We start from the raw sequence: 98822 nt of genomic DNA on the forward strand, positions 1-98822 counted from the left end.
ACTAGGACGGCTTCAGATGACTTGATACGAACATGACGATTGCCAATCCTTACAACTGCAACATGCGTTGTCGTAACTTGAGAGTCATTGTCTCCACCAGTACCACTAATCTCCACACTATGATTAACCTTATCTGCTATCCCCCTAAATATTTCCATATTGCCCCCTCAAATAACAGCTTATGCATGAATGGGATTGACACTAATATATTTGTTTAGATGGATTGCCGGTATCACGAAATATTTAATCTCAGAGGGTCAAATTCCCCGCCCCTGGGGCGATTCAAGACACATCTACTAAGGATTGTAGATACCCCGCTGCTTGCGACGGGGTGATTCATTAAGTATGATTTGAGTAAGATTATAACCGAAATGCCAAAATGTTGCGCCCAATACCAACAAGCTAGCTCGCTGCACTATCGTTGGTTTTTGCCTTTATCTTCTTTTTCGTTTTTTTCTTCTTGCTTTGGGCGGCGCGATCGGCGTTCGCCTGTGCCTTCTCCGTTGCGATAAGGTCGGCCTCGGCTTTTGCGGCAGCAACCTTTTCCGCCGCTATCCGGTCCGCTTCGGCTTTCTCGGTAGCGGCCTTTTCAGTTGCAGCTTTCTCCGCCGCAATACGGTCGGCCTCGACCTTTTCAGCGGCGGCTTTTGCTACCGCTATCCGGTCCGCTTCGGCCTTCTCAGCGGCAGCCTTCACCGCGGCAATGCGGTCGGCCTCCGCTTTTGCAGCAGCAGCCTTCTCCGCTGCGATACGCTCGGCTTCAGCCTTCTCAGCGGCGGCCTTTGCCGCAGCGGCGTATTTCGCCTCAACGGTTTTCAATGTGGCAAAGAAATCTGCGTAGAAACCGGGATCGGAGATGCTTCCTTCGTTAAGCACTGCAGTCTGGTATTCATGCCCAATCGGGATAACCGGGAAGATCCACAGCAGGTGCCACCAAATAGTGGATTCATGGCGCAGAATACTTTGTTGATGTGCCGCGAGGGTGACGTTCGTGGATCGTCCGGGAAGTTCCGTGAGATTGGATGTGAGTTGGATCTGGTACGTTATCTCGTTGTTGTTTTTGTCGGGAATAACGCGGCTTGCTTTTATGATGCCGGCTTTCGCGTCGGTGTTCTCAACGGTGAACCCTTGCAGAATCAGGGTTTGCGTGACCAATTTTAGCATTATGTCGGCCGGTTGTGAGAATTCGGCCTGGTTCTGTTTGAGCGAGTGCTCTGCATCGAAGACCTTGTTGTATTCGGCCGGAGCGGTGGCACAGCCGCCCAGGGCTAGCAACAGCAACACGGTGCAGGCCATATTAATAGCAAACTTCATGTATAATTTCCTCCCCAGTTTTGGTTAACGTAGCTTCAATCAGTATGCAAAATTGAGGCTGAATTCAACTTTTGCCTCAGACGGGTATGATTTGCCGTCATATTTAACCGAGCCTAGACCATACGCACCATCGATATCGATGTAAATCCAGGGGATTCCCACGCTGAAACCAGCGGTAACCGCACCGGTGGATTGAGCGAGATCGGTGTAGCCGCCAACACGCAGTTTGAGGGAGCTGACCGGCTTGAATTCCGCGCCTCCGCCCAGTTGCTGACTGCGGAGGCCGGAAACGACAGTGGTGTTCTTTATCACGTCGATGTCTCCCGTCAGGTCTAGCCAGGTAAGCGGGCTAATGGCAATGCCGGCCCGGACCTGGGGATCGACAGGTATTTTGTTCCCCGATTTATCGGTGAAGGACGGGGCATTGAGGTTTTTGCCCACAAGGCCGACACTTAGCGGGACCGGCACCATTTTGCCGGGCTTCCAGAGCGCTCCCAGGTCAATGCCGAAATTGCTTTTACCGCTGCGGTTTTTGGAAAGCTGCTTCGTCAGGTCGGACGAGGAGAGAATCGAATCGCTGCTGCTATTATAAATTGACTGGGTAGCTGATGTCGTTTCCCCGTAGAGGTATTTCAAGGTGAGGCCGAGTCCGAGATGGCCGTAGTCGCCAAGGTCCAGATCATGCCCGTAGGAGAGCGGGGCTTCCAATAGTAAAATACCGCGCGGATTAACCCTGCTCTGTGCAAGATCGGTTTTCAAAGTGCTTTCATTAGGTAGAGGCAGGCTGGTCGATATAGGCGTGATAGTTGGAGTGGCTCCACCTTCGAAGGTGCCAAATACGCCCAAGCCAAAGTGTTTGATCTGGATTCCGACGGCACCATCGGCCGTGGCCAAGAGGTTGTCGGTGTTTGAGATGCCGTTGATCGACGAAATGAGTGAAAGCTCCGCGCTACTGCTGGTCTTGTTCTTATTCCAAGCGTTATATGCATCGCTTACAGTGCTCAGGTCTTCGGTAAGTTTTTTGCCTGGCATCAAACCAACACCGCCAGCAACTGACACCGAGACCGTTTTATCCGCAAAAGCCAAGCCGGCAGGGTTCCAGTACGGCGCCATTGCGCCGGACGTTCTCGCGACACCGGCGCCGCCAACGCCCAAAGCCCCATTGCCTACAGCCTGAAATTCGAGGCCATAGGCACTCTGGCACACTCCACATACGGCTAAAACAACCATAAAGCGTTTCAACATATTCATATTCCTCTCTGGTGTTTACATTAATTGAGACATCAATATACGTGGGCACGTCTCATTGATTAGGTAACAATGCAGACATAATAGATCTGCGTAGCAAAACATTTTTAGTGTCAATCCCTCTGTTTTTAAAGAGTTCCTGCCAATTTTCATCATCGGTATTGTCCGAGGATGTTGTATCAAGCTGAATAGGTGTCTTCTCCTTAACGACCATATTTGATTCGCGCTGTACATCCAAGTATTCAACCCAATTGACGCGAACTTTATGGTTATAACCATCTCCACCACGTACCGATACGTAATCCGCACGATCCTCGCCTCTGTAACCTGAAGCAGTGACGCAGATTGTTTGGGTGCAATCTGACTCAGTCATTGCTTGCGTTTTCAGGATGCTATTAGTAATGCACTGTGGATGTTGAAAAATTTTTTCGCCAAAATAGTTGGCAATGGCTTCATGTTCCCAAAAACAAGACTTGCTGGCATAAACATCTTTATAAATATCGGAATTGGAACGATGTTGTTGATATAGAGGGATTGTCAAAATTGGTGCAATACCAAAGTAGAATGACCTAAACAAGTTATTGTGATACTCGTTAAAAAATTTACGTGCATGCGTTAACTCATATGCATGAAACAACTCGGGGTTGCCGCTGATATCAATTGCAGTCATATGATCAGGTTCAACCATATTAACCATTTGTTGCTTCACAAATACAAAATCATCCCCATACCCAATTTCCTTGTCTTTGAGTATATTGAGCATTTCTTGTTGCGCTAAAGGTGTGAAGAGGAGTCTAAATTGAACTTCATGATCCCGATCAGATGCCCCAAACAAAGTATCAAATTCGCGATTAGACATTAAAGTAAAACCATCTTTCAAATCGCGGGATTTTTTCTCTAGCGCCTTTTCTGCGCGTTTTTTGCGCATATTATTTATAAAACCATTATCTAACTTGGATAAGTTTGATGGTTGGCGACTAAACGAAAGATCTGGTGCGGCTTCATTGCCGTAAATAATGAATGTGCGATGTCCATAACTGGGGAAAGGCTTAGTAACTGAAGCATGTAAAGTTTGATGCCTCGTAACAGTAGTTCGGTTTCCTTTGGAATCAATTTTCGATTCTGTCCAACTAATGTTAAGAGAGCCATTATAGGTTTTCTCTCCCATCCAGTGTTCTAGAGTACGGGCCATAACAAACGGATTGCCGTTGAGAACACCGCTATGGGAAAAAATAATTGAACGTTGATTATGATTAAATTGGTCATCAAACCCAAAAGTGTCATGAAGTTCGGCTAAGCGTCCGTTTGTAAAGTAGGCGTCAAGCTCGATTCGAGGGACAGTTTGCCTTACTAACTTGCCCACAATATCCCAATCATAAAGTCTGTTTAAAGATGACATTTGTTGCCAAGCTTCAGCACGCTTGTCATCCCGATGTATTTCAAGTTGCGATAAACGTATTTTGACTTCATGAACTATTTTATTTAGTTTGTAGATGGGCAGTCCAAGAACTAATGCAAGCCCAATTATCCACCATTTAGAATATTGATTTAAAATAACACAAATACCAATCACAAATAATGCAATGGTTACACCGCGTAGTATTCTCCAGTTCCTGCTATGAGAGTTTTCATTGGTAACTTTTTGTTCAAGGGTTCTTAATTCCTTGACGGTTTGAATGTTAGCGGTTTCGTCAACACCCGATTTATTAACTAAATCTTCGAAAAATCCTGAGGTATTGTGTGCGTGGGCATCTCTGAAAAATGATTTATAGTTTTCAACGGGTTCATGGATATCTTCAATCAAAAGAATTTACCTCTTGCCGTTACCTTGGTTTCAGTAGAGGCAGTAAATGGAATCCGGGTGGTGTAACCTGCTTTGGCTGCAACGATCTGTTTGGTAGGCCAAGCAAAAATATCTTGATTCCAAATTGACAAGGTATCGTTATAAAGCGTTCGGGCTGCCGTGATTTCCTTTTGGAGATAGCTGTTTTGGCGCATTGCATCGGCTAATACGGCTTGGGCTTTAAGATCAGGATATGACTCAAACGCAACATTAATTCGTGAAAAAACTCCATCAAGCTGCCCTGAAGTTTCATTCCGTTGCAAATCTGATGCGGGGCTTTGCCCTCCGCGATAGGCTGCTACAGTTTTCATGACATCTTTATCAAGATCAATGGACTTTTCAATCAATCCAACCACATTTTGTAAAATCATCACTCTTTGTTCTAGGTAATTGTCAATTTGCGAAGCATCAGCTTGAATTCTTTGTTCAAGTTTGCGTAAATATGCCAATGCATTGACCTTCATGAATATAAAAATTACACCAGGCAATATCCCCAAAACAATAAAAATGATCGCTTCCGATCTAGGAAGAAAGCTGGTGAGTAGAAGAAATAATCCAATAATTGGCCCCACAGTCCAAAGAGCAACTTCAAATATCTTTGAGTCTGTACCAACTTCCACCCTAATTTGCTTGTAAATTACATTAACATCTCGGCCCTCGCCATTGACTTGACCCGTCAGTTCATCCAATTCATTCGCCATTATTTTCCCTTTCTCTCGATCTATTTAGGAATTTGTTATTCCAACTCAAACTGCGTGCCACCTAAATTAGTCTGCGATAATGGACATTCAGGGCATTTCTGGGTTAAATATGTGTACTCATATTACAGTTCGCCTATGTCTGATTGCGGGTCAATCGGGTTTTTGCCGGAATAGAACCTTTTCGATGTCTCATAATATTTCCTGATCAGCGCCAATCATACGCTGAACGTAATTTGGTCCCGGTACTCAGACTGCTTTGATAGTTGCCTTGTTGTGCCACTTGAAACATGCTGGGCAGATCAAAGCACCGTGAAATTTAGCAAGTTAACGGTGGGCACACTTTCCGAAGTTAAAAGCGTGGTATATCCCGGTGATGACATTCTTCAGATTGCTGAGGCCCGTGTTAATCCAACAGGAACATTCCATGTTAGTATTTTTTCGCTTTTTGCCAACGATTGCCGGCACAACCGAAAAGAGTGCTAATCCCGACCGCTACTGGCAAATCCGCTATCAAAATTTGCTGCCTTGTTTTCCCATGAGTAATTCCTTCATTCTTTTCACTTGATTTTTTGTGTGCGCAGATTACAGCCCACAGGGGCTATCCATAAATTGTGGAATTAACAATAAGCTGCTCTTACTCCCGGTTGTTGCCGTCCTTAAAAGAAATTTGCGATAGCGTTGGACAACTGATCCTTGATTTCCTTTTCAGCGGCGCGTACATCGATGTCAGTCTGTTTGGCCTCAGATACGACACGCATCTGCATCTTCTTGTGTGTTGCGCTCTCCTCGTATTCCATGGTGCTGACCTCGCCCGTCCCCTGGGATGTGGCCGACCCGTTCCATTCGCTCTTTGAGGAGTTGCCGTCGCGACGGGACTTCGCTTGAGCTTGACCCCCGCCAGACACGCTCCCCTGGCCAGTTACTGATCTCGTTTTTTTCTTCACCGCGTGGGGCAGCGGCTCTTCGATCTGGATATCTACGATGCCGTACCAAGTGTCGATGCCCATCATGGACCCGGCGATGCTACCGGCAAAGGAACTGATGCTGCTTCCTACCGCAGCTCCGGTGGCGCTGCCGGTCGCCGCGCCGCCGACCACTGCGCCGCCAAAACCGCCGGCCAAAGCGCCTTCGGAGGTCATGGTGTCGCGGGCCCTATCCATATACAGGAAGTTGGCCTGCATCCTATAGGCGGCAGCCTTGGCGTTTTTGGTAACTTGGTAGCCTTTGGCCTGGAGTTTCTGGACAACGAGCGATTCCAGGCTCTGTCCGCCCGACTTGGCCGATGTCTGGTCCCGTACGAGAAGATAGATCGGCTTTCCTTGGGACAGTACGTCCGCATTCAGAAAAATCGTCCCGTTTGTCTGGGTGTTCACATCCAGATTTTTGTGAGCACATCCTGTTAAAAACGTCATAATCACAGCAGCCAAAACGATACCTTTGCGTGTTACGTTAAGTCGGTACATCAAATCCCCCTCGTGTTTTTGTGGTGTAAGTGCAGTTGGTTGTAACGCTATTTTTGTATGGCTTTCGATTTTGGTCCGAAAAATCATCATTTTACCAGTCGATCCAGGATCGTTTTGAGGCTGGCGTGGACGTTGCTATCCTTTATTCCCCGCAGCTTCAGCACGAAAGCGGTTTCCGATTCGTTCAGTGTCAGTTCGGCAGCGCGATTGCGGAAGAAATGTGAAACATGCACCCGCAAGGCGTTCGCGATCTGCTGAATCCTGTCTGTTGTGATTCTCGTCTTGGCGGCTTCGTATTTCTGAACTTGCTGGGGTGTAACTCCCAGTATCTCTGCAAGTTTCTCCTGACTCATGCCGGCATTCTGCCGGAAGGCCCTGATCTTTGTTCCTATTTCATGTGTCTGAATGATGTTTTTCATTATGTTCCATCGAGAAAGTATAGGTAAAACCGTGGAAGTAGCCATAAACCAGAATTAGGAAAATGGCCGCGAATATGTATACTTTTGGTTTGATTAGCTCGTTTTGTGCCAATTTTTCATTAAATAAATAAATACAATATTATCATGTACTTATATTTGTTTATGATAAAATTGAATTGTCGGTTAAAAAATTAAATGTTATTTTTTGAAATATATAATATTATTTTTTGAAATACCGAGACCAGATTGAGGGGTTTGGGGCGAATAATGGCGACGTTGCACATTTATTGCGGGTTGTGGGAACAGTCTTTGTCGCGTGCGCTCCACGAGGCGAGAAAACAAAAACAGTGTGCCCTGCAAATACAGCACATCTATCCAGGGGATATCATAGAAAAGCTGAAGGGGCTTGTCTCCGAGATGGGGCCAGCCGACAGGGGGCTGGTTGTCTTTATTAACGCAGACCATAAGATGCTTGCCCAGGCTGGCAGAATATTTTCAGCTATTCCGCCGGAACAAGGTTCACGGATCACGGTTTCATATTCACAGCATTCCCCCGAAGTCGGCGCATGGGCCAAGCGGCTTGGTCTGCCCCATGAGGTAAACGGTTACGAGGTACCGCGGCAGGAATCGGGTACGGTGGAAATCCCAGAGTATGGCGTTACGCTACAGGAACGGCGCTGGATTCAATATCGGCTGATGAGGACGCTCATTGCCGGAGAGTGGCCGGCCATTGGGTATGAGGAGATTATCAGGAAACTTCGGCATGGCCGGCTTTCGGAGGCGGAGATTGCTCGTTCGCAAATGTTCTACGAGCGTGGCGAACCGGACATGGCCGGGGGGAATTTTGCGGATGTTCGCAAAACAGATCCGAATGCCATCGACCTATTGCGCGAGCGGGCCGTGCAGATAGGGCGCTCCGGTCTGAATACGCTGATCGTTGGCGAGACCGGGACCGGGAAGGAGTCGCTGGCCTGGTATCTACACGACTTCAGCATGCGCCACGACCAACCATTCCTCGCACTGAACTGCGCCTTTTTCGAGGGGGAACGTCTTGAGTCGGAACTGTTCGGACACGAACAGGGCGCGTACACCGATGCGAAGCGGTCAAAGAAGGGGCTGGTGGAAGAGGCGGACGGCGGCACGCTGTTTCTCGATGAATTGCCGGAAATGGCCCCGCGCGTCCAGGCAAAACTGCTCCGTTTTTTGCAGGATGGGACCTATACCCGCCTTGGCGGGAACAAAACCCTACGCGCCAGCGTCCGCGTTGTTTCGGCCGCGCAACCAAAGCGCATGGAGTCCCTGCGTCAGGACCTCTATTACCGCGTTGCCGATGTGGAGCTTCATACCGTCCCACTGCGGGAGTTAAAGGGGCGGGACATCATGAACATCGCCTGCAACCTTGCCTACCGCCTCATGTGGCGGCCGGTGATTACCGAAAAAGGTCAGTCTATTCTTACCCCCGACATTGTTCGCGGGGTGTGGCGGCAGTTGTCCGAACAACAACACGCAGCCTGTATCTCCGAGTATGGCTGGCCCGGCAATATGCGCGAACTGTCGACGCTGATAAAACGGTTCGTCATTTTGGGGGACGACATCTTCGAGGAGCTTGCGGCGAAGGTGCGGCAGGTGGGCATGCCGATCGGGACCGGTGAGAGCGGTGGTACTGACGAATGGCAGCGGTTCTTGCCGCCGTTTTCCAGCATGGAGGAATTGAAGGAGCGGCAGATCAATCTTAAAAAGCTGCAACCGGCCTTTGTGCGCCACGTTGTAGCCTCTCTCGGCGGCAGGGCGCATATCCAGCCCACCAAGCTGGCCGAAGCGCTCGGTTGTACCTATAACACATTGATGAGTTGCCTTGGGGATCACTGAACTATACTGGGGGGATGTTGTGACCGAACACGTTGTACGCGGCGCTTTGGGTGTTGTCGCGCTGCTCTCGCTCGCCGTGATTTTATCCGGTTCTCGGAAGGATATCCGCTGGAAGCCGGTGGGCTATGCTTTGGCTTTCAATATTTTTTTTGCATTCCTGGTTTTGAAGACGCCCGTGGGCAAAGCTTCTTTTGAGGCGTTGAGCGCCGGTCTGCTGAAGATCATGGCGTTTGCCGACGAAGGCACGAAGTTCGTCTTTGGACCGCTCTTCGGCGGTTTCAGGGAGGTGCCAGGATTCAGGGGGACGCCGTATGTGTTTGTCCTCAACGCCCTGGTGCAGATCGTCTTTTTCGGAGCCCTGATCAATATTCTGTACTACTGCGGTGTCATGCAGCGCGTCGTTCGCGCCATGTCATGGGTATTCAAGCGGCTGTTCGGACTCACCGGCCCCGAAGCGACGGTTGCGGCCAGCAATATCTTCGTCGGCCAGGTGCAGGGGGCCATGACCATTGCGCCGTACCTCAAGAACTTAACAGAAGCGCAACTGTTCCAGATCATGGTGGTCGGCATGTCCACGGTCGGGGCGGGCATGCCGCTGGTATATGCCGGCATGGGGGCCAGGATGGACTACGTCCTGGCCGCGAATATCATGGCAGCACCTGCGGCGGTGGTCTTTGCCAAGCTTCTTGTCCCGGAACGGGGGGAGGCGGCCACCGCCGAGCCGTTCACCCATACGGAATACCGTGCCGGGATCAACATTCTCGATGCGGTGGGGCGCGGGGCCATGGACGGCTGGAAAGTGGTCGTCGCCATCTCGGTCATGCTCCTGGCCTTCATCCCGTTGATCCATCTGATAAACTGGCTGATCGTGACGGTGAGTAATAATGGCTCTGACCTGGAAACGGCGTTGAGTTGGATCTTTGCCCCGGCCGCGTACATCGTCGGCGTGCCGTCGACGGATGTGCTGGGCTTCGCCAAGCTGCTCGGGCAGAAAACCGCCTTTAACGAGGTTGTTGGGTTTGCCGGGTTGCAAGGCACGACGCTGTCGCCGAAAGGCTTCATGCTGGCTTGCTTTGCCTTGACCGGGTTTGCGAACTTTTCTTCGGTCGGCATCCAGATCGGCGGGCTTGGCGAGCTGGCCCCGTCGCGCCGGGCGGATGTGGCCCGTCTCGGCCTCCGCTGCGTTCTTGCCGCAACATTGGCCAATCTCCTCAATGCGGCGATTGCCGGGGTCCTCTTTACGGGGTAAATTCCTATGAGTAAGCATGTGGTCACGAACGTATTCCTGTAAATGTCTAAACAGCGGATGACCAATGCTGAGCGATGGTAGACTGGAATAGCTCCACGCGACCTCGATCAGGCGGTCACAGATGTAATCGATCTCCCAGTTGAGCGGCCCGACTCCCAGCGCCGCCCGCCGATCACTACGGCACCGCATTTCAGTTCCGCCGGCGATGCAGCGCCCTTGGGGCACAACTTGGTGCTTGTATTGGCAATGATCACACCCTGGCCAGAGAAAAGCTGCTTGTAGGTATCTTTGTCCGCACATCACAATATCTGTCCACCCACGTTCCGTCTTTCGCACCCCCATGAGCCCTACCCAGATCATCATCAGGACAATCCAGATTCCGAGGACTAGGAGTATCCCTGGGGTTAAGAGCCGTGGAAGCATATGAAACCTGCTGCGAGGATGGCAGTTATTGGGCGTATGAGCTGTCCCAAGATCTACCTTCCGGCTCGTCAATGTGGTGTTTCACAGCCACAAAAGGTCGTCCTTCTATCAGAACGGGTTTGCCGCCCGGCCCGAAGGCAAGCTCATACGGATAAATCTAACACTCCCCCCACCATTCCCCGAAAACCTCACTGGGGCCAGGCCTGCCTGACGTCACAATTTAGTTATCGGATATAGACCGATTACTTAGCCCCACGTATTATTTTCTTGACTGTATTTGTATTATGTATTTTATAAAATACAAATACAATTAATTTACACGAGGTTGACTATGGCACTCAAGAGAGAAGATGTTATCCGGACGGCAGAAGTGCTGCACAAGCGTGGAGAGGCCCCCACTCAGGAGGCCGTCAGGAAAGCCCTGGGGGGCGGCAGCTACTCGACAATTGGTGCAGGCCTGCGGGAATGGCATGAAAAGCAGAGTCAGAAGCGGTCAGGCCAAGCCAAGGGGTTTACCCTCGACCTGGAGAAAATCATCAACATCGAGGCCATCATGGCGGCAGCCAAGGCACATGCACAGGCTGAGTTTTCCGCTGAGCGCTCAGCGAACAAAGTGCGGGTGGAATCGTTGGAGCGCGAACTGGCGGCCGCCAACAGTAAACTTGATGATATGGAAGAGCTCGTCACCCTGGCCCAAGCTGATGCTGATGTAGCCAAAGCCCGCGTCGTAGAGTCCGAAAAGCTCGCGGCTGTCTTGCAATCACGAATCGAGTATATGCAGGAGAATGACTCTGCCCTGAACCAGCGGCTGTCTGAAATGATGGAGCTGAAAACGGAAGCAGTGATAGGCCTGAAAGCCCTCGAGAAAGAAAAGATTCGGCTGAAGGAGCAGATGTTTAGTATGATGGACAAGAACGAGGAGCTCGGAAAGGATCTGGCCGCGGCCGATCGCAAGCTCGCGGCCAGCGCGGAGGCCGTGAAAGTGCTCAAAGAGCAGCTTGCCGAACAAAAGGCAAAAGGTGAGTAAAAAAAACCGGACAAGACTTATTAGGTTTTCTAACAAAGAGTACCGCTGACACCGAGGTAAAAAGCAATCTCCCGTTGTGGCGGGAGTCCCCCCCGCACCACCGCAAGCTCCTTTAAGTATTTGGCTATGTGTCCTCGAGTGCCCATTTATCAATTTATTTTTGTATCATAATGATACATTTAGTAAGCACTACGTGTGTCTCGACTGCATTTTTTTGCATAATTTCAATCATATGCAGAAGCGCCTCCGTTGTGTTAATTTTATTAACATCTTGAAATTGCATTGAATTTAATTTGTCTTGGGTGTAGAAAGCCAAGGACAGACGAGCTACATTCCATTTTGTGGGAAAATGCAAGCCACAACCTTCTTTATTAAGACATTCAATGCGTAATCATCACAAAGGAGGGATTGATGAAAAACAGCTGTTATTCCATGTTTGTATTGGGAGCAAGCTTATTGGCAGGTTGCGCTACCGTTTCAGAAAGCCCCGTTAATGTTGAACCGCCAGCATCTAAAGCAGTGTTGCAGCAAGCCCAAATAAACATTCAAATGCCCGCTGCCAAGCGCTACAAAAGGAAAATTGCAATTGCTCGTTTCTCTAACGAATCAAATTACGGTCGCGCTTTGATGACAGATCAAGACTATGACCGGATTGGTAAGCAGGCATCAGACATGCTTGCCAGTAAGCTTATTAAATCCAATAAATTTGTTGTATTTGAACGCACTGATTTGAACAAGGTTATTAAAGAACAGTCTATATCCGGTGACGCTGGATTGATCGGTGTGGATGCGCTGATAATAGGTTCTGTGACTGAATTCGGCAGGTCTATTACTGGTAAATCAGGATTTTTAAGCAGCACGAAGGTGCAAACCGCCAGAGCCAAGGTTGATGCACGTATTGTGGACGTGAAAACAGGACAGGCTTTCTTTTCCGCTACTGGAGCTGGTGAAGCAAATACTGAATCTGGTGAAATAGCTGGTTACGGCAGCCAGGCTGATTATGATGCCACACTCAATGACCGGGCCATCTCTGCTGCCATTTCGGACATGATTGACAAGCTGGTGTCTTCCCTCGATGAGCGCCCGTGGAAAACTGATGTGTTGGAGGAACAGGGAGGACAGGTTTTTATCAGCGGCGGGAAAGAACAGGGACTGAAGGTCGGTGATTTACTTCAGGTAATGGAGAAGGGGGCGATTGTAAAAAGCAAGCAATCAGGATTTGTTATAAATCTGCCCTCCAAAAAAGTTGCCACAGTTAAAGTGACGGCATTCTTTGGTGACAATGAAAACAATGAGGGCTCGGTATGCGAGGTTTTAACCGGTAATATTAATCCCGCGGCTATCAAGAACGTATATGTCGAGGAGATAAAATAATGAAAATTTTTATGCTTATGATTTGCATCACTTTCTTTGCCGGCTGCGCAATGCCGATAACCACGGTACGCTCTGTAGACACGAGGCCGAGCATCTCGGTAAGCGGTAGTAATAAGTTGGCGGACCTCTATGTGGATGGAATCAAGATGGGCAGGGCGGCTGATTATGAAGAGCCAAACCAGTTAAAGCTCGATGCGGGAACCCATAGGGTATCTATCGTAGACGCAGGGAAAACAACCTTTGAACAAACAATATTCATAGAAAGTGAACACAAACTCATTTTTGTCCAATAAGGAGTGACCATGGCCTCTCAGAGATTATTACTGTTTTTCTGCGTTCTGATTTTCACTGCGGGATGCGCCCCCAAGACGCGCTATGCATGGAACAACTATGATAACAAGTTATATCAGCATTATAAAAATCCCACCGAATACGACAAATTTATTGAACAGCTCAAGGAGACCATCGAGGACGGCGAGGAGTCGGGTCGTGTGCCGCCGGGAATATACGCCGAGTATGGCTTTGCCATGTATGAAAAGGGAAACTTCCCCGAGTCGATTAAATATTTCAAGTTGGAGAACGATAAATGGCCAGAATCGCGGGCTCTCATGGCAAAAATGATCCAATACTCAGAAATGCGCAGCAAGAAGGCAAAATCGCCTAGCCAAGCTACCATTCCTGCCATCCCTGAACAAGTGGATACCACCATCTCCGAAGCAAAGGGGGCAGCGAAATGAAAGGCATTACAATACTTGTACTTTTGGTAACAATATTGCTGGCTGGATGCGCCCATACGCCTCCTCCTAAAGATTTGACCAAGTTTAAGGTCGCCAACCCTTCCTCTATACTTGTGGTGCCAGTGGTTAACCAAAGTGTAGAAGTGACCGCCCCGGATTTTTTTCTATCCACGGTTTCAGTTCCTCTGGCAGAAAGAGGTTATTACGTTTTCCCGGTGAATCTTGTTAAACGTATTCTCGAAGATGAGGGGCTGTCTGATGCAAATCTCGTACATTCAGCTTCAGTCGAGAAGGTTTGCAATCTGTTTGGTTCTGATTCAGTTCTTTATGTGACCATCAAGGAGTGGAATGCCCAGTATCTGGTTCTTACCACTACTGTCAATGTTAAACTGCAATATGCCATCAAAGACTGTAAGACAGGAGACACTCTTTGGGAACATGAACAAAAGATGGCTTACACCCCTCATAATAACAGCACCGGTAATCCTTTTGCAGATCTCATTGTAATGGCTGTTAACGCCGCCGTGACAAAGGCAGCTCCCAATTATGTGCCTCTGGCCCGACAAGCGAATGCGCGTACATTCTATGGCGATGGAGTTGGAATACCACTTGGTCATTATGCGTTGGTTGGTGTTAAGCAATGATTTGATTGGAATAATCGGCTGAGATGTGGAAGTGGCTTATTTTAATGTTTTTGTTGTGGCAACTCAAAATTACTTAGCCATCCAGCCTGTTACACCACAAACTGCGCAGCTACTATTGCCAGAGCATATGGTAAGATTTAGTCTGGAGAAAAATGCAAACAATTGCAGATTACATATGCAACCAAGAAGCCGGCTATGCAAATATTTGCATTAGTACAACCATCTATGAATTGGCCGCTATCCATGCCACAGCTTACCAGTTCACTGGCAGCTATCACATCCTTGTCACCCCCAGGGACAGCGAATCAGTGATGGTGATCTTTGAATCGATAGGTTCAGGCAGGGATATCACCACAGATATCAAGGAATTCGCAAACTGCTTGATTGATAATCAGGTCAGGTTACGGCTCAATCATGAAAACGGGAAAATCAGAGACCTGATAGTCGCTCACGCTTTTTCGCCAATTGATCTCCAAAAAGAAGTCGACTCTCTATGAACAAGCAACAGCAGATATTGCCGTTCCAGTTTTCTCGGTTCGATCACGGCAACTATCTGCTTGTCAACGAGTCCGGTGAACACATATTTCTTGATAGAGACAATTTCGAAAAATTTATAGACAAGCGGCTTATGCCTGATTCCAGTCAATATCAAGACCTCAAAAGCAAACACTTCCTGAGCACTCAACATCTGCCAGAAACACTGGAGTTGATCACCGCAAAATACAGAAGCCGCAAGCGCTTTATTTCAAACTTTACATCCCTGCATATGCTGGTTATCACACTCAAATGCTGTAACGATTGCACGTATTGTCAGGTAAGTGCTGAAGACGACGACGCACAGGGATTCGACATGACTCCGGCTGTGGCCCGTCAGGTAGTTGATTACATCTTCAAAACGCCTTCGCCATCAATCAAGATCGAGTTCCAGGGTGGTGAGCCGACACTGAACTGGGAGACGCTGTCCGAGACGGTATTGTACGCAAAGAAAGTGAACCAGAAGCACAAGAAATACCTCGATTTTGTTGTGTGCACTAATCTCGTTAAGGTTGACGCGAAACAGTTACTCTTCTTCAAAGAACATGGGATCCATATATCAACATCCTTGGATGGGCCTCGCGATCTACACGATAAAAACCGTCTACTTAGAAGCGGTGGCGGAACCTATGACCTTTTTGTTGAGAATCTTCACAATGCACGAAAAATACTGGGGCATGACCAGGTCAATGCCCTGATGACGACAACCGTTGATAACGTGAACCGACTTGATGAAGTAATTGCAGAATATGTAAAACTTGGCTTTGGAGGAGTGTTTTTGAGGTCGCTCAACCCTTATGGCCTCGCATCAGAGAATGCTGATGGCTTGGGATACCCCGTCGAACTTTTTGTTGATAATTTTGAAAAAGCACTTGATTCCATTATCCAATTGAACCTCGATGGCACACGCTTCATAGAATTTTATACCAACCTCCTGCTTACCAGGATCTTGACTCCATTCTCAACTGGCTTCGTGGACCTACAGTCCCCTACAGGAGCCGGCATATCTGGAGCAATATATGACTACAACGGTGACGTTTACCCGGCGGACGAAGCGCGTATGCTCGCCCGGATGGGTGATAACAGCCTCTGTATGGGGAATGTGTTCAACGACACATACGAAGACATCTTTGGCGGGGTGCTGCTACGCAATATCGTGAACAAATCATGTGTGGAGGTTATGCCCGGATGTAGTTCGTGTGTTTACCGTTCTTACTGTGGGGCCGACCCGGTGCGTAATTACCGTGAAACCGGTGACTTTATCGGAAGACGACCGGGCAATGACTTCTGCAAGAAGAATATGCTCATCTTCGACATGCTGTTCAAGAAGCTTCAGCGCAATGATCCTGACGAAATGGACGTTTTCTGGTCATGGGTGTCATGTCGCGACTTAGCCGAAGTGCGCGGTGAACTATGAAGCAATTTAAGGGTATAGCGGCAAACATAGACATGCCGGTACTCGGCTTGGTATCGCGCAATCCTTTTTCCCTGTCGAGATGCGGCCAGGTTCTTGTCTCCGAAGGTTTATCTCTTTTGGCCAAAGGTTTTTCTGGAGTCATAACAGGGGAGATTAAAGATAAGACATCTCAAGCGCACGTTAAGCTAACAGACGGATCAAGTGAACTGGTCGATGGGGATTGCGTCCTGATTGACAAAGACGGTATGGTAACAGTTGTCTGGGAAAAGCATGCTCCGATGAATCCACTGCTGCTAACGGAAGCCTGTGATTGCCAATGCCTTATGTGCCCGCAGCCACCGAAAGTCCACGAAAAACGCTTGACGGAAACAGCTAAGAAAATCCTCAACCTCGTCAAAGTAGGAGATGACCAGACCATCTGCCTGACAGGCGGCGAGCCAACCCTGCTCAAGGAAGATTTCTTTGCGATACTGGAACTGATCGGTAATAAACATCCGAATTCAAATGTCATGATGCTGACAAACGGCAAGTCATTTGCTGATTTCCAATTTACCAAACGCTTCGTCCAAACGAGGCCGGCCAACTTCATCAGCTGTGTTTCAATGCACAGTGATGTGGATGAGGTTCACGATCGGATCGTTGGCATCAAGGACAGCTTCTACAAAACCGCAATGGGTCTTCAGAACCTTGCTCGCTTCCGCGAAAAAATTGAGATTCGCGTGGTAGTAAACCGCCTAAATGCCCAGAGGCTTGAAGCAATCGCTAATTTCATTCAGAGGAATTTTCCCTTTATATACCACTGCGCCTTCATGGGTATGGAGATCACCGGGCTCGCTCGAGATAATTACGAGGACGTATGGATAGATCCGTACGATTACCGTGATCAGCTCTCAAAAGCCGTCAAGGTACTGAGTAGGGCCAATATGTATGTTTCGATTTACAATTTGCCATTATGTTTATTGAAATCAGCATCATGGGCATACGCGAGGAAGTCTATCTCCGGGTGGAAAAAAGATTACGTCCTCGCATGTGAAAGCTGCTCGAAAAAAGAAGATTGTTGTGGAATATTCACAACGTCAGGCTTACACTTGAGTCCACATATTCAGTCAATTCTTTAAAAAATATAAATATCTTGATTGGTGTGTTTTTAGGGGTACAATTAGAAAATAATTTAGGAGGATGTCGTTTTAAATAGTAAAAACCCTAACAAAGGAGGTCATTTATGAAGAACATTCTTAACAAAACGAGTATGGTTGTTGCCAGTATTGTATCTGTTTTAGGCCTTTCTGCAGTGAACGCAAAGGCTTCGACGTCGGATGTCAGCGATAAATCCCCTCTGTATCTTGAACATGGAAATAGTGCTGGCGCCACCGGTGGTATCGTTTTTGATCACGAAAGCCATGCTTCTCATGCTTCACACGCCTCACATGCTTCACATGCATCCGGGTATTAATTCTAGTTTTAACAGATACTCACTGAATTAAAAGAAGGCTTCTGCTCAACGGCAGTGGCCTTTTCATTGTTTAGGGACAGAATGAGAACTCACAAAAGACCCATCAGTCCGGTGCCATCAAAATTATTGACTACCTATGCAGAAGAAATCGCCATCAAGGCAAACGGCCCGATAGCGGATATTGCGTGTGGTTACGGACGCAATGCAAAGCTGATATCTTCGTTTGGGGCACCTGTAATCTGCGTCGACATTGACCAGCAGGCCCTGGATTTTATCAAAGAATCTCTGAATGAGGATGGTAACCTTCTTACAGTTGAGCAGCTGGATCTGATCAATGATCACTGGCCATTTGAGAACAATTCACTTGGGGCCATAATCAACGTCCACTTTTTTACCGCACAGCTACTTGAACACTTCAAAAAATCGTTAAAATTAGGCGGCTACCTTTTCCTTGAGACGATTGATGGGCACGGCAAAAATTATCTTGATCTGCCGCCGTATGGTTTTATTAGGCAAGCTCTTGCAGAGACCTTCGATATTAAGTACATCAAAGAGAATAAGACCGGGCCAGATCAGATAGACGCCGCAACAGTAAAGCTCTTGGCTATTAAACGAAGGCTGACATAATCCGATACAAAAAGTCGTCTTACTGATTGCCGTTGTGCAGATGATTTGCATCTGCACAATATGACCGCATAAAAAGTTCACCTACCCCCCCATCTCCCAAACGGATATTCCCCGCCCCACCCCACCCAGCGGCTCCACCTTGTTGTAGTGACACACAAATTTGTCCACCCGCTTTTCCTCATGGAAGTGCCCAAAGTGCCAACTTCCGAACTCCAGCCCCCGGTCCAACAGTTCCTGGAGCATGGTCTCCGTCGGATCCGCCAAGTGTTTTCGCCCGCCAAAAATTGACCTCTGACTCACCGGACAGGTGTGGCTGATCACATAGTCCACCTTCCAGCCAACTCGATCCAGGTTGCGACAGGCGTTCTCGAAGTCCTCCCGGTTCGGTATCTCCTCCGGCCACCAGTCGATTCCCTCAGTCCGCCCCTTGTTCCACTCACGGCCATCGCCGAAACCACCAAGCCCATATGAGAGAGGTGGGCGGACCCACCCCGGGTCCTTGTCATGGCTCATCGCCCCGCCGAACGCGAGAAACGTCTTCCCCTTGATCTCGAACACCTCACCACGCTTCAGGTAGTAGACATTCTTCCTGATCTGATAGGCTTTCCCGCCGTACAGGTCGACCAGCGGAAACTCCCCGCCAAACAGCCGGGCAAAGTTCTCGTGATTGCCGTCCATGGCCAGCCAGGTCACCCGCTGCCGCAGCTGCTGCTCCAAGAAGTAATCCTCTTCTCTCCGATGCTTCTCATTCGTGTGGTAGTCGTGGTACCAGACCCCGCCGAGGTCACCGCAGCAAATACAGATATCCCCACGCTTGGCCGGATTGAACTTGGATGAGGATATATGCCATGCGGTCACGCCCCCGTGGAGGTCACCGGTGATCCAAATCATTTATCAACCTCATTCTCCAGTTCACTCAAATCCTCTTCTCTTCGGCTGTCCTTGATCACTCTATCCTTCGCCATCTTTTGACAAACCTCCTCGCGGACCGCACTGAAAGGCTTCTCTGGGATACCCTTGGCATATATGGCCAGGCAACCGGTCATATTCGGAACACTCTTTTCTTCTTTCATCATCTCCATCAGCTCTTGGGCGATCCAGATGATGTTCTTCTCAAGTACGCACGCATTTGCCGCCTCGACATCTGAGTATGATTCTCCCGCATCGATGATTCCCCTGAACTCCTTAAAATCACGGATCATTCCCTCAAGCTTTTCCGGGTTGTATTGGCGTACCTTTCCCTGGTTGGCTGTGAGACGATCCAGCAGCAACCGGGCGACGCGGGCCTGGTTCTTCAGGAGCAATCTTTTACTTTTATTATACGGGGGTTCAAGCACGAGCATATAATCGTCGATCATGGTTTGCAGTTCGTCTATCGTCATGGCCCCAACCTCACAAACCCCTCACTCTCTGTGTCGAAAACCCACCAGCCGTCCTCAATATGGACGTTGACGTGGTTGAGCTTCCGCATCGGTCCGGCAACCTTTGTGTGACCGAAGATCTGCTTAAATCGAGGGTCAGGCGGACGTGAAGGTTCCCATTGTGGATCGAACCAGAAGATTCCTCCAAAGAGATCTTCACCACCCCGCGTCCAGTCCCTGTAGAACAGCGGCCCCTTACCGTAAGGCGTAAAAGACTCGTGCCAGGGCCGGGTTTTCGTCGCAAACTCTCGCTCAAACTCCTCACAGATCCACGAGGCGATAGTCGATGGATCCCCGGAGACCCATGGGGCGGAGGGCAAGGCGGCCGTAAGGGCAGTCGATACCCCGGCGTGAGTGCAGAGCCAGCCGTCGGCAGCGTAGGCGGCCTTAACCTGGTCTTTCTGGCGGGCTAGGTGGTAGCGGGACACGAAGCTGTCACGGCAATAGAGCGCTCCATCCTTCTCGAAGACGCGGGCCAGGTATTTATTGCCGTCCGTCCAGCGCGGGACTTCCTGGTCATTGATGAATCCGTGGTGAGTTAATCCTCTCCAGGGGCGCTCTGGAGTGTACGTCAAATCGTGGTTACCCCAGAGGAGTACAGCACCCGAGGCAATCAGCAACTCCAGGCAGGCCAGCTCCTCCTCAAAGGTGGCCTTGGGATCCCGCGAGTCAACGAAGTCCCCCAGGGCCACGTGTTCCGCCTCGGGCTTGTAGGCGAGGAAGGCCTGGGCCATGGCGAGGTCGCCGTGTATGTCTCCAATTATGATGGCCACTACGTTGTCCCCTCACTCAACCGTAAATAACCGCTCAATCTGCGGCCTTCCGTACTTCGCCCGGCCGGTGAACACTCTTAGATTTGGCAGGATCTCAGCGACTCCCGAACTGTGCGTATGCCCGCAGTAGACCGTAAAATCGGCTAAAGAATAGGTTAGCGCAAACTCTCGCAATACCTCCCCAGTCGCCTGGCACCCGAAATGAGGCAGAAACTCATCCGTAGATTTTTCCCCCATATGCCAACAGGCCTCGGGAAACGGCGGTACGTGCAAGGCGACAAGTATCTTTCGGTAAGATGCGTCAATCGCCTGTTTTAGCTGACTCCGCAGATGTGCCGCGGCATCATCGCCCAGTTGGTGCTGGACCTCCAGCCGAGCCCTCTTCGACGGTTGCATCAGTTCCGTGATCTGGTAATAATCGTTAATCATCACCTCAGACCCCTCCGGGTCTCCCAACCGGCCATCGGCCAGTCCCTCGTGACCGACCAGGCAGGTGTTGTCGGTGATGGGAATGCAGGCAAGGCAGGCTGATAACCAAATCAATTGTGGCATTTCTGAAATCAACTTGCCTACGGCATCGTTTATCTCACGGATTGAGGACCCATAATAGTCATGGTTGCCGAGGACAAAATAGACCGGCATCTGCAGGGATGATGCGAAGTTGTCGAGGTACCGTGTTAGATAGAGTGCGGATGCGATATCACCGGTGATCAGCACGGCGGCGGCGCCAGACGTGCGGATATCGTCGCAAAGGCTGTTGACCTCTGTGCGGCCTACGAAGTTGAGATGTATATCGGTTAGCCAAGCGAGTTGCATTATGAGTAAACTCCGTGTTCTATTGGCACTGCGCACCCAATAAAGGTACATACTGTAAATACACCTCACATTATCATATCCCCCCGACCTTTGCCATAACTATTTGATATTATTAGTAAATTGTCAACAACAGGTTGTTTCGGCCAAGTTTTTGTTGTGTTGTCGTCGGGGCTATGATGCTGGAAATGTACAACTAATTTATTTAGCACACTTTATGTGTACTGCTCGTCTATAGAGTCAGTTTCCCCGTGGGGTTTAGAGTGCAGTTTTTTGGGGTATGCGGCAATTTTGGCAAGCGGCGAACAGTTTGGGTAATGCCCCCTTCTCGGATGTCCAGAGAGATTCTGTGGCAGATTTGCCACAAAAACGAACTCAACAACAGCGATCTAACTAGATAGATATATTGTGAAGATGCTACGAGAGCAGGGGATTACGACAAAACAGGCGGCTCGCTATCTCAATATACCTGTCGAACGGGCACGGAACTGGTATTATCGGGATACAGGAATGACGGCTCTTGATTTGTTTAGGATGATGCAGGAGTATAAGTTTATCAGACAGGCAGTTCTAAGTTCATTGTCGCTTGAATCCCGCTGAAATGAAGCTACAAATGGGATTTACCGGTTGGACCCACGGATGTCGTTCCCCTGGGGTTGGTTTACGCACTAGCCTGGGTTGTCGCCACTATTGTCATTGCTTGCAGGGCTGTTAAGCCACGCAATGGCTTTAGCAACAGTATCGTGATTAACTTTAAGGTGCCTAGCGATTGTAGTCTTATTCATTCCTAGTTGACGAAGATGACTTACCTTTTCTGTGATCTTCAAATATGATGGCAGATCCTTAGAGTCCAAAAGATTGATTACTAATGGAATTTCTGCAAAGGTTCGAATTGTTTCTGTTGGGGGACGCTCATAATGATTACCCTTCATTGGATTATTTAAATTTATTCCCCAAAATCCCCGGGCGTAACAAATCCCGATTCAATAAATTTCAAGCACGATTCGGCCGTAAAACGCAGACTGTGCTGGCCCGACTTGATGGCCTGAAACATCTGCTGGCAGGTCTCGCCGCTCAACGAACTGCTCTCCCACAAACACTTGGCGCTGATGCTTGAGGTAGGAGTAAAGGAGCGGGAACCTTCCGGCTATCAAAATATTACATTTCACCCAGGCAAGGTCTGTTTTTTTTCATAGATTTTTTAAATTCATCAACAAAAAGTTAAGCCACTTAAATCTCCAAAACCTAGAATTCAAGCCCGGCTGCAAATCCCACCACTCGACTAAACAATAATCTTTGCTAACAGAATCAACGAAAAGTGTAATAATTTTAAGCACATATAACAAAATAACGCTTGCGAAATCTCATGCAATTCTGGTATCGTTTTATCGTCGCAACGATTTCACGATTGTTGGGTGCACACATATGTGCTGAGGCAAGAGGGCTGCGAAAAAAGGAAAAAATATGAAACATATCACAGCAAAGAGGAACTATTTGCTGCTTCATGACGACGGGAGGATCCACTACCCGTTCAGCAAATTCCTGACGGATGAATATGATAATCCGAACACTCGAGAATTGGTAGCCCAGTCACTCAGGATCTGTTACCGGTTCTGTGTGGCCAACAAGATTGAGCTTGTTGTCAGGGCCGCAAAAGGTCGATGCCTCACGTATGACGAATCGAAGAAACTATTGAGCCTTTGCTATAGGCCACTTGGTGAGATTGAGACCCTGTCGAACAAACAAATCGTATCGCTAACAAGTGCCAAGGCCGGCAAGGCGCCGAAGCAGCTTCGTGGTGCTGTTGAACCAAATACGGCAAATAAGAGACTACTGAATATCGCCAACTGGCTTGATTTCTTCTTCAAAGTATTTCTTCAACCGAATATCGACTCACAATCTCTTCGCGACAAACTCAAGATCGAGTACGACACGACCGTAGATCAACTGTCAACCTCAATAAGTGGAACGAAGCAAGGGCACCATCATGATATAAGAAGCATACCCAGTCCCAAATTCCTTCAAATCATTAGTGCAATCTATGTTTGGCCTGAAGATATCTTTCGAACTAATGCGGGGAAACCGTCTCGAACGTGGCATCGAGATAGGGCCATGGCTCTGCTAGCTTGCGAGGGTCTCCGCCCTGGAACCTTGGGCAACATCGCCCGATCCGACTTCAACGAACAAAACTATCACTTGATCATCAAGGACAACCGCGAAAAGCTCGACGAGACGACCTCGTCAACTCCGCTATTGAAAGCTGGCTCAAGTACTAAAGTCAATAGTGCAAGCGAGGGCATGATCAAGCTGTGGCCGTTTACAGTCGATGCAATCTCTGAATATATCAAGGAGGAGCGCGAGCCTGTCTTGTCTAAGGGTCTAAAAAATCGTAGCAGGGGGTTCCTGTTACTGAATGAAAGAGGTAAACCAATTAAACACCGCTCCACTATCACGAGTATGTTTAACCGCCTTGGCAAACGATTGTCGGATTTGGGCTTGCTGGATGTGGGGAATGATCCTTATTTCCCAAATTCCAAAGAATATGACTTCTGCGCCTACGTTCTAAGACATTCCAGTGCCAGCTACTTCGTCGAAGAGAAAGGAACTGATGAAAAAACACTGGATAGCATGAAAAGTCGGTATCTTTGGACTAAGGGGAGCAAACAGCCTCAACGATATGCAGCTCGTGCATTGAGCGATAAGGCGAACATTGATTTGATGGAGTTTTATGAGATGCTAACGACCGCCGTAGCGGCAAAAAAAAGATCCTTCGAACAGAGCCAGACTGATGACATAGCAGTGGACAACGTTAAGAGCCCATTTCTGTGGCATCCGGACTATAACAAAGACTAAGGTTAAATCATTGGCTTATACAATCGTTGGAAATATGACCGTAGAATGGGATGATAATGATCCCCTCTTCTTTTCCTTGTCAGAGTATATCGGGGCAGAGGATGATCGCAGAAAGAAGATTCATTATGTTAATTTAACACATCTTCGAACTGGATTTGAAGAGACGTTTCTGCTTAACCTGAAAGAAATGATTGTTGATCGCAGACTTCAGGTTTCTTTGACAACGATTGAAACCGAATCCAAGCAGCTTATATTACTTCTGCAAAAGGTTATCAACTGTAGGCTGTTCACAACCAAAAGATCTGTTATCGACGAGACCTTTCTATTGTCATTGAATACCATCACCGACGAACTCTCTAATACATGTTTAAAAGTTCTGAAACGGTACTTCAGGATTGTCCCACACGCTAAAATATTCGATCAAGGGTTACGGGAAGACGATTTCCCAATCAAGTTGAATAAGAGAAGCGAGTATGGTCAGCAAATTAAGAACATTCTTTCGAAGGCATTAAACCGTACAACTTGTGTCGAAATTCTTAGCCGGAGCGATGAGGCATACGAAGATGGCATAATGGGAATTGGCCATTTTAGTTTCATAAATCTAGCTTTCCATGTATTTGTTCGACCAGATAGTTACCGCAGAATTAGGATAAGCGACCTAGTTAGCGATACCGATTCAGATTCGATATTTCTCTATATTGCGCCAGCAAAACCCGGGATCCATTCACCTCAGAAAATCTGCTATCGAATTAACAAACATGTTGGAATATTGTTAATAAAACAACGGCAGGATGTGATTAAAACCTTTGGCCATCTAGTCAGCGAAAACGACATCAGCAATTTGGCTTTATTTCCGAGTAGGCAACTTAAACATGATAAATCAGGGTGGGTTTCAGAACATGCAAATGAGTTTTTTGGAGAGTATGAGAATGGTGGGACATTCAGCCAAGGCTATTTTAAGGCGATTAAAACAATACTAAATGGTAAGTACGGTCTGACTGCATCTGCGCTCAGGCACACAATTGGAACACAAATGGCTGAACAAGGTTGTTCCGCGAAAACCATCCAAGCAGTTTTAAAACATGTCGATGATAGTACCTGCCTGCAGTACGTAGATATTGCCTTCCAAGGGTTAATAAATGAATTGAGTGACGCGATGCAACCCACATTCGAAGCACATTTCCCAGTGTTCCAGAGGTTTCTACCGCAGAGCGATGTTGTCGCCTCAGATAAAACCATTTATTCAGAGAATCTTAAAACGGGCCGAATTGAATTAACAGGGGAGTGCGGCAAGCAGATTCGCTGTCAGGCTGCTCCATTCACCTGTTATGAATGCAATAAGTTCATTCCATGCTTTGATGCTGACCATGGACTTAACATCGACATTATTGAGAGCGAAATAGATATATATAAACAAGCCGGCAAAGCCTATCAACACCTAGTTGAGAAAGCTAAAAGAATTAAGTATCGAATCCAATTGGTTATAGCTATCTGTGCTCAACATCAACAGGCTTTCTTAGAATAGAAAGGGTCGATATGAGCAAACCTACTGATCTTGGCCTATATCGGCACAAAAGGGCACTAGACGACTGGCTAACTGACTGTAAGCGCAGAATGAATCTAAAACGTCCTAAAATTGACTTCGAATCAGAACACTGGCCGATAAAGACGCTTTACCAGACAGATCAGCAGGACTGGTATTTTTCGTCACCTTTTGCCTGTTTTGCTTCCAAAGATACTAGTTTTTTTGATGTTATTCGTGGGCTTGTAGCTGAAATGGTTCTCAAAGGAACACCAAAAACGTTGTATTTGCCTGTTGCAGCCTTTTGCTCTCTTGCCAAAGTAGATATCGAAAGTATCTTTAAAATCAACTTGAATGACTTGAAAAATACTGAAGACCTTATTTTGACAACATGTAGAGAGAACCCCGCATCGGCAATACGTATGGGTCACTATCTGTCAATTCTGAAAAAGCAACTCGAACTACTGGCCCAAAAAGGTGTGATATCGTGGCTCGGATATCGTCCTCGCCATGAGATCAAGGTTGCATTGAGGAAAATCTCTTTAAGCCATGAAAAAGTACAGAAGGCCGAAAAAAGTTTGGTTTTGGACCGTAAAATTGAAGCTTTTAACGATGCGTTGAATGCACTTTACGATGATGACCCGAGATTAGATGTAATAGATCGTATGGTTATTGCTCTGACAACGCGATTGATGTGTGCGCCATCCAGGATCAATGAAAATTTATGTTCATCAATAGACGATCATGTAACCATTGAAGACTACACGAAAAAACCAGAAAACACTGAGTTTGATCAAATACACCGAGCACACCAAATGCTCCTCATGCAGATGAAGGGTTCGAAGGGGGCGTCATGGGGCGCCAAACCGGCATTGAACTTTATGATTTACGCATTCAACTACACTTTAAAAATCATTATAGACTGCGGCAAACGGTCCAGAATGCTCGTCAATTGGTACCTACAGCACCCGGATACGCTATATCTGCCTTCGGAATTGGAATACCTCAGAGGCAAAGACCTACGTATTATCGACTTGGCGAAAATTGTTCATATGACCGAAAGACCTTCTAAAACTTTAGTCATTAACATTTTCACGACCCATTCCGATCTTTTAAGTGACAGGTCGAAGAAGCTAGACCCTGCTACGAAGAGAATGAGACACTTTGTGCCGTTCAAGGATGCCGAACAGTTCCTGTTGCAAAGGGTCCATCTTGCTATGGAGGCGTGCCGTAGGGTTACGAGCCTCAACCATTATAAAGGCGACCTATCGAAAATACTGGTCCTCTGTGATCGAAAGGAAACACCATATATACCGTGGGCTGTTAATGATCAGATTATCCGCAGCAGACTTAGCCCTCCATCAAGAAATGCGGTGCCTTCCCTGTTTCAAAAACTGGGAATCACGATGCCGATAGATGACAAAGTGGCAATTGCAAGAATTGAAACACACGACCCACGACGGTGGCTCATAACTCAAGCCGAGCGGCACGGCGAAAAACTTTCCGACGCGCTCATTAAAAAATGGGCCAACCGATTGAGTCTGGCAAAATTTTATGTATATGACCTGCGCTCACCTGTGGAACTGGCAGAGTCAAGCGCAATGCCGTTAGTTCAAGAACTGGTGGATCTCTCCAAGGGCATCGAGAAAACCACTAAGCTTGAAGAAGCATTTGGTTTGAAATCACAGATTGTAAATGTCCCGGACGCTGGCATTTGTGTAACAAGCATGAAACTGGTCATGCAAGCAGTGGATGACCGGCCTGTCGCACGAACGAGTGAGCAAATCATTATACTCTACCCAAGCCAATTTGGTATTTGCTTGCACCAACATCACGAAACTCCTTGTCGGAACTACAACTCCTGCCTGCCTTGTGACAGCGACGTAATTGTCAAGGGACATCAGTCGTCAAACGATGAGGTCAGAAGCCGTTCGGAGTTACTCCACAAATCCATCATCCGGCAAATAGACCGACTCATGGTCGAGCATAACCGCGGCATAGCTGATGATCAGGAGTCCATTACTCAGCACATATTGAATCTGGTTGAGAACGGACTTAATTTCGAACAGATGGCTGACTATCTGATCGACGAATTCCATCAAATCAAGGATATGGTCAAGGATAAGTTACTGGTCAACCGTCTTGAGGAAGCATTTGTGGCGCGTGGGTTTGTCAAACTACTGGATGACAAGGAAATTCCCAGCGGAGCCTTGATAAAATACCACAACCACACCTATCATGCCTCTCCCGGACTCGAAAAGGCCCTTGATTCCCATGGGGGGCGCGATCAGATTTTTAAGGCTGAGCAAGAGCTGATCGAAAAGTTCCCCCAGTTTGCCCCGAAGGCTCTGCAATTGAAGGACGAACGCTATTTGCTGACAGCGAATGATGATTGTGAGGAATAATCATGGCGAAGGTTGGACGTAAGGAAATACTCACTGAGCTGGTGGCTAAGCAGATTTGTCGGTTGATAGTAAGAATGCCTGACGCGCAGATCCCTGTGACCTGGGAAAACGTAATTGTGCATGCTAAGAAAATAGTTGGGCACAACTTCAATCGACAGATGCTCAGCCAGAAAGAGTGGAATGGTCGTAAGCTAATCGCAGAAGCTTTCAGTGAGGCCAAGGAAGTGCAAAAAAGAATGCAAAGAGACTCAGCCCCCAAGTACTACAAAAATGCATCAAGATATGTCCTTCAACGGCGGATCGCAGAACTAGAAGCAAAGTATCTTGCGTCGCAGGAGGAACTTGAAAAGGTACGGGCTCAGCAATTTGACGCCCTTGATACCTTTTTGAATACCCCGCGTGACCTTCTGGTGTTGCTCGACAGTTTGTCTCGCCAGCCTCGTCGAGATGCTGTCAGTGATGCTCAAATAAAGGAGGAGCACGTAACGGAATCCACTGGAGGAAAATTATTTGACCTGAATAAATATCAGTCAAATAAGAATGATAATAGAAATATCGATGCTCAAGTAACTAATAAAAAAGAAAATCTAATGAATGCTGTCATTTTTTGCGGCATTCCGGCAAGTGGTAAAAGCAGCTTTTATGAAAATCGCTTTCTCCAAACTCACATCGAAATCTGCTTGGATAAACTATTGACTCGCACCCGAGAAGAACAGTTATTTCGATCATGTATTGATGCAAAAAGGTCATTTGTTATTGACAATTTGAATATTACAGCAGCTGATCGCATGAGATACATCAGGCCAGCCAAAGCATCGGGCTTCAAGGTCATAGGTTACTTTTTCGAATCAACTGTGCAGGATTCCTTGAAACGAAACCGATTAAGAGAAGGTAGAAAAAGAATACCCGACAAGGCAATACATGTTATAGCGAGGAAGTTGGAATTTCCTTCTTTGGTGGAGGGGTATGATGAACTCTGGTTTGTTAAGTTGAATGGCAGGGGCAGCTTTACAGTTGGAGCATTGAACGAACGATATTTCTGAAATGTTAATTTTGTAGCTTTAGTTTTTTAGGGATAAACATGAGTCTGGCACACTCAAGAATCTGGCTTACGTTTGATTTCAAAGGCGGTCTACTCTGTACCGAATTTGAGTAAAGTTTGTTTGCAACAATAAAAAGGAGATATTCTAATGCTATATTATGAATCAGAAGGATTTAAATACGAGTGGTACATCGAAGCTGAGACCCCTACGAGCCTGAAACTTAGGACTGTAACGGTGGATGGTTATGGTCGACATGCACTACACATCTAAAAAAGAGCTAACGGCCAATATAGTAGTTTGCGGCGAAGAAAACGAGGAATCTGAACAAGTACTTAGTAGAGCACTTGAAGTGGAGATAAGTCATATTGCCACGCAGCATTCAGATTATGCTATTATTAACTATACACTGGCCTATACCACAAAATTGTATAAAAACAAATATCAAATTAATGAACTTTTGAGGGATTATGGTCCCATATTAAGACAAGAACCCAAAAAACTTCATATACATGACACCAAAGACTTGGCACAAAATCGTAAACTTAGCTGGCTAGAAATTGAAGAGTGCAAATACATCGTCAACGGAAGAGCAGTGTGCCCTGATGTCGAAAACCATACCTATGCCTGTAAGGATGAACATGGCTGTTGTATGTTATTGCTGGGAGACAAGTAACACATTATGATGATGACTATTTCTTGATATCCGCGTTCCGGATTCCGTCAGACTGCAAACTCGAGGTTGTATTCTATATCATCATTATGTTACGGAACAAAGTAAAAGCGCTGTTACACTGCCAATTATCTCAGTCACCTTATCAAGGCCTTAATCATTTTAATTGACATCTTTAGTTCTTCTTCACTGGCAGAATCTATTATTGATTTCAATGATGCTGATATTGATTCGGCAGACTCAAGATGCTGAAAATCAAAAAAATCCCTCATTTCAACACTCAAAACCAATGATATTTTTTCTAAAGTGTCAAGAGAAGGATACCCCTGCCCAACTTCAATTCTACTCAGATTCTTTGCGGCAATTTGTATTTTCTCAGCCAATTGTTCCTGGGACATTTGCCTTTTTTTCCGCAGTTCCCTGATTCGTTCGCCAAGCAAAACTTTGGTCGTTTTCATGCGCCCTCCTAAGTCTAATAGTCAGACATTCAGGCGACAATTAAAACCATGCAGAGCGTTATCATATTGACTAAAATTATATATTCAATGTAATATTGGCAGATTGAACGTGTTGTAAATGTCGATATATTGACCCAGAGGAGACAATGCCATACTCCGACAAGGACCGACAACGAAAAGCACAGCGAGAATTCCTACAAAATAAGAAGAAGCTAAATCCGATATGGCACAGAGAGTTGAAGAAACGTCAAAGACAGAAGCGTGATAACATTCACGATATTGTTAACCAGATTAAACGAACTCTTGGTTGTCTATTATGTGACGAGAACGACCCTAAAAAGCTGCAATTCCACCATGTCGTTCCTGAGTTCAAAATAGCAACAGTAGCCCAACTGATTTGCAACAGATCAAAATTGATAACAGTATTGAAGGAGATCGATAAATGTGTTTGTGTGTGTACGGCATGCCATGTTTTGCTTCAAAAAAATCTTGAATATGTCAAAAACACTATGCGAAACGAAAAATGGTTTAGAGATTGGGGTCTGCACGAAGCATTAACTTGGTCTCTTTATCATCCGCAACACCGCATCAAGAAAGGGAATTTCATAGAGGTACTGATGGCGGTTGTTAGAAATTCGCAGTTCCAAGATATGAAAAAATTCAAAAAAATCCCCTCCTAAAATCTGCTAAATACAATGAAAAAATTATCTAATCCTGTCATTTCAGATTCTCACCGGGTTGTCATCAGTATTACATCTTTAGCGTATTTCAAAAAGTTGAAAGAATCAACCATATGTGGGATGTATTGAAAAACAGATATAAATATATAAGACAAATATTTAATATATATAATATGTTGTACTTGAATAGCTTGTTTACTTAGCCAACTTATTGCAACTTACTGTTTTTGTTGATTTATATTTCATTATGTGCTAAACGAAATACCTGGTGGTTACCCTTATAATGCGACTGATAACGTTACAAATATTACATAACAGATAACGTTATTATTACGGATAACGATATTTGGAGAAATGATATGGAAGAGTCTGATTATTATGATGTAATTGCTGCCGCCGCCGAAAAATTGCTCGCAGATGGTAATAGAGTATCTGTCCGTAACGTTCGTGATGTACTCGGCGGAGGCAACCCAAACAAAATTACACCGCTACTTGCTGCATGGAAAGCTGGTAAGCCACCCGCCAAAGCACCTGAAATTAGTCTTGATCCCCGTATACCTAAAATATTGGCAGAGCAAATACAAGAAGCAGTTACCGCAGCGACCATGGAAGCAAATACCGCGCTTGCCGATTGTCAGGCCGATTTGGCATTATCCGTGGCCGATGGAGCCGCCGCAACCACTGCTCTTGAAAAACTACAATCCGAGTTTGTCGAGGCAACTGCCATGATCCAGCGGCAGACGGGCCAGATCATGGAACTCAAGATTGAGCGGGATAAAGTCAATTACGAGGCGGCAGAACGTATAAACATCGCAGAACAAGCTGCCGCAGATGAGATCAAAACCGCCAAGGATATTGCCGAAGGCGCAATTAATACCGTAAAAGCAGAACTTGCTGCCGAATCGAAGGCCCGTGAAACCGCCCAATTGGCGCTTGCAAAGGCTGAAATTCAATTACAATCTCTTCCGCAGCTCGCGAAAGAAATAGCCGACCTAAAGATGATGTTGGATAAGGAGCGCCTAGCTAAAATTGCCGCAGAGCAGGCTGCTGCCGTCAATGAAGCATCAAAGGCCGCACTTGCCCAAAATGTTATTGAATTGAACAAACTTTTGGCGAAATCAGAGAAGAAGGCTGAAAAGCTTGAAGACCAAGTTGAGGCCATGCATGTCCAGATCCAAAAATTTCTTGAAGAAAAATTGAAAAAAACGGTGGTAATAAAGCCCTTGGTGAAAGCATCGACATCCGATCAATCAAGAATTTCCTGAGTTTTGTCTATTGTGAGTTTTCTGTATTCCGTAGACGGAGGAATGAAATGCCGATCTGGAAAACTGAGCCTATTGATAGAGAACCCGAAATTGTCCTCACCGACTGGACGGTCTACGAGGTGTCGTCGAATCTCTGGCCCGGTAGGACCCGCCACTTCGTTGGCTTCAGCGTAATGGGCCGTGAAGGCAGGGTGTCTTCGGCCATTGTGCAGTTTGATGCTGATAAAATGGCCGGGGTGACGGAGTCTGGAAGGGTGTATCTCCTCAAGGGTGCTCAAGGCGGCCACCCGGACGGTCTCTATGTATGGGGTCTTTGGTGCCGCCGGAACGAGATTACGGACATTCAGGTTGTGGATCCTACGAAGTTCCAAAACCTGAAGATTGAGGACTCTGAACAGACCGGTTTGTAAGGACCTGTGCCTGGTTTGGATGACCTGGTTGACAGGATCACCCCAGAAAATATGCCTGATCCCGCAGAAATAAACTCTGGTCCGGATGTTGGACAGGAGATTGTGGAGTGAGGATATATGCCAAACCGTGGCTTCACAATCCAGATTCCATTTCTCATGCTTGGTCCGTACCTCCGGCCATTCCTCTACCGCCTTATTGCAGTTCCTGCGGGGATGAGCGTGCTTATGTTATGCATAGCTGTTTTTGATCGGAAAGGTAGGGATGACTGTATAACAGCTGCAGTAAGTTGGCTGATGTTTGCACTGACATCGGCGGGGTTCACATTGATTCTGCATTTTATGGAGATGCCGTGACATGGCAATAGTCATAGGGGATATACACGGGGACCTCCCTATGGCCCAGGCTTTCCTTCACTACAAGCTCGAGACTGAACACGTTGCCCTGGGGGACTTCGTAGATTCTCGCGATCCTCAGGTCACCTTTGACCAGAAGCTGGCCTGCCTGGATCTGCTGCTCGGCTCAGGAGCCGAGCTCCTCTGGGGCAATCACTACCTGGCTTACAGGGTCGTATCCTTATAAAAGGTGATTTATGGATGAAAAGCCAGAGAAAATCAAAGAGGAAATCCCAGAATTTCTACCGCCGGGCGCTGCGGGCCAACATGGTTTACAGCTGGACCGGATTGGCTTAATGGTGTAAATATATTTGTATTCGAAATGAATTTTCAAGCACATCACCCCGTACATATTCTCTCCCATTTATCAGCCCCAAAACGAGAATGCCATGGACCGCCAGATAGCCAGCTTCATCAAACATTTTGCCAAAGAGGTGAAGGAGAACAATGCCGCCATCTTTGCCGGGGCGGGGTTGTCAGTTGCAGCCGGTTTCGTCGACTGGAAAACCCTCCTCAAGCCGCTTGCTGATGACTTGGGACTGGATATCCGGAAAGAGGATAACCTGGTGTCCCTAGCTCAATATCATTGCAACGAGAAGGGGCGGAACCGACACCGCATCAACCAGCTATTAATCGATGAGTTCAGTAGGAATGCAACTCTAACGGAAAACCATAGGATTTTGGCCAGGCTACCGATAACCACCTACTGGACGACCAACTACGATAAACTTATCGAAAAGGCTCTTGAGGCAGTCCACAAGGTGCCTGACGTTAAATACACGGTCAAACAGCTTGCCAATACGAGACCGAAACGGGATGCCGTTGTCTACAAGATGCATGGCGACGTCGACCACCCTGCCGAAGCGGTGCTCATAAAAGAAGATTATGAGAAATACCACATCGATTTCGTTCCATATATCGCCGCACTCACTGGCGACCTCGTATCAAAGACCTTCCTGTTTCTCGGCTTCAGTTTTACCGACCCGAACATCGACTACGTCCTGAGCCGTATTAGAGCCACCTATACGGAACATCAACGGGAACATTTCTGCATCATGCGACGCATATCCCGATCGGAATGCCTGGATGAGGCTGACTATGAATACAAGGTTCGGAAGCAAGAACTATTCATCAACGATTTGAAACGGTACAATGTAACCACACTGCTTATCGATGAGTTTGCCCAGATTACAGAGATTCTGTGGAAAATCGAAAGAATTTACAAGGTCAAGACCGTGTTTATATCCGGGAGCGCTCACGAATACGGTGCCATGGGAAAAGACAATGGAGAGAAACTTGTCCATGAAATCAGCAGTAACCTAATCCGGCGGGACTTCAAAATCGTTTCCGGATATGGCTTGGGGATGGGTACCGCAGTCATCAATGGAGCGATGGAGGAGATATATTCAAGTGCGGTCAAGGCTAGGGATGAACAAATCCTGGTGAGACCATTTCCTCAGAATAAGACCGGCATAGCGGTTTGGGATGAATATCGGAAGGATATGATTTCCCTTGCCGGGATAGCGATATTTATGTTTGGCAACAAACTGGACGGAGGTAATGTTGTTCTTGCCAATGGAGTTCGTCGTGAATTTGAAATCGCTCTGGAAAACGGCCTTTATATCGTCCCTATCGGAGCTACGGGGTACATGGCAGCTGAGCTATGGAAGGAAGTTTCCGCCGGTTTGGACAAATACTACCCAGGTCATTCAAAGGAATTCGATGAAAACTTTACCGAGATTGGTGACCCTGCCCTGGAACCCGACGAACTCGTGGATTCCGTAATGAGATTGCTCGACAAAATCATCAGGAGGTAATTATGGCAAGAAATGTGTTCTTCAGCTTTCATTACCAGCGCGACATTTGGAGGGTCAACCAGATACGGAACATTCCGAACATCACAGGGGTAGCGGCTGCTGGTTTTAAAGATGCCTCCCTTTGGGAAGAAGCGAGGAAAAAGGACGATGCTGTAATCAAAAAGATGATTGATAAGGCCTTAGAAAATACATCTGTGACCGTAGTCTTTATCGGAGAAAAAACAGCCGGCCGGAAATTTATTAATTACGAAATTGAACAATCTATAGCAAGAGGGAACGGGATTGTTGGCATCCAGATTCACCACCTAAAGAATGATAAAGAGGAGACCGACAAGCCTGGATCTATTCCGGCAAAAATAACGGCTGGCGGATATAAGAGTTACAAGTATGTCGATATGGCAAAACTGGCTAAGAGGATTGAGGAAGCAGCTAAAGCTGCAGGAAAGTAAGGAGATCTCCGATGCCCAAAAGACAAATATTCTATAGCTTCCATTTTGATAACGATGTGATGAGGGTACAGCAAGTTAGGAATATCGGAGCTTTGGAAGACAACCAGCCGGTATCGAAAAATGACTGGGAAGAGGTCAAGAAAAAAGGGGATGCATCAATCAAGAAATGGATTGAAGACAATATGTCCTACCGTTCTTGTGTTGTCGTCCTGGTCGGCGAACAAACCTCAAACCGTCCATGGGTCAAATACGAGATTGAAAAAGCTTGGAATGATGGCAAGGGGCTTCTCGGTATTTATATTCATAACCTGAAGTGCCCCAGAAATGGGACCTGCCGGCAAGGGGCAAATCCGTTTGATGGTTTCAATTTCAAGGATGGTAGTAAACTTTCCAGTGTCGTGAAGTGTTATAACCCAAAAAGCACCGATGCGTATAATGACATAAAAGACAATCTCGAAACATGGGTGGAAGAGGCTATCGCCGCCAGGAAATAAATTGCCGTCTCCTTAATAGTTTATAGGAGTTCATAGAATGCACGACGGCCTTTACTCCAACAGAAACTCTCGTAGCGATTTCGTAAGGAACGCTATCACCCATTACGCTACCGGCGTTGAAAACGTCTATGCCGCCGTAGCGTTTTTTACTGAAGCCAATTTGGTGCAAGAACTGCTTCGGAGTAAACGGATACGCCTGATAGTTCGTCTTGGTTTTCCGACATCCCCTACAGCTCTTGCCGAATTGATGGAACTGCGTAATATTGAGATTCGGTACTTCACCGACAGGTCCTTCCACGCTAAGATCTACATCTTTGGCGACAATGTCGCTCTTGTTGGCTCGGCAAATCTCACGAGGGCTGCTGTCTGGACCAACCAGGAGGTTGTCGTAACCGTACCGGCCGGCGATCCTCGGTTCCTCGAACTTGCGAGTTTGTTCGCTGAATATTGGGAGGACGCCAAGGTTCTCACCAAAGAGGAATTGGACAAATATTCTGCGAATTACGTTAAATTTGCTCAACTTCAGAAAGGCATTGAAGAATTTGATAAGAATATCATTGAAAAAATCGGTAATGTGGTAGCCAAAAACGTCAACCGCGGGAAAATAAAGGAATCAAAAGAGAACATCTTCCTAGAATCTTATCGGAAGAGCTACCAGGAGAGTATCAGCGCTTTCAATGTGGTCAGAAGCGTTTATGAGAGTATTGGAAAGCGAAAAGTACCGGAAGACAAAATTCCCCTTCGCCTCGAAATCGATTCATTTATCAGTTTTGTTAGACAGGAACATGCGCCTGTAGACGCCTGGGAAAAGGCACCTCTCATAAGTGGCGAACCACAGCGGGAGAAAATCCGGGCTTTGGTTGAAGAATGGCTTTTAACACCCTGGACACATTTTGAGGAAACCATAGTCAGCGAAAATTACCCGTGCATCAAAAAGGCTTTTACCTCATCAGAATCGATCATGGCGCAAAATGATGATGACCTGTTTGATGCTCTGACGGTAGCTCACTCGTTTGGCGATCGGTTCCGATTTTACAAGGGCAGCACCCCCACCCAGAAAATCGAGTTTTTCAAAAACAACGACGGCAAGCGGATTCGGGAAACTCTTGCGTACCTATTATTCGGTCCTGATGAATCTGTGAAGCGGCTCGCCAACGTTATCTTTAACCCAAAGTATAAACTGAACGAGTTTGGCCAAGCTAACGCTCAGGAGATTCTGGGGTGGGTTGGCAGCAATGATTTGCCGGTTATCAACGGCCGTACTACAAAAGTGCTCCGATATTTTGGATTCAATGTAAGGCAGCTATAATATATACCGATACCGCCGCACGCTTCTTATGTTTGGAGAAGCTTAATCAATATATAATTGCTGAGGTAAGATAATTATGACGCAGTTATAGATCTACTTGGATATGTCGGTGACCCCAGAAATAGCCTGCCGCCTTTCTCTGTCCAACAAGTCCTGGACACCCATGAATTCAACCTTTGTGGCCAAAATGCACGCAGCGCTTGACGGCCATCCCCACACAATCCCTGTTATCTCAGCCATATCTGGTGACCATTCTTTCCCGCTCTGAAGACAGGCGACCAGCTTTGTATCCCACACCAGTGAGCCGCTAAAGCCGGGGGGGATTGGCAGACTCGATTTGCCATCAATGCTTTGTGCTCGATCAGGTGAATAAAACAATGAAAAATGGAAGTTTGGGTCACCACCTCTAGCCACAGCCTCGTCGGAGAACGGACATTCTTGGGTCCCGTAGGGAGTCCCACATGTCGCGAGAGTATCATAACAAAACTTGGATCTTTCACCGCTAAAACCTGCAAAGAACAACAGCTCGTGTTGAACTGGTGCATGTCTTCTGGCAAATCGGCTGAGGGGAATGGCCAATCCGTCATGGCTCTCCCTGCCCCAGACCTTCTCATCGATTCGGCAAATGGCAACATCTGCAGGAACTGGCAGTGCGGGCATCGGGTTTATTAACCTGAAGATTGTTTCACTACCCTTGAACATATGGGTCAATGGCATTTTGGTAAGCTCAAATGCCACATGCTCATTCGTTATGAGATATTTGACTCTGTCGGCCTCGAAATATGTTCCTGTGCCATGGTGCAGGCCGTACTCGCCGTTTTCATCCGACAAAGCCTTGGATATCGGGGTGCTAAACGACTCGACATGAGCACTCATTGCTGCGACAACCTCTTTAGAAATCCTATCCCATTCAACTCTGGTGGAATCACTCATCGTCAGACACTCCTTGTTTCTGAATCTGCCGTTTCAATCGGCATCTCCGCCTGTAGACATCACAATACCCCTGGGGTCGAAATCCACCATAGATTCACCGCCTTTCCCGCTGCTGCGCTTCCACCAGTACCAGATTGAGCCATCATCTTGAGGGGTGCAGTGGGTGGGGGGGCCGAAGCGGTTCAGAACCTCACTCTCACTCATCCCCACGTAGATCCCATCGAGCTGTCGGTCGGAAACCTTCTTCCCTTTAGAGTTGGTCTTCATCGGGCAGCCCTTGTTTGGCAATTTGTCGTAGTCGATTTCATCTTTGATCGGGATCGAGCTATCCAATTCAGCAGGAATAGATGAGTCAAGCTCATGCAAAGCAGCTAAATCGGCGACTTGTGTCTTATATACTGGGGTTTTCAGCCTTTGACTCTCCTGTACAGAATCCATGATCGACTTGTAGTGTGCCTGGCTGAGAGAAGCAAGTTGGAGGTACCCGGGCGTTGATTTATTGTGCGCGAAAATCAACCCGACCTTATGCGTGGCGGCTGCCCTTGCAACCATGAACTCGCTATTGTGGAGGCCACCGATCATCTCGGTTTTGAAAGGCTTCAAGGACTTCTTCTCTTCGAGATCGTACAGCCGAGGCGTGATGGCAGCCTTCTTGCTCTGGAGCCAGGTTACGGACACATACTCTGTATCCGCTGGTTTTGGAGGTCTGTGAAGCTTTTTGCTTGGGCCTACCCCAAACAAAATCTGGCTCTCTATCTGGTAGAGCTGCACTCCTCCAACTGGCATGGACGGTTGGTTTGTCGATATGATTGCATGAACATTGGGCCCAGAAATACCCTCAAGCTGAACCTCCTTCATGCCCATATTTCCGAGGATGGAACTTATCCGAGCCCGTTCATACTCAGCCTCTGTCCCAACCCAGATAGTTGACCCTTGCTGCACGGCGATGTAGTCCCCCCAGGGAGTCATAATCTTGCAGCCGTCCAGGGGGCCGGGCACGATTCGGATTACCTCACTGGTCGCTGGAGCTGCTAGAAAAAGTAATACCAAGGTCAATATCAGGATTATCACACGTGTGTACTTTTCCACAGAGTCAGCCACCTCCATAAAATTGTGCCTTTCGACTTGGCCTTGCTCTATTTTAAGGGTTAAAAAAATGAAAATAGCGGCGAGCGACTATGGAATGCTATACAACTTTTAATTATTTCGCCAAGCATTCGATTGATTTTTTATTCCGCTGTGATTACATTGAATGTAGCAATTATCCAAAATAAGAGGAGTTATTCATATGCCTTTCCCTTCATCCCCGCGCAGTACCCCCTTACCGCGCACGATGGTAACGGCTCAGAGCAATGCCATGAGTGCGGTCTATGGCTGGATGGCCGCCGGACTCTGCCTGACAGCGTTTGTTTCCTTGGCCGTGGTAAGCTCACCCGAACTGTTCAAAATACTCTATGCCAACAGGATGCTTTTCTTCGGCCTGATCATTGCTGAATTCGGACTGGTCTTCGCCATCGGCGGTTTTGCCGTCCGCATGGGCACCGCCACAGCCGCGCCCCTTTTTCTCCTCTACTCGGCTCTCAACGGGGTGACACTCTCGGGGATATTCCTGGTCTATACGGGCCAGTCAATATCCTCCGCCTTTTTCACCACGGCCGGCACCTTTGGCGCCATGAGTGTGTACGGGTTCGTAACCAAGCGCGACCTGACGTCCTTGGGCTCCTTCTGTTTCATGGGGCTGATCGGCATTGTCATTGCCTCGGTCGTGAACATCTTCTTCCATTCCAACATGGTTCAGTTCGTGGTCAGCGGCATCGGCCTGATCGTCTTTATCGGACTTACCGCCTACGACACCCAGAAACTCAAAGGGGTCAGGGGTGGTGCGGCGGTTGCCGGAGCACTCGCCTTGTATCTTGATTTCATAAATATTTTTCTAATGATCCTCCAGCTTTTCGGCGACAGGAGAGAGTGACCCGCAAGCAAACTTAGTCTTGACCAATTGCAACTGGCAATCGGCATCGAACATTGTCTGTCGGAAGCTTTGTACGAAGCTTTGTCTTGCTGGGCAGAATTATATTCACTAAAATGTAAATAAATTGCCCGATTAATGCAAATACACACACATTTAATTACATCAAATAACAATAATGTAATTTTATATGCAACTGCAAAATATGTAATATGTTAATATTTCTATTGAAACAATCAGTTATACAGGCAACCTCCAGCATATAATATCGCCATACAAGGCTTTCCTCATGATGCTCCAGCTTTTCGGCGACCGGAGAGACTAGAGCTTCACCTGCTTGTTGAACGACACGTGGTGACGCTGCCGGGGGCGGGAGAGCGAACTCCCGGCCATTACCTGTCACTGGAATTCGCCAATCATCCCGGAAGATAAGCTACGGGCACGGTGGAAAAGACAGGGGGTCCCCCCAGAGGCATCTTCCAGCGGGAAAAGCGACCGGGAAAGCCCCCGTAAGGGGGCATCCTACCCCACGGCTCCCCGTTCCCGCAGGCTGAGCGCCAGGATCTCCACCGCCAGGTTGAGGTTGGTTTCCGAATTCAGGCCGGGGCCGAGCAAGCGAGCCTGGCCGGCCGGGGTAAGCAGCCGGTCGTCATACGCGGCTTTGGGGCATAACCGGCGCAGCTCGCTGGTCAGGTGGGCAAAGTTCAACTCCCGCGACATCTTCATGGCGTCGCCGAGTCCATCGAAGGTCATGCCGCTCTGGCTGAAGACGGCCGGCGACCGCGTGCCGGCATAGAGATGGAGGAATTTGGTGCGCTGCTCGCTCGACACCTCCTCCTGGCGCTCGACCTTCGTGGTCATCGGCACCCCCCCGGCAAGGAGGGTCTTGCCGAGGCTGAACTTGCGCTCGGTCACGTTTTTGGTCTCGGAGGTCCCGACGACGCTCGTACACGGCAGGAGCAGGTCGATATCGCCGTAGAGGATCTCTGCCTGCTGCCCGTCGCCCGACTCGATGCGCAGCGCCCACTTTTTGAACTCGAAGCGGCGCACCACGAACCGCCCTCCCCTGCCGCGCACCTCCGTGGCGTCGAAGACCAGCGTGGCGAACCCGCTCCGTTCCAGTTTCCCGGCCAGGGCAAAGGCCCGCTGCGGATCGGCGAAACTGGCCACGACGGCAGGTCCGCCGCCCAGCATCCGTGGCCGCGCTTCATAGGCCGTTATGCCGAGAGCCGCGGCGAGCGCCTGCACCAACTCGTCAGCCCCTTCCTGCCAATGACAAATGGCAACCACGTGCATGCTGTTCTCCTCAAAGAAAAATCCGGCGACAGACTTCAAGATAGCACTTCAGGACGAGAACGCAACAACCGGGAAGCCTGAACACGCCGCCTCCCCGGTACAACCGCCACGTCGCTATCAAATCTTGCACCCAAACCGCGCCGCTTGTGATATAATTAGTACGCAAATTATGAACGCAGGGGTGAATGGCCGATAAAGCCACGGTCGGCGGGTAGACCGGAGGGGGTACAGCGCAACGGAGCGGGCGGGCAGTTCAGTTTGCCCGGAACTGAGCACCGTCCGCAAAGAGGATTTTGCAGGAGGACGCCATGCAACCATCCCGGATTTCTCTCTATGTGGTTGTAGCACTGCTTGCCGTGATGATGGGGCTGTATTATCTGCACTGCGAAACGCAGGCCGACAAGAACTGCCCGCTCAACGTCATCCAACTCTTTACCAAGGCCAAATTCTAGCGACCGCACCGCCTCCGCTCCTACGGAGAGGGGTGCATCCCCACGGTTCGACCGCGAACCACGGGGCAGCCGCCCAGGGGCTCGCCGTCTCTCGCGACGCCGTCCCCGCCGCCCTCCGCCCCCGGAAGGCCACGTAGTGCCCCCCGGAGACTTCGCTGGTGCCCGCTGTCGCCCTAGTGCCCCCCACGTTGGTGACCGGCACTCCCCATTGTCTGCATGATGAAAATGCCATTGCAAACAATACGTATAAGTACCATTATGAAAAAGGGCCGGCTGAACCGTCAACGGGTTGGAAGCCGGCCCATACTTATTGGCTTACAGGAGTAGGTTGGTGGAATTTTATTCTCTGCCCCAGTGCGTGGGATATATCGCATTCGTTCTGGGGTTTATCGCATTTCTTCAGAAAGAGGACCGGCCCCTCAAGTTTTTCGTCGGCCTTGAAAGCATCGCCTACACCGTTCATTTCTCTTTGCTCGGCAACCCGACCGCCGCGGCAAGCGCCCTGCTCACGAGCCTCCGTTCCTTCCTGGCGTTAAAGACCCGCTCGTCCCTGGTGGCGGTCGTTGTCATCGTCGCCAATGTCGGTATCGGCCTGATGCTGACGAAAAGCCTCTTCGGCTGGCTTCCCGTGATCGGTTCGTGCGTCTCCACGTATGCCATATTCACCATGAAGGGCATACCCATGCGGCTCGTGATCCTCTCCAGCACCTTCTGCTGGCTGGCGAACAACATCCTCAGCGGTTCCATCGGCGGCACCCTCCTGGAGACGGTCATCGCCATCGTCAATACCTCGACCGTCCTGCGCATGTGGCGCTCGGCCGCACTTGAACGCTCCGGGGACCCGGCGGGAGAGCTGGCGCCGATTAGTAAACCATAAGAGGATAAGCCGGTTAGTGATCCCTCGGCGACCCATTTGGTGCCTGTCCCGTTATTCGTCCTATGAGGTTATTGCTTAATTTCTTCAGCAATAAAATAGCCAATTTCTTCAAGTGTTTTACGCAAACTACTGTCTATTAAACTGCCAGACGAGCTAACATTGAATTTTGTAACATCTGAATTTGATTTTACAGATTTCAAAGTACCAGCCACCTCAATTGTATAATTTTGGCTGGAATACCGTTGTCCCGCAAACATGTTTCTTTGGACTGAGCCTGTATCTACACTGACGATGTTACCACTTAATATATATTCAACAGACGTGCATTCACTTTTTGTTTGGAGCTTTGTGCCTTTCAAGATCTGTTTTAATATTTCTTTTCTCATGTGTGGTTCAATTGCATCGACAATATCCTGCTTTACTACAATAGGGTCAGAAGTGCTATAATTAGAAGTTAGAAATGGCTCAACACATACACTGCCAGTTCGATATGGTTTTGAACATCCTAAAACAAAAATACACATCAAAATAACGGCTAGCGACTTCATTGTGTTTTCCTCTTCAGAGACTAACAAGTGGACAAGCTACTTATTGATCCCTCAGCTACTTATTTGTTGCCTGTCCCATTATTAGTCCTCCAAGGCTGAGGTAAAGGAAGAAAGAAGGGTTATCCCTGATTTTTCCCCTTAACGAAATACCTCGCCGCTACGCTTGATAAATTCGAGAAAACTGAAACAGGGGACTATTACTTCTTTTATGGAACAGACGGCGGGGATCTTCTTCTTGGTGGGTTCTTTGGGTAAGGTGGTTTGTCTTTCTTCGTCCGATATCAATTCGGCCCCACATGTCTTTGCTGTTGCGATGATGAATAAATCGTTTTCTCCTACACCTTTGGGGTGGTAGTTGTCATCGACAATGCCGACAAGCTTTTTGATACGCATTGCTTCATGCAGAATCGCATTATTGATTTCAACCAGTTCAATATTCTCATCCTTGAGCCAAGCAGCGCACTCAGGCGTTTTATGTGCTACTTCTTCAAATGCCACTTTCGGCATTGCCAGTTTTTTCCCCTTAACCTGTAGCGCCAGCCATTCCCACAGTCCCGGAAACTGACGTATCGGGTAATTATCCCATGCATAGATCATTGACGACGCATCAAAGACCGGCATAATAATTTTCCAGTTGATGCAGGTCTTTGATCTTCAAACTGTCGAGATACGTGCTCGCTTTGGCAAGGGTGATATGATGGGCATTCAATGCATCCAGAACCGTCCGCACAAAGGTATCGCCAAACAGATGCATGGGTTCGCGATGGCGATATTGCCGATTGCCTTCTCCTTCCTGAATAGGCAATTTTGCGCGCCATTGCCGATAAGCGGTGTACTGGCCTTGAGTCAGACGCCCCGCATCCAGCAACCGGCGCAAAATAACCTCACCACTCACTCCCCATGCCTTGCGTTGCCGTCCCAGCCACTCGTCGTAGAGAGAGACATCGTTAGGCCGTCCGGCATCCCGAATTTTCGCCAGGAAATCATCCGGCACCAGCAGGTGACCGGCAAACGCATTGGCATCCCGTTCGCGGCCTTCATGGGATAGAAAGTCATGCTCGTCGTCAATCGAACTGGACTTGTGAAGCAATAGGTGACCCAACTCATGCATAAGAGTGAACGCTTGCCGAGGTTCCCCCGACAGTTTTTTAATAACAATCACAGGACAGGTTAGATCGTATAGGGTGAAACCGAGAATCGGGTTCTGTTTGGGAATTTGCCATTTCCCGTTATAGCCATTACTGCGAAACACCAGCACGCCCCGGGCTTCAACGGCTAAACGGTACGTGTCAAAATGGTTTTCGTCGGCCAGTCCCAACCACATGCGTGCAATGCGGGCTGCCTCTTGCGGACTCTTACGGTTTAGTTCTGGTGGGTTGAACGGTACTTGTTCAGCTTCATCCAGGTCTTCACGCAGGCTCAAATAAACGGCCCGCTGTTTTTCCACCCGTTCAATCAGTTGCTTGAGGCTTGCGGACAACTCCGGTTTTTGGTTGGAAAGTGTGCGGAATTGGGGCGTATGCACCTGTGCCTCATCGACCGGCCCAGGTTCCAGAAAAAACAACACCCCACGGCCGAAAAAATCGGCAATCTTGCGCAACTGATTAAACGTTACACCATCTTCGCCGTCCAAAACGCGTTCAATGCTGGCCGGCGCAATACCGACCTCGGATGCAAGACGGCCCACGGTGATGCCGTAATCAGCACAACACCATATGATACGTTCCGGATTTATCGACTCTATACGTTCCATAATTTTGTTCTATTATATCGGTGTTATGTTTTTCCGCAATATTCTTTCGACAATGCACCCATGATTTTGTTACTTGAATATCACACTATTCACTCTACACGACCGAATCAAAACTTTCAACGCAGTTCCGCCATGTTAAAATTGAAGACACTCACGGCTCCGCAAACCCCTCCTGCACGAACTCGATGGCCGAGGCCGCGGTAAAGCGGATGAACCGCGTATCCCCGTAGGCCATCCAAGCCTTGAGCGGGGTCTTGCGCGAGTACCACCAGTTGCGCACCGTGCGGGGGGTGACCTCCATGGCCTGGGCCAACTCCTGGGCGCTCACCCAGCGCCGCCTGCGCCACGTCTCCATGCTCTCGTCGATATTCATCGTTCAACCTCCATTTCCCCGGTGATTACCTATGTGAATCGTAGGGCGCATTGCATGCACCCTGCATTGAGCATGGCTACCACCCCCGGCCCCTCCTAAACTAGGAGGGGAGGAATGACGTCGCTCCCCCCTCCTTGATAAGGAGGGGGTCAGGGGGTGGTTGATCCCCATAGACCTGCCTGATTGGGCGCACGCAGTGCGCCCCTACGCCCACGGATCGTATTCCACCACATGCCCGGCCCGGCCGCCGAAGGCCGCCCGCTTGGGGGTCTCCACCGAGGCATACACCAGGGCGTCGCCACGGTCCGGGGAGCGGCCGATGCGGGCCATGAGGTCCTCCTTGGATTCGATGAGGATCTTGCCCGAGCGGAGCGACCAGGTGGGGGCGCACAGGTCGGCGCGCACCGCCTGGCCCGGCGGCAGGGATACCGGCGGCACGGCCTTCGGGTCCAGCGCCTCGCGCATCTTCCACCACAATTCGGCCCGCAGGTTGTGGAAGCGGAGCTTGCCGCTCTTGTCCGTGCCGTGGCTGGCCCCGGCGCCGTTGATCGGCACCACGTGCACCCCGGCCTGGTTCAGGTGGTCGTAGGGGCTGGTGCCGCAACCGATGACGTCCACGTGGATCGGGGCCCCGTCCCGCGCCGCCGCCATGGCCAGGGCCGCCGCGCTGGGGCCGTCCGGGGTGGCGCTGCCGGGGTAGCAGAGGAGCTGGTCGTACCACGCCCCGTGGCGGCGGGCGATGACCGTCTCGGCCCTGCCGCCCCGGGCCACGTCCTGCCCCACCCCATCCATGGGTCCTTGCCTGCCCTGCTCGCTCCACCGCCCCTGGGCCGCGACCACCCAGGCGCTGGGGATCACCTGAAAAGGGTTTTCCTCCTGGCCGGCGCTGAAGTCCCCTTCCAGCATCCGGGAGCGGAGCGGTTCGGGCAGCGCCTGGAGGGTGGCCTCGTAGCCGGTCTCCATGAGGAACGGGTTGTCCTGGACCCGCGAGGGGATGAAGGTGCGGGATTGGGGCCTGATCCGCCTCCCCTGGTGAAGGAACGGCTCGCTGCTCTCCACCTCGGCGTCCTTGCCGTCCAGCACGGCGAACCAGCGCAACTCGCCTGGCTGGGCCGGGTTGGGGTGGTCCTTGTCCAGCCAGGGGGCCCAGTAGCGCATGACCCACTCCCCTTGGCTGTCCACGGGCGGGTTGCCGGTGCAGATCACCCGGCAGCGTTGCGCCGTGTCCGTGGTGCGCAGCCAGGTGATGAGGAAGCGGAACTGGGCCTCGGTGAAGGAAGTGATCTCGTCGAAGACCTTGAGGTCGTGGGGGCGGCCCTGGTACTTCTTCTCGTCTCCCAGCACCGGCACGGCCCCGAACTCCACCTGGCGGCCGGGGAGACGCCACAGGTTCTTCTGGGCATTGAACCCCTCCGCCGTGCCCAGAATCTCGGCCATGCGGTCGCAGATGGCCTGCAACTCGGTGCCGACCCGGCGGAAGATGATGGAGCGCCGGTGCCGGGTCAGGGCCGCGCCGATGACCAGATCGGTCTTGCCGCCCCCGGCCGCGCCGCCGTAGAAGAGCACGTCGGCCTCCGAGTCGTAGGCCGCCTGCTGCGGCCCCTGGAACAGCGGCACCCAAGCCGGGGTGAGCCGCCGGGCGATGGCCGCCAGTTCGGCCCGTTCCTCGGCGGTGGCGTACCCCAACAGCCCCTTCAGTTTTTCCAAAGCATCACAAGCCATTGGCGCGTTCCTCCAGGATGGCGATGAGGGTCAGGAGCCGGTTGGACAGTTCCAGGTCCGAGAACTCCAGGGGGCCGCCGTCGGGACCGGCGTGTTCCACCCGGTCGGTGAAGAGCTTCAGGTGCTTGCCCAACAGCTCGTTGGCCTTGAGCGCCTGGGTGAGCTTGCCGCCGGTCACGGCCTTGCCCCGGATATCCACGATGGAGCGGAGTATGTCCTCGCCGCTCAATTGCAGCTTCTCGGCCCGCTCCCGCAACCCCTTCCGCACCGCCTCGGCCACCCACGGCTTGTGCAGCAGATTGCAGGCGTTGGCATAGGCGCTGCGGGCGCTGTAGCCGGCCCGGATGGCCGCCTGGGTGGCGTTCAGGTCCACCAGGTATTCGTTCACGAACAGGGTCTGCTTGTTGGTCAACATCGGTACCTCCTTGAAAGCTTCTGGGACCTATGGGTCCTATGAGACGTATAGGTCCCATGATTTTCCTATCAGTCCCATGGTTCACTTTTTCCTCCCCCGTCCCTCCACCTCCTCCTCGAACCACGCCACCATCCTCCCCAACTGGCGGCGGTTTTCCTCGGCCTGTTCCCCGGTGATCTCCGCGATCTGCCGCCGGTCGTCGGGGGGCGGGGGGAGGACGGTGGACGGGGCCAGCATGGCCGCCGTGCGCAGCTCCACCGGCATGGGGAACCACTTCTCCGTGGCGAAGATGTGGCGGGCCGCCCATTCCAGCCGCTCGATGCGGCAGTCGGCCAGGGCGCGGTGGTAATCGGCCAGCAGGCGGTCGTCCACCTGCCGCGGCCTGCCGCCGGGGGCCAGCATCCGCCCCGCCAGCCAGTAGATGAGCGTGGCGAAGCGGCGCTTGTCCTCCTGGCCGTTCACGCCCCCTCCCCGCAGAAGCTCCGGCAGGCGGCGGCATTGGCCGCCATGATCCGCTCGTGCTCTTGCTGGCGCGCGTCCCCCGGCACGCCCCCGCTCCGGGAGGGCACATCCCGGAAGCCCTGCGTCGGGAAGGGAGGCGCGGCTGGTGCCCGTTCCCTCCCCTGCCCCATTGGTTCCGCTCCTGTCCCTTCCCCTCCCTTCCCTTCCGGGGGCGACGGCTCGGCGGGGCTTCGTCGAGGCCGCGCCGAACCCGCGTCGAACGGGGGAAACTTGGGGTTGGGGCGGTCCACCTTCTGGTGCCGGGCGAACCCGGTGATGTGCCAGTACACCTCCCCCTCGTGGCCGTACTCCACCACCAGCCCCTGGCCGATCAGCTCCGCCATGAGGGAGGCCATCTGCGCCATGGAGAAGTCGTCCGCCGGGAAGACCTCCATCTTGAGCCGCTTGCAGTTGGCCGGGTGGTTGCCGCCATCGTCGAAGAAGCAGAGCATGAGCACGAACAGAAGCCGCGCGTTCGGGGAACATTCGACGAATTGGGAGGAGGTGCAGATCTCCGGTTTTATGGTGCGTATGCGGGCCATGTTACCGTCTCACAATCTTGATTCTTAAAAGCTGATGTTTGCCACGGAGGCCTCGAAGAACTTCAAAAGTATTCTGTCCCCCCTCCTTGATAAGGAGGGGGTCAGGGGGTGGTCGATCTGTTGCCCCCCCAGGGCTCACCCAATCCCGGCGCATGCAATGCGCCCCTACGTGAACTGATCGCATTCCGCCGCGTATCCATGCCTCAAGCACGGCTACCACACCGGAAAGGCTACCACCCCCGGCCCCTCCTAAACTAGGAGGGGAGAAAAACTCTTCCCCCTCCTTGATAAGGAGGGGGTCAGGGGGTGGTCGATCTCTCTAACGCATCATTTTCTTGCGCTTCGTGCAATCATTGCATACAATGAAATCAATGATTGCATTACAGGAGGAAGTTATGGCATCCCTGACCATCAGAAACCTGGATAACGACATAAAGGCGCAACTGCGCCAGCGGGCCGCCCGGCATGGGCGTTCCATGGAGGCGGAGGCGCGGGTCATCCTCGCCCAGACCCTGAACGCGCCGGTGCGCGAACAAGACCTTGCGGCGGCCATCCAGCGGCGTTTTGCGGCATTCAATGTCGAATCCCTGCCGATCCCCCCGCGGCAGGCGGTTCGCACTCCGCCCGAGTTCGGCGAGTAGGTCATGGAAGCCATCCTCCTCGACACCAATGTGGTCTCCGAACTGATGCGCTCCCAGCCGGAAAAGACGGTGCTGGACTGGTTTGCGGGACGTACCGGCGACATTTTCTACGTCAGCGCGGTCACCCAGGCGGAGATCATGCTCGGCATTTCCCTCCTGCCCGCCGGAAAACGCCGGGATGCCCTGACGTTGGCGGCAGAGGGGATGTTTTCCCAGGATTTTGCCGAGAGATGCCTCCCCTTCGACGCAACAGGCGCGGCCATCTATGCCGCCATAGTCGCCGGCAGACGCCGGGCCGGCCAGGCGATCTCCACGGAAGACGCCCTGATCGCCGCCATTGCCCTGACCCACGGCTATCCCCTTGCCACGCGCAACATAAAAGACTTTTTACACATCGACGGGCTGACGCTGTACAACCCCTGGCAAGTTGAACATGGCTACCACCCCCGGCCCCTCCTAAACTAGGAGGGGAGGAAACCCAGGTATTCCCCCTCCTTGATAAGGAGGACCCTCTGGGGTCCTAAAGGGGTCAGGGGGTAGTTGATCTTCTAGCCTTTCAGATCACTCGCGGCGGCGGGCTCCGGCCCCACGTCGGCCCAGTAGCCGCACATGAGGCAGCTCTCCCCCTCCACCCAGGCCTGGTCGTCGTCGTACCGCTCCAGGGACGAGGGGGTGGTGATCACCGCCACCCGGCGGATGTGGCGGGAATGGCACTTGGGACATTCCATGTCATACCTCCTTGGCGGCGGCCGTCTGTTTCCGGGCCAACCCGCTGCGCAGCCGCTCCTTCAGCCCGGCGGCCCCCTTTTTGGGCGGGGCCACTGGGGCGGCCAGCTCCCCCACCGGCTCGAACCAGTCCCCCGGCTTGCTCATGCCGTCGTGCAGGCTGGTGCGAATCTTGCCCAACTGCACCGCCTGGGCCGGGGTGGCGGCCTCCAGGGGACACCCCAGGCGGGCCTCCACCTGTTCCCTGATCACCCCGCAGGCGGCGAAGGCCTCCGCCAGCCGGGCCAGGGCCGCGGGGGAGGCGTCGGCAGCGGCGGCCAGGGTCTCCTCGCACTGCTCCACGGCCGCCTCCACCACGTCCCCCGGCACCACCCCCAGGATGCAGGCCCGCAGGCGGCGCGCCCCCTGGTTGGCCACCGCTTCGTAGATATCCCGGCCATCCTCCGCCCGGCGGACTCCCTGGCGGCCGACGCGCCGGTGGGGCACCCGGAAGACCTTTTCCTGCCGCGTGTTTGTCTCCACGTCCCAGGCATAGGCCTTGACCGTGGATTCGCCCCCCTGCTGCTCCAGCTCCTGGATGCCGAACTGGATGTTGCCCCAGTTCTGGGCGATGGCCTCGGCCAGGCGGATGGAGGGGCCGCTGATGTCGGAGCCGCCCCGGCTGTAGCTGTAGAGCCCGGTCCGGGCCAGACCGGCCCTGCGGCATGCGGCGATGATCCGCTCGAAGGCCTCCCGCTGGTCACGGGGAAAGCGCCGGGCCAGAAGGATGGCCCCCTCGGCGTCCCCCAGGGGTGCGGCGCCCGGGGCGCGGGGCGTGATGGGGGTGGCGAACAGGTTGTCCAGGGTGGTTGGTGCGGTAGTCATAGTCGTGATCTCCTTATGATTATTTCATGTTTGCCACAGAGCCGCAGAGGCGCACAGAGACGGAAGATCAACCACCCCCTGGCCCCCTCCTTATCAAGGAGGGGGAAGAGTTTTTCCTCCCCTCCTAGTTTAGGAGGGGCCGGGGGTGGTAGCCGTAGCCGTACCTCCGAGTCTCTGTGTCTCTGTGGCGGACGTCAGCCGTTATCCTTATTTCAGCAAGAAGCGCCGCGCCGCCTCGCCGGTTTTCAGGTACTGCCGGTACAGCTCCGGGTGGTCCGCCCGGAAGGCGTCGTGGTCGAAGCGGCTTGGGGGTTTGGCCGCCTTCCAGGTGGCCGCCAGGCGGCCGTCGATGGTGAGCCCCTCCCTCTCCCCCATGCAGGTCTGGATGATGATCTTTAACCGCTCCTCCTCCGCCTCGAGCTGCTTCATCTCGCCCCGGAGCGCTTTCATCCCCGCCACCGCCGCGACGGCCCGGGGGGTGGCCGGGACCGTGGCGGCCACCGGATGGCGGAACCTGAGGGCCAGGTCGGCCGTGGAAGCGGCGTCGGGGGGCTCGCCCCGCTCCACCCGACCCCAGAATTCGGCCTCCCGGTCGGTCATCAGCCCCTGGAGTTCCCGGTCCGCCCGCACCTCGTAGAGCCGGAAATCCTGCCCGCCGATGAGCACCGCCACATCGGCCAGCTCCAGCCCGGTGACCATGAGGTAGTGCTGCACCTGGCACAGGTAGGCCTCGGGGATCTCGTCGCTCCCCGGCTCGCCCCACCCCTCGGCGCTGCGGGCGGTCTTGATCTCCAACACCCGGCCGTCGTCGGTGACCCCATCCAGGGTGGCCAGCAGGTAGGGGCGCTCCCGGTGGCGCAGAATCCGGCCCGGGACCCGCACCGTGCGGCCGGTGGCGTCGGCGTAGCGCTGGCGGATCGCCGGTTCCAGGGCGCGTCCCCAGAACATGGCCGGGCTCTCGGGCGGCTCCGGCAGCTCGCCCCGCTTGTCCAGATAGACCTGATAGGGGGTGGCGTAGCGCGACACCCCCAGCACCGCCGCCGCATCCGAACCGCCGATGCCGCTCCTGCGCGCCTGCAACCACTCCGCCCTGCTCGATCCGTCCATGATTCCCCCCGTAACGTCAAAATGAGTACCGTCCGCCGCAGAGACACGGAGACACAGAGAAAACCGGGAGTAAGGCCCGGCAGGGAAAAGCGATTCCCGACGATGGTGTTACCCGAAACAGTTTTCAGCCTTTCCCTGTGTACCTCTGTGTCTCAGTGTCTCTGTGGCGGATTCAGGATTTTCCCCTCCCCCTCCTCCTCTGCCAGCCGGGAGTAGATCAGGCTCCTGACGATGCTCCCCACGGAGATGCCGGTGCGCCGGGAGAGATCGTGAAGCGCCCGCTTCTTGGTCTGGGGGAGCCGGACCGACATGGCCGCGGCATGGTCCGTTTGATCCGTTTCGTGCATTTCACACCTCCTTTTTGATTAAAAACTAAATCTATTTGATTTAGCAGTCAAGCAAAAAATAAACATTATGATTTTTAGATTGACAAACGCAGGTGTTAAATTATGCTTATCTATAATTCACTGGGGAGGTGCTCATCATGAGCGTTGGGGAAAATATCAAAAAAATCCGCGAGGAAGCCGGCTACACACAAAAGCAACTGGCGGGGGTCATGGGGGTGAAGCCGTCCTACCTGTCGGCCCTGGAACGGGACCAGCGCCGGCCGGGGAAGAAGATCCTCCCCCTGCTGTGCGACGCCCTCGGCGTGGATGAGCAGACGATTCTCTTCGGCCCCCGGGAACGCCCGCTGCGGCGCGAGGAAAAGGTCCTGCTGGCTGCGGTCCAGGGGTTCTCCACCCGGCTGTTGCTCATCGTGATCGAGTTTGCCATGAAACTGAAGACATCCGGCGAACCCCTGTATCTCGCGGCATCCAAAGGCGTGTGAGCCCCGCAAGACCAACGTCCGGCGCCTTCTGCCGCATGGCCGCAGCCGCATCATCTTTTTGATTCATAAATAACAGAATAACATGCATAATGATTTTTGGGTTGACAATCCCCCGGATTAAATTAGGCTTAGAATCTATTCAACAGGGGGTAACCGGTATGAGTGTCGGAGAAAACATCAAAAGATTCCGAGAGGATGCGGGCTACACGCAGAAGCAGCTGGCCGAGATCATCCAGGTGAAGGAGCCCTATATTTCGGCTCTGGAACGGGGGCAGCGCCGGCCGGGGAAGAAGATCCTCCCCCTGTTGTGCGACGCCCTCGGCGTGGACGAGAAGACTATCCTTTTCGGGACCCGGGAGGAGTATCAGCGCCCGTTGAGCTACGAGGAGAAGGTGCTGCTGGCTGCGACCGAGAGCCTTTCCAAAGATCAATTGCGCGAAGTGATTCAGTACATGATGAAATTGAAAGCATCCGGCGAATGAGCTCGATTCTCTCCCGCATGGTAACCACCTGAATCCACTAGTTTTCGGTACAGGAGCATTCTTTTCATTTTCCATGGTGTCAGCCTAGCACCGGGGAGCGACAAAAAAAGTCGCATCATGGGGAGGGGCGCTTATGGCCTTGATGAGAGGGGAATTTCGTAGGACGAGGACCTGTGGGACTCATGAGACCCATGAAATTCATAAGACCGATAAGTCCCATTGTCCCTATAAGTCCCCTAAAACCGCCCCCCTTGCCCACCCATGACCACCATCATCCTGCCCCACGGCAACTACCGCGAACTGCTTTCCTACCAAAAGGCCGAGGTGGTCTATGACCTGACCTTCCGGTTTTGCGCCCGGTTTCTGGCCAAGGGCGACCGCACCATCGATCAGATGGTGCAGGCAGCCCGCTCCGGCAAGCAAAACATCGTGGAGGGGAGCAAGGCATCCGGTACTTCAAAGGAGATGGAAATCAAGCTGACCAACGTGGCGCGGGCCAGCCTGGAGGAGCTTTTGGAGGATTACCGCGATTTTCTGCGGGTGCGGGATTTGGAGATTTGGGCAAAGGATTCCCGGGAAGCCCGGTATGTGAGGGAGTTGGGGCACACGCCCCCGGTGACCTACGAGACCTATCGCCCGTTTGTGGAGACCCGCCCCGCCCAGGTGGTGGCCAACATGGCGCTCTGCCTGATCCACCAGACAAATTATCTGCTGGATCGGCAGATAACGGCGTTGGCAAGGGACTTCCTGAAGGACGGCGGTCTGCGCGAACGCATGACCCGCGCCCGGTTGCAGTCGCGGGAGGAGCAGCGGGGCGCGGGAAAGGGATAGATAAAAAACAAATCCAGAGGATAAAAAATGGACATTCAAAAAGCGCGGCGTGCTTGAAAAAACTCACAGCAGAGCTATATCCCGACTCCAACCCCATCCTTCCCCCCGCGCTTGTCCTACTTCTTCGCTTCGGGCACCCTGCCCCTCCCGATCCATTGGCTCTGGGTGATGACCTTGCACTCCTTGGAGTCTGTGCCGCAAAATTCCATGGGGAATGAAACGAGTTCATAGCCCGGCGCCATGCCCTCGGTACGGGGCCGCGGTTCGGGACGCCACACGGCGAGCTGGATGAACGCTCTCTCCTTGGCGTCCGTCGCACCGGCCATGGCGATGACAGCGCCGGCCGCAACGTCCTTTCCCACCGTTATCCCCTCGCCGATCCCGCCCAGATGGCTATAGGTGGCGATCGTCCCGTCGCTGTGCAGGATATCCAATTTGCCGTTTGCCCCGATCTGCACCACCCGGCCTTGCCGCGCGGCACGCACCGGGGTGGCGGCAGGCAGATGGAACAGCACGGCATAACGGGTGTAGGGCGTGACGGCGGCAGGATCGTCGTTCACGGCGGCAAAGGCCCGGATCGTGCCGCCAAAGGGGAACCGGTACCGTTCGGGGCAAAGGTGGCGCGCGGTAGCGTCGCCGATGCTCCACGCGTAGCCGTACCCGAACTTGCACGCCTTGTTCTTCGTTATGGCCGTCACATGCACCAGGGGCTGGTCCGTATGGGGCGGCACGATGGCCGTAAGCGGCAGGGTTTTGTCGGTCGCGATGTTGTACCACGTACCGGGGTCGCTGCCGAGGGCCACGGACACCGGGGCGTAGCCGTGATTGTAGGCGGTGATGTCGTAGGCCGCGCGCACCGCATCCTGGGGCAGATAGGAGGGCTGTGCAACTTTGGCGTCGTTCACCATGAAGTCGTATTCCCGCTTCGCCTTGCCGCTCGCCTTGTCCGAAACAGGTTTGCCGGCCATGGGCACGGCCGGCGGAGGTGTCGATGCCGCGGTAGCCCCGGCAGGGGAATCTGCAACGGGGAGAAGGGTTTCCGGGGATACCGGCTTCATAGCCCGTGGCGCATCCCCGAAATTCGCCACGGTGCCGCTCATGGTGGCATAATCACCGCTGGGATATTTGCCGTCCTGCCTGCCGTACTCCCACGGCCACGCGCCTTTTACCTGGCGCGGACCGTCCGCACAGCCGAGCAGGAGACAGCCCGCCGCCAAAAGCGGGAGCCACCTGCCGTAGTTCATTATGTCATCCGCTCTTTTCATGTGACCGAATCCCCCCTGTCCCCATGCCGTTGCCAATAGCCCGGACCATAGGCGCACAAGATTTCTTCACCGGCCATGATCTTTCTATTGGCGACGATACAGACATTGCCCTTTTCGTCCAACGTTATATCCGCATTATTCCTGTACCTGGTTTTGACCAATCCCGAGGCATCGTTGGCATATTTGGCAAAACAGGGCACTTCCATGGAATCCAAGATGGTTCCATCGGGCATGTTCATGAAATAGGCGTCCGCGCCATTGGTTGCCCTGAGGCGCGCCTCGTTATCCGATAAAATTTTCCCTTTGAACAGGGAAACGACCTCATCCTTGTAAATCGGTATGGCGGTAAACAGACCATTGCCCGAGCCGGGTATCCGGGATTCCCCGATATACAGGTAATCCTTCTCCTTGGCGTCGATGGCGTAGGTTGTGGAGTTTGCATATTCCTTAAAGCGGGGAGTCGTTTTCATCTATGACCTGCCTCCAAGTCCAGCGGCCGCCGTGCCGGGCGGACAGCCGTCACCCCTTCCCATTACTCCCCCCCGTTTCCGAGAACAACGACTTGAGCAGGTTCTTCAACTCCGTTCGCAACTCCGTCAAGGCGGCCCTCTCTTCGCCATAGGTGCTGTTGATGTTGTCCGTTACGATGGAGTGTATCTTGACCAGCTTGTTGCGGTCGGCATTGGGGCTCCGCATCTGCTTCTTCAACTCCCGGATCTCGGCCATGTCGATGGACCGGGCCGCCGCCGGCGCTTCCTTCACCTCTTCCATCGTTTCCGGGAGTGCCGTGTCTTCCATGATCCCCAGGAACCCCGCCAGGGTATCCGGGTCGAAGAGTTTCCGTTCGCTCTTCATGGTCCGCAGGGCCTCCGCCGGGGTGGAGGCGGACTTGTAGGGGCGGTTCATGGTCAGGGCGCAGTAGATGTCGCAGATGGACACCAGCATGGCATAGCGCGGAATCTCGAAACCATCCAGCCCTCTGGGGTAGCCGCTGCCGTCATACCGTTCGTGATGGCCCAGGGTAATGTCATGGACGATCCGGTCCGTGACCCCGGCGCTGTTGAGCAGGTCGATGCCGTATTTGGGATGGAGCTTGACCCGGTAATATTCGTTCTCCGAGAGCACGTCCACCTTGTCGGTGATATCGCTCGAAACGGACAGCATCCCGATATCGTGCACCATGGCTCCGGTGCCGACGCTGACGAGGTCGTCCCTCCCGGCGCTGAACAGCCTCTCGCCCATGAACAGCGCCAGGATCGTGGTCTGGGTCGAGTGGTTGATGAGGTATTTGTCGAAGTTGTCTTCCAGCTTGGCAAAAAGCGCGATCAGCTCGTCCCGGTCCTCGAACCTGAACTCGACCTTGCGGAGGATGGCGCGGCATTTTTCGAACACGGCTGGCTGGTTGGGCTTTTTGAAGACATCGTCGACAGCCTTGATGATCATCTGGCTGCAGATCAGGTTTTTGGAATACTGGGACAGGAGAGAGGCGGAGCGGGAATCGTCGAGCCGCTTCTCCACGTGCTCCTGCACCTCTTCCGAATCCTTGCTGTTGATATACACGAACTCCGTGCCGTTTTCCCGCAATCGCTCGATATTGTGGATGGTGAGCTTGGTCTGCTCCGGTTTGTAGAGGGTGTACTTCCCGTCGAGCCTGACGAACAGCTCGACCTTGGGAAAATTATCGTGGTTGATGGAATCAAGCACTATGGGCGAATACTCTAACGACATTGACGCTCCTTTTTTCATGGTTCCCGATACCCGGCCCTCTGCTGCCGGCCCAGCCAGCCAACGTCCAAATTATAATAATCGGCATAACCCCCCTCAAGCTGTAGCAGGTAATCAACCACAACACTAAAAAATTTCAGCATGTTATACGATAGCAAAGTGTCCCCCATGAAAAGGCCGTTGCCAACGCTACCGACCTCGCCCGCCTTTGCAAAATGGCAAAATAATCGTATAGTACGTATCCGCAGGGGCACCGCCGCATCCCCCCCTAGCGCCGACAAAGGGGCCGCCTATTCCAGCTCAGCCTGTGCCGCACGACACCGCATCATCCGCCAGCCAACGCCGGGGGTACGAAACCGCCCTCCTGATCGCGCTGGTCCCCATGGCCCTGGCGGCCTCCTACAGCATCGGCCACCTGGATATCCCCGTTGCCCGGCTCGTCACGCGCTACCTTTACGCCAGCAAGGGGTGGCTCCACTATACCTCTTCCATCCCCGACGCCCTGCTCATCCTGGTGGTCTGCGTTGCCGCAGGCTCCTACGCCCTGTTCCGCTACCGGGTGGCCCGCCACGGCATCGATGCGCCCGCGATCATGTACGAGACCCTCGCCGTCGCCGCCCCGGTTTCCTTTCTGGCAAAATCGCTCCTGAAATTCGCCTTCGGCAGGATCAACACCCGGGAATGGCTGCTCGCGCCCCAGGAGTACGGATTTCACTGGTTCCGCGGCGATGGGCGGTTTTCCGGCTTCCCGTCCGGGCACATGGTGGTCTTCGTCGCCCTTTGTGCGGTCCTGTGGCGCTTTCACCCGCGCTGGCGCCCGGCGTGCCTGGCGTTGCTGCTGCTGTTGGCCCTGGCCATGATCGCAACCAACTACCACTTTTTGAGCGATGTGATCGTTGGGGCGTATGTGGGGCTCGTGGTCGAGGCGGGCACCCGCCGCGCGGTGGAGCGTGCGTACCGCGGCCCGTCGCTTATGAATCGATGAGGCGGGAGCGGCCGCCGCTCGGGGCGCGTCACAACAATGCAGACAGGGGCTTCCGGCGACGATCCGGGGGCCTTTTCTGTGTGTGCCAACCGGGAAAAGACCCGGGAACAGCCCCTTTCATGCTCCATTTCATGCCTGAGGCAGACCCGCCCCCTGTTGTTCCTTTCTTTCACGAACCGCCTGCTTGACAAATCCCCCGGCATTGCTAGCCTTCTAATCAAGCGTATTGCCCGATTATCCCGCAGGGGAAGATGCAGGAGCGTAACTATGGCAACGGAAGATCGCTATGGCATCTGTTTTTTTGCCGCAGGGAAGTATCACATCCTGTGCCATGAGGGGAAGGAATACCGGTTCCAAAACGTTGCCGAATACAGCGGCCTCACACCGGTAAGGTTACCATACCACGAAGCCCGCGCATTCATTGAAAGCCACCCGATATGCGCCAACATCAGCCTTCACGGCATACGGATCATGCCCTACAGCGAGGTTGAGAATATCCTTCAGGGCAAGTCGGCGGCAAGTACCGTGAAATCCCTCGCCCTCAGCGGCGAGGAAGAGGAAGAAAAACCGCTGCATTGATGGGCTGGCGCGCAGGAAAAGGCGTTTTCCGCGAGTTCCCGGAACGGCGGCGAACGCTCTATTTTATTGACTGCTCCCCCGCTTCTGCTATCTTTTACGATTCGACACACGCAGACAAAGGAGCTGGTCATAGACACACATAAAGCGATAGACGGTTTGGCGATGGGGCTGATGCTGCTCCTCTGCATTATCTGGGGGTTGCAGCAGGTCGCCCTGAAGGCCGCCGCGCCGGACGTTGCCCCGCTCATGCAGTTGGCGCTCCGCTCCGGGATCTCGGCGGCGCTGGTGGGGCTGTTGATGTTCCTGCGGGGGGAGCGCATGTCCCTGGGGGACGGCACATGGCGTCCCGGCCTGGTCGTGGGGGTACTGTTCTCGCTGGAGTTCCTGTTCGTGGGCCAGGGGTTGCGCTATACCAGCGCCTCCCACATGGCGGTCTTCCTCTACACCGCGCCCGCCTTCGCCGCCCTGGGGCTCCATTGGCGCCTGCCCGTGGAACGGCTGCAACGCTTCCAGTGGTTCGGCATCCTGCTGGCCTTCATGGGTATCGTCATCGCGTTTTTCGGGCGCAGCCAGCAACCGGCTGCCGGGGCGCCGGCCGCCATCCTGTGGGGGGATTTCCTGGGGCTCATGGCCGGGGTTTCCTGGGGCGCCACCACCGTGGTGCTGCGCTGCTCAAGCCTCGCCCGCACATCCGCCACCCAAGCCCTGCTGTACCAATTGGTCACCGCCTTTGTCCTGCTGCTGGCGGCGGCCGTGGGCCTGGGCGAGACCGCATTCACCCCCACCCCCCTAGCCTGGGGGAGCATCCTGTTCCAGGCGGTGGTGGTCTCCTTTGCCAGCTATCTCACCTGGCTCTGGCTGCTGCGCAAGTATCTGGCCTCCCGGCTGGGGGTGTTCTCGTTCATGACGCCGTTCTTCGGCATCGGTTTCGGTGTGTGGCTGTTGCACGAACCGCTGGAGGCGAGCTTTCTGGTCGGGGCGGTGCTGGTCATCGCCGGGATCGTGCTGGTAAGCGGCTATGGGTGGTTGAAGCAGGTGTTCGACGGCGGGAAGGTGTGACGGCGAACCGGCGGAGCGGCGACAAGCTGTCCGGGAGATAGCGCCGGGGATTACGGGCTAAAAGAATGGGGCCGGTGCGGGGTGGCCGGGCACAATGTGACAAAATGATACAAAGAAGGGGCTCCCGGAGGCGATTCGGGGGCCTTTTTTCGTTTGATTTCGGGGAGGTAGGGGAAAGGCTCAAAAGTGGTAATTTTTTTAACACTTTTTCAGAGTGTTAATTATTTTAACATACTGATTTTGCGATTGAAATTTGAGAGTGTGAGGCGTAGAAGGATGTTTGCGCATCCTAAGCAAATAGCCACTACAGCTCAAAGACATTGTTGATGTGCAGAACAAGGGGGGGAGATCATGGGGAGAAGGGGTTTCATTAGCACACTCAACTCAATAGCCCGTGAAACCGCGCGCCAACAGAGGCGCGCCGAAGCCGAATTAAGGCGTCAAGCAAGAGCGAACCTCCAGTATCAGCGCCAATGTGAAAGAGAACAACGGCTTGCCGATAAAGAAGAGAAACAAAGGTATCTTGAGCAGAGATTTGAGGAAACAGAAGATAATAACCTCGAATTGGCACAACTGCTGGAAAGTTTAAATGGTATTCTTGACCACACTTTGTCAGTTGATGACACGATAAGATTTGAATCACTGAAGATAAATGCCCCATTCGAACCACCTCCCACTCCTCAAGCACTCGCCAAACCACACCAACAGCCCCAGAAACAGGATTATCTGTCCAAAGTTAAGCCGCTTGGTATTCTTGAAAAGTTTTTCGGCATGAAAAAGCGTTATGAAGAGGATATCGCTGCTGCGGAATCTCAATACGCGACGGCGAAAGCGGCGTTTGCCAAGGCAGAGGAGGTGCGTAAGGTAAAGCTGGCAGAGTTCCTCGCTGCTCAGGAAAAGGCTCGTCAATGCTACATCCAAAAGGCGGAACAAAGAAATCAGGAAGTTGACGATCTGGAAAAATCATATAAAAACTGCGAGCCACAGGCCGTCATCACATATAATACGTTAGTCCTTGAACGTTCCGAGTACCCCGAAGGTTTCCCCCAAGAATTTCGTTTGGCTTTCTCACCGGAGTCAAAACAATTAGTCGTTGATTATGACATGCCTGGTGTCAGCATCATCCCTACAGAAGTAGAGTTCAAGTACGTAAAGGCAAAGGATTCAATTGAATCAAAGCCGAGAAAATCAAATGATATTAAAGAATTATATCAAGACATTGTCGCCTCGATAGCACTTAGGACCGTGCATGAAATCTTTGAATCCGATCAAGGCAGCCACATAGATGTAGTTGTATTTAATGGGTTTGTTCATGCAATCGACCCTAGCACCGGACGAGAAGTACATCCCTGTATCCTCTCAGTTCGTACTACGCGAGATCTCTTTATGAGTATCAACCTCGCCCAAGTCGAAAAAAGAGCATGCCTGAGAAGTCTTGGCGCTCAAGTTTCAAATCAACCTCAAGCTCTTCAACCTGTTAAGCCGATTGTCGAATTCGACATGATTGACAAGCGGTTCATTGAACAGGGAGATATTATCAGTGAATTGGACTCCCGTCCCAATCTTATGGACCTAAACCCGTTCGAGTTTGAAGCTCTTGTAAGTAATCTCTTCGGAAAGATGGGCCTTGAATCCAAGCTGACGAGGACTTCGAAAGACGGTGGAGTAGATGCTGTTGCCTACGACATTCGACCTGTTTTAGGTGGGAAAGTGGTTATTCAAGCAAAACGCTATAAAAATACAGTTGGTGTTTCAGCAGTAAGGGATCTTTACGGAACCATGCTTAACGAAGGAGCCAATAAAGGAATTTTGGTGACAACAAGTGGTTATGGGCCAGATGCTTTCGACTTTTCAAAAGACAAACCAATTGAACTCATTGACGGAGGTGGACTGTTGTTTTTATTAGATCAAGTTGGCATAAGTGCAAAAATAATATTTCCAGAAGATTTTGCACCGCTGTGACCTTAATTCTTTATTTCATAGATATTGTAGTCTTAGACGCAGTCACAAATGGCTTTGGCAACTTCAAAACAAGCTAATACCTATATGCCAAATGATATCCGGCATCGAAGAAGGCAAATATATTACAACTGTAAAATGGAGGGGGCATGGCTGAAATCAAGTTTTGTACGGCATGCGGGAATGAACTCAACATCAAAGCTGAACTCTGCCCCAAATGTGGGGTAAGGCAAGCCGTCAAGGGAGGGGGCAGCAACCGCAAAATTACTGCCGGAATCCTAGCACTGTTTCTTGGTGGGTTCGGAATCCACCACTTTTACCTCGGTAACACTGGACGCGGAGTTCTTTATCTGCTGTTCTTCTGGACTTTTATTCCAGCAATCGCTTCTTTTATTGAGGCTATCATCTTCTTGACTATGTCCGAGGATGACTTTGAAGCTAAATACTCCTAATGGAAGGGATTTACTATGGAAGACACCAAATACTGCGCTGATTGTGGCGAACAACTCAACATCAAGGCCGAAATTTGTCCAAAATGTGGAGTGCGGCAAATCAAAAAAAAGAAAAAAGGCGGACTATCCATTGCCATTATCGCTGTTGTGGTTGTGCTTGGTGGCTTCATGGTTCTTGGCATTCTCAGCGCCATTGCTATCCCGCAATTCTCGGCTTACAGAATAAAAGGATACAACTCTGCTGCTCAGTCAGACCTGCGCAATGCAAAAACTTCCGTTGAAGCATATTTCGCCGATAACAACAAATACCCAGCATCCCTCGACCAAACCGCTTTCAAAAGTTCCGTGGGGGTAAATGTTTCCTATGAGAAAAGTGGCAATAGACAATACGTCATCTTCTCAGAGCACTCCAAGGGGTCTAAGCAATATCAGACAAGCTCTGAAGATCAAGGCATCTTCCAGCGAGACAAATCCGATTCAAACGGTCAATTCCAAAGCATTTGATGCCGCTCCCCGGCGCTTTCCGGAAAATTTTATTATTAGCGAGAGGAGATTACACTATGTTCGGATTTGGTTTGCCGGAATTAATTATACTCATGATTATCCTAGCTGTACCAGTATTATGGATATCCGCACTCGTCAGTGCGATCAAGTCAGATTTCCCCGGCAACAACAAGATTATCTGGATACTGGCGATTATACTTGTTCCGTTCCTTGGTTCGATACTTTACTTCATCATCGGTCGGGGGCAGCGCATCCAGCAATCACTCGTCAAATGTGGCTGCGGTTCCCTGGTTGACTCAAATGCTTCGTTCTGCACATCGTGCGGAGTCAAGATGGCCTGAAAATTCGGGGGATACAATGCAATTGGTTATTTTTCTGCCAATGAAAAATTGATGGACCAAACCAATTAATTTATGCAGTCTGAAGAAACAGGTACGGTGTCCTTGTGTTCCTTGGGGGTTATTGCATGAAAAAGCTAATGATCTTTGTCGGTGTCATTGTTGTAGTTGTCGTATCTGTATTTGTCTATGCGAAAGGCACGCCTCAATACTCTCTTTACCAATTCCGTAAAGCAGTTGAAAACCATGATGCTGATACAGCCATGAAATATTTCGATGTCGACAGTATCGTTGACAATTTCATGAATGATTTTATGAAATCACAGGATGAGAAAAAACCTGCAAACGAATTCGAGGCAATGGGAAACAACCTTGCCAAAGGACTCATAGCAATGATGCTACCAGCCATGAAGGAGTCGCTAAAAGGGCAGCTTAAAACTGGAATTACCACACCTTCAGACGATAAAACGCCTGTTAAAGATATTCGGAAAGGTAGCCTGTCTGACTTTGAAATAAAAACAGAAGGAAAGATGGCTATTTTGTCTATGAAGGATAACAAAAATGTTAAATTTAAGATGGTAAAAACACCTGATGGACATTGGAAAATTGTCCAACTTATGATGCCTAATGCCATGAATGGGTTACAAAAATAATCTCGTTAAAATTAAAGACTGTAAAAGCAAGTCGGAAGGGTCAGGTCTACAATCTTCAAATTTTGAAGTTTGTAGATCTGCCCATCCAGTATACCGCGCCAATCCCCTGGCGGCATCAGGGGCCGCATCCCCATCTCCCCACACCAAGCGCAACGACAAAACCGCACCACGTCCCCGCAACAGAAAAACCTTGCTTCTCTTTTAGTAGCATGCTATCAAATGCGTAGCGCGCTACAAAATAAATAGCAAGGAGATTGTCATGCCGGTTATCACCGTTGATCTGCACAGCATCGCTACGGAACAAAAAAAGGCCCTCATCAAAAACTTGACAAAGACCGCCGCAGAGGTCACAAATATCCCCGCTGAAAAGTTCACCATCCTGATTAACGAGCTCGACAGCGCCAACATCGGGATCGGCGGCCTGACGCTCGCCGAAATCAAGGCGGCCCGGGCCCGTTAAACCGCTCCGGGCATCGATCCGGTTGTCCGCGGCAGCCGGATCGACGCCCGTTCATCCCCACCCCAAAGGAGATCAGCGCGCCCCATGTCCATTCCAAGCCCCGGGAAAAAGGTACGCGGTTCTCTCTCCGGCACGCCGATCAACGCCCTGTTCGACCTTCTGGGCCGCCGCTGGGCGCTCGGCATTCTGTGGAACCTGGAAAAAGGCCCCTGCACGTTCCGCATGTTGCAGGAACGGTGCGGCGACATCTCACCCTCCATCCTCAATAGCCGCATCAAGGACCTGCGCGAGGCGGACCTGGTGGAAAAGACCCTTGACGGCTACGCGCTGACCCGGCGGGGCAAGGAACTGCGCGGCATCATCGTGCCGCTGGGAGCATGGTCCGCGGCGTGGTCGAAAGAGGTCTTCGACTACATCAAGCCGGGTATGGAGGGGTCGTAAAGGCAAGATCCGCAAATTTCCCAGAGCCCCGCATTAATCGAGGGACACCAACCAAAGCGCTCAGCCGGTGCCCCTCCCATTCCCTGCCGCCGAAATATCCGTATCGCTCAAATCAGCTTGTCGTAATCGCCGCTGACATAGGGGAAAATGTCGTGGGTCACCTCATGGTCGAGGCCCACGATCGTCCCGCAGGACACGCACAGATACTTTTCGCCCTCGGCCGGGTAGCCGCTCCGTTCGCAATCCCCGCTCCATATCTTGATGTCGCACCGCCCCTTGGGAGCTGCCGACAGGTTCGTTCTCTTCGATGTCATGGTGTGCACCCCCTTCCCGCGTGCCCCCTGCGGCCGGTTCGCAGCCGTGCTTCCGGCGCGGCTGACCGCATGGAACCCTGATTTCAGTATAGCACGGGGCGGGGAATAAACGTAGCTTTCGGCCCCGCCCATGGGGCGGGATGCGGGGTGGGATGAATCGGCGGGACGGCGCTCAGTTCTTGGGCCAGATGTAGCCGATGACCCCTTCCAGCAGTTTGTTCATCCTGGCGGCCTCGGCCTCGGGCGCCTTCAGGCTCCGCAGCAGGAAACTCTCCGATATGGTCGCCATCAATTCCACACGGGCAATGATATCCTCTTCTGCCATGTCGGGATAAATCTTGGGCACGGTGGATGCCGCCACTTTCCGAAACAGCTTATCCGCGTCTGCCAGGATCTTGGCAACATCCGGGTTGCGCGCCGCCTCGGCATGCATTTCCAGGAGCAAGGCCCGCTCTTCGTGATTTTCGACAAACCTTTCCGTAAAACGCTGGATGTGAAATTCGGCGATATTTTTCTTGAAGGCTGTACTGGCGATCCAATCGAGATGTTCGATAGTGATCATTTCAACAATCGCGTTGATGATGGATTCCTTGTTCTCGAAATAGCGGTACAGATGCCCGACACTCATGCGTGCCGTACGCGCTATTTCCGACATGCTCGTGGCATGGAACCCGTTATATACTACGCATTTGCGCGCCGCCGCAACAATCTCGGCCCGGCGTAGTTCATCCCTATCCTTTTTGGTCAAGCGCTGGGTTGTCATTTCACAATTCACCTCTATGCTCTGAATGCCTGGGCAAAATCGCCCAAAACGCCTTTAAAAATAACCATATCAGGCACTTTTGTCAATCATTACTCGCCGCGTGCCCCTGTCGAAACCGGTCCCGGCTCCCCTGCCCCTTTTTCTCACGCACCACCCCCACGAAAAAAAAATCACCCCCAAGACCAAAAAAGACCGACCCAATCCCCAAGGCGAAACGACTGGAATTATTGGATATGAACGTTCACTGCCATAAATAACATTCAACATTTAATATGTATAATCACATGTTAATGATTAATTTTGTTGACGTTTTAATTTCATCATCATATCTTTTTATTGGGAGCGAACGTTCATACCCAATATTTTCACAGGAGGTAGTATGAAAAGCAGAAGTGTGTTGAGGGGGTTGTTGGTTGCCGTGGCTTTGCTCACGGCGGGCACCGTATGCTCTGCCGCCGACAAGGCTGCGGTCACGGATTATGACGTTGTCGTTGTGGGGGGCGGAGGTTCGGGCGCCTGTGCGGCCCTGGCCGCCGCCCAATCCGGGGCCAAGGTCCTGGTGGTCGAGAAGGAGCGCATCCTCAGCGGTTCTTCCGCCCTGACCAAGGGGATGATGGGGATCAACACGTCATTGCAGCGGCAGCACAACATGAAGATCACCCCCATGGAGGTCTTCAAACAGATGGAGAGCTACACGCACCTGCTTTTCAACGCCAGACTGGCCCGCACCGCGGTCGAGCACTCGGGCGAGACCATCGAGTGGCTGATGGCCAACGGGGTGAAACTGTGGCTTCCCGTGGAACCGCAACAGTTTGCCCACGATGCGGTCAAACCGATCATCTACCACATGTGGGACGGCCACCAGGGGATGGCGGCCCTGACCCAGGCCATCGAGAAGGCGGGCGGCACGATCATGTACCGGACCGAGGCCACCAAGCTCACCATGAACCCGGACGGCTCCGTGGGGGGCGTGCAGGTGCGCTCGCTGGACGGCGCGGTCACGACCATCAACGCCAAGGCCGTTATCATCGCCACGGGCGGTTTCATGGGCAACGACGAGATGATGAAGAAGGCGGGCATCGTGGGTCACCCCATGGGCTGGCTCGCCAACGACGGCGTGGGCATGAAGATGGCCTGGGAGGCGGGGGCCGCCAAGTACAAGGAGAACGTCACCGAGTACCACGGCCAGGGCATCGTCACCAAGGGCAACAACAAGGAATCCATCCTGATGACCAAACTGGAGCCCTTCATCCATATCCCCATCCTGTGGGTCGATAAGACCGGCCAGCGCTACTACAACGAGGACTACGTCTACGACAACGCCCTCGTGTCCCACGCCCTCGTCTCCATCGGCGGCCAGGGTTTCGTGGTGTTCGACCAGGCCACGGTGGACAAATTCAAAAAGGCGAAGACCGGCATGACCGATTCCTTCGCCAATATCAGGAACATCGCCGGGAAACAGTCCGGCCCGATCCCCCAGCTTGACCAGTACCTGGAAGCCGGCGTCAAGGAAGGCGTCGTCCACAAGGGGCGCACCCTGGAAGAGCTGGCCGCCAACGCCGGTTTCCAGAAGGAACCCTTCCTGAAGCAGATCGGCGATTACAACGGCTACGTGAAAAAGGGCGACGACGAGCAGTTCGGCAAGGCGAAGGAGCACCTGATGTACACCGTCGCAAAGGGGCCGTTCTACGCCCTTGAGGTCATGACCTACAACCTCACCACCATCGGCGGCATCAAGGTGAACGAACACCTGGAAGCGGTGGACGAGAACGCCAACCCGGTGAAGGGGCTCTACGCGGTGGGCAACGTGGCCGGCGGCCTCTACTCGGACAGCTACATGACCGTGGAAGGCCTGACCATGGGCTTTGCCACCATCTCCGGCCGTCTGGCCGGCCTGAACAGCGCGGCCTACGTCAAGGCCCGCAAGTAGCGCCCGCACAGGCGCACCCACTACGAAAAACGTGCCGACCGATCAGGATCGCACTTTAAGGAGACACGCAATGAACAAGGAAGCACGACACACCGGTTATCTACTCTGCATGCTGTTCTTGGCGGTAGCGGCACTGACCGCGGCCACCGCCTTTGCCAAGGACCGCGCACCGCTGGCAAAACTACACCAGGCCCAGGGCGTCACCTGCCAGGACTGCCACGCAATCGACAAGCCGGCAGCCCCCGCCCAAGTGGCGGCGTGCCTCAAATGCCACGGCGGCTATGCAGGCATGGCCAAGCGGACCGCCAAGAAGGATACGAACGGCGGCTACCTGAGTAACATCAACCCCCACGACGGCCACATCGGCGACGTGGAGTGCACCGAGTGCCACGTGGCCCACAGCGCGCCCCGCAAGAGCGTGTGCGACCGGTGCCACACCTTCACCTTCGATATGCCGTAACGAGCCGTAGCTGCGGCAGGGGAACGGCTCCCGGCACAACGGGGCGCTCCCCTGCCATCCGGTAAGAAAAATTACATTTAATTCAGGAGTGTATATGAGATCGAAAGTCTCGCTTTTTCTCGTAGCCGCCAGCGTGTTCGCAACCCAGGCCTTTGCGGCCGACACCATCAAGGAGATGTTTACCCAGGGAACCATCGACGGCTCCCTGCGCTACTACCTGTACGACCTGAAAACCAAAGACGCAAAAGACGCCGGTGATTCGGTGTTCGCGGCCATCCTGGGGTACAAGACCGCCCCCCTGAAGGGTATCAGCCTGGCCGGCACCTTTGCCTCGGCCAACGACGTGGCCACCAGCAATACGTGGGACAATTACGTCATGTTGCAATCATCGGGCGAGAACCGGCACAAGAGCTTCACCAAGCTGCTGGAGTACTACGCACAGGGGGAATGGTTCGATACGACGATCAGGTACGGGGCCCAGCAGATCTACACCCCGCTCATGAACATGGACTATTGCCGCATCCTGCCCAAGACCTACAGCGGCCTCACCCTGGTGAACAGGAGCATCAAGGACCTGGAACTCCACGCCTATTACATCGACGGCTTCTCGGGGTGGACCGACAGCGGTTTCTACGACATCGTCAAGTCCGTGGACTCCTCCGCCAAGGATAAGCCGCTCCTGGTGGGGGGCGCGCGGTACAACACCCAACTGGGGCCGGTCAACCTGGGGGCCGAGGGGTGGTACTATCACATGAACGACGTGGTGGACACCGGCTACCTGAGGACCAGATTCGGCAAGGACATCGGCGACTACCACCTCTACTTCATGCCCTCCGTCATGGTGCAGAAATCCAACGGCGAGAACCTGGGGGGCAAATTCGACACCTACGAGTACGGCTTTGAAACCGGCGTGGAGGCCTACGGCGTCAAGGTGCAGGGCTTTTACGCCAAGACCGGCCCCGACGCCCAGTTCACCCCCTGGGGCTTCGGCAAGATCGTCATGCAGCAGTTCCTGGTCTCGGGCTGGCACGGCAAACAGGATGCCTACGGCGCGCTGGTCGGCTACGACCTGGGCCGCGTCGGCGTCCCCGGACTCTCCACCTATATCTGGTACAACCGCTACGAGGCCCCCGGCTCGCGCTCCAGCGAGATCGACTACAACGTCCAGTACGAACTCAAGAAAACCTTCAACAGCGCCCTTGACGGCCTCAAGTTCGAGGTGGGCTACGCCATGGTCGACAATGCCTACTCGGCCGACCAGAACGAGCTCAGGGTGCGCATGACCTATCCGTTCTCCATGGGCGGAGGCGGCAAGAACTAAGCCGCTGCAAACCTGGCCGGGGCCGCCGAACCCCGGTCAGGCGGCGGGCCCGTGGAGTTCTCCCTCCTTCCTCCACGGGCCTTCCTTACACCCTTGCAACCAAAGGACACGAAGTATGGAACTGCACACCTACAAACACGATACGCCCCCCCTCCCCCACATGCCGATCGACCCGCACCGGTCCAACGAGAGCAGACTTGCCTGCGACAGCCGCTACCGCAGCATCATCGGCCAGCTGGACGCCATGATCGTACTGGTCCGGGAGAAACCGGGCGTCGATCTCACCAGGGAGTTGGACCGGCTCCTGGACGTCATGATGGAGCACATCGGCTCGGAGAACAGCTACATGGAACTGGTCGGCTTCCCCCAGGCCACCCAACACCGCCTGCACCACCAGTTTCTCTGTGGCAACACCGCCGAGTTGGCCCGCCGCTACGGCAAGGGCCTGGATGTGCTGCCCGACGAGTTGGCGGATATCCGTCTGCTCTGGCTGGAGCATATCCATGTCCATGACCGGGCCTTCGAGGAATTTCTGGAGAGCTAGGGGAACACCATGGAGACCCGCACCGTGTTCCGGGGGCTGTTCCTGATCAACTTCGCCATCACCCTGGGCTTCGGCATCGCCGACGCCTTCTTCTCCCTCTATGTCTTCAGCCTGGGGGCCAGGGGGCTGCTCCTGGGCCTGCCGCTCGTCTTCTACTCCCTCTCCAAGATCATCCTCAGCCCCTTCATGGGCGCCTGGGCCGACCGCATCGGCCGCAGGAGGATCGCCGCCATCAGCATCGGCCTCTACCTGTTCGTCTCGGTCTGCTACCTCTTCACCACCTGCCTTACCCTCATCATCCTCCTGCGCCTGCTCCAGGGGATCGGCTGCGCCATGTTCCGGCCGGTGGTGGTCTCCCTGGTGAGCGAATGCGCCTCGGACCACAAGCGGGCCACGGTCATGGGGACCTTCGACATCTCCTTCTACGGCGCCCTGAGTCTGGGGCCGGTTGTCGGCGGCATCCTCAAGGATCTGTGGGGCTTCCGGGGGATCTTCGTTACCCTCACGTTCCTGTGCCTCCTGGCCCTGGCCGTGGCATTAGTCTGCATCCCCGGCCACCAGAATGTTTCCGGGCAAGCGAAACAGTATGAAACGGAACAACTCCGGGACCTCCTGAGCGTCACCCGCCGCAGCAGTTTGCGGGGGCTTCTGGTCTTCATCTTCGGCCGGGCCTGCGGCATCTCCCTGTTGGGGGCCTTCCTCCCCATCATGCTCACGGCCAAGCTGGGGCTGAACGGCACCCGGGCCGGACTGGTCATGGCCTCCTCCACCCTGGTGACGACCCTGCTGCTGCGTCCCATGGGCATGCTCTCGGACCGGGCGCCACGTACCTCCCTGGTGGTTGCCGGGGGCACCGTGGTCTCGCTCCTCTACTTCCTGATCCCGGTGGCGGCGGGTTTCTCCCAGATCCTGGCACTGGGGGTGGGTATCGGCCTGTTCAGCGTGTTGTCCCAGCCGGCCAGCACGGCCTTGTTGGTGGAGGAGGGGAGCCGTCACGGCATGGGGGCAACGGTGGGCACCTTCAACGCGGTGCTGAACCTGGGGTTCGTCTCCGGGCCGCTGGTTGGCGCGGGGCTCCAGAGCGTCCTGGGGCTGACGGCGGTGTTCTACGCCGCGGGGGTCATGGGGTTGGGGGCCGTGGGGCTGTTTGCGGTCAATGCGCTTGCCAAGGAAGAGCGGATACCACTGGAAGGCGGCCTTGCAGCGGTGCAGCGTCAGGTGTGAGGAAAGAGTGACGGGGAGTGGGGGCTAAAAAGAACGGGGCCGGTGCGGGGTGGCCGGGCACGATGCGACAAAAGGATACAAAGAAAGGGCTCCCGGAGGCGATTCGGGGGCCTTTTTTCGTGTGATTTCAGTGAAGTAGGAGAGAAAGGCTCGAAAGTGGTAATTTTTTTTAACAGTTTTGCGGGAGTGTTAATTATTTTAACATGCTGATTTTACGATTGAAATCTGTGGGTGCAGGGAGTAGAAGGATATCTGTGGATTAAGAATAGACTCTAATTGCATTATATCCCCGGAACAATCCACAATAGAAAGATGGCAGATGATCTTATATCAAATATAACCGACCAAACCGGGGTATATATGCCAACAGGCCTACGCTCTATCCGTGGATTTTACTGGTTTATCCTTTTCACTTCGCTAATCGTTATTCTTGGCAAAATTCTCGGGTTTGCAAGCGTAAAAAATACACCCGTGAATGACTATGTATTCAACACCATAATCGATGCGGTGATTCTCATCGGTATTTACAAAAGGAAATCATGGCTAGTCCCCTTGATACTTATTGACTCAGCCAGGAAACTAATCTGGCGATTTCTCCATGTCCTTGGAGGAAATGTTTCTGATCCAAAAATATTCACTCAAAAGGCCTTTCACATATTATTTGCTGCCGTATGCCTTTACCAAATATATATCTTCACCAGAAATGAAACAAAGATCTACTTCCAGTGGAAAGGCCAAACTATAATATAAGTAAGTCGGGAGGGTCTGGCCTACAATCTTCCAATTTTGAAATTTGTAGGCCAGCCCTCCAGCACGACCACTCACGCCCCCCCAACCAACCACACGAGCCCGACCGCGACAAAGACCGCCGGCAGCAGATTGCCCACCGGAAAGCGCTTGATCCCCACCAGGTCCAGACCTATGGCGACAATCAACAGGCCGCCGACCGCGTTCATCTCCGATACCACGGGTCCGGTCAGCAACGATTTTGCGGAATCGGCCGCAAGGGTGATGCCCCCCTGATAGAGCGCGACCGGCAGCGCCGAAAACAGCACCCCGATCCCCAGCGTCGAGGCCAGGGCGATCGAGGCCACCCCGTCCAGGGCCGCCTTGGCGTAGAGGATAGTCGGCGTACCGCCGAAGGCGTCCTGAAGCGCCCCCATGATTGCCATGGCGCCGACGCAAAACAGGAGGCTGGCGGCAACGAAGCCTTCGGCAATATCACCGGCGCCGCGACAACGCCCCTGCAACCACAGGCCGAACGATTCCAGACGCGCCTCGATCCCCATGAGTTCGCCAAGGATGCCGCCGAGTATCAGGCTGCCGATCACGATCATCGGCTGTTTGCTCTTCAGGGCCAGTTGCAGCCCGATGAGCACGACGCTCAACCCCAAGCCGACCATGACCGTTTGGCGGATCCTGGCGGGTATGATGCGCCCCGCGTAACGGCCAACCAGTGCGCCGGCGCAGATGGCGGCAACATTTACAATGGTTCCGGTCAATATCACCCGTTCAACTCCTCAATAATCGTTTCGAGATCGACAACAACTCCCGTGCGTTGCTTCCAGGAGGCAGGGTTCGGACTCCGGCGCAGCGCAGGGGCAATGAAAAGGTGCCCGAGCTGTGGATGTACCCAAACGGCAGCGCCTGTCCCAGCCCGCCCGCCGCCTATTTCTGCGTCGCCACGTCACGCCGCTTCGCCGACAGGGCATCGACCCGCAGGCGCAGGACGTGGATGCGGGGCACGACCTCGTGGTGGAAGTGGTAATCGGGGCCTTCGCGGACATCGTACTGCCGGAGCATGGTCTGGAGCGCGGCGACCTTTTCCTCTTCCGCCACATACTCCATGATGCCGGTGCCCATGACCGACTCGAATTCCATGGTGCATTCGCACGCGCCCACCTGGGGGCCGGTGACGATACCGTGGGTCGTTTCCATGACGAAACCGACCCGATTGTTCCGCTTGATCAGGTCGTGCTTCCGCCCTTCCCTGGCGCCGTGGAAGTAGAGACTTACCTCGTCGCCGTCCGTCACTGCCAGGCCAAAGGTCATGGGAACCACGTAGGGATAGGGGTCGTCGGAGAACGCCACGTGGCACACCGTACACCCCTTCATGACGTTGATAATGTTTTCGAACCCGGTAATCTCCCGATCCTGCCGTCTCATCATGGTCACCCCGCATTGTCAATCCTGCAGCCAAGCCACGCCGCACCGGTACGGCACCGGCATCCCCCGAAGAGCGCGGAGCGGCAGCCCCCCGGTAGATGGACACGGCCGCGGCCGGCGTTCTCCGCGCCCCTGTGGCTCCGTGGCCGCCGATACTCTGTACCACAGGCTCGGGAAATCGCAAAATCAAAACGGCATGCGGCGCACCCCCCTGCCGGATTAGTCGCCGTTTCCGCCGGTATCGCCCCCATCCTCCCCGACCGGCCCGGCCGGGCCGCATTCGCGAGAAATAGGCAAGCAATCGACAGGAACGGGTATTGAGATTACGGCCCATTGCACCTAGTATAAAGTCATTTATACTTTAAGAAGTCTTTAGCGCAAAGGAGGTCTACCGTGCAATACAGAACAATGCCGAAGAACGGGGATGAGCTCTCCGTCCTGGGGTTCGGGTGCATGCGCCTGCCCGCCAAGGACGGCAGGATCGATGAACCGCGGGCCATCGCCCAGATCCGCCATGCCATCGACAACGGGGTGAATTACGTCGACACGGCGTGGCCGTACCACGGCGGCGAGAGCGAAATCGTGCTGGGAAAGGCCCTGAAGGACGGCTACCGGGAGCGGGTCAAGGTCGCGACCAAGCTCCCCTCGTGGATGATCAAGAGCCGCGCCGACATGGACCGCTACCTGGCCGCCCAATTGGAGAAACTGGGCATCGACCGCATCGATTACTACCTGGTCCATAGCCTGGACGGCCCCCAGTGGGATACCATGGCAAGCCTGGGCGTCGCGGATTTTCTCGACCAGGCCAAGGCCGACGGGCGGATCGGCAACGCCGGCTTCTCCTTCCACGGCCTGGGGCCGGACTTCACGCGGATCGTGGATGCCTACCCCTGGGTGTTTTGCCAGATCCAGTACAACTTCCTGGACCAGGAGTACCAGGCCGGCGCCGCGGGGTTGCGCTACGCCGCCGCCAAGGGGCTGGGGGTGATCGTCATGGAACCGCTCCGGGGAGGAAACCTGGGGCTCCCGACGCCGCCGCCCGCCGTGGCTGCGATCTGGGACGAGGCGAAGGTGCGCCGCCCGCCGGTGGAATGGGCCCTGCGCTGGGTATGGAACCACCCGGAGGTCACGCTGCTGCTCTCGGGCATGAACGAGGAGCGCCATATCGAGGAGAACCTGGCCATCGCGGATTCGGCCCTGAGCGGCGCCCTGACCGGCGAGGAACTGGCCCTGGTGGACCGGGCCGGCAGGAAGTACCAGGAGCTGATGAAGGTCGGCTGCACCGGCTGCGGCTACTGCATGCCCTGCCCCGTGGGCGTGAATATCCCGGGCTGTTTCGATGTCTACAACAAGATGCACCTGTTCGGCAACACGGAGGAGGCGAAGTTCATGTATTCCATCCGCATGAGCGGCGACCTGCTCAACGACAAGCCGGGGTTCGCCTCCCAGTGCATCGCCTGCGGCGCCTGCCTGGACAAGTGCCCCCAGCAGATCCCGATCCCGGACATCCTGGCCCAAGTGGTCGCCGAGATGGAGGGGCCGGAGCTGCAGGCGCGGGTGGCCACCGCCAAAAGGATCTTCAAGGTCGAGGCGCAGTAATTCCCGGAAACAAACAGGGGCGGGCCGCAACGTCAGGGTGCGGCCCGCCCCTGCGCTGTCCGTTTTTCCCTCCCCTTCCCCCCTCCGCCGCCCGCTTCAGCGTGCCCGGCACCGGCCTCACTGCGCAGCCGGCGTGGGGTCCGGTCCCATGGCAGCAACGCGGGGCGTCGTTCTGCCCACTGGACACATGCTATGAATTTGATGATTGACGAGTGACGGGAGCCGCGGTAGCCTGAAACAGCATGGCGTGATGTGCAACGACGAGTTGGCAGACGGGGTACCGGCCCAATGGAAATACTCAACAACCTTCTCCCCCAAATAGAGCACTTCCGCATACTGGGCTACTGGCTCATCCTGCTCGTCTCCTTGCTGGAATCACTGGTGCTGGTGGGCGTGATCGTTCCGGGAGCCGTTGCGGTCGTCTTGGCCGGGGCCCTGGCAGAACAGGGATATTTCGACCTCGGCGATCTCATCTGGTTTGCCGCCATCGGTGCGGTCCTGGGCGATGGGATCAGTTTCACCCTTGGGCGGCATGGGGCCGGATTGTTCAAAGAAACGAACAAGGTCCTCAAGGCAAGCTACCTGGAGGCAGGGGAGCGGTTCTTTCGCAACCATGGCGCCAAAAGCATATTCATGGGGCGTTTCATCGGTCTTGTCCGGGCGGTCATCCCGTTTGTCGCCGGATTATCGGGGATGGGTGCCAAACGATTCTATCTCTGGAATATCATCAGCGCCTTCGCCTGGGCGGCTTCCCACCTCCTTGCCGGCTACTTTCTCGGACAGGCCTGGCAGATGGTCGAGGTCTGGACGAGCCGCGCCGGCATCTTCCTGACGGCGTTGCTCCTGCTGTTTTTCTGCACCAGCCTGCTCAAGCGGTTCATCGTGAAGCAGGGGCGGCAGTCGCTGGATCTCTGCCGGTCGCTATGGATTTCGGTTACCCAGGCGCTCATCGCCAATCCCGACGTGGCGAAGTTCGTGGCACGCCATCCCCGGTTCTTCTCCTTCGCCAGCGCCAGGTTGGATAGGAGCCGCTTCTCCGGCCTGCCGTCCACCCTGCTGGGTATCGCCTTCCTGTACACCCTGCTGCTCCTTGGCGGCATCGTCGAAGACATCCTGGCTCTCGACCCGATCGTTGCCGTCGATACGCGGCTGGCCAATCTCCTCTATTTCTATCGGGACGAGATGCTGGTCAACGGCTTTCTCTGGATTACCCTGCTGGGGAAGGCCAAGATCGTTCTCAGCGTGGCACTGCTCTGCACGGTTCTGTTCTGGCTGCGGGCACGACGTGAATTCATCCTGCCGTGTTTGCTGACACTGGCGGGGAGCGGCCTCTTCAGCCTCCTCGGGAAGGTGGCGTTCCATCGGCAGCGCCCGCCGGGCATCGGTGTCTATACCGAGGCAAGTTTTTCCTTCCCGAGCGGCCATGCGACCATCGCCGCCGCGTTTTACGGGTTCATCGTGTATTATTTGTGGCGGCAGGCGCAAAGCCGGAATGTCAGGCTGAATCTGCTGTTTGGCGGCAGTGCGCTTATCCTGGCAATCGGTTTCAGCAGGCTGTACCTGGGGGTCCATTTCCTGAGCGATGTGCTCGGCGGCTATTTGCTCGGGTTCCTGTGGCTCATAATCGGCATCTGCCTGGTTGAAAGCCGGCTTTTTGCCACGGGCGAAAAACCGCTGCCGCAAGGTTCGCCGTTCCGAATACGGCTGACGTCGGCAGCTCTCATAGCCGCAGAATTGATCTTCGTTATCCTGAGCGGCCTGCAGTACAACCCGGCGCGCAACAGCTCAAAAAGCGTTGGGGCGGCCAATCCGGTGGGCATGGATGTCGTCGGCGGTTTCGATCGTTACCGGCTTCCCCGCTTCACCGAATCCATATCCGGCAAACGACAGGAACCCTTGAATATCATTCTGGTCGCCAGGGACGAGGGCTCGCTGGCGAGCGCCTTCAAGGCTGCCGGCTGGCAACCGGCCGACCCGGTAACCATCGGCACCGTATCAAAAACGGTAAAAGCGCTCATGGGCAATGAGAGCTATCCGACCGCCCCCATTGCCCCCGCATTCTGGAACGGCAGGATCAATGACGCCGGATTCGAAAAACCGACTCCGGCGCAGACGGTGCGGCAACGGCACCGTGTGCGGCTCTGGAAAACGGATTTGCTTACAACGGGCGCCGGCCGCGTTTTTGTCGGCACGATCAGCCTGGATGCGGGAATGAAATGGGGATTGATGCACAAGATGGGGACGGACATTGATTCGGAGCGGGAGGCGCTCCTCAAGGATCTGCTTCTTGGCGGCAGGGTGACCGATTCCCGCACGAGCAGGTTTGTCGAGCCGCACTCCGGCCGCAATTTTGCCGGCGACAGCTTTTTCACCGATGGCTCTCTCTCTGTCGTTATGATCGATTAACTCCTCGGGCATCACACCAGCAGAAAGAATGGACCGCCAGTATCCCGCAGCCCGGAAGTTGCATGTTTTTCCACACGGTTATCAACACCTGTGGGCAACATGAAATGGCGCTAATATTATCCGGCTTTACTACTGTTTACCCGTCAGGTGACGGGGGGGACGATCCCCCTCAGTGCATGGTTTCTCCATAGGTGAGTTCGAGGATCTGCACCCCCACGATGGCGCCGCCGAGCCGGGCCACCCGGCAGGTGTACTGCACGGGGTAGGCGTCCTGCGTGCCGCCCAGGGTCAGGGCGCACTGGCAGCCGGGATGCACGCCGCCGGGGACCTCGCTGTCCAGATTGACCAGGGCGCCGCTCAGGGAGATGTTCTCGATCTCGCCGGCATAGGCGAGGCCGGCAAAATGCAGGGTGCATTTCGCGTGGCCCTCGATCCTGAACCTTTGGCCCATTCTGCCCATGGGATCGGTCGCTTTCCCCAAAAACCGCCTGGAACGTTCTTGGGAGAAAGTATAGCATCACAAACTTTTTTTGCAGGAAATAGTTGATTTTGGGTCGAAATTTCTTTTCACCCCCCGGCCGTTTCCCTGGTCCCCGCCTCAGATACCAGCAAAATGATTCAATTTTTCACGGCATTTTTCATGGGCCAGGGAGGGGAAAAAATTACGGCATCGCTTCGCTTACGGGAGGGTCAGGCAGGTGCGCGGGATATACCCGGACAAGCATGTGCCGCGGGGTCACAGAGACAGCGGGACACCTGAAGCAAAAAGGTCGCATATGGGGGGACGGGTGGCGCAATGGGCGGGGGGGGGTGTACAGCGGGGTCCGCGCGGATCAGGTATCCAGGAATTGCACGCCGAGATGTGCCCCTTCCACTCTGACGACCTTGCAGCGGTATTCGACCGCGGTTAACAGGAGTGCTTTCAAGGAACCGGTCTCCCCGACCTTGATGCCCTCCTGAACCGGGCCGTCCATCTCAATCGAGGCGCCGGTGGTCGAGAGGTTGTCGATCAGGCAACGGTATTTTGCGCCGCCGATGTTCAGCAAGCACTGTGTTTTAATGGCGAAGCGTTTGTCGCTCCGTTCCGTTCGTTCCGCTTGCATGCATCTGCCATCCTTTTTTCTATGATTCTACTACCTTTGCCGGCGCACGTCTACGCCGTTTGAGCAGAAAAGCCGCCGGCTAATCCCAGAAGATGCCGGTGGGATCGGCCCCCACCTCGGCGACCAGTTTTTCCAGGGTATCCCGGTTGCGCCCCGTGGGGTACGGCTGGCGCCGATTCTTCCGGTCGTACCAGTACAGGGTCCAGATCTGCGACTCCGGGTCGAATTCGAACTGGGCCACGTTCACGCTGTTCATGATGCTCGGGTCGATGAACAGGGGACGGGTCTCCACCAGGGCCACCCGGTTCCCCCTGGTCTGGTAGGCAAGGGTCACCGCATCGCCGCTCCGCGCCCGGCAGAACGCGCCCAGCAATTCCTCCACCCGTGCCGCTTCCCTATCGGGCAACGCCATTGTGCACGCACCTTTCCCCTCGCATCATCTCGCCCATGGCCTGTTATGGACTGAAACCGTTCCGTTTTTCAATGAAAAATTGCCTGGCACATGAGGAAATTGCGGAGGGAATGGGGAGATGGGACCGATAATTTCCATAAAACCGATGGGACACTAATGGTGCCGTTCGTTCGCCGCCCGCGCCTGTTTGTAAAAATCCGTCGAGCGGTTTTTCTGAATGGCGGCGGTCAACCGGTCGACCAGGCTCCGCTCATCGGTCCGCAGGTCGAAAACGCGCTGCACATCCACGAAGCTGCCGAAGAAACGCGTTGTGCCGGTCTCCTGGTCCTTCGAGATGAACTTGTCGGCGTACCGCTCGAACCGCGGATCGAGGGTGTAGGTGTCCAGCGCCTCCAGCAGCTTGTCGATACTGTCCGGTTGCTCCTTGTACGATTGAGCACCGTTTGCTGTAACTTGGGTCATGGTGGTTTCCTTCTGAAATCCGGTATTTACTACAACCTATTTAGTATACTCCCGTTCCCGGGACAGGGTATCGTTTTTTTTGCCGCGGGCACGCCCGGACGCCGCCAGCCTCAGTCCATCCCCCCCTTCTCACCCCGGCGAAGTTTTTCCGCGGGATGGGGCGCCCCCTGTCCCCTATCGGCATTAAGACATTGGAGAATTTTTGTTCGACATGGTATGCTGAACAGTTGGAACGAGACAGAGCGTTCAGACTCCTGGTGAGGTGAGGCGACATGACCGTGAACACGAGAAAATTTACGAGGGTGGAAATCTCGGCAGTGGCAACCATCGAGTGCCACGATCAAACCATATCCGGCGAGATTACGGAGATAAGCCTGCGGGGCCTGTTTATAAAAACCGCTGTCAAGCTCCCCGTCAACCAGCAGGTGTATGTAAAGGCGCATTGCCTGAAGAAGGAATTCCAATTCCCCGCCACCGTGATCTACGAGCAGGAGCAGGGCTTGGGACTCAAGATCGATGAGATCAACCTGCCGTCCTTTTTCCATTTACGGGAACTTATCGCTTCGAAGATGGAGGACCCCGATGCCGTCATCCAGGAAACATTCATCATGGCCGACATCATAACCGGGTAGCCCGGCGGTCGTTCGAGATTGTGCCATAATGATACAAACAGAGGCCTCCGGGATGTTCCAGGGGCCTTTTTTAATGTGAAAACGCAGGGTTCAAAAGATGGCCAAAATGTTATTTTTTTTAACACTCCAGGGATAGTGTTAATTTTTTTAACATATTGAAATTGTGATTGAAATATGCATGACCGTGGCGTAAAAGTGATCTATCGATCGGATGCGATCTGTTCCATTTCCGCAGGGAAGCTCCGCTCTGTTATGTCATGCGTTGTTCGCCCCCTGTTCCGCCGAGGAACAGGAGGGCGTATTTAATCCAAGGAGGTTTCTGGCATGAGAATCAAGGCATTGGTGGTGGGATTGTTTCTGGCGGCAACGACCGGGTCGGCTTGTGCGGCCGGGCCTTACCTCGGGGTCTCGGGCGGCGTGAGCATCTTTCATGATGCCGACCTGAAGGTGTCGGGCACCAGCGGCACGGCAACGACCGACTACAATTCCGGGTATGGCTTTGGCGCCAATGCGGGCTATAATTTCGACCCGGTGAGGCTGGAATTTGAATTCGGCTACCGGAAGGCCGACGTGGACCACTTCTCGGGACCCGGCGGCAGCCTCTCGGTGGACGATACGAATGTCAAAGTCATGAGCTACCTGGTGAACGGCTACTATGACATCAAAACAGGCACGATCTTCACGCCCTATGTCGGCGCAGGGCTTGGCGTGCTGGATGGCGAACTGCAGGTCCAGGGGACCAAGTATGACGACACGGTGTTCGGTTACCAGGTCGCCGTCGGGACGACAATCGCGGTGGACCAGCATATAGCGCTCGATTTTTCGTACAAGTTCCAGGGCGCCGGGTCCGATTTCTCAAAGGACGGGGTAAGCCTCTCCTACCTGAACAGCAGCTTCTCCGGGGGCTTCCGCTACAGTTTCTGACGGCTGATGTGCTGCTAACCAGGGGCCGGGCCTCCATGTCCCATTTGGGATACGGGCCCGGCCCTTGTGCGTTATCCCCGGAGGGCAGCCGGGATTGGTAGTTTGCTGGAGAGATGAGAACCAAAATACAGTTGCCAAATTACCCTGAAAGGGTCATTATAGAATATGGAAAAGAAGCGGCCTCATTACGACCTGGCCGTCATCAAGCGGCAGATGGATGCTGTCGAGACGATGGTGCTGACGACCTCGGCTCGTAACGGCATCAAGAAGGCCAGGATGTCGTTGCAGCAGGCGTGGCAGGTCATGCAGGCGCTCTCCCTGAAGAACTTCCATAAGTCCATGACCGTTTATGGCGACCACAAGGTCTGGCAGGATGTCTATTTCTCCGAGTGGCAGGGTATCGCCCTCTATATCAAATTTCAGAGACTTGATGACTATTTCATCATATCCTTCAAGGAGCGGGACGATGAGTAAGGAATACAACGGGAAAACCTGCCCCGAATGCCTTGAGGGCACCTTGAAACACGGCAGGAAAAAGACCGCCTTCGAGTACCGGGGGCGCGTTCTGGAGTTCGAGCAGGTCGGCGCATGGTGCAACCGCTGCGGCGAGGGTGTCATGACCGGCGCGGAGGCTACGGCTACGGAACCTTTGATCGACCAGTTCATCGCAACGGTTGATAAGGAAGAGGCGGCTGAACTGGCCCGCATCCGCAAGCGGCTCAAGCTGACCCAGAAACAGGCGGCGCAGATCACCGGCGGCGGCCATAACGCCTTCTCCCGGTACGAGCGGGGCGAAGCAAAACCGCTGCCGGCGGTCATCAAGCTCATGCGCCTTCTGGATCGGCACCCGGAACTGTTGCAAGAGGTTGTCGCTGCGTAGCATGAAAGGAATCACGCGGCCCTTCGGGGGCGTATCATAATGACACAACCAGAGGCGTCCGGGCGAGTTCCGGGCGTATTTTTTTGTGTATAAACAGTGGGTTATGATGGATGGGCGCTTTGTGGTAATTTTTTTCACACTTTCGCAGGAGTGTTAATATTTTTAACATATTGATTTTGCGATTGAAATGTGTGTTTTCGGGGAGTAGAAGGGTATGGGGAGTGGCTTACCCACAACCCCCACCCAACCAAAAGGCAACCCCAATGAACACACTGCAAGAACTCTTTGAAACGACCCTGGCAAAGACCCTTTCCGAGGAACGGGTTATCGTTCATATCCTTTTGAAGAAATTCCGGGATCAGGGGTTCGTTCTCAGCAACAAGCAGATCAAGGAACTGGAACAGGTCATATCCAGCAAAGCAGATATCGGCACCTTCAAGTTCGACGAAAGCGAGGCCCTGGAACTACCCGAGGATTTGACGGAATTTGAGAGCAGCGGCGTCCGCATCGAAATCGACCACAAAAAGGACTTGGCCGACGCTTTCGAGGAGATCGCCGGAAACCTGTCCCATTCCCTGCCCGAGATAGCGGTGGAAGTCGCGGATATCATCCTTGACACCTTGAAGAAGAACTTCAAACAGTATCAGAAACACGCCCGGAAGGAACTCAAACAGTTCAGCGCCGACCTGGACCATACCTGGGGCACGGCCGTCGACCTGCTGGAGATGTTCTATGACATCGCCCTGGAATCGGGAAACAACTTCAACGAATACTATTGGCCAAAAGCCGCCAAGGAGGGCGACCTTGCCTTCGATGTCCTCACACGGCTCCACGCCAAGGGGTGCCGGACCTGCGCGGAGATCATCTGCCTGCTGAAAAACGGCTATGCCGACGGCGCCCACGCCCGGTGGCGCTCCCTGCGCGAAATGGCGGTCATCGCCGCGTTGGTGCGCAGCCACGGCAACGACGTTGCCGAGCGGTATCTGTACCATGGCGATATCGAGGAGTACCAGGCGGCCCAACGGTATCAGGCCCACTGCGGGGAGGTGGGGTGCCCGAAACTGGACGAGGGGGAGTACGCCGCCCTCAAGGACAATTACCTCACCCTGATCGCCAAATACGGCACGAGCTATGAAAACGAGTACGGCTGGGCCGCCACGGCGTTGGGCACGGAGGACCCGACCTTTGCCGATTTGGAGGCAAATGTGGGCCCGGACCACCTGCGCCCCTATTACAAAACGGCCGGCCAGAGCGCGCCCGACAGCCCCAGGGGGCTCCTGTCCAAAGCCGGCCTGCTCCCCCAGACATCGGAACTGTCCCTCTCCGGCCCCAGCAATCTCGGCCTGGCCGATCCGGGCCACGGCGCGGCGATCTCGCTTTTGCACATCACCACAGCGCTTTTGACCCTGGATTCCAATCTGGACCGGCTGGTGATCTGCAATGTGCTGCTGAACCTGGAAGGGAAGATCGGCGAGGCGTTTCACGCGGCGCAGGCGGCGGTTGCAGAGCCGGGGATTGCGACACGGTAAATCATCTGTAGGTTATTGTTTTGATGCCTCGGAATAATGCCGGGGTTATTCATAGCACCGAAATACAAACGGGGCGGGCAGGCCCCCAGGCTGCCAAGGCATGCGTGGCATCCCGGAAGCCCCGCCCCCTCCCGCTCGCGTCACACCGTCACCACGATCTTGCCCTGTTGCAGGTTGGATTCCATGTACCGGTGAGCCTCCACAATGCTTTCCAGCGGGAACGTGCGGTCGATGACCGGTTTCAGCGCGCCGGATTCGAGCCCGCTGGAGACGAACTGCTTGCCGCGGGCCAGCATCTCCGGCTCCCTCACGATCTCGAACAGGGTGTACCCCCGCACCGACAACCCCTTGCCCAGGGCTGCGAACAGGGGAAAGGGCGTCGGCGCCGGCGACAATGCCCCGTATTCGAAGATCGTCGCCCCCTGAGCGGCGGCGTCGGCAAGTTTTTCCAGCAGAGGCCCCGCCACGGGATCAAAGACCATGGTTGCGCCTTTCCCGGCGGTAATCGCCATCACCCGCGCCACCAGATCCTCTTCGTCGGTCACGATGACGTGATCCGCCCCCGCCCCCAAAAGAAAATCCTTCTTCCCGGCGCCGCGCGTGGCGGCGATGGCGGTCGCCCCGACATACTTTGCGACCTGGATCGCGGCCAACCCCACGCTGCTGCTCGCCGCGGTGATCACGACGCTGTCGCCTTTCTGCAAGCGGCCGAATTCCACGAGCGCCCCGAAAGCGGTGAGATACTGCATCCAGATCGCCGCACCCTCCACCGGCGTCAGGACCCCCGGATACGGGACGGCCGCATAGGCCGGCACGATGGCGCTTTCCCCGTAGACCCCGTAGTCGCCGACGGAGAAGGAGGGTATGGTGCTTACCCGGTCCCCGACCTTGATACCGCTGACGCCCGGCCCCACGGCGTCCACGATCCCCGCCGCCTCATAGCCGATCCGCGAGGGGAGCTTGGGCGTCTCCAGGTACTGTCCCTGGCGGAACATGACTTCGGCGCGGTTCAGGCCGATGGCCGCAACCTTCAGGCGGACCTCTCCCGCGCCCGGCTCCACAAGAGGCGCATCTTCGAGCTTGAGCACCCCGGCATCCCCTGTTTCGTAAAAGCGAACAACCTTCGGCATGGCGTTTCTCCTTTATGATGTCAATCTACGTCCTGTCATTATCGTCCAGGAATTGCATTGCAACCGTTTGCCGAAAAACTTCAGGACAGGTGGTGTTAATTGTACCACCATATGAAAACGCCGCAGGGGATATTGGGGGCCTTCCCTTTCCGCTGCCCTGTTCGGATGGAGGGTAAAAATACGGGCGGGCGTATAACCTGCCGCCCCGAGGGGGCCGCCATATATGGCAGTTGCGTCAAACTTGACGTCTTCCCCTGACGGTTTTCCCCCTCCCCGCGCCATCGCCTGATTTTTTATCCCGCACACGCGCCCCCCCCCCCCTGCCTTCTCCAAGTTCAAATAGGCCGCCCCAGGAGCCCCTTCATTTGCTATGTGGGCACTTTGCGGTATTGTTGAGTGAGATGCACTCGTTCGATACACACGATAGGGGAGGAAGCGTATGAAAACAAAAACGATTGCGGCATGTCTGGTGTTGGTTTGCAGCCTGGTTACTGTCAATGCCATGGCGGCGGACACGAATAGTGCGGAGAGCATCAAGGGCAGACTCGGCATCACCGGGGAAATAGGCTTTCTGGTGCCGGCGGACAACGATGCGGTCAGCACCGGCATTGTGGTCGGGAGGGGGCATACGGATACGGGCTTCATCGGCGGCGGCGGCCTTATCTTCGGTATCCTCGATAATTTCGCGGCAGAATTCCAGATCACCCATACCGGTTTCGGTACGGACACGAACACGGATTTCGATACCACCAATATCTCTCTGGGAGCACAGTACCGCTATCTCAACCTCCCGGTTAAAAAATTGGTTCCCTATGTCGGCGCCGGGGTGGACATCCTGATCAACGGGGCCAACAACGGCCTGGATGTGGACACCGTGGCAGGGATACACGTCAAGGCGGGGGTGGATTATTTCGTCATGCGCCAACTGGCCCTGACGTCCGAGCTCAAGGGGGTCATCGCCCCGAATGCCGACATCAAGGCCGGGGGCGGCAAGGTCGGCGAGTTTGATCCCGACAGCTTCTCCATGACCTTCGGGGTACGGTATTTCTTCAACTGACACGGCCCCTGCACACGCCAAGGGTCGGCCGGTCCCGAAGGCCGGTCAGGTAATCCGTTGACAAAGATGGCCCGGCCATAGCACAATCGCCCATTGTTTACGCAATGGGCGATTTTTTTGGGTAAAAACATCGGGGAAAACGGTAACGCCGCCAGAGCAGCCGACCGGCTGGAAACATAACGGGAGTAGAAGTACATGGAGCATTTCACCTGGAACAGCACGTATTCCGTAGCCGATGAAGAGCTGGACAATCATCACAAGGACCTGTTCGGCATATTCAACAGGCTCTACGACACCTGTCTGAAGAAGAATGAAGCCTCCCCCCTGGGTGCGGTCATCGAGGAGTTGCTATCCTACAGCGCGTATCACTTCCATGCGGAAGAGCAGCATATGAAGGACCTGGACTACGGCGGCCTTGAGCAGCACATCGTCCAGCACCGGGCGTTTGCCGCCAGGATAGACAAGTACCACCATGCCCACGTGGCAAACGAGGTGCTGGTATCCAAGGAGATCGTGCTGCACCTGTGGAAGTGGCTCATCGACCATGTCATGACGGAAGACAAGAAGTATTCATTCAAGCAGAAACGACCGGCGCAAAGGAGCCACCATGACGGACGACAAGCCTGACAACGAACGGACGCTCTCCCTGGAGGAGCTCGTGGTCTCCCACAGCTACGAGATGCTGGCCCTGATAACGGTCCTGGAGAAGAAGGGCATCCTGGACCGGGGCGAGATCATCGAGGTGATCAAGGAGTTGCGGGACAGCCAGGGGTGAGGCGCGCCCCGCCCGGAAGTTTTGGCACTGTTACACGAGCGTACGTGCCGACGCGGCATATGGCACGCGGGCGATAACGGCAACGGCGGTTTCCCTGCCCTTTGCGCGATGTTGCCCCCTCACCCGTCCCCCACGATGTACCAAAATTTGCGCGATAACCGTACGGCTTCTGCACCATCGACCGCGTCCCTCCCTCCATGCCGCTTTCGCCTGTCTCCAAGTTGTTTGACAATTCATATAGATTAATGTACTTATTATATTTTTCAAATTAAACATGCCTATTTTTTATTTACGGCATGACCGAAGAGAAATGCGACACGAAGCCGGGGGAGGAAAAGCATGAAGTGGTCGGACCTGAAGGTAAAAACAAAGCTGGTATTTTTAACCATTGTGACGTGTGTGGCGGTGGCCGTGGTTGCGGGTCTGGGCCTTTACGGCATCCGCGATACGTCCGGCGGCATTGTGGAAGCCAATGAGGGGCTCAACCAGGTTGCTGTCGCGGACAGCCTGGTGAAAAATTTTCTTACCATCCGCCTGGATCTGGTCTACATGCTGTCCCTTACCGATACCCATCAGTTGGAAGACAAACGGGCCGATATGCTCAAACAGGTGGGCGCTATCCGCGAGGGGATCAAAAAACTCGGCGCAACCAAGATGTCGGACCAGGAGAAGGATCTGCTGAAGCAGTTCGGCGACGGCTTCGAGGCGTACCTGCTCCAGGGGGAAAAGCTGGCGAAACAGGCCATTGAGTCGGCGGCCAACGGCGGCAAGGGGCATGAGGCGGTCGTTGACTTTGCCGTAACATCGACAGCGCCGCTCTATGAAAAACCGGCCGCTGCGATTGCCAAGATTGTCGAGACCGAGGTGAAGGCGGCACGGGAGATGACCAAGACTGACACGGAGCGCGCCAGGAAGATCGAGGGGGGCATGGCCGCCATGAGCCTCCTGTGCATCGCCATTGCGCTCCTGTTCGGCTTCACGATCTTCCGCTCCATCACCCGGCCGCTGGCCAGGGTTATCCAGGTGCTTTCCACCGTCGCCTCCGGGGACCTGAAGGCCCGTTCGGGCCTCGACTCCCACGACGAAATGGGCGTACTGGCGCGCGAAGTGGACGATATGACCCAGAAACTGGCCGATACGATCGGCAAGGTCTCGGTGAGTAGCATCCAGGTCTCGGTCGCCGCCAACCGCGTCCATAAGTTGGCCGACGGCCTGGCGCGGAACTCAGAGACCCTCGCCAGCCAGTCCACAACCATCGCCACCGCCAGCGAGGAGATGGCGGCGACGTCGTCCGACATCGCCCGCAACTGCAACGATGCGGCGCGGGAAGGCCAAGGCGCCAGCGAAGTGGCGGTCTCGGGGGCCGATGTGGTGGACGGGACGGTAACGGGAATGGCGCGGATCGCCGAACGGGTCAAAGGCTCGGCACAGATCGTCGAGGAGTTGGGACGCCGCTCCAACCAGATCGGCGAGATCATCGGCACCATCGAGGACATCGCCGACCAGACGAACCTGCTGGCGCTGAACGCGGCCATCGAGGCCGCCCGGGCCGGGGAACAGGGGCGCGGCTTTGCCGTGGTCGCCGACGAGGTCAGGGCTCTGGCCGAACGGACCACCCGGGCGACCCGCGAGATCGGCGAGATGATCAAGTCCATCCAGGAAGAGACCAAGTCAGCGGTGGCGGCCATGGAAGAGGGAGTGGCCGAGGTGGAGCGGGGCAGCGAGGGCGCGGCCCAATCGGGAGAGGCGTTGCAGCACATCCTCCAGCGCATCGATGTGGTAACCCAACAGGTCAATCAGATCGCCACGGCCGCCGAAGAGCAGACCGCAACCACCACCGAGGTGTCCCACAATATCATGAATGTCACCGAGATCGCCCACGCGACCTCCAACGAATCGCGGGACATCACCGCCGAAGCCAACAAGCTCACCAGCCTTTCAGCAGCCCTGATGGACGCCATCGGCGCCTTCAAGATCGAAGAAAGCAATTCCCTCATCATCAACAAGGCCAAGAGCGCCCACATGATCTTTGTGGGCAAGATCCGGGCACACCTGGACGGTGCGGCAAAAACCGACCCCTCCACCCTGCCGGACCACCACGGCTGCGCCTTCGGCACATGGTACGACACCACGGGCAACGAGCATTGCGGTCATCTCCCGACCTTCAAGAGCATTGTCCAACCCCATGCCAGGGTCCACGAACTGGGCCGTGCCGCCGTCATGGCGCACAACGCCGGCGACCGCGGCAAGGCGGCCGAGCTGTGCCAGGAGATGGTGGACAACTCCACCGTCCTGCTCGACATCCTCGGCGAACTGGAAAAGACGTGCGCGTGATGGGCAGAGGGGCGCTGTGGGTGCGGCAGCGATACCAGCCGCGGTAACGATAAGCGGGGAAGCCGGAGCGGATTCGGCGTTTCTCGGGCAAAACGGCATGTGAAGAGGCACCCGGAGGCAATCCGGGTGCCTCTTTCGTTTCCACTGTGCAGGGACGGCACGCAGCCAAGGGGCGATCGGTGGAGATTGCGGTTAACCGGCTTGACGGGCCACGCGTTGCCCTCTATTATCGGGGCCATTACAGGGACGCAGCCGGCATGAGCGACAGCGGCGCCGCCCGTGAGGCATGTTGTCCCGTGGGCTTGGCCCCTACCTGATTTTTTGAAAGAGAGACCGATACCATGAACATGAAGGTTACGTTTTCCATCATCTGCGGCATGATAGCGGTTGTCGCATCGTCCTGCGCCCTGGCCCAGGAAACCGACACGGTGAACAAGGCGGGCAAGGAGGCCCTTGCCCTCCCCCTGGGGCGGCCGCTCCCCTCCATGGAGGTCAACGTCGATACGGCCTGGCTCCCCGCCAGCAGAGTCCGCAGCACCGGCGGCGATGTCACCATGGGCGAAGTAAAGGCCGACGTTACCCGGCGCTTCGTCGCCACTCCCCAACTCGGCCTCTCTGCCGGCGTGAACTACTCGCTCCGGGAGATCGACGCCCCGGACAGCGCCCGCCTGCCCGACGCGCTGCACGTGCTCGCCCTGAACCTGGGGGCGGAGTACCATGTCAACGAGGCGCTCACCCTGGGCCTCCGGATCTCCCCATCGGTCGCCAGCGACTTCAAGGCTTTCACCGGGAGTGATATCCGGGTGCCGGTGGCGGCCCACGCCGGCTTTCAGGTTTCCCGGAGCCTGTTCCTCCTGGGGGGAATCGCCTACACCGGAATGAACCGCTCCTATCCGGTCCTCCCCGTGCTGGGCCTCGTGTACACGCCGGTGGAGCAATGGACCTTCGCCCTCGGCTTTCCCCGCACCGGCGTCATCTACCGGCCGGACAAGGGCACCGAGCTGTACGCGGGAGCCGAGTTTTCCGGGGGCGAATACCAACTGCACGATGCCGCCCTGGGGGCCGGTGACGTCAGCTACCAGGATTACCGGGCAGTGGCCGGGGCCGATATCCGCGTCTGCTCCTTTGCCAAGCTCGGCATCGCCGGGGGCTACGCATTTGCCAGAAAGTTCGTCTTCTACGACAGCAACCGGGCCGATATGAACCTGGACGGCGCGCCCTTCGGCCGCGTGGCCCTCAAGCTGGCCTGGTGACCGGCGGGGGTGAGTGCCCCCCAACCCTCGTCCCCCCATTGCCAACAACCGATTCCCTGCTATGCTTGGCACAGGTGTTCCAATACCGGCAGGGGTGCCGCGCGCGCCTCCGCCCAAAGGGGGAGAGTATGCTGAGAATCGTTGTGGCTTGTATAGCTCTGCTCGCGGTTGCAGGCTCCGGTAGTGCCATGGACAGGCCGGTGGCTCCCAACGGCATTGCCCTGTATTCCGGTTACATGAATTGGAAGGTCGTCGCCCCCTCCTACCGGGAGGACAAGGGGCACATCCGCATCGTCACCGGCAACGAGATCGCCGTCGCGGCGCTGCGCGCCGGCACGAAGCCGCTCCCGGACGGCAGCGTGCTGGCCAAGGTGGCCTGGAAGGCGGAGAAACATCCCTCCTTCCCGGTGGCCACCGTGCCGGGGGCGTTCGCCCAGGTGGAGTTCATGGTGAAGGATGCCGTGAAGTACAAGGAGACCGGGGGGTGGGGTTATGCCCGATTTCTGGGGAATGAATTGAAGCCCTACGGCAAGGACGCCGGGTTCGTCAAGGAGTGCTTCGGCTGCCATACGCCGGTGGCGGACAACGACTATCTCTTCACCAGGATCGTTACGGTCCCCTAGGCGGCACAGGTACAGCCCGCGGCAACGGCAAAAACAGCCCCGGCCTCCCCTGACGATGGGGCGGCCGGGGCCGTGGCAAGACTGCCTCTCCTCCGGCGGCTGCAAAAGCGATGGCGCCCAGGGTCTTGAAGGGCGTGCCGGAGCACGCGGGCTACTGTACCGGAAGCCTGACGCTGAGTACCGGACATTTCGCCGCCCGGACAACGCGCTCGGCCGTGCTGCCGAAGACGAGGTGCTCAAGGCCGGTGCGGCCGTGGGTCCCGATGACGATCAGCGATGCGCCGATCTCGCTCGCCTTGGCAATGATTTCCTGAAACGGGATGCCGCTGACGATAGCGGTCGTGTAATTGCCGTAATCCGCCAGTTTGCTGCTGCAAAATTTCGCCATCATCTCCTTCGCGCCCTGGCTGATCTCTTTTTCAAGCTCCTCGTAGGTCACCTGGGGGACATAAATCCCGCGCAGGTCGGCAGGCTCGTTGATCACATGCACGATGGTCAACTCTGCGTTGAACTGCCTGGCCAGGGCGAGGGCGTAGTCGAATGCGTAATCGGAGTTGTCGGAAAAATCGGTTGCCATCATTATTTTGTCGAATCGTTTCATACGCCGCCTCCTCGCGTTACAACGGGTCTGCCGGTGCCGGGGGCGCCATCCGCGGGACCGGTCCGCAGAAAAGCCCTTCGAACAAACGTCCCCCCCTGCCAACAAAGACACTAGCATATCGTTATTATTGAATATTTATCACATTGCCATTCAAGGCCACCTGTATGCAGTGTACCATGTGCCCGCAGTTTGTCAAAGGTCGGCCGGCAGGGACCGGGCGGCTATCACCCCATTGCAGGCGATACCGTGTCGTGATATACTTAATGAAAATTTTCCACTGCCGTTATCTACGCTCAAGGAGCCGCGCGGGGATCGGCGCAGCAGCCGTCCGTAACCTGCGAGCCGGGGGGTTCGGCCTATGCAGTGGATCAAAGCACTCATTTCGTGTGTCTGTTTTTTCGTGGCCTCCGGTGCCGTGGCACACACCTGCCTGGCCGCCGAGACCATACGCGTCAACGGCTCCGGCAGTTGCCTCGACATGATGAAGCCGCTCGTCCAGGCGTACGGGAAGATCGACCACGATGTCCGCATCGAGATGGCCCCCCCGCTGGGGAGTTCCGGCGCCATCAAGGCGCTCCTGGCCGGTTCCCTGGACCTGGCGGTGAGCGCCAGGCCGCTCAAGCCGGAGGAAACGGCGAAAGGGGCGCGGGCAACGCCCTACGGCAGGACCCCCCTGGCCATCGTCGCCGAGAAGGGGTGCCCCGTTGCCACCATCACCACCAGGGAGTTGGAACAGATCTATGCCGGCAAGACCTACAGGTGGCGCAACGGCGAAGCCATCCGGCTGGTGCTCCGCCCCCGCGAGGACATCGACACCCGGATCATGCGCACCCTTTCCCCCGGCATGGAGAGCGCCATGAGCGCGGCACTGGCACGGCCGGGGATGATCGTCGCGGTCACCGACGCGGATGCGTACCAGACCGTCGTAAAAACCCCCGGAGCCCTGGGGGTGACCGGGCTGACCAGCGTCCTGGTGAATCGGCTCCCCCTCGTCACCCTCTCCCTGAACGGGGTCAAACCGTCACCCCGGGCGGTGGCCAGCGGCGCCTACCCCCTCGCCAAGGAGATCAACTTCGTCACCCGCCCCGCCCCACCGCCCGCCGTGCGGAGATTCCTGAATTTCGTCCATTCCCCCCAGGGGCGGGCCATTGCCAAGAAGGCCGGCGTTCTGGTCACGGCCCGACCAGCGACGTATGAATAGGATCGACCTCTCCATACGGCACATCTCCCTTGTGACGGCCGCGGCCGTCTCGCTCCTCATCGCGCTGCTGGTGCCGGTCGCCTATTTCGCCATTTCATACCAGTACCTGCGCGGCACCATCGATGCCCAAAACGAGCTGAACGCCAGCGCCGTGACGGACATCGTGAAAAAGAACCCGACCATGTGGCGCTTCGAGGATCTCCGGCTCTCGGAGATGCTCGACCGCCGCCTGGACCATGGCATGGACGAAGAGCGGGTCATCACCGACACCAGGGGCGAGGTCATCGCCCGGAACGCCATAACCGTGCCGCAGCCGCGCCTCTCCGGCGTCCATGACATCTACGACGCCGGAACGGTCGTGGCCCGCCTCACCACCTCCCGTTCCCTGGTCTCCCTCTGGTGCGCCACCGCCTTCCTGGCCGCCGGTTCCACGCTCTTTGCCCTGGTGGTGTTCTACCTGCTGCGCACCTATCCCCTGCAAGCCCTGCGCAAAGCCAGCCTGGCCCTGGCCGAGAGCGAAGAGCGGCACCGGCTCCTGTTCGAGCAGAGCCGGGACGCCCTGGTGGTGACCATGCCCGATGGGGCCGTCATCTCCGCGAACCCGGCGGCGTGCGACCTTTTCGGCATGACCCGGGAGGAATTCCTGACCGTCGGCAGGGACGCCATCATGGACCCCGGGGACGGGCCCAACAGGGAGGCCCTCGCGGTCAAGGCCCACACCGGGCAGTTCAACGGCGAGTTGAACTTCACCAGAAGGGACGGGAGCCGCTTCCCCGGCGACGTTTCCCTGAGCCGTTTCAGCGACTCGGCGGGTGTCGTCAGGACCATCATGCGAATCCGGGACGTCACCGAGCGCAAACAGACGGAGGAGTTCCTGCGGCAGGCAAAGAAGGCGGCCGAGGCCGCCAGCCTGGCAAAGGGGCAGTTCCTCGCCAACATGAGCCACGAGATCCGCACCCCCATGAACGGCATCATCGGCGTCACCGGCATGCTGCTGGATACGAAGCTCGACCCGGAACAGCGGGAGTATGCCGAGGTGGTCAGGGAATCGGGCCTCTGCCTCCTCACCATGGTCAACGACGTGCTCGATCTCTCCAAGATCGAGGCCCGCAAGATCGAACTGAAAACCGAGGAGTTCGACCTCCGGGCGACCGTGGCCGGGACCATGGACCTGCTTGCCGTGGAAGCGCGCGCCAAGGGGCTGAAACTCGACGCGGAGATCGCCCCGGATGTCCCGTTGTCGCTGAAGGGGGACCCGGGCCGCCTGCGCCAGATCATCACCAACCTGGTGGGCAACGCCATCAAGTTCACGCACCACGGCTCCGTCTCCCTGCACATCTCCAAGGATACGGAAGACCGGCACAGCGTCACCCTGCGCTTCCTGGTGCGCGACAGCGGCATCGGCATACCGGCCGACAAGCTGAACCTGATCTTTGAGCCCTTCACCCAGGTGGACAGTTCCACCACCCGCAGATACGGCGGCACCGGGCTGGGGCTGGCCCTCTCCCGGCAGTTTGCGGAGATGATGGGCGGAACCATGGGTGTCGAGAGTGTCGAGGGGCAGGGTTCGACCTTCTGGTTCACCGCCGTGCTCGAAAAGCGCGGCGCGCAGGGGGAGGAACCGCACCTCGCCCCCCCCTGAGGGGCGGGATTCTCATAACTCCCAGGGGTCCCATACGTCCTGGGATCATATGACCAAGAGGCCGCATGGAACCTGTGTCATCCTCTCTCCGAGCGGCCGCCGCCTGACCTGCTCGCCACCTCCCGAAAAAGCTCGTCCCTGTTGACCCTCCGCTTCCCCTTCCGGTACGCCGCGAATCCCCCGGCACCCAATATCGCAATATATTGCTATTTCAGTAATATTCGCAATATACGACAAACATCTTAACAACATATTGCCATCATGGCTCGCCATTAAGCAGCAACCATCCGATATAACTAATAATAATTATTGGCACGATTGTGGCAACCTTGACCAAGAAAGGGTAAACACAACAACCCATCAAGGATAAGGAGAACGAATATGAATAGGATCATTATGCTGTGCGTCGCGGCGGCCCTGGCACTCCCCATGGCGGCAGCGGCAGCGGACGATACCAGAAGCGGCGAGGGCAAGGACCTCGCCCTGTTGAACACCAAAGGGTGCGATGACGCCATCAAGAACGACAACGTCTACGAGCGTATTGCGATGTTGCAAAAGGAGTTGGGGAAAAAGCCTGTACCCTACACGAAGGATGAAGTACAACAGCTCGAGGCCAAGGTGGATGCCTGCAGGACCGTATTGAACACCTTGGGCTACTAGGCCGGCGACTCTCCCGGGTAGTTTGCCGTTGCCATGACGGAAAAACGGATCAGGGCTCACCTAATGGTGTGCTTTGATCCGTTTTTTTATTCCTAACGGCCATCGACGGCATGACGGAGGACATGACCTTCGGCAAAATAAACTCACGGGCATAGGGAATGCCGACAGAGTGTAGTATAATAAAACACGCGGCAGAAAAAAACAGGAGGTGGCCATAGGATGAAGATCATGTCTCTGGTTGTCATGATGATGCTGGCGGTTGCGTCCACGGCCGGAGCGCTGGATACGGGGGACATTTCCCTGCCCACGCCGCGCATGGAGGGGGGCAAGCCGCTCCTGCAGGCGCTGAGGGCCCGCCAGTCGACCCGCACCTTTGCCGGGAAGAAACTGCCGCCCCAACTCCTGTCCGACCTGCTGTGGGCTGCGGCCGGCATCAACCGCCCCGGCTCCGGGAAACGCACCGCCCCCTCGGCCAGAAACTGGCAGGAGGTGGAGGTGTACGCCGTGATCCCCGAGGGAGCCTATCGCTACGACGCCAAGGCCAATAGCCTGCGTATGGTGGCCAGGGGGGATTTCCGCAAGCTGGCCGGGACCCAGGCCTACACGGCCGCGGTACCGCTCAACCTGGTGTATGTGGCGGACAGCGGCAAGATGGCCGGGGTGACCGCCCCGGAGGAGCAGGCGTTCTATTCGGGCGCCGACACCGGGTTCATCAGCCAGAACGTCTACCTCTTCTGCGCCTCGGAAGGGTTGGCCACGGTGGTGCGGGCCTCGGTGGACCGAACGGCACTGGGGGCCGCCCTGAAGCTCACCGGCCGGCAGAAGATCACCCTGGTCCAGTCCGTGGGGTATCCCGAGGCCCCGGGCCGGTAACAATAAAGAGAGCGGCACAACAAAAAAGGGCGCATACGTCCTCTACGCCCCATGAAACCTGCAACCTCTACCAGCAGAAAGGAACCAACCATGAGCATCGCACTGATAACCGGCGCCAGCCGCGGCCTGGGCAAGAGCATCTCCCTGCACCTGGCCGCCAAGGGGCATGACGTCATCATCACCTACAACAGCAAGAAAACGGAGGCCGCAGAGGTCGTCGCCCGGATAGAGGGAGCCGGCCGCAAGGCCGTGGCCCTGCCCCTGGATGTGGCGGACCACAAGAGCTTCCCCGGCTTTGGGGAGCGGGTCGGGGCGGCCCTGGCGGAAACGTGGGGGCGCGGCGACTTCGACTTCCTGGTCAACAACGCCGGCATCGGCATCAACGCCCCCTTTGCGGAGACGACCGAGGAGCAGTTCGACCTGTTGATGAACATCCATTTCAAGGGGGCCTTCTTCCTGACCCAGCGGCTCCTGCCGCTCATCAAGGACGGCGGCCGGATCGTGAACGTCTCGTCGGGGCTGGCCCGGTTCGCGCTCCCCGGCTTTGCCGCCTACGCCGCCATGAAGGGCGCCGTCGAGGTGCTGACCCGCTACCAGGCCCAGGAGCTGGGGCCGCGCGGGATCTCCGTGAACACGGTCGCCCCCGGCGCCATCGAAACCGATTTCGGCGGCGGCATGGTGCGGGACAACGCCGACGCCAACCGGATGATCGCCTCCCAGACCGCCCTGGGGCGGGTCGGCCTGCCGGACGACATCGGCGGCGCGGTGGCGGCGCTCGTGTCCGACGATTGCCGCTGGATCAACGGCCAGCGGGTGGAGGTCTCGGGGGGAATTTATCTCTGAGGAGAGGAAAAAAGAAGCCGGTTATAAGTCCCATCGGTCCCATAAGTCCTGGGCCTATGGGACCGATGGGACTTATGGGACCTCTGTAAAACGACCTACCTGATGTTGAGCAGTTCCACCTCGAAGATCAGGGTGGCGTTGGGGGGGACGGCGCTGCCGGCCCCGCGGGAGCCGTAGGCCAGTTCGGGTGGGCACACCAGCTTGGCCTTGCCCCCCACCTTCATCTTCTGCACCCCTTCGGTCCAGCAGGGGATGACCCCGGTGAGGGGGAAGCTGATGGACTGGTTGCGCTTGTAGGAACTGTCGAACTCCTTGCCGTTGGTCAGGGTGCCGCGGTAGTTGACCTCCACGGTGCTGGAGGCCTGGGGCGACGCGCCCTTGCCTTCCCTGAGGGAGCGGTAGACCATGCCCGAGGCGGTCTTCACGGCGCCCTTCTCCCGGGCGGCCCTGTCGATGGCGTCGTTGGCCCCGGCAAAGGCCGGAACCGCAAGCATGGTGGCAATCGCTGCACTGATCAGTCGTTTCATCTCTGCTCCTTACGTTGGTGTGATGGGGGATGCACTGGCCGCATCCTACCATCCCCGAGCCTTTTCCGTCAACGCCGGGCGGCTCAGGCAGGGGCCCCGCCAGGGACCTCGATCCTGAACTCCGCGCCGCTACCGGTGTTGCGCACGGTCAGTTCCCCCCCCATATTCTTCTCGATGATGGACCGGGACATGAACAGGCCCACCCCGGTCCCCTGGTGCGGCCCCTTGGTGGTGAAGTAGGGATCGAAGATCCGTGCCATGATCTCCTCGGGCACGCCGCCCCCGTTGTCGGCGATGGTGACCGCCGTGACGCCGTTTGCGTTGCAGATGGTGATCGTGACCCTGGGGTTGGCGATCTCCCGTTCCATCATGACGTCCCGGGCGTTGGTCAGGATATTGAGGAACACCTGGGCAAACTCGTTCCAATAGCCGTAGATGACGGCGTCGTCCTTTGCGACGACATCGATGGCGATGTGGGGGTAGAGCAGGCTCCCCTCCAGGAGCGACAGGGTGGTGTCGATCGCCTCGCGCACGTTGAACGGCGCCTTTTCCTTCTCCGGCCTGAAGTAGTCCCTGAAATCGTCGATGGTCCGGGACATGTGCTGGATCAGCTCCATGGAACGTTTGACATTATGGTTCAACAGTTCCCGCGAGAATTCTCCCAGGTCGTAGGACAGTTGCAACTGCTGGATCGTGAGCCCGAGCGTGTTGAGCGGCTGGCGCCACTGGTGGGCGATATTGCCGATCATCTCCCCCATGGCCGCCTGGCGGCTCTGCTGGATGAACATCCGCTCCTTCTCCAGGAGTTCCTCCGTGGCCCGCAGGCGCCCCGCCGTTTCCTGTTGCAGCAATTCCATGGTCCGGGACAGGAGTTGCTCCGCCTCGTCCCGCTCCCGCGCCCGGCGCTGGAGCAGTTCCGAGGCCTGCACCAGGGCTGCGGCCACGTCCCCGGTCTCCTTGACGGAAAGGCCGCCGATGGCGGGCACGAGTTCGCCGCGGCCGATGGCCAGGGCGGGGTTCACCAGGGCCTGGATGTTTTGGGCGATTCTCCGGGCCATGCCCAGGCCGAAGATCATGCCCATGAGCGAGATAAGGGTCGCGCCCCCCACCGCCCAGGCGGTCCAGAGGTAGAGTTCCGTCATGACGGCCGCTTTGGGCACCGCTATCGCCACGGTCCAGTTGGACATGGCCGAGCGGCAGAAGGTGGCGAATACCGGCCTGCCCTCCAGATTGACGATCTCCGCGGTGCCCTCCATAGCCCTTGCCAGGGCCCTTGCCATGGCCCGGTTCAGGGCCGGGGTCACGTGGGCTCCGACGCCCCGCTCCGGGTTCTGCGTCCTGGCGGCCACCACCCGCTTGCTGTCCAGGATCGAGCCGTACCACTCCGGGGGGAGCTTCAGGGCCGTCAGGATCGACGCCAGGCGGTCCGGGGGAAGGGTCATGGCCAGATCGTAGACGACCCTGCCGCCGCGGAACACCGGGACGTCGATCCCGATGAGCGGCCGCCTGGTGACGGCGCCGTAGAACAGATCGCTCACCAGCGGCTTCCCGGATTGAAAGATACGGGCCACGGTTTCGGAGTTCTGGCGCCTGGGCAAGGGGGTGCCGTAGGGGCGGTAGGAATTGACCAACTGCTGCCCGGTGGCGTCGGCCACGATGATGTCGGCGCCGGGATAGGCGGCCGCCAACTCCCGGGCCTGGCGATGGATGGCCGCGAAATCTCCGGCGCTAAAGGCCGGGGACGTGGCCAGCCCCCGGAGGGCGGCCTCGACGCTGGCCAATTCACGGTCGACACCCATGGTCATGGCCCGCGCGGTTTCCAGCATGGTGCTGTTCAGGTGGTCGCGCTTTGCCGAGTAGGCGTAAAACACCAGAAAAGCGGCGGCCAGCCAGACCGGCACGACGCAGGTAGCCACCAGGCGCGTCAACTGGTAACGGATTGTGGAGTGGGATCGGGGAAACATCAAGCGCGTCCTTATGGTTGGCCGGCCCCTGCCGGATGGGTTATTCGGGCTTCCCCCACGGAGAGGGCGAACAGCGCCCCACGGACCAGGGCATTCTTTTAAATTTACCTGAGAGTCGCCGCCTGTCAAGGGAGTAATTCCGGGACGACTTGACTCAAATTAAATGTAACCGAAGGAGTGGCAAAAAGGAAACGTTGCATCATATTACAGGTAACCGAAAGGAGGCCGTATATGGTGCTACGTTCCCGTCAGGAATACCTGGAAGCCATCCG

At 54.6% G+C, this 98822-nt stretch carries 109 protein-coding genes and 1 pseudogene (1 of these 110 only partly in view); 67 read left to right on the top strand and 43 right to left on the bottom strand.

The genetic code is table 11. From position 1 onward, the window contains the following. The 8 genes and pseudogenes from ET418_RS04520 to ET418_RS04550 all read right to left on the bottom strand — a co-directional run. Positions 1 to 158, bottom strand: partial view of a hypothetical protein gene (locus ET418_RS04520; RefSeq protein WP_149306381.1) — the 5' portion only. It extends 259 nt beyond the left edge of the window; 158 of the gene's 417 nt are visible here — the first part of the coding sequence; the start codon lies at positions 156 to 158; its stop codon lies off the left edge, out of view. 244 nt (positions 159 to 402) lie between these two features. Continuing rightward, complete coding sequence (locus ET418_RS04525; RefSeq protein ID WP_149306382.1) at positions 403 to 1314, bottom strand: hypothetical protein; 912 nt, start codon at positions 1312 to 1314, stop codon at positions 403 to 405. Positions 1315 to 1353: 39 nt separating this feature from the next. Further along, entirely contained in the window at positions 1354 to 2559 is a 1206-nt protein-coding gene (gene traF / locus ET418_RS04530) for a conjugal transfer protein TraF (protein ID WP_188055279.1), read from the bottom strand. 58 nt (positions 2560 to 2617) lie between these two features. Continuing rightward, the gene (locus ET418_RS04535; RefSeq protein WP_149306384.1) at positions 2618 to 4366 is read right to left on the bottom strand and encodes an MAG1210 family protein; all 1749 of its coding nucleotides are present in this window, start codon (positions 4364 to 4366) and stop codon (positions 2618 to 2620) included. Then, the gene (locus ET418_RS04540; protein ID WP_149306385.1) at positions 4363 to 5106 is read right to left on the bottom strand and encodes a LemA family protein; all 744 of its coding nucleotides are present in this window, start codon (positions 5104 to 5106) and stop codon (positions 4363 to 4365) included. Before ET418_RS04540 ends, ET418_RS04535 begins: the two co-directional genes overlap by 4 nt. A gap of 327 nt (positions 5107 to 5433) precedes the next feature. Continuing rightward, a pseudogene (locus ET418_RS18390) lies at positions 5434 to 5562 on the bottom strand (IS1595 family transposase); the annotation flags it as partial. Between the two features lie 200 nt (positions 5563 to 5762). Next, complete coding sequence (traT, locus tag ET418_RS04545; protein WP_188055282.1) at positions 5763 to 6479, bottom strand: complement resistance protein TraT; 717 nt, start codon at positions 6477 to 6479, stop codon at positions 5763 to 5765. 176 nt (positions 6480 to 6655) lie between these two features. Then, positions 6656 to 6988: a helix-turn-helix domain-containing protein gene (locus tag ET418_RS04550; RefSeq protein WP_188055284.1), complete on the bottom strand. Its 333-nt coding sequence runs from the start codon at positions 6986 to 6988 to the stop codon at positions 6656 to 6658. A 267-nt stretch (positions 6989 to 7255) separates the two neighbouring features. On the opposite strand from ET418_RS04550, the gene ET418_RS04555 reads away from it, so the two are divergent. The 12 genes from ET418_RS04555 to ET418_RS04610 all read left to right on the top strand — a co-directional run bounded on the left by ET418_RS04555 (position 7256) and on the right by ET418_RS04610 (position 18342). Continuing rightward, entirely contained in the window at positions 7256 to 8857 is a 1602-nt protein-coding gene (locus tag ET418_RS04555) for a sigma 54-interacting transcriptional regulator (RefSeq protein WP_149306388.1), read from the top strand. A gap of 19 nt (positions 8858 to 8876) precedes the next feature. Then, complete coding sequence (locus tag ET418_RS04560; RefSeq protein WP_188055287.1) at positions 8877 to 10106, top strand: NupC/NupG family nucleoside CNT transporter; 1230 nt, start codon at positions 8877 to 8879, stop codon at positions 10104 to 10106. Positions 10107 to 10860: 754 nt separating this feature from the next. Continuing rightward, on the top strand, positions 10861 to 11556 hold the full coding sequence (locus tag ET418_RS04565) for a DNA-binding protein (protein ID WP_149306390.1): 696 nt from the start codon (positions 10861 to 10863) through the stop codon (positions 11554 to 11556). A gap of 411 nt (positions 11557 to 11967) precedes the next feature. Next, positions 11968 to 12930, top strand: coding sequence for a CsgG/HfaB family protein (locus tag ET418_RS04570; protein ID WP_218043363.1), 963 nt, complete (start codon positions 11968 to 11970; stop codon positions 12928 to 12930). Beyond that, on the top strand, positions 12930 to 13223 hold the full coding sequence (locus tag ET418_RS04575; RefSeq protein WP_149306391.1) for a hypothetical protein: 294 nt from the start codon (positions 12930 to 12932) through the stop codon (positions 13221 to 13223). Before ET418_RS04570 ends, ET418_RS04575 begins: the two co-directional genes overlap by 1 nt. 9 nt (positions 13224 to 13232) lie before the next feature. Beyond that, entirely contained in the window at positions 13233 to 13667 is a 435-nt protein-coding gene (locus tag ET418_RS04580; RefSeq protein ID WP_149306392.1) for a DUF4810 domain-containing protein, read from the top strand. Continuing rightward, complete coding sequence (locus tag ET418_RS04585; RefSeq protein ID WP_149306393.1) at positions 13664 to 14311, top strand: DUF799 domain-containing protein; 648 nt, start codon at positions 13664 to 13666, stop codon at positions 14309 to 14311. Before ET418_RS04580 ends, ET418_RS04585 begins: the two co-directional genes overlap by 4 nt. A gap of 152 nt (positions 14312 to 14463) precedes the next feature. Continuing rightward, positions 14464 to 14808 carry a His-Xaa-Ser system protein HxsD gene (gene hxsD, locus ET418_RS04590; protein WP_149306394.1) on the top strand — a complete coding sequence of 115 codons (345 nt, stop codon included), beginning with the start codon at positions 14464 to 14466 and terminating at the stop codon, positions 14806 to 14808. After that, complete coding sequence (gene hxsB / locus ET418_RS04595; RefSeq protein ID WP_149306395.1) at positions 14805 to 16262, top strand: His-Xaa-Ser system radical SAM maturase HxsB; 1458 nt, start codon at positions 14805 to 14807, stop codon at positions 16260 to 16262. The genes hxsD and hxsB overlap by 4 nt, the downstream gene beginning before the upstream one ends. Continuing rightward, positions 16259 to 17380 carry a His-Xaa-Ser system radical SAM maturase HxsC gene (hxsC, locus tag ET418_RS04600; protein ID WP_149306396.1) on the top strand — a complete coding sequence of 374 codons (1122 nt, stop codon included), beginning with the start codon at positions 16259 to 16261 and terminating at the stop codon, positions 17378 to 17380. The genes hxsB and hxsC overlap by 4 nt, the downstream gene beginning before the upstream one ends. Positions 17381 to 17484: 104 nt before the next feature. After that, complete coding sequence (locus ET418_RS04605; protein WP_149306397.1) at positions 17485 to 17715, top strand: hypothetical protein; 231 nt, start codon at positions 17485 to 17487, stop codon at positions 17713 to 17715. A gap of 81 nt (positions 17716 to 17796) precedes the next feature. Then, the gene (locus ET418_RS04610; RefSeq protein WP_149306398.1) at positions 17797 to 18342 is read left to right on the top strand and encodes a class I SAM-dependent methyltransferase; all 546 of its coding nucleotides are present in this window, start codon (positions 17797 to 17799) and stop codon (positions 18340 to 18342) included. Between the two features lie 81 nt (positions 18343 to 18423). On the opposite strand, the gene ET418_RS04615 is transcribed toward ET418_RS04610, so the two are convergent. Genes ET418_RS04615 through ET418_RS04630 form a run of 4 tightly spaced genes read right to left on the bottom strand, consistent with a single transcriptional unit; the run spans position 18424 to position 21352 of the window. Beyond that, a complete protein-coding gene (locus ET418_RS04615) occupies positions 18424 to 19233 on the bottom strand; it encodes a metallophosphoesterase (RefSeq protein ID WP_149306399.1) in 810 nt (269 codons plus the stop codon). Further along, positions 19230 to 19724 carry a hypothetical protein gene (locus ET418_RS04620; protein ID WP_149306400.1) on the bottom strand — a complete coding sequence of 165 codons (495 nt, stop codon included), beginning with the start codon at positions 19722 to 19724 and terminating at the stop codon, positions 19230 to 19232. The genes ET418_RS04615 and ET418_RS04620 overlap by 4 nt, the downstream gene beginning before the upstream one ends. Beyond that, the gene (locus tag ET418_RS04625; RefSeq protein ID WP_149306401.1) at positions 19721 to 20536 is read right to left on the bottom strand and encodes a metallophosphoesterase family protein; all 816 of its coding nucleotides are present in this window, start codon (positions 20534 to 20536) and stop codon (positions 19721 to 19723) included. The genes ET418_RS04620 and ET418_RS04625 overlap by 4 nt, the downstream gene beginning before the upstream one ends. Positions 20537 to 20548: 12 nt before the next feature. After that, complete coding sequence (locus ET418_RS04630) at positions 20549 to 21352, bottom strand: metallophosphoesterase family protein (RefSeq protein WP_188055290.1); 804 nt, start codon at positions 21350 to 21352, stop codon at positions 20549 to 20551. Positions 21353 to 22217: 865 nt separating this feature from the next. Between ET418_RS04630 and ET418_RS04640 the strand changes: the two genes are divergently transcribed. The 6 genes from ET418_RS04640 to ET418_RS04665 all read left to right on the top strand — a co-directional run bounded on the left by ET418_RS04640 (position 22218) and on the right by ET418_RS04665 (position 29845). Beyond that, complete coding sequence (locus ET418_RS04640; RefSeq protein ID WP_149306403.1) at positions 22218 to 22466, top strand: hypothetical protein; 249 nt, start codon at positions 22218 to 22220, stop codon at positions 22464 to 22466. Between the two features lie 347 nt (positions 22467 to 22813). Then, positions 22814 to 24202, top strand: a complete 1389-nt coding sequence (locus ET418_RS04645; protein WP_149306404.1) for a site-specific integrase — start codon at positions 22814 to 22816, stop codon at positions 24200 to 24202. A 10-nt stretch (positions 24203 to 24212) separates the two neighbouring features. Further along, positions 24213 to 25727, top strand: coding sequence for a tyrosine-type recombinase/integrase (locus ET418_RS04650; protein ID WP_149306405.1), 1515 nt, complete (start codon positions 24213 to 24215; stop codon positions 25725 to 25727). A gap of 11 nt (positions 25728 to 25738) precedes the next feature. Then, positions 25739 to 28129: a hypothetical protein gene (locus tag ET418_RS04655; RefSeq protein WP_149306406.1), complete on the top strand. Its 2391-nt coding sequence runs from the start codon at positions 25739 to 25741 to the stop codon at positions 28127 to 28129. Between the two features lie 2 nt (positions 28130 to 28131). Continuing rightward, positions 28132 to 29172 (top strand): bifunctional polynucleotide phosphatase/kinase family protein, encoded by a 1041-nt coding sequence (locus ET418_RS18285; RefSeq protein ID WP_218043364.1) that lies wholly within the window; start codon positions 28132 to 28134, stop codon positions 29170 to 29172. Between the two features lie 244 nt (positions 29173 to 29416). After that, positions 29417 to 29845, top strand: coding sequence for a hypothetical protein (locus tag ET418_RS04665; protein WP_149306407.1), 429 nt, complete (start codon positions 29417 to 29419; stop codon positions 29843 to 29845). A 134-nt stretch (positions 29846 to 29979) separates the two neighbouring features. Here ET418_RS04665 and ET418_RS04670 read toward each other — a convergent pair whose 3' ends face one another. Next, positions 29980 to 30300 carry a helix-turn-helix domain-containing protein gene (locus tag ET418_RS04670; protein ID WP_149306408.1) on the bottom strand — a complete coding sequence of 107 codons (321 nt, stop codon included), beginning with the start codon at positions 30298 to 30300 and terminating at the stop codon, positions 29980 to 29982. A 146-nt stretch (positions 30301 to 30446) separates the two neighbouring features. Between ET418_RS04670 and ET418_RS04675 the strand changes: the two genes are divergently transcribed. The 8 genes from ET418_RS04675 to ET418_RS04710 all read left to right on the top strand — a co-directional run bounded on the left by ET418_RS04675 (position 30447) and on the right by ET418_RS04710 (position 37117). Next, the gene (locus ET418_RS04675) at positions 30447 to 30980 is read left to right on the top strand and encodes a hypothetical protein (RefSeq protein WP_149306409.1); all 534 of its coding nucleotides are present in this window, start codon (positions 30447 to 30449) and stop codon (positions 30978 to 30980) included. 359 nt (positions 30981 to 31339) lie between these two features. Further along, positions 31340 to 32245 carry a DNA-binding protein gene (locus tag ET418_RS04680; protein ID WP_149306410.1) on the top strand — a complete coding sequence of 302 codons (906 nt, stop codon included), beginning with the start codon at positions 31340 to 31342 and terminating at the stop codon, positions 32243 to 32245. 47 nt (positions 32246 to 32292) lie between these two features. Further along, entirely contained in the window at positions 32293 to 32655 is a 363-nt protein-coding gene (locus tag ET418_RS04685) for a hypothetical protein (RefSeq protein ID WP_149306411.1), read from the top strand. Positions 32656 to 33010: 355 nt separating this feature from the next. Further along, complete coding sequence (locus tag ET418_RS04690; protein WP_149306412.1) at positions 33011 to 33235, top strand: metallophosphoesterase family protein; 225 nt, start codon at positions 33011 to 33013, stop codon at positions 33233 to 33235. 202 nt (positions 33236 to 33437) lie between these two features. Further along, entirely contained in the window at positions 33438 to 34865 is a 1428-nt protein-coding gene (locus ET418_RS04695; RefSeq protein WP_149306413.1) for an SIR2 family protein, read from the top strand. A gap of 2 nt (positions 34866 to 34867) precedes the next feature. Then, entirely contained in the window at positions 34868 to 35314 is a 447-nt protein-coding gene (locus tag ET418_RS04700) for a TIR domain-containing protein (RefSeq protein ID WP_149306414.1), read from the top strand. 11 nt (positions 35315 to 35325) lie between these two features. Further along, the gene (locus tag ET418_RS04705; RefSeq protein WP_149306415.1) at positions 35326 to 35808 is read left to right on the top strand and encodes a TIR domain-containing protein; all 483 of its coding nucleotides are present in this window, start codon (positions 35326 to 35328) and stop codon (positions 35806 to 35808) included. Positions 35809 to 35845: 37 nt separating this feature from the next. Then, a complete protein-coding gene (locus ET418_RS04710; RefSeq protein ID WP_149306416.1) occupies positions 35846 to 37117 on the top strand; it encodes a phospholipase D-like domain-containing protein in 1272 nt (423 codons plus the stop codon). A 93-nt stretch (positions 37118 to 37210) separates the two neighbouring features. On the opposite strand, the gene ET418_RS04715 is transcribed toward ET418_RS04710, so the two are convergent. Together ET418_RS04715 and ET418_RS04720 are read right to left on the bottom strand one after the other, a co-directional pair. Further along, complete coding sequence (locus ET418_RS04715; RefSeq protein ID WP_218043365.1) at positions 37211 to 38050, bottom strand: hypothetical protein; 840 nt, start codon at positions 38048 to 38050, stop codon at positions 37211 to 37213. A 33-nt stretch (positions 38051 to 38083) separates the two neighbouring features. Next, positions 38084 to 39139 (bottom strand): hypothetical protein, encoded by a 1056-nt coding sequence (locus tag ET418_RS04720; protein WP_149306417.1) that lies wholly within the window; start codon positions 39137 to 39139, stop codon positions 38084 to 38086. Positions 39140 to 39338: 199 nt separating this feature from the next. Here ET418_RS04720 and ET418_RS04725 point away from each other — a divergent pair, with 199 nt between their 5' ends. After that, complete coding sequence (locus ET418_RS04725; protein WP_420819512.1) at positions 39339 to 40022, top strand: Bax inhibitor-1/YccA family protein; 684 nt, start codon at positions 39339 to 39341, stop codon at positions 40020 to 40022. A 519-nt stretch (positions 40023 to 40541) separates the two neighbouring features. Here the strand turns inward: ET418_RS04725 and ET418_RS04730 are convergent. Next, positions 40542 to 41315 carry a hypothetical protein gene (locus tag ET418_RS04730; protein ID WP_149306418.1) on the bottom strand — a complete coding sequence of 258 codons (774 nt, stop codon included), beginning with the start codon at positions 41313 to 41315 and terminating at the stop codon, positions 40542 to 40544. A gap of 308 nt (positions 41316 to 41623) precedes the next feature. Between ET418_RS04730 and ET418_RS18085 the strand changes: the two genes are divergently transcribed. Then, positions 41624 to 41767, top strand: a complete 144-nt coding sequence (locus ET418_RS18085) for a hypothetical protein (protein ID WP_188055293.1) — start codon at positions 41624 to 41626, stop codon at positions 41765 to 41767. A gap of 331 nt (positions 41768 to 42098) precedes the next feature. Next, entirely contained in the window at positions 42099 to 42644 is a 546-nt protein-coding gene (locus ET418_RS04735) for a YgjV family protein (RefSeq protein WP_149306419.1), read from the top strand. 68 nt (positions 42645 to 42712) lie between these two features. On the opposite strand, the gene ET418_RS04740 is transcribed toward ET418_RS04735, so the two are convergent. The 8 genes from ET418_RS04740 to ET418_RS04775 all read right to left on the bottom strand — a co-directional run bounded on the left by ET418_RS04740 (position 42713) and on the right by ET418_RS04775 (position 48498). Further along, on the bottom strand, positions 42713 to 43192 hold the full coding sequence (locus ET418_RS04740; protein WP_149306420.1) for a hypothetical protein: 480 nt from the start codon (positions 43190 to 43192) through the stop codon (positions 42713 to 42715). 138 nt (positions 43193 to 43330) lie between these two features. Next, a complete protein-coding gene (locus ET418_RS04745) occupies positions 43331 to 43813 on the bottom strand; it encodes a DUF4411 family protein (protein WP_149306421.1) in 483 nt (160 codons plus the stop codon). Continuing rightward, entirely contained in the window at positions 43800 to 44945 is a 1146-nt protein-coding gene (locus ET418_RS04750; protein ID WP_149306422.1) for an XRE family transcriptional regulator, read from the bottom strand. Before ET418_RS04750 ends, ET418_RS04745 begins: the two co-directional genes overlap by 14 nt. A 151-nt stretch (positions 44946 to 45096) precedes the next feature. After that, on the bottom strand, positions 45097 to 45318 hold the full coding sequence (locus tag ET418_RS04755) for a hypothetical protein (protein WP_149306423.1): 222 nt from the start codon (positions 45316 to 45318) through the stop codon (positions 45097 to 45099). 204 nt (positions 45319 to 45522) lie between these two features. Then, complete coding sequence (locus ET418_RS04760; protein WP_149306424.1) at positions 45523 to 47040, bottom strand: terminase; 1518 nt, start codon at positions 47038 to 47040, stop codon at positions 45523 to 45525. Then, positions 47030 to 47455 (bottom strand): terminase small subunit, encoded by a 426-nt coding sequence (locus ET418_RS04765; protein ID WP_149306425.1) that lies wholly within the window; start codon positions 47453 to 47455, stop codon positions 47030 to 47032. Before ET418_RS04765 ends, ET418_RS04760 begins: the two co-directional genes overlap by 11 nt. A gap of 81 nt (positions 47456 to 47536) precedes the next feature. Next, on the bottom strand, positions 47537 to 47917 hold the full coding sequence (locus ET418_RS04770) for a hypothetical protein (protein ID WP_149306426.1): 381 nt from the start codon (positions 47915 to 47917) through the stop codon (positions 47537 to 47539). Beyond that, positions 47914 to 48498 carry a hypothetical protein gene (locus ET418_RS04775; protein WP_149306427.1) on the bottom strand — a complete coding sequence of 195 codons (585 nt, stop codon included), beginning with the start codon at positions 48496 to 48498 and terminating at the stop codon, positions 47914 to 47916. The genes ET418_RS04770 and ET418_RS04775 overlap by 4 nt, the downstream gene beginning before the upstream one ends. A 395-nt stretch (positions 48499 to 48893) precedes the next feature. Between ET418_RS04775 and ET418_RS04780 the strand changes: the two genes are divergently transcribed. Continuing rightward, positions 48894 to 49139, top strand: a complete 246-nt coding sequence (locus ET418_RS04780) for a FitA-like ribbon-helix-helix domain-containing protein (RefSeq protein ID WP_149306428.1) — start codon at positions 48894 to 48896, stop codon at positions 49137 to 49139. Positions 49140 to 49142: 3 nt separating this feature from the next. Continuing rightward, positions 49143 to 49604, top strand: coding sequence for a type II toxin-antitoxin system VapC family toxin (locus ET418_RS04785; protein WP_149306429.1), 462 nt, complete (start codon positions 49143 to 49145; stop codon positions 49602 to 49604). 83 nt (positions 49605 to 49687) lie between these two features. On the opposite strand, the gene ET418_RS04790 is transcribed toward ET418_RS04785, so the two are convergent. The 4 genes from ET418_RS04790 to ET418_RS04805 all read right to left on the bottom strand — a co-directional run bounded on the left by ET418_RS04790 (position 49688) and on the right by ET418_RS04805 (position 52183). Further along, positions 49688 to 49867, bottom strand: a complete 180-nt coding sequence (locus ET418_RS04790) for a hypothetical protein (RefSeq protein ID WP_149306430.1) — start codon at positions 49865 to 49867, stop codon at positions 49688 to 49690. A gap of 1 nt (position 49868) precedes the next feature. Beyond that, the gene (locus ET418_RS04795) at positions 49869 to 50729 is read right to left on the bottom strand and encodes a hypothetical protein (protein WP_149306431.1); all 861 of its coding nucleotides are present in this window, start codon (positions 50727 to 50729) and stop codon (positions 49869 to 49871) included. Between the two features lie 207 nt (positions 50730 to 50936). Next, on the bottom strand, positions 50937 to 51836 hold the full coding sequence (locus tag ET418_RS04800) for a YqaJ viral recombinase family nuclease (protein WP_149306432.1): 900 nt from the start codon (positions 51834 to 51836) through the stop codon (positions 50937 to 50939). Positions 51837 to 51988: 152 nt separating this feature from the next. Continuing rightward, a complete protein-coding gene (locus tag ET418_RS04805) occupies positions 51989 to 52183 on the bottom strand; it encodes a hypothetical protein (protein ID WP_149306433.1) in 195 nt (64 codons plus the stop codon). Between the two features lie 137 nt (positions 52184 to 52320). On the opposite strand from ET418_RS04805, the gene ET418_RS04810 reads away from it, so the two are divergent. From ET418_RS04810 to ET418_RS04820, 3 genes are all read left to right on the top strand, one after another. Beyond that, the gene (locus ET418_RS04810) at positions 52321 to 52665 is read left to right on the top strand and encodes a helix-turn-helix domain-containing protein (RefSeq protein WP_149306434.1); all 345 of its coding nucleotides are present in this window, start codon (positions 52321 to 52323) and stop codon (positions 52663 to 52665) included. A gap of 158 nt (positions 52666 to 52823) precedes the next feature. Continuing rightward, entirely contained in the window at positions 52824 to 53147 is a 324-nt protein-coding gene (locus tag ET418_RS04815; RefSeq protein ID WP_188055296.1) for a helix-turn-helix domain-containing protein, read from the top strand. Positions 53148 to 53408: 261 nt separating this feature from the next. Then, complete coding sequence (locus ET418_RS04820) at positions 53409 to 53978, top strand: four helix bundle suffix domain-containing protein (protein ID WP_149306436.1); 570 nt, start codon at positions 53409 to 53411, stop codon at positions 53976 to 53978. Positions 53979 to 54094: 116 nt separating this feature from the next. Here the strand turns inward: ET418_RS04820 and ET418_RS04825 are convergent, their stop codons facing one another. The 3 genes from ET418_RS04825 to ET418_RS04835 are packed head-to-tail and all read right to left on the bottom strand — an operon-like array spanning position 54095 to position 56971. Continuing rightward, positions 54095 to 55243: a M23 family metallopeptidase gene (locus tag ET418_RS04825; RefSeq protein WP_149306437.1), complete on the bottom strand. Its 1149-nt coding sequence runs from the start codon at positions 55241 to 55243 to the stop codon at positions 54095 to 54097. Continuing rightward, positions 55240 to 55713 carry an SET domain-containing protein gene (locus tag ET418_RS04830; protein ID WP_149306438.1) on the bottom strand — a complete coding sequence of 158 codons (474 nt, stop codon included), beginning with the start codon at positions 55711 to 55713 and terminating at the stop codon, positions 55240 to 55242. The genes ET418_RS04825 and ET418_RS04830 overlap by 4 nt, the downstream gene beginning before the upstream one ends. Positions 55714 to 55762: 49 nt before the next feature. Further along, positions 55763 to 56971: an HD-GYP domain-containing protein gene (locus tag ET418_RS04835; RefSeq protein ID WP_149306439.1), complete on the bottom strand. Its 1209-nt coding sequence runs from the start codon at positions 56969 to 56971 to the stop codon at positions 55763 to 55765. A gap of 304 nt (positions 56972 to 57275) precedes the next feature. Here ET418_RS04835 and ET418_RS04840 point away from each other — a divergent pair, with 304 nt between their 5' ends. The 10 genes from ET418_RS04840 to ET418_RS04885 all read left to right on the top strand — a co-directional run bounded on the left by ET418_RS04840 (position 57276) and on the right by ET418_RS04885 (position 64398). Beyond that, positions 57276 to 57953, top strand: a complete 678-nt coding sequence (locus ET418_RS04840) for a phosphatase PAP2 family protein (RefSeq protein ID WP_149306440.1) — start codon at positions 57276 to 57278, stop codon at positions 57951 to 57953. Positions 57954 to 58220: 267 nt separating this feature from the next. Then, positions 58221 to 58532, top strand: coding sequence for a hypothetical protein (locus tag ET418_RS04845; RefSeq protein ID WP_149306441.1), 312 nt, complete (start codon positions 58221 to 58223; stop codon positions 58530 to 58532). A gap of 171 nt (positions 58533 to 58703) precedes the next feature. Beyond that, the gene (locus ET418_RS04850; RefSeq protein ID WP_246152940.1) at positions 58704 to 59591 is read left to right on the top strand and encodes a DMT family transporter; all 888 of its coding nucleotides are present in this window, start codon (positions 58704 to 58706) and stop codon (positions 59589 to 59591) included. A gap of 351 nt (positions 59592 to 59942) precedes the next feature. After that, positions 59943 to 61553, top strand: a complete 1611-nt coding sequence (locus tag ET418_RS04855; protein WP_149306442.1) for a restriction endonuclease — start codon at positions 59943 to 59945, stop codon at positions 61551 to 61553. 146 nt (positions 61554 to 61699) lie between these two features. Further along, positions 61700 to 62002, top strand: coding sequence for a TM2 domain-containing protein (locus ET418_RS18525; RefSeq protein ID WP_149306443.1), 303 nt, complete (start codon positions 61700 to 61702; stop codon positions 62000 to 62002). A 15-nt stretch (positions 62003 to 62017) separates the two neighbouring features. Further along, positions 62018 to 62506 carry a hypothetical protein gene (locus tag ET418_RS18600; RefSeq protein ID WP_275937945.1) on the top strand — a complete coding sequence of 163 codons (489 nt, stop codon included), beginning with the start codon at positions 62018 to 62020 and terminating at the stop codon, positions 62504 to 62506. 56 nt (positions 62507 to 62562) lie between these two features. Further along, on the top strand, positions 62563 to 62847 hold the full coding sequence (locus ET418_RS04870) for a PLDc N-terminal domain-containing protein (protein WP_149306444.1): 285 nt from the start codon (positions 62563 to 62565) through the stop codon (positions 62845 to 62847). Between the two features lie 125 nt (positions 62848 to 62972). Then, a complete protein-coding gene (locus ET418_RS04875) occupies positions 62973 to 63497 on the top strand; it encodes a DUF2939 domain-containing protein (RefSeq protein WP_149306445.1) in 525 nt (174 codons plus the stop codon). Positions 63498 to 63756: 259 nt separating this feature from the next. After that, positions 63757 to 63957, top strand: coding sequence for a 4-oxalocrotonate tautomerase DmpI (dmpI, locus tag ET418_RS04880; RefSeq protein WP_149306446.1), 201 nt, complete (start codon positions 63757 to 63759; stop codon positions 63955 to 63957). 84 nt (positions 63958 to 64041) lie between these two features. Continuing rightward, entirely contained in the window at positions 64042 to 64398 is a 357-nt protein-coding gene (locus ET418_RS04885; protein WP_149306447.1) for a winged helix-turn-helix transcriptional regulator, read from the top strand. Between the two features lie 107 nt (positions 64399 to 64505). On the opposite strand, the gene ET418_RS04890 is transcribed toward ET418_RS04885, so the two are convergent. Continuing rightward, the gene (locus ET418_RS04890; protein ID WP_149306448.1) at positions 64506 to 64712 is read right to left on the bottom strand and encodes a hypothetical protein; all 207 of its coding nucleotides are present in this window, start codon (positions 64710 to 64712) and stop codon (positions 64506 to 64508) included. 172 nt (positions 64713 to 64884) lie between these two features. After that, positions 64885 to 65475 carry a TetR/AcrR family transcriptional regulator gene (locus ET418_RS04895; protein ID WP_149306449.1) on the bottom strand — a complete coding sequence of 197 codons (591 nt, stop codon included), beginning with the start codon at positions 65473 to 65475 and terminating at the stop codon, positions 64885 to 64887. Positions 65476 to 65854: 379 nt separating this feature from the next. On the opposite strand from ET418_RS04895, the gene ET418_RS04900 reads away from it, so the two are divergent. From ET418_RS04900 to ET418_RS04920, 5 genes are all read left to right on the top strand, one after another. After that, on the top strand, positions 65855 to 67405 hold the full coding sequence (locus ET418_RS04900) for an FAD-dependent oxidoreductase (protein ID WP_149306450.1): 1551 nt from the start codon (positions 65855 to 65857) through the stop codon (positions 67403 to 67405). 70 nt (positions 67406 to 67475) lie between these two features. Continuing rightward, positions 67476 to 67865 (top strand): cytochrome c3 family protein, encoded by a 390-nt coding sequence (locus ET418_RS04905; protein ID WP_149306451.1) that lies wholly within the window; start codon positions 67476 to 67478, stop codon positions 67863 to 67865. A 94-nt stretch (positions 67866 to 67959) separates the two neighbouring features. Next, complete coding sequence (locus ET418_RS04910) at positions 67960 to 69186, top strand: OprD family outer membrane porin (RefSeq protein ID WP_149306452.1); 1227 nt, start codon at positions 67960 to 67962, stop codon at positions 69184 to 69186. A 115-nt stretch (positions 69187 to 69301) separates the two neighbouring features. Continuing rightward, on the top strand, positions 69302 to 69730 hold the full coding sequence (locus ET418_RS04915) for a hemerythrin domain-containing protein (RefSeq protein ID WP_149306453.1): 429 nt from the start codon (positions 69302 to 69304) through the stop codon (positions 69728 to 69730). A 9-nt stretch (positions 69731 to 69739) separates the two neighbouring features. Further along, positions 69740 to 70954, top strand: a complete 1215-nt coding sequence (locus tag ET418_RS04920; RefSeq protein WP_149306454.1) for an MFS transporter — start codon at positions 69740 to 69742, stop codon at positions 70952 to 70954. An 821-nt stretch (positions 70955 to 71775) separates the two neighbouring features. Here the strand turns inward: ET418_RS04920 and ET418_RS04925 are convergent. After that, complete coding sequence (locus ET418_RS04925; protein WP_149306455.1) at positions 71776 to 72462, bottom strand: DUF554 domain-containing protein; 687 nt, start codon at positions 72460 to 72462, stop codon at positions 71776 to 71778. 160 nt (positions 72463 to 72622) lie between these two features. Continuing rightward, positions 72623 to 73123, bottom strand: coding sequence for a pyridoxamine 5'-phosphate oxidase family protein (locus tag ET418_RS04930; RefSeq protein ID WP_149306456.1), 501 nt, complete (start codon positions 73121 to 73123; stop codon positions 72623 to 72625). Positions 73124 to 73513: 390 nt separating this feature from the next. Between ET418_RS04930 and ET418_RS04935 the strand changes: the two genes are divergently transcribed. Continuing rightward, positions 73514 to 74719, top strand: coding sequence for an aldo/keto reductase (locus ET418_RS04935; RefSeq protein WP_149306457.1), 1206 nt, complete (start codon positions 73514 to 73516; stop codon positions 74717 to 74719). A 288-nt stretch (positions 74720 to 75007) separates the two neighbouring features. After that, entirely contained in the window at positions 75008 to 77125 is a 2118-nt protein-coding gene (locus tag ET418_RS04940; RefSeq protein WP_149306458.1) for an LssY C-terminal domain-containing protein, read from the top strand. A gap of 169 nt (positions 77126 to 77294) precedes the next feature. Here the strand turns inward: ET418_RS04940 and ET418_RS04945 are convergent, their stop codons facing one another. The 4 genes from ET418_RS04945 to ET418_RS04960 all read right to left on the bottom strand — a co-directional run bounded on the left by ET418_RS04945 (position 77295) and on the right by ET418_RS04960 (position 79102). Next, positions 77295 to 77585: a PilZ domain-containing protein gene (locus ET418_RS04945; protein WP_149306459.1), complete on the bottom strand. Its 291-nt coding sequence runs from the start codon at positions 77583 to 77585 to the stop codon at positions 77295 to 77297. 373 nt (positions 77586 to 77958) lie between these two features. Next, the gene (locus tag ET418_RS04950; RefSeq protein WP_149306460.1) at positions 77959 to 78228 is read right to left on the bottom strand and encodes a PilZ domain-containing protein; all 270 of its coding nucleotides are present in this window, start codon (positions 78226 to 78228) and stop codon (positions 77959 to 77961) included. Between the two features lie 79 nt (positions 78229 to 78307). Next, positions 78308 to 78640 (bottom strand): DUF3024 domain-containing protein, encoded by a 333-nt coding sequence (locus ET418_RS04955; RefSeq protein WP_149306461.1) that lies wholly within the window; start codon positions 78638 to 78640, stop codon positions 78308 to 78310. A gap of 153 nt (positions 78641 to 78793) precedes the next feature. Further along, the gene (locus ET418_RS04960) at positions 78794 to 79102 is read right to left on the bottom strand and encodes a hypothetical protein (RefSeq protein WP_149306462.1); all 309 of its coding nucleotides are present in this window, start codon (positions 79100 to 79102) and stop codon (positions 78794 to 78796) included. Positions 79103 to 79374: 272 nt separating this feature from the next. Between ET418_RS04960 and ET418_RS04965 the strand changes: the two genes are divergently transcribed. The 5 genes from ET418_RS04965 to ET418_RS04985 all read left to right on the top strand — a co-directional run bounded on the left by ET418_RS04965 (position 79375) and on the right by ET418_RS04985 (position 83067). Then, entirely contained in the window at positions 79375 to 79734 is a 360-nt protein-coding gene (locus ET418_RS04965) for a PilZ domain-containing protein (protein ID WP_149306463.1), read from the top strand. 324 nt (positions 79735 to 80058) lie between these two features. Continuing rightward, on the top strand, positions 80059 to 80658 hold the full coding sequence (locus ET418_RS04970) for an outer membrane protein (RefSeq protein ID WP_149306464.1): 600 nt from the start codon (positions 80059 to 80061) through the stop codon (positions 80656 to 80658). A 165-nt stretch (positions 80659 to 80823) separates the two neighbouring features. Beyond that, entirely contained in the window at positions 80824 to 81132 is a 309-nt protein-coding gene (locus ET418_RS04975; RefSeq protein ID WP_149306465.1) for a type II toxin-antitoxin system MqsR family toxin, read from the top strand. Beyond that, positions 81125 to 81538, top strand: a complete 414-nt coding sequence (locus ET418_RS04980; RefSeq protein WP_188055298.1) for a type II toxin-antitoxin system MqsA family antitoxin — start codon at positions 81125 to 81127, stop codon at positions 81536 to 81538. The genes ET418_RS04975 and ET418_RS04980 overlap by 8 nt, the downstream gene beginning before the upstream one ends. Before the next feature lie 263 nt (positions 81539 to 81801). Beyond that, on the top strand, positions 81802 to 83067 hold the full coding sequence (locus ET418_RS04985) for a DUF5677 domain-containing protein (protein WP_149306467.1): 1266 nt from the start codon (positions 81802 to 81804) through the stop codon (positions 83065 to 83067). Between the two features lie 140 nt (positions 83068 to 83207). Here the strand turns inward: ET418_RS04985 and ET418_RS04990 are convergent, their stop codons facing one another. Beyond that, the gene (locus ET418_RS04990; protein ID WP_149306468.1) at positions 83208 to 84197 is read right to left on the bottom strand and encodes a zinc-dependent alcohol dehydrogenase family protein; all 990 of its coding nucleotides are present in this window, start codon (positions 84195 to 84197) and stop codon (positions 83208 to 83210) included. A 439-nt stretch (positions 84198 to 84636) separates the two neighbouring features. Here ET418_RS04990 and ET418_RS04995 point away from each other — a divergent pair, with 439 nt between their 5' ends. From ET418_RS04995 to ET418_RS05015, 6 genes are all read left to right on the top strand, one after another. Continuing rightward, a complete protein-coding gene (locus ET418_RS04995) occupies positions 84637 to 85254 on the top strand; it encodes an outer membrane beta-barrel protein (protein ID WP_246152941.1) in 618 nt (205 codons plus the stop codon). Between the two features lie 195 nt (positions 85255 to 85449). Next, positions 85450 to 85881 carry a bacteriohemerythrin gene (locus ET418_RS05000; RefSeq protein WP_149306469.1) on the top strand — a complete coding sequence of 144 codons (432 nt, stop codon included), beginning with the start codon at positions 85450 to 85452 and terminating at the stop codon, positions 85879 to 85881. Continuing rightward, complete coding sequence (locus ET418_RS18090) at positions 85862 to 86029, top strand: hypothetical protein (RefSeq protein WP_188055301.1); 168 nt, start codon at positions 85862 to 85864, stop codon at positions 86027 to 86029. The genes ET418_RS05000 and ET418_RS18090 overlap by 20 nt, the downstream gene beginning before the upstream one ends. A 339-nt stretch (positions 86030 to 86368) precedes the next feature. After that, positions 86369 to 88363 (top strand): methyl-accepting chemotaxis protein, encoded by a 1995-nt coding sequence (locus tag ET418_RS18530; RefSeq protein ID WP_188055304.1) that lies wholly within the window; start codon positions 86369 to 86371, stop codon positions 88361 to 88363. 341 nt (positions 88364 to 88704) lie between these two features. Continuing rightward, on the top strand, positions 88705 to 89616 hold the full coding sequence (locus ET418_RS05010) for a hypothetical protein (protein WP_149306470.1): 912 nt from the start codon (positions 88705 to 88707) through the stop codon (positions 89614 to 89616). Between the two features lie 128 nt (positions 89617 to 89744). Further along, positions 89745 to 90239: a cytochrome P460 family protein gene (locus ET418_RS05015; RefSeq protein WP_149306471.1), complete on the top strand. Its 495-nt coding sequence runs from the start codon at positions 89745 to 89747 to the stop codon at positions 90237 to 90239. A 151-nt stretch (positions 90240 to 90390) separates the two neighbouring features. Here ET418_RS05015 and ET418_RS05020 read toward each other — a convergent pair whose 3' ends face one another. After that, on the bottom strand, positions 90391 to 90840 hold the full coding sequence (locus ET418_RS05020; protein ID WP_149306472.1) for a universal stress protein: 450 nt from the start codon (positions 90838 to 90840) through the stop codon (positions 90391 to 90393). A 358-nt stretch (positions 90841 to 91198) separates the two neighbouring features. Between ET418_RS05020 and ET418_RS05025 the strand changes: the two genes are divergently transcribed. From ET418_RS05025 to ET418_RS05045, 5 genes are all read left to right on the top strand, one after another. Next, a complete protein-coding gene (locus ET418_RS05025; RefSeq protein WP_149306473.1) occupies positions 91199 to 92041 on the top strand; it encodes a substrate-binding domain-containing protein in 843 nt (280 codons plus the stop codon). Further along, entirely contained in the window at positions 92034 to 93683 is a 1650-nt protein-coding gene (locus ET418_RS05030) for a hybrid sensor histidine kinase/response regulator (RefSeq protein ID WP_149306474.1), read from the top strand. Before ET418_RS05025 ends, ET418_RS05030 begins: the two co-directional genes overlap by 8 nt. Before the next feature lie 381 nt (positions 93684 to 94064). Continuing rightward, positions 94065 to 94343, top strand: a complete 279-nt coding sequence (locus ET418_RS05035) for a hypothetical protein (protein ID WP_149306475.1) — start codon at positions 94065 to 94067, stop codon at positions 94341 to 94343. A 219-nt stretch (positions 94344 to 94562) separates the two neighbouring features. Further along, complete coding sequence (locus tag ET418_RS05040; RefSeq protein ID WP_218043366.1) at positions 94563 to 95216, top strand: SagB/ThcOx family dehydrogenase; 654 nt, start codon at positions 94563 to 94565, stop codon at positions 95214 to 95216. A gap of 90 nt (positions 95217 to 95306) precedes the next feature. Continuing rightward, a complete protein-coding gene (locus ET418_RS05045) occupies positions 95307 to 96059 on the top strand; it encodes an SDR family NAD(P)-dependent oxidoreductase (RefSeq protein WP_149306476.1) in 753 nt (250 codons plus the stop codon). A gap of 95 nt (positions 96060 to 96154) precedes the next feature. Here the strand turns inward: ET418_RS05045 and ET418_RS05050 are convergent, their stop codons facing one another. Then, positions 96155 to 96586, bottom strand: a complete 432-nt coding sequence (locus tag ET418_RS05050) for an FKBP-type peptidyl-prolyl cis-trans isomerase (protein ID WP_149306477.1) — start codon at positions 96584 to 96586, stop codon at positions 96155 to 96157. 83 nt (positions 96587 to 96669) lie between these two features. Continuing rightward, positions 96670 to 98550: a sensor histidine kinase gene (locus tag ET418_RS05055; RefSeq protein WP_218043367.1), complete on the bottom strand. Its 1881-nt coding sequence runs from the start codon at positions 98548 to 98550 to the stop codon at positions 96670 to 96672. Positions 98551 to 98822 lie beyond the last annotated feature (272 nt).

Source organism: Oryzomonas rubra, from assembly GCF_008369015.1.
Lineage (GTDB): Bacteria > Desulfobacterota > Desulfuromonadia > Geobacterales > Pseudopelobacteraceae > Oryzomonas > Oryzomonas japonica.

What these genes read in the sequence shown, in the direction of transcription:
- ET418_RS04820 (WP_149306436.1), top strand. Translation starts at nt 53,409, where the DNA reads ATGACCACCATCATCCTGCCCCACGGCAACTACCGCGAACTGCTTTCC.
- ET418_RS04830 (WP_149306438.1), bottom strand. Translation starts at nt 55,713, where the DNA reads ATGAAAACGACTCCCCGCTTTAAGGAATATGCAAACTCCACAACCTAC.
- ET418_RS04910 (WP_149306452.1), top strand. Translation starts at nt 67,960, where the DNA reads ATGAGATCGAAAGTCTCGCTTTTTCTCGTAGCCGCCAGCGTGTTCGCA.
- ET418_RS04655 (WP_149306406.1), top strand. Translation starts at nt 25,739, where the DNA reads ATGAGCAAACCTACTGATCTTGGCCTATATCGGCACAAAAGGGCACTA.
- ET418_RS04755 (WP_149306423.1), bottom strand. Translation starts at nt 45,318, where the DNA reads ATGAATATCGACGAGAGCATGGAGACGTGGCGCAGGCGGCGCTGGGTG.
- ET418_RS04765 (WP_149306425.1), bottom strand. Translation starts at nt 47,455, where the DNA reads ATGTTGACCAACAAGCAGACCCTGTTCGTGAACGAATACCTGGTGGAC.
- ET418_RS04705 (WP_149306415.1), top strand. Translation starts at nt 35,326, where the DNA reads ATGCCCAAAAGACAAATATTCTATAGCTTCCATTTTGATAACGATGTG.
- hxsD (WP_149306394.1), top strand. Translation starts at nt 14,464, where the DNA reads ATGCAAACAATTGCAGATTACATATGCAACCAAGAAGCCGGCTATGCA.
- ET418_RS04745 (WP_149306421.1), bottom strand. Translation starts at nt 43,813, where the DNA reads ATGCCGGTCTTTGATGCGTCGTCAATGATCTATGCATGGGATAATTAC.
- ET418_RS04565 (WP_149306390.1), top strand. Translation starts at nt 10,861, where the DNA reads ATGGCACTCAAGAGAGAAGATGTTATCCGGACGGCAGAAGTGCTGCAC.
- ET418_RS04580 (WP_149306392.1), top strand. Translation starts at nt 13,233, where the DNA reads ATGGCCTCTCAGAGATTATTACTGTTTTTCTGCGTTCTGATTTTCACT.
- ET418_RS04615 (WP_149306399.1), bottom strand. Translation starts at nt 19,233, where the DNA reads ATGATTTGGATCACCGGTGACCTCCACGGGGGCGTGACCGCATGGCAT.
- ET418_RS04920 (WP_149306454.1), top strand. Translation starts at nt 69,740, where the DNA reads ATGGAGACCCGCACCGTGTTCCGGGGGCTGTTCCTGATCAACTTCGCC.
- ET418_RS04950 (WP_149306460.1), bottom strand. Translation starts at nt 78,228, where the DNA reads ATGCAAGCGGAACGAACGGAACGGAGCGACAAACGCTTCGCCATTAAA.
- ET418_RS04800 (WP_149306432.1), bottom strand. Translation starts at nt 51,836, where the DNA reads ATGGACGGATCGAGCAGGGCGGAGTGGTTGCAGGCGCGCAGGAGCGGC.
- ET418_RS04810 (WP_149306434.1), top strand. Translation starts at nt 52,321, where the DNA reads ATGAGCGTTGGGGAAAATATCAAAAAAATCCGCGAGGAAGCCGGCTAC.
- ET418_RS04525 (WP_149306382.1), bottom strand. Translation starts at nt 1,314, where the DNA reads ATGAAGTTTGCTATTAATATGGCCTGCACCGTGTTGCTGTTGCTAGCC.
- ET418_RS18530 (WP_188055304.1), top strand. Translation starts at nt 86,369, where the DNA reads ATGAAGTGGTCGGACCTGAAGGTAAAAACAAAGCTGGTATTTTTAACC.
- ET418_RS04805 (WP_149306433.1), bottom strand. Translation starts at nt 52,183, where the DNA reads ATGCACGAAACGGATCAAACGGACCATGCCGCGGCCATGTCGGTCCGG.
- ET418_RS18285 (WP_218043364.1), top strand. Translation starts at nt 28,132, where the DNA reads ATGGCGAAGGTTGGACGTAAGGAAATACTCACTGAGCTGGTGGCTAAG.
- ET418_RS04970 (WP_149306464.1), top strand. Translation starts at nt 80,059, where the DNA reads ATGAGAATCAAGGCATTGGTGGTGGGATTGTTTCTGGCGGCAACGACC.
- ET418_RS04790 (WP_149306430.1), bottom strand. Translation starts at nt 49,867, where the DNA reads ATGGAATGTCCCAAGTGCCATTCCCGCCACATCCGCCGGGTGGCGGTG.
- ET418_RS04725 (WP_420819512.1), top strand. Translation starts at nt 39,339, where the DNA reads ATGCCTTTCCCTTCATCCCCGCGCAGTACCCCCTTACCGCGCACGATG.
- ET418_RS18525 (WP_149306443.1), top strand. Translation starts at nt 61,700, where the DNA reads ATGGCTGAAATCAAGTTTTGTACGGCATGCGGGAATGAACTCAACATC.
- ET418_RS04955 (WP_149306461.1), bottom strand. Translation starts at nt 78,640, where the DNA reads ATGGCGTTGCCCGATAGGGAAGCGGCACGGGTGGAGGAATTGCTGGGC.
- ET418_RS04890 (WP_149306448.1), bottom strand. Translation starts at nt 64,712, where the DNA reads ATGACATCGAAGAGAACGAACCTGTCGGCAGCTCCCAAGGGGCGGTGC.
- ET418_RS05035 (WP_149306475.1), top strand. Translation starts at nt 94,065, where the DNA reads ATGAATAGGATCATTATGCTGTGCGTCGCGGCGGCCCTGGCACTCCCC.
- ET418_RS04760 (WP_149306424.1), bottom strand. Translation starts at nt 47,040, where the DNA reads ATGGCTTGTGATGCTTTGGAAAAACTGAAGGGGCTGTTGGGGTACGCC.
- ET418_RS04700 (WP_149306414.1), top strand. Translation starts at nt 34,868, where the DNA reads ATGGCAAGAAATGTGTTCTTCAGCTTTCATTACCAGCGCGACATTTGG.
- ET418_RS04900 (WP_149306450.1), top strand. Translation starts at nt 65,855, where the DNA reads ATGAAAAGCAGAAGTGTGTTGAGGGGGTTGTTGGTTGCCGTGGCTTTG.
- ET418_RS04685 (WP_149306411.1), top strand. Translation starts at nt 32,293, where the DNA reads ATGCCGATCTGGAAAACTGAGCCTATTGATAGAGAACCCGAAATTGTC.
- ET418_RS04895 (WP_149306449.1), bottom strand. Translation starts at nt 65,475, where the DNA reads ATGACAACCCAGCGCTTGACCAAAAAGGATAGGGATGAACTACGCCGG.
- ET418_RS04855 (WP_149306442.1), top strand. Translation starts at nt 59,943, where the DNA reads ATGGGGAGAAGGGGTTTCATTAGCACACTCAACTCAATAGCCCGTGAA.
- hxsC (WP_149306396.1), top strand. Translation starts at nt 16,259, where the DNA reads ATGAAGCAATTTAAGGGTATAGCGGCAAACATAGACATGCCGGTACTC.
- ET418_RS04630 (WP_188055290.1), bottom strand. Translation starts at nt 21,352, where the DNA reads ATGCAACTCGCTTGGCTAACCGATATACATCTCAACTTCGTAGGCCGC.
- ET418_RS04605 (WP_149306397.1), top strand. Translation starts at nt 17,485, where the DNA reads ATGAAGAACATTCTTAACAAAACGAGTATGGTTGTTGCCAGTATTGTA.
- ET418_RS04785 (WP_149306429.1), top strand. Translation starts at nt 49,143, where the DNA reads ATGGAAGCCATCCTCCTCGACACCAATGTGGTCTCCGAACTGATGCGC.
- ET418_RS04980 (WP_188055298.1), top strand. Translation starts at nt 81,125, where the DNA reads ATGAGTAAGGAATACAACGGGAAAACCTGCCCCGAATGCCTTGAGGGC.
- hxsB (WP_149306395.1), top strand. Translation starts at nt 14,805, where the DNA reads ATGAACAAGCAACAGCAGATATTGCCGTTCCAGTTTTCTCGGTTCGAT.
- ET418_RS04985 (WP_149306467.1), top strand. Translation starts at nt 81,802, where the DNA reads ATGAACACACTGCAAGAACTCTTTGAAACGACCCTGGCAAAGACCCTT.
- ET418_RS04870 (WP_149306444.1), top strand. Translation starts at nt 62,563, where the DNA reads ATGTTCGGATTTGGTTTGCCGGAATTAATTATACTCATGATTATCCTA.
- ET418_RS04665 (WP_149306407.1), top strand. Translation starts at nt 29,417, where the DNA reads ATGGTCGACATGCACTACACATCTAAAAAAGAGCTAACGGCCAATATA.
- traF (WP_188055279.1), bottom strand. Translation starts at nt 2,559, where the DNA reads ATGTTGAAACGCTTTATGGTTGTTTTAGCCGTATGTGGAGTGTGCCAG.
- ET418_RS05030 (WP_149306474.1), top strand. Translation starts at nt 92,034, where the DNA reads ATGAATAGGATCGACCTCTCCATACGGCACATCTCCCTTGTGACGGCC.
- ET418_RS04585 (WP_149306393.1), top strand. Translation starts at nt 13,664, where the DNA reads ATGAAAGGCATTACAATACTTGTACTTTTGGTAACAATATTGCTGGCT.
- ET418_RS04995 (WP_246152941.1), top strand. Translation starts at nt 84,637, where the DNA reads ATGAAAACAAAAACGATTGCGGCATGTCTGGTGTTGGTTTGCAGCCTG.
- ET418_RS04680 (WP_149306410.1), top strand. Translation starts at nt 31,340, where the DNA reads ATGGAAGAGTCTGATTATTATGATGTAATTGCTGCCGCCGCCGAAAAA.
- ET418_RS04775 (WP_149306427.1), bottom strand. Translation starts at nt 48,498, where the DNA reads ATGGCCCGCATACGCACCATAAAACCGGAGATCTGCACCTCCTCCCAA.
- ET418_RS05015 (WP_149306471.1), top strand. Translation starts at nt 89,745, where the DNA reads ATGCTGAGAATCGTTGTGGCTTGTATAGCTCTGCTCGCGGTTGCAGGC.
- ET418_RS05055 (WP_218043367.1), bottom strand. Translation starts at nt 98,550, where the DNA reads ATGTTTCCCCGATCCCACTCCACAATCCGTTACCAGTTGACGCGCCTG.
- ET418_RS04640 (WP_149306403.1), top strand. Translation starts at nt 22,218, where the DNA reads ATGGAATTTCTGCAAAGGTTCGAATTGTTTCTGTTGGGGGACGCTCAT.
- ET418_RS05010 (WP_149306470.1), top strand. Translation starts at nt 88,705, where the DNA reads ATGAACATGAAGGTTACGTTTTCCATCATCTGCGGCATGATAGCGGTT.
- ET418_RS04645 (WP_149306404.1), top strand. Translation starts at nt 22,814, where the DNA reads ATGAAACATATCACAGCAAAGAGGAACTATTTGCTGCTTCATGACGAC.
- ET418_RS04915 (WP_149306453.1), top strand. Translation starts at nt 69,302, where the DNA reads ATGGAACTGCACACCTACAAACACGATACGCCCCCCCTCCCCCACATG.
- ET418_RS04570 (WP_218043363.1), top strand. Translation starts at nt 11,968, where the DNA reads ATGAAAAACAGCTGTTATTCCATGTTTGTATTGGGAGCAAGCTTATTG.
- ET418_RS04885 (WP_149306447.1), top strand. Translation starts at nt 64,042, where the DNA reads ATGTCCATTCCAAGCCCCGGGAAAAAGGTACGCGGTTCTCTCTCCGGC.
- ET418_RS04965 (WP_149306463.1), top strand. Translation starts at nt 79,375, where the DNA reads ATGACCGTGAACACGAGAAAATTTACGAGGGTGGAAATCTCGGCAGTG.
- ET418_RS04750 (WP_149306422.1), bottom strand. Translation starts at nt 44,945, where the DNA reads ATGGAACGTATAGAGTCGATAAATCCGGAACGTATCATATGGTGTTGT.
- ET418_RS05020 (WP_149306472.1), bottom strand. Translation starts at nt 90,840, where the DNA reads ATGAAACGATTCGACAAAATAATGATGGCAACCGATTTTTCCGACAAC.
- ET418_RS04675 (WP_149306409.1), top strand. Translation starts at nt 30,447, where the DNA reads ATGCCATACTCCGACAAGGACCGACAACGAAAAGCACAGCGAGAATTC.
- ET418_RS04550 (WP_188055284.1), bottom strand. Translation starts at nt 6,988, where the DNA reads ATGAAAAACATCATTCAGACACATGAAATAGGAACAAAGATCAGGGCC.
- ET418_RS04695 (WP_149306413.1), top strand. Translation starts at nt 33,438, where the DNA reads ATGGACCGCCAGATAGCCAGCTTCATCAAACATTTTGCCAAAGAGGTG.
- ET418_RS04795 (WP_149306431.1), bottom strand. Translation starts at nt 50,729, where the DNA reads ATGACTACCGCACCAACCACCCTGGACAACCTGTTCGCCACCCCCATC.
- ET418_RS18090 (WP_188055301.1), top strand. Translation starts at nt 85,862, where the DNA reads ATGACGGACGACAAGCCTGACAACGAACGGACGCTCTCCCTGGAGGAG.
- ET418_RS04990 (WP_149306468.1), bottom strand. Translation starts at nt 84,197, where the DNA reads ATGCCGAAGGTTGTTCGCTTTTACGAAACAGGGGATGCCGGGGTGCTC.
- ET418_RS18085 (WP_188055293.1), top strand. Translation starts at nt 41,624, where the DNA reads ATGCAACCATCCCGGATTTCTCTCTATGTGGTTGTAGCACTGCTTGCC.
- ET418_RS04620 (WP_149306400.1), bottom strand. Translation starts at nt 19,724, where the DNA reads ATGACGATAGACGAACTGCAAACCATGATCGACGATTATATGCTCGTG.
- ET418_RS05040 (WP_218043366.1), top strand. Translation starts at nt 94,563, where the DNA reads ATGAAGATCATGTCTCTGGTTGTCATGATGATGCTGGCGGTTGCGTCC.
- ET418_RS04825 (WP_149306437.1), bottom strand. Translation starts at nt 55,243, where the DNA reads ATGAAAAGAGCGGATGACATAATGAACTACGGCAGGTGGCTCCCGCTT.
- ET418_RS05050 (WP_149306477.1), bottom strand. Translation starts at nt 96,586, where the DNA reads ATGAAACGACTGATCAGTGCAGCGATTGCCACCATGCTTGCGGTTCCG.
- ET418_RS04780 (WP_149306428.1), top strand. Translation starts at nt 48,894, where the DNA reads ATGGCATCCCTGACCATCAGAAACCTGGATAACGACATAAAGGCGCAA.
- ET418_RS04670 (WP_149306408.1), bottom strand. Translation starts at nt 30,300, where the DNA reads ATGAAAACGACCAAAGTTTTGCTTGGCGAACGAATCAGGGAACTGCGG.
- ET418_RS04875 (WP_149306445.1), top strand. Translation starts at nt 62,973, where the DNA reads ATGAAAAAGCTAATGATCTTTGTCGGTGTCATTGTTGTAGTTGTCGTA.
- ET418_RS04690 (WP_149306412.1), top strand. Translation starts at nt 33,011, where the DNA reads ATGGCAATAGTCATAGGGGATATACACGGGGACCTCCCTATGGCCCAG.
- ET418_RS04710 (WP_149306416.1), top strand. Translation starts at nt 35,846, where the DNA reads ATGCACGACGGCCTTTACTCCAACAGAAACTCTCGTAGCGATTTCGTA.
- ET418_RS04815 (WP_188055296.1), top strand. Translation starts at nt 52,824, where the DNA reads ATGAGTGTCGGAGAAAACATCAAAAGATTCCGAGAGGATGCGGGCTAC.
- ET418_RS04715 (WP_218043365.1), bottom strand. Translation starts at nt 38,050, where the DNA reads ATGAGTGATTCCACCAGAGTTGAATGGGATAGGATTTCTAAAGAGGTT.
- ET418_RS04960 (WP_149306462.1), bottom strand. Translation starts at nt 79,102, where the DNA reads ATGACCCAAGTTACAGCAAACGGTGCTCAATCGTACAAGGAGCAACCG.
- ET418_RS04835 (WP_149306439.1), bottom strand. Translation starts at nt 56,971, where the DNA reads ATGTCGTTAGAGTATTCGCCCATAGTGCTTGATTCCATCAACCACGAT.
- ET418_RS04610 (WP_149306398.1), top strand. Translation starts at nt 17,797, where the DNA reads ATGAGAACTCACAAAAGACCCATCAGTCCGGTGCCATCAAAATTATTG.
- ET418_RS04540 (WP_149306385.1), bottom strand. Translation starts at nt 5,106, where the DNA reads ATGGCGAATGAATTGGATGAACTGACGGGTCAAGTCAATGGCGAGGGC.
- ET418_RS04975 (WP_149306465.1), top strand. Translation starts at nt 80,824, where the DNA reads ATGGAAAAGAAGCGGCCTCATTACGACCTGGCCGTCATCAAGCGGCAG.
- ET418_RS05045 (WP_149306476.1), top strand. Translation starts at nt 95,307, where the DNA reads ATGAGCATCGCACTGATAACCGGCGCCAGCCGCGGCCTGGGCAAGAGC.
- ET418_RS05025 (WP_149306473.1), top strand. Translation starts at nt 91,199, where the DNA reads ATGCAGTGGATCAAAGCACTCATTTCGTGTGTCTGTTTTTTCGTGGCC.
- ET418_RS04850 (WP_246152940.1), top strand. Translation starts at nt 58,704, where the DNA reads ATGCTGCTCCTCTGCATTATCTGGGGGTTGCAGCAGGTCGCCCTGAAG.
- ET418_RS04905 (WP_149306451.1), top strand. Translation starts at nt 67,476, where the DNA reads ATGAACAAGGAAGCACGACACACCGGTTATCTACTCTGCATGCTGTTC.
- ET418_RS04555 (WP_149306388.1), top strand. Translation starts at nt 7,256, where the DNA reads ATGGCGACGTTGCACATTTATTGCGGGTTGTGGGAACAGTCTTTGTCG.
- ET418_RS04575 (WP_149306391.1), top strand. Translation starts at nt 12,930, where the DNA reads ATGAAAATTTTTATGCTTATGATTTGCATCACTTTCTTTGCCGGCTGC.
- ET418_RS04740 (WP_149306420.1), bottom strand. Translation starts at nt 43,192, where the DNA reads ATGAAGTCGCTAGCCGTTATTTTGATGTGTATTTTTGTTTTAGGATGT.
- ET418_RS04930 (WP_149306456.1), bottom strand. Translation starts at nt 73,123, where the DNA reads ATGATGAGACGGCAGGATCGGGAGATTACCGGGTTCGAAAACATTATC.
- ET418_RS18600 (WP_275937945.1), top strand. Translation starts at nt 62,018, where the DNA reads ATGGAAGACACCAAATACTGCGCTGATTGTGGCGAACAACTCAACATC.
- dmpI (WP_149306446.1), top strand. Translation starts at nt 63,757, where the DNA reads ATGCCGGTTATCACCGTTGATCTGCACAGCATCGCTACGGAACAAAAA.
- ET418_RS04940 (WP_149306458.1), top strand. Translation starts at nt 75,008, where the DNA reads ATGGAAATACTCAACAACCTTCTCCCCCAAATAGAGCACTTCCGCATA.
- ET418_RS04945 (WP_149306459.1), bottom strand. Translation starts at nt 77,585, where the DNA reads ATGGGCAGAATGGGCCAAAGGTTCAGGATCGAGGGCCACGCGAAATGC.
- ET418_RS05000 (WP_149306469.1), top strand. Translation starts at nt 85,450, where the DNA reads ATGGAGCATTTCACCTGGAACAGCACGTATTCCGTAGCCGATGAAGAG.
- ET418_RS04845 (WP_149306441.1), top strand. Translation starts at nt 58,221, where the DNA reads ATGGCAACGGAAGATCGCTATGGCATCTGTTTTTTTGCCGCAGGGAAG.
- ET418_RS04730 (WP_149306418.1), bottom strand. Translation starts at nt 41,315, where the DNA reads ATGCACGTGGTTGCCATTTGTCATTGGCAGGAAGGGGCTGACGAGTTG.